The organism is Paludibacterium yongneupense DSM 18731, from assembly GCF_000422925.1.
Classification (GTDB): domain Bacteria; phylum Pseudomonadota; class Gammaproteobacteria; order Burkholderiales; family Chromobacteriaceae; genus Paludibacterium; species Paludibacterium yongneupense.
The window spans coordinates 1-114,300 of sequence record NZ_AUGZ01000010.1; the positions used below are offsets into that span (position 1 = coordinate 1).

Annotated in this window: 108 protein-coding genes (1 of these 108 only partly in view); 44 read left to right on the plus strand and 64 right to left on the minus strand. The window is 63.4% G+C overall.

Annotated features, from left to right (window positions below; genetic code table 11):
- The coding region (metK, locus tag G520_RS0106455; protein ID WP_028534939.1) for a methionine adenosyltransferase at positions 1-746 on the minus strand (746 nt) is incomplete at its 3' end.
- A gap of 50 nt (positions 747-796) precedes the next feature.
- Positions 797-1,636 carry a class I SAM-dependent methyltransferase gene (locus G520_RS0106460; protein WP_051229145.1) on the minus strand — a complete coding sequence of 280 codons (840 nt, stop codon included), beginning with the start codon at positions 1,634-1,636 and terminating at the stop codon, positions 797-799.
- A gap of 966 nt (positions 1,637-2,602) precedes the next feature.
- Here G520_RS0106460 and G520_RS0106465 point away from each other — a divergent pair.
- Positions 2,603-4,039 (plus strand): pyridoxal-phosphate dependent enzyme, encoded by a 1,437-nt coding sequence (locus G520_RS0106465; protein WP_211222776.1) that lies wholly within the window; start codon positions 2,603-2,605, stop codon positions 4,037-4,039.
- A 55-nt stretch (positions 4,040-4,094) separates the two neighbouring features.
- Entirely contained in the window at positions 4,095-5,252 is a 1,158-nt protein-coding gene (locus tag G520_RS0106470; protein WP_246542703.1) for a trans-sulfuration enzyme family protein, read from the plus strand.
- A gap of 383 nt (positions 5,253-5,635) precedes the next feature.
- Here G520_RS0106470 and G520_RS0106475 read toward each other — a convergent pair whose 3' ends face one another.
- Complete coding sequence (locus G520_RS0106475; RefSeq protein WP_084637502.1) at positions 5,636-6,466, minus strand: transporter substrate-binding domain-containing protein; 831 nt, start codon at positions 6,464-6,466, stop codon at positions 5,636-5,638.
- Positions 6,467-6,975: 509 nt separating this feature from the next.
- On the opposite strand from G520_RS0106475, the gene G520_RS0106480 reads away from it, so the two are divergent.
- The 3 genes from G520_RS0106480 to G520_RS0106490 are packed head-to-tail and all read left to right on the plus strand — an operon-like array spanning position 6,976 to position 9,856.
- Positions 6,976-7,383: a hypothetical protein gene (locus G520_RS0106480; RefSeq protein ID WP_028534944.1), complete on the plus strand. Its 408-nt coding sequence runs from the start codon at positions 6,976-6,978 to the stop codon at positions 7,381-7,383.
- A complete protein-coding gene (locus tag G520_RS0106485; RefSeq protein WP_028534945.1) occupies positions 7,380-8,582 on the plus strand; it encodes an MFS transporter in 1,203 nt (400 codons plus the stop codon). The genes G520_RS0106480 and G520_RS0106485 overlap by 4 nt, the downstream gene beginning before the upstream one ends.
- Before the next feature lie 29 nt (positions 8,583-8,611).
- On the plus strand, positions 8,612-9,856 hold the full coding sequence (locus G520_RS0106490; protein WP_036665579.1) for an ATP-grasp domain-containing protein: 1,245 nt from the start codon (positions 8,612-8,614) through the stop codon (positions 9,854-9,856).
- Positions 9,857-9,979: 123 nt separating this feature from the next.
- Here G520_RS0106490 and G520_RS0106495 read toward each other — a convergent pair whose 3' ends face one another.
- From G520_RS0106495 to G520_RS0106525, 8 genes are all read right to left on the minus strand, one after another.
- Positions 9,980-10,432: an Lrp/AsnC family transcriptional regulator gene (locus G520_RS0106495; protein ID WP_051229147.1), complete on the minus strand. Its 453-nt coding sequence runs from the start codon at positions 10,430-10,432 to the stop codon at positions 9,980-9,982.
- A 219-nt stretch (positions 10,433-10,651) separates the two neighbouring features.
- Positions 10,652-11,476 carry an energy-coupling factor ABC transporter ATP-binding protein gene (locus G520_RS0106500; protein WP_028534948.1) on the minus strand — a complete coding sequence of 275 codons (825 nt, stop codon included), beginning with the start codon at positions 11,474-11,476 and terminating at the stop codon, positions 10,652-10,654.
- A complete protein-coding gene (locus G520_RS0106505; protein WP_028534949.1) occupies positions 11,469-12,314 on the minus strand; it encodes an energy-coupling factor ABC transporter ATP-binding protein in 846 nt (281 codons plus the stop codon). The genes G520_RS0106500 and G520_RS0106505 overlap by 8 nt, the downstream gene beginning before the upstream one ends.
- Positions 12,311-13,078, minus strand: coding sequence for an energy-coupling factor transporter transmembrane component T family protein (locus G520_RS0106510; protein ID WP_028534950.1), 768 nt, complete (start codon positions 13,076-13,078; stop codon positions 12,311-12,313). Before G520_RS0106510 ends, G520_RS0106505 begins: the two co-directional genes overlap by 4 nt.
- Before the next feature lie 21 nt (positions 13,079-13,099).
- A complete protein-coding gene (locus G520_RS0106515; RefSeq protein WP_036665581.1) occupies positions 13,100-13,699 on the minus strand; it encodes a membrane protein in 600 nt (199 codons plus the stop codon).
- A 51-nt stretch (positions 13,700-13,750) separates the two neighbouring features.
- A complete protein-coding gene (locus tag G520_RS0106520) occupies positions 13,751-14,494 on the minus strand; it encodes a nucleoside phosphorylase (protein WP_028534952.1) in 744 nt (247 codons plus the stop codon).
- 36 nt (positions 14,495-14,530) lie between these two features.
- A complete protein-coding gene (locus tag G520_RS25670) occupies positions 14,531-14,659 on the minus strand; it encodes a hypothetical protein (protein ID WP_281424561.1) in 129 nt (42 codons plus the stop codon).
- A gap of 199 nt (positions 14,660-14,858) precedes the next feature.
- Positions 14,859-16,223 (minus strand): Fic family protein, encoded by a 1,365-nt coding sequence (locus G520_RS0106525; RefSeq protein ID WP_169449819.1) that lies wholly within the window; start codon positions 16,221-16,223, stop codon positions 14,859-14,861.
- A gap of 1,076 nt (positions 16,224-17,299) precedes the next feature.
- Here G520_RS0106525 and G520_RS0106530 point away from each other — a divergent pair.
- Positions 17,300-17,515, plus strand: coding sequence for a hypothetical protein (locus G520_RS0106530; protein WP_156876892.1), 216 nt, complete (start codon positions 17,300-17,302; stop codon positions 17,513-17,515).
- Positions 17,516-17,574: 59 nt separating this feature from the next.
- On the opposite strand, the gene G520_RS21830 is transcribed toward G520_RS0106530, so the two are convergent.
- Complete coding sequence (locus tag G520_RS21830; protein ID WP_051229149.1) at positions 17,575-18,363, minus strand: substrate-binding periplasmic protein; 789 nt, start codon at positions 18,361-18,363, stop codon at positions 17,575-17,577.
- A 191-nt stretch (positions 18,364-18,554) separates the two neighbouring features.
- On the opposite strand from G520_RS21830, the gene G520_RS0106540 reads away from it, so the two are divergent.
- A complete protein-coding gene (locus tag G520_RS0106540; protein WP_028534955.1) occupies positions 18,555-19,727 on the plus strand; it encodes a M20 aminoacylase family protein in 1,173 nt (390 codons plus the stop codon).
- A gap of 38 nt (positions 19,728-19,765) precedes the next feature.
- On the opposite strand, the gene G520_RS21835 is transcribed toward G520_RS0106540, so the two are convergent.
- Positions 19,766-21,241 (minus strand): alkaline phosphatase family protein, encoded by a 1,476-nt coding sequence (locus tag G520_RS21835; protein ID WP_051229151.1) that lies wholly within the window; start codon positions 21,239-21,241, stop codon positions 19,766-19,768.
- An 827-nt stretch (positions 21,242-22,068) separates the two neighbouring features.
- Here G520_RS21835 and G520_RS0106555 point away from each other — a divergent pair.
- Positions 22,069-23,193, plus strand: a complete 1,125-nt coding sequence (locus G520_RS0106555; protein WP_028534957.1) for a porin — start codon at positions 22,069-22,071, stop codon at positions 23,191-23,193.
- A gap of 47 nt (positions 23,194-23,240) precedes the next feature.
- Here G520_RS0106555 and G520_RS0106560 read toward each other — a convergent pair whose 3' ends face one another.
- Positions 23,241-25,106: a M3 family metallopeptidase gene (locus G520_RS0106560; RefSeq protein ID WP_028534958.1), complete on the minus strand. Its 1,866-nt coding sequence runs from the start codon at positions 25,104-25,106 to the stop codon at positions 23,241-23,243.
- A gap of 211 nt (positions 25,107-25,317) precedes the next feature.
- Here G520_RS0106560 and G520_RS24850 point away from each other — a divergent pair, with 211 nt between their 5' ends.
- The 3 genes from G520_RS24850 (at position 25,318) to G520_RS21840 (ending at position 28,449) form a co-directional block, all read left to right on the plus strand.
- Positions 25,318-25,491 carry a hypothetical protein gene (locus tag G520_RS24850; protein WP_156876894.1) on the plus strand — a complete coding sequence of 58 codons (174 nt, stop codon included), beginning with the start codon at positions 25,318-25,320 and terminating at the stop codon, positions 25,489-25,491.
- Positions 25,492-25,654: 163 nt separating this feature from the next.
- Complete coding sequence (locus G520_RS0106570; protein ID WP_246542704.1) at positions 25,655-26,701, plus strand: extracellular solute-binding protein; 1,047 nt, start codon at positions 25,655-25,657, stop codon at positions 26,699-26,701.
- A gap of 2 nt (positions 26,702-26,703) precedes the next feature.
- On the plus strand, positions 26,704-28,449 hold the full coding sequence (locus tag G520_RS21840) for a diguanylate cyclase domain-containing protein (protein WP_051229153.1): 1,746 nt from the start codon (positions 26,704-26,706) through the stop codon (positions 28,447-28,449).
- On the opposite strand, the gene G520_RS0106580 is transcribed toward G520_RS21840, so the two are convergent.
- The 6 genes from G520_RS0106580 to pdxR all read right to left on the minus strand — a co-directional run bounded on the left by G520_RS0106580 (position 28,446) and on the right by pdxR (position 33,810).
- On the minus strand, positions 28,446-29,447 hold the full coding sequence (locus G520_RS0106580; RefSeq protein WP_028534960.1) for an LLM class flavin-dependent oxidoreductase: 1,002 nt from the start codon (positions 29,445-29,447) through the stop codon (positions 28,446-28,448). The two genes, G520_RS21840 and G520_RS0106580, sit on opposite strands and share 4 nt — an antisense overlap.
- Before the next feature lie 91 nt (positions 29,448-29,538).
- Positions 29,539-30,525 carry a sensor domain-containing diguanylate cyclase gene (locus G520_RS0106585; protein WP_028534961.1) on the minus strand — a complete coding sequence of 329 codons (987 nt, stop codon included), beginning with the start codon at positions 30,523-30,525 and terminating at the stop codon, positions 29,539-29,541.
- A 59-nt stretch (positions 30,526-30,584) separates the two neighbouring features.
- Complete coding sequence (locus G520_RS0106590) at positions 30,585-31,208, minus strand: chemotaxis protein CheC (protein WP_028534962.1); 624 nt, start codon at positions 31,206-31,208, stop codon at positions 30,585-30,587.
- Positions 31,192-31,596: a response regulator transcription factor gene (locus G520_RS21845; RefSeq protein ID WP_051229155.1), complete on the minus strand. Its 405-nt coding sequence runs from the start codon at positions 31,594-31,596 to the stop codon at positions 31,192-31,194. Before G520_RS21845 ends, G520_RS0106590 begins: the two co-directional genes overlap by 17 nt.
- A gap of 208 nt (positions 31,597-31,804) precedes the next feature.
- Entirely contained in the window at positions 31,805-32,176 is a 372-nt protein-coding gene (locus G520_RS21850; RefSeq protein ID WP_036665583.1) for a hypothetical protein, read from the minus strand.
- Positions 32,177-32,295: 119 nt separating this feature from the next.
- Positions 32,296-33,810: a MocR-like pyridoxine biosynthesis transcription factor PdxR gene (gene pdxR / locus G520_RS25675; protein WP_084637507.1), complete on the minus strand. Its 1,515-nt coding sequence runs from the start codon at positions 33,808-33,810 to the stop codon at positions 32,296-32,298.
- Between the two features lie 105 nt (positions 33,811-33,915).
- Here pdxR and G520_RS24855 point away from each other — a divergent pair, with 105 nt between their 5' ends.
- Positions 33,916-34,056, plus strand: a complete 141-nt coding sequence (locus tag G520_RS24855) for a hypothetical protein (protein WP_156876896.1) — start codon at positions 33,916-33,918, stop codon at positions 34,054-34,056.
- A 67-nt stretch (positions 34,057-34,123) separates the two neighbouring features.
- Positions 34,124-34,552: a GNAT family N-acetyltransferase gene (locus G520_RS0106610; protein ID WP_028534963.1), complete on the plus strand. Its 429-nt coding sequence runs from the start codon at positions 34,124-34,126 to the stop codon at positions 34,550-34,552.
- A gap of 58 nt (positions 34,553-34,610) precedes the next feature.
- Here the strand turns inward: G520_RS0106610 and nfsB are convergent, their stop codons facing one another.
- Positions 34,611-35,255, minus strand: a complete 645-nt coding sequence (gene nfsB / locus G520_RS0106615) for an oxygen-insensitive NAD(P)H nitroreductase (protein ID WP_028534964.1) — start codon at positions 35,253-35,255, stop codon at positions 34,611-34,613.
- Between the two features lie 100 nt (positions 35,256-35,355).
- Between nfsB and G520_RS0106620 the strand changes: the two genes are divergently transcribed.
- Entirely contained in the window at positions 35,356-36,258 is a 903-nt protein-coding gene (locus G520_RS0106620; protein ID WP_028534965.1) for a LysR family transcriptional regulator, read from the plus strand.
- Positions 36,259-36,264: 6 nt separating this feature from the next.
- Here the strand turns inward: G520_RS0106620 and G520_RS0106625 are convergent, their stop codons facing one another.
- Genes G520_RS0106625 through G520_RS0106650 form a run of 6 tightly spaced genes read right to left on the minus strand, consistent with a single transcriptional unit; the run spans position 36,265 to position 41,438 of the window.
- Positions 36,265-36,918 carry an HAD family hydrolase gene (locus G520_RS0106625; protein WP_028534966.1) on the minus strand — a complete coding sequence of 218 codons (654 nt, stop codon included), beginning with the start codon at positions 36,916-36,918 and terminating at the stop codon, positions 36,265-36,267.
- Positions 36,918-37,922: an ABC transporter ATP-binding protein gene (locus G520_RS0106630; protein ID WP_028534967.1), complete on the minus strand. Its 1,005-nt coding sequence runs from the start codon at positions 37,920-37,922 to the stop codon at positions 36,918-36,920. The genes G520_RS0106625 and G520_RS0106630 overlap by 1 nt, the downstream gene beginning before the upstream one ends.
- On the minus strand, positions 37,919-38,704 hold the full coding sequence (locus G520_RS0106635; protein WP_036665586.1) for an ABC transporter permease: 786 nt from the start codon (positions 38,702-38,704) through the stop codon (positions 37,919-37,921). Before G520_RS0106635 ends, G520_RS0106630 begins: the two co-directional genes overlap by 4 nt.
- The gene (locus G520_RS0106640; RefSeq protein WP_028534969.1) at positions 38,694-39,575 is read right to left on the minus strand and encodes an ABC transporter permease; all 882 of its coding nucleotides are present in this window, start codon (positions 39,573-39,575) and stop codon (positions 38,694-38,696) included. The genes G520_RS0106635 and G520_RS0106640 overlap by 11 nt, the downstream gene beginning before the upstream one ends.
- Positions 39,569-40,381 carry an alkaline phosphatase family protein gene (locus tag G520_RS0106645; protein ID WP_211222777.1) on the minus strand — a complete coding sequence of 271 codons (813 nt, stop codon included), beginning with the start codon at positions 40,379-40,381 and terminating at the stop codon, positions 39,569-39,571. Before G520_RS0106645 ends, G520_RS0106640 begins: the two co-directional genes overlap by 7 nt.
- A 7-nt stretch (positions 40,382-40,388) precedes the next feature.
- A complete protein-coding gene (locus G520_RS0106650; protein ID WP_028534971.1) occupies positions 40,389-41,438 on the minus strand; it encodes an ABC transporter substrate-binding protein in 1,050 nt (349 codons plus the stop codon).
- Positions 41,439-41,655: 217 nt separating this feature from the next.
- Between G520_RS0106650 and G520_RS0106655 the strand changes: the two genes are divergently transcribed.
- Positions 41,656-42,372: a UTRA domain-containing protein gene (locus G520_RS0106655; RefSeq protein WP_051229158.1), complete on the plus strand. Its 717-nt coding sequence runs from the start codon at positions 41,656-41,658 to the stop codon at positions 42,370-42,372.
- A 27-nt stretch (positions 42,373-42,399) separates the two neighbouring features.
- Here the strand turns inward: G520_RS0106655 and G520_RS0106660 are convergent, their stop codons facing one another.
- Positions 42,400-42,777: an oxidoreductase gene (locus G520_RS0106660; RefSeq protein WP_028534973.1), complete on the minus strand. Its 378-nt coding sequence runs from the start codon at positions 42,775-42,777 to the stop codon at positions 42,400-42,402.
- Between the two features lie 307 nt (positions 42,778-43,084).
- Between G520_RS0106660 and nifJ the strand changes: the two genes are divergently transcribed.
- On the plus strand, positions 43,085-46,609 hold the full coding sequence (gene nifJ, locus G520_RS0106665; protein ID WP_028534974.1) for a pyruvate:ferredoxin (flavodoxin) oxidoreductase: 3,525 nt from the start codon (positions 43,085-43,087) through the stop codon (positions 46,607-46,609).
- An 88-nt stretch (positions 46,610-46,697) separates the two neighbouring features.
- Here nifJ and G520_RS21860 read toward each other — a convergent pair whose 3' ends face one another.
- The 16 genes from G520_RS21860 to nifA form a co-directional block, all read right to left on the minus strand.
- Positions 46,698-47,204, minus strand: coding sequence for a nitrogen fixation protein NifQ (locus tag G520_RS21860; protein ID WP_211222778.1), 507 nt, complete (start codon positions 47,202-47,204; stop codon positions 46,698-46,700).
- A 3-nt stretch (positions 47,205-47,207) separates the two neighbouring features.
- The gene (gene fdxB, locus G520_RS0106675; RefSeq protein ID WP_028534975.1) at positions 47,208-47,513 is read right to left on the minus strand and encodes a ferredoxin III, nif-specific; all 306 of its coding nucleotides are present in this window, start codon (positions 47,511-47,513) and stop codon (positions 47,208-47,210) included.
- Between the two features lie 14 nt (positions 47,514-47,527).
- On the minus strand, positions 47,528-47,995 hold the full coding sequence (locus tag G520_RS0106680; RefSeq protein ID WP_036665589.1) for a NifX-associated nitrogen fixation protein: 468 nt from the start codon (positions 47,993-47,995) through the stop codon (positions 47,528-47,530).
- On the minus strand, positions 47,985-48,398 hold the full coding sequence (gene nifX / locus G520_RS0106685) for a nitrogen fixation protein NifX (RefSeq protein ID WP_028534977.1): 414 nt from the start codon (positions 48,396-48,398) through the stop codon (positions 47,985-47,987). The genes G520_RS0106680 and nifX overlap by 11 nt, the downstream gene beginning before the upstream one ends.
- Positions 48,399-48,418: 20 nt before the next feature.
- Entirely contained in the window at positions 48,419-49,780 is a 1,362-nt protein-coding gene (gene nifN / locus G520_RS0106690) for a nitrogenase iron-molybdenum cofactor biosynthesis protein NifN (RefSeq protein WP_028534978.1), read from the minus strand.
- Positions 49,764-51,176, minus strand: coding sequence for a nitrogenase iron-molybdenum cofactor biosynthesis protein NifE (gene nifE / locus G520_RS21865; protein WP_036665591.1), 1,413 nt, complete (start codon positions 51,174-51,176; stop codon positions 49,764-49,766). The genes nifN and nifE overlap by 17 nt, the downstream gene beginning before the upstream one ends.
- Positions 51,177-51,218: 42 nt before the next feature.
- The gene (gene nifK, locus G520_RS0106700; protein ID WP_028534979.1) at positions 51,219-52,754 is read right to left on the minus strand and encodes a nitrogenase molybdenum-iron protein subunit beta; all 1,536 of its coding nucleotides are present in this window, start codon (positions 52,752-52,754) and stop codon (positions 51,219-51,221) included.
- 54 nt (positions 52,755-52,808) lie between these two features.
- Entirely contained in the window at positions 52,809-54,269 is a 1,461-nt protein-coding gene (gene nifD, locus G520_RS0106705; protein WP_028534980.1) for a nitrogenase molybdenum-iron protein alpha chain, read from the minus strand.
- A 64-nt stretch (positions 54,270-54,333) separates the two neighbouring features.
- Positions 54,334-55,227, minus strand: coding sequence for a nitrogenase iron protein (nifH, locus tag G520_RS0106710; protein WP_028534981.1), 894 nt, complete (start codon positions 55,225-55,227; stop codon positions 54,334-54,336).
- A 447-nt stretch (positions 55,228-55,674) separates the two neighbouring features.
- Positions 55,675-55,902 carry a hypothetical protein gene (locus tag G520_RS25340; RefSeq protein WP_156876897.1) on the minus strand — a complete coding sequence of 76 codons (228 nt, stop codon included), beginning with the start codon at positions 55,900-55,902 and terminating at the stop codon, positions 55,675-55,677.
- Positions 55,892-56,995, minus strand: coding sequence for a DegT/DnrJ/EryC1/StrS family aminotransferase (locus tag G520_RS21875; protein ID WP_051229161.1), 1,104 nt, complete (start codon positions 56,993-56,995; stop codon positions 55,892-55,894). Before G520_RS21875 ends, G520_RS25340 begins: the two co-directional genes overlap by 11 nt.
- A complete protein-coding gene (gene nifT, locus G520_RS0106720; protein ID WP_028534982.1) occupies positions 56,992-57,204 on the minus strand; it encodes a putative nitrogen fixation protein NifT in 213 nt (70 codons plus the stop codon). Before nifT ends, G520_RS21875 begins: the two co-directional genes overlap by 4 nt.
- 60 nt (positions 57,205-57,264) lie before the next feature.
- Positions 57,265-57,555, minus strand: coding sequence for a nitrogen fixation protein NifZ (locus tag G520_RS0106725; protein WP_028534983.1), 291 nt, complete (start codon positions 57,553-57,555; stop codon positions 57,265-57,267).
- 4 nt (positions 57,556-57,559) lie between these two features.
- Positions 57,560-57,757 (minus strand): 4Fe-4S dicluster domain-containing protein, encoded by a 198-nt coding sequence (locus tag G520_RS0106730; protein ID WP_028534984.1) that lies wholly within the window; start codon positions 57,755-57,757, stop codon positions 57,560-57,562.
- A gap of 29 nt (positions 57,758-57,786) precedes the next feature.
- Entirely contained in the window at positions 57,787-59,262 is a 1,476-nt protein-coding gene (nifB, locus tag G520_RS21880; protein WP_051229163.1) for a nitrogenase cofactor biosynthesis protein NifB, read from the minus strand.
- Positions 59,263-59,423: 161 nt separating this feature from the next.
- Positions 59,424-61,022, minus strand: a complete 1,599-nt coding sequence (nifA, locus tag G520_RS0106740) for a nif-specific transcriptional activator NifA (protein ID WP_028534985.1) — start codon at positions 61,020-61,022, stop codon at positions 59,424-59,426.
- A 394-nt stretch (positions 61,023-61,416) separates the two neighbouring features.
- On the opposite strand from nifA, the gene erpA reads away from it, so the two are divergent.
- From erpA to G520_RS0106780, 8 genes are all read left to right on the plus strand, one after another.
- Entirely contained in the window at positions 61,417-61,776 is a 360-nt protein-coding gene (gene erpA / locus G520_RS0106745) for an iron-sulfur cluster insertion protein ErpA (RefSeq protein WP_036665647.1), read from the plus strand.
- 4 nt (positions 61,777-61,780) lie between these two features.
- Positions 61,781-62,929, plus strand: a complete 1,149-nt coding sequence (nifV, locus tag G520_RS0106750; RefSeq protein WP_028534987.1) for a homocitrate synthase — start codon at positions 61,781-61,783, stop codon at positions 62,927-62,929.
- On the plus strand, positions 62,922-63,263 hold the full coding sequence (gene nifW, locus G520_RS0106755; RefSeq protein ID WP_028534988.1) for a nitrogenase-stabilizing/protective protein NifW: 342 nt from the start codon (positions 62,922-62,924) through the stop codon (positions 63,261-63,263). Before nifV ends, nifW begins: the two co-directional genes overlap by 8 nt.
- A gap of 68 nt (positions 63,264-63,331) precedes the next feature.
- Positions 63,332-63,799, plus strand: coding sequence for a DUF5680 domain-containing protein (locus G520_RS0106760; RefSeq protein WP_028534989.1), 468 nt, complete (start codon positions 63,332-63,334; stop codon positions 63,797-63,799).
- A gap of 73 nt (positions 63,800-63,872) precedes the next feature.
- Positions 63,873-64,799 carry a glycine betaine ABC transporter substrate-binding protein OsmF gene (osmF, locus tag G520_RS0106765; protein ID WP_028534990.1) on the plus strand — a complete coding sequence of 309 codons (927 nt, stop codon included), beginning with the start codon at positions 63,873-63,875 and terminating at the stop codon, positions 64,797-64,799.
- Positions 64,800-64,803: 4 nt separating this feature from the next.
- A complete protein-coding gene (locus G520_RS0106770; protein WP_028534991.1) occupies positions 64,804-65,967 on the plus strand; it encodes an ABC transporter permease in 1,164 nt (387 codons plus the stop codon).
- Entirely contained in the window at positions 65,964-66,905 is a 942-nt protein-coding gene (locus G520_RS0106775) for an ABC transporter ATP-binding protein (protein ID WP_028534992.1), read from the plus strand. Before G520_RS0106770 ends, G520_RS0106775 begins: the two co-directional genes overlap by 4 nt.
- A complete protein-coding gene (locus G520_RS0106780; RefSeq protein WP_028534993.1) occupies positions 66,892-67,650 on the plus strand; it encodes an ABC transporter permease in 759 nt (252 codons plus the stop codon). The genes G520_RS0106775 and G520_RS0106780 overlap by 14 nt, the downstream gene beginning before the upstream one ends.
- Here the strand turns inward: G520_RS0106780 and G520_RS0106785 are convergent.
- Positions 67,647-68,543 carry a DMT family transporter gene (locus tag G520_RS0106785; protein WP_028534994.1) on the minus strand — a complete coding sequence of 299 codons (897 nt, stop codon included), beginning with the start codon at positions 68,541-68,543 and terminating at the stop codon, positions 67,647-67,649. The genes G520_RS0106780 and G520_RS0106785 overlap by 4 nt on opposite strands.
- A gap of 54 nt (positions 68,544-68,597) precedes the next feature.
- On the opposite strand from G520_RS0106785, the gene G520_RS25205 reads away from it, so the two are divergent.
- The 3 genes from G520_RS25205 to G520_RS0106800 all read left to right on the plus strand — a co-directional run bounded on the left by G520_RS25205 (position 68,598) and on the right by G520_RS0106800 (position 71,448).
- A complete protein-coding gene (locus G520_RS25205; RefSeq protein ID WP_051229165.1) occupies positions 68,598-69,014 on the plus strand; it encodes an HAD domain-containing protein in 417 nt (138 codons plus the stop codon).
- Positions 69,015-69,086: 72 nt separating this feature from the next.
- Entirely contained in the window at positions 69,087-69,401 is a 315-nt protein-coding gene (locus G520_RS0106795) for an MGMT family protein (protein WP_028534995.1), read from the plus strand.
- A gap of 79 nt (positions 69,402-69,480) precedes the next feature.
- Positions 69,481-71,448: a peptidase U32 family protein gene (locus G520_RS0106800; RefSeq protein ID WP_028534996.1), complete on the plus strand. Its 1,968-nt coding sequence runs from the start codon at positions 69,481-69,483 to the stop codon at positions 71,446-71,448.
- Positions 71,449-71,472: 24 nt separating this feature from the next.
- On the opposite strand, the gene G520_RS0106805 is transcribed toward G520_RS0106800, so the two are convergent.
- Complete coding sequence (locus G520_RS0106805) at positions 71,473-72,114, minus strand: YitT family protein (RefSeq protein WP_051229167.1); 642 nt, start codon at positions 72,112-72,114, stop codon at positions 71,473-71,475.
- Positions 72,115-72,351: 237 nt separating this feature from the next.
- Positions 72,352-73,128, minus strand: coding sequence for an AraC family transcriptional regulator (locus tag G520_RS0106810; RefSeq protein ID WP_028534998.1), 777 nt, complete (start codon positions 73,126-73,128; stop codon positions 72,352-72,354).
- Positions 73,129-73,229: 101 nt separating this feature from the next.
- Here G520_RS0106810 and G520_RS0106815 point away from each other — a divergent pair, with 101 nt between their 5' ends.
- Complete coding sequence (locus G520_RS0106815) at positions 73,230-74,444, plus strand: MFS transporter (protein ID WP_051229169.1); 1,215 nt, start codon at positions 73,230-73,232, stop codon at positions 74,442-74,444.
- 10 nt (positions 74,445-74,454) lie between these two features.
- Here the strand turns inward: G520_RS0106815 and G520_RS0106820 are convergent, their stop codons facing one another.
- The 4 genes from G520_RS0106820 to G520_RS0106835 form a co-directional block, all read right to left on the minus strand.
- Complete coding sequence (locus G520_RS0106820; protein WP_028535000.1) at positions 74,455-75,468, minus strand: S1/P1 nuclease; 1,014 nt, start codon at positions 75,466-75,468, stop codon at positions 74,455-74,457.
- Between the two features lie 136 nt (positions 75,469-75,604).
- Positions 75,605-76,030, minus strand: a complete 426-nt coding sequence (locus G520_RS0106825; RefSeq protein ID WP_028535001.1) for a BLUF domain-containing protein — start codon at positions 76,028-76,030, stop codon at positions 75,605-75,607.
- Positions 76,031-76,032: 2 nt separating this feature from the next.
- On the minus strand, positions 76,033-76,746 hold the full coding sequence (gene folE / locus G520_RS0106830) for a GTP cyclohydrolase I (protein WP_028535002.1): 714 nt from the start codon (positions 76,744-76,746) through the stop codon (positions 76,033-76,035).
- A gap of 83 nt (positions 76,747-76,829) precedes the next feature.
- Positions 76,830-77,993, minus strand: a complete 1,164-nt coding sequence (locus tag G520_RS0106835; protein ID WP_028535003.1) for an iron-containing alcohol dehydrogenase — start codon at positions 77,991-77,993, stop codon at positions 76,830-76,832.
- A 158-nt stretch (positions 77,994-78,151) separates the two neighbouring features.
- On the opposite strand from G520_RS0106835, the gene G520_RS21890 reads away from it, so the two are divergent.
- Together G520_RS21890 and G520_RS0106845 are read left to right on the plus strand one after the other, a co-directional pair.
- Entirely contained in the window at positions 78,152-79,672 is a 1,521-nt protein-coding gene (locus G520_RS21890) for a CYTH and CHAD domain-containing protein (RefSeq protein ID WP_051229171.1), read from the plus strand.
- Positions 79,673-79,776: 104 nt separating this feature from the next.
- Positions 79,777-81,402 (plus strand): methyl-accepting chemotaxis protein, encoded by a 1,626-nt coding sequence (locus tag G520_RS0106845; RefSeq protein ID WP_028535004.1) that lies wholly within the window; start codon positions 79,777-79,779, stop codon positions 81,400-81,402.
- Positions 81,403-81,416: 14 nt separating this feature from the next.
- Here G520_RS0106845 and G520_RS0106850 read toward each other — a convergent pair whose 3' ends face one another.
- Positions 81,417-82,511, minus strand: coding sequence for an NADH:flavin oxidoreductase/NADH oxidase (locus tag G520_RS0106850; protein WP_028535005.1), 1,095 nt, complete (start codon positions 82,509-82,511; stop codon positions 81,417-81,419).
- Positions 82,512-82,621: 110 nt separating this feature from the next.
- Between G520_RS0106850 and G520_RS0106855 the strand changes: the two genes are divergently transcribed.
- Positions 82,622-82,960, plus strand: a complete 339-nt coding sequence (locus G520_RS0106855; RefSeq protein WP_028535006.1) for a translation initiation factor Sui1 — start codon at positions 82,622-82,624, stop codon at positions 82,958-82,960.
- Positions 82,961-82,997: 37 nt separating this feature from the next.
- On the opposite strand, the gene G520_RS0106860 is transcribed toward G520_RS0106855, so the two are convergent.
- A complete protein-coding gene (locus G520_RS0106860; protein WP_028535007.1) occupies positions 82,998-83,525 on the minus strand; it encodes a PEP-CTERM sorting domain-containing protein in 528 nt (175 codons plus the stop codon).
- Positions 83,526-83,562: 37 nt separating this feature from the next.
- Entirely contained in the window at positions 83,563-84,108 is a 546-nt protein-coding gene (locus tag G520_RS0106865) for a PEP-CTERM sorting domain-containing protein (protein WP_028535008.1), read from the minus strand.
- 313 nt (positions 84,109-84,421) lie between these two features.
- On the opposite strand from G520_RS0106865, the gene G520_RS0106875 reads away from it, so the two are divergent.
- Entirely contained in the window at positions 84,422-84,973 is a 552-nt protein-coding gene (locus G520_RS0106875) for an NUDIX hydrolase (protein WP_028535009.1), read from the plus strand.
- Positions 84,974-84,988: 15 nt separating this feature from the next.
- On the opposite strand, the gene G520_RS21895 is transcribed toward G520_RS0106875, so the two are convergent.
- Positions 84,989-86,173 (minus strand): multidrug effflux MFS transporter, encoded by a 1,185-nt coding sequence (locus G520_RS21895; RefSeq protein ID WP_036665597.1) that lies wholly within the window; start codon positions 86,171-86,173, stop codon positions 84,989-84,991.
- Positions 86,174-86,314: 141 nt separating this feature from the next.
- Here G520_RS21895 and acuR point away from each other — a divergent pair, with 141 nt between their 5' ends.
- A complete protein-coding gene (gene acuR, locus G520_RS21900) occupies positions 86,315-87,025 on the plus strand; it encodes an acrylate utilization transcriptional regulator AcuR (RefSeq protein ID WP_084637513.1) in 711 nt (236 codons plus the stop codon).
- Positions 87,003-87,986 (plus strand): acrylyl-CoA reductase (NADPH), encoded by a 984-nt coding sequence (gene acuI / locus G520_RS0106890; protein WP_028535010.1) that lies wholly within the window; start codon positions 87,003-87,005, stop codon positions 87,984-87,986. The genes acuR and acuI overlap by 23 nt, the downstream gene beginning before the upstream one ends.
- A gap of 10 nt (positions 87,987-87,996) precedes the next feature.
- Here the strand turns inward: acuI and G520_RS0106895 are convergent, their stop codons facing one another.
- Positions 87,997-88,608 (minus strand): hypothetical protein, encoded by a 612-nt coding sequence (locus tag G520_RS0106895; protein ID WP_028535011.1) that lies wholly within the window; start codon positions 88,606-88,608, stop codon positions 87,997-87,999.
- 159 nt (positions 88,609-88,767) lie between these two features.
- Between G520_RS0106895 and G520_RS0106900 the strand changes: the two genes are divergently transcribed.
- From G520_RS0106900 to cysS, 8 genes are all read left to right on the plus strand, one after another.
- Positions 88,768-89,376: a 3'-5' exonuclease gene (locus tag G520_RS0106900; RefSeq protein ID WP_028535012.1), complete on the plus strand. Its 609-nt coding sequence runs from the start codon at positions 88,768-88,770 to the stop codon at positions 89,374-89,376.
- Positions 89,377-89,416: 40 nt separating this feature from the next.
- Complete coding sequence (locus G520_RS0106905) at positions 89,417-90,604, plus strand: amino acid aminotransferase (RefSeq protein WP_028535013.1); 1,188 nt, start codon at positions 89,417-89,419, stop codon at positions 90,602-90,604.
- 64 nt (positions 90,605-90,668) lie between these two features.
- A complete protein-coding gene (gene arfB / locus G520_RS0106910) occupies positions 90,669-91,082 on the plus strand; it encodes an alternative ribosome rescue aminoacyl-tRNA hydrolase ArfB (protein ID WP_028535014.1) in 414 nt (137 codons plus the stop codon).
- Between the two features lie 171 nt (positions 91,083-91,253).
- On the plus strand, positions 91,254-93,638 hold the full coding sequence (locus tag G520_RS21905) for a hybrid sensor histidine kinase/response regulator (RefSeq protein WP_051229174.1): 2,385 nt from the start codon (positions 91,254-91,256) through the stop codon (positions 93,636-93,638).
- A gap of 13 nt (positions 93,639-93,651) precedes the next feature.
- Positions 93,652-95,769 carry a putative bifunctional diguanylate cyclase/phosphodiesterase gene (locus G520_RS0106920; protein WP_051229176.1) on the plus strand — a complete coding sequence of 706 codons (2,118 nt, stop codon included), beginning with the start codon at positions 93,652-93,654 and terminating at the stop codon, positions 95,767-95,769.
- 86 nt (positions 95,770-95,855) lie between these two features.
- Positions 95,856-96,281: a DUF2844 domain-containing protein gene (locus tag G520_RS0106925; protein ID WP_051229178.1), complete on the plus strand. Its 426-nt coding sequence runs from the start codon at positions 95,856-95,858 to the stop codon at positions 96,279-96,281.
- A gap of 20 nt (positions 96,282-96,301) precedes the next feature.
- Complete coding sequence (locus tag G520_RS21910; RefSeq protein WP_051229180.1) at positions 96,302-97,552, plus strand: DUF3443 family protein; 1,251 nt, start codon at positions 96,302-96,304, stop codon at positions 97,550-97,552.
- Between the two features lie 207 nt (positions 97,553-97,759).
- Positions 97,760-99,157, plus strand: coding sequence for a cysteine--tRNA ligase (gene cysS / locus G520_RS0106935; protein WP_028535017.1), 1,398 nt, complete (start codon positions 97,760-97,762; stop codon positions 99,155-99,157).
- Here the strand turns inward: cysS and G520_RS0106940 are convergent.
- The 7 genes from G520_RS0106940 to G520_RS21920 form a co-directional block, all read right to left on the minus strand.
- Positions 99,132-100,433: an ABC transporter ATP-binding protein gene (locus tag G520_RS0106940; protein WP_051229182.1), complete on the minus strand. Its 1,302-nt coding sequence runs from the start codon at positions 100,431-100,433 to the stop codon at positions 99,132-99,134. The two genes, cysS and G520_RS0106940, sit on opposite strands and share 26 nt — an antisense overlap.
- A gap of 19 nt (positions 100,434-100,452) precedes the next feature.
- Entirely contained in the window at positions 100,453-102,045 is a 1,593-nt protein-coding gene (locus tag G520_RS0106945) for an ABC transporter permease (protein ID WP_246542705.1), read from the minus strand.
- A gap of 370 nt (positions 102,046-102,415) precedes the next feature.
- Positions 102,416-103,867: an efflux transporter outer membrane subunit gene (locus tag G520_RS0106950; protein WP_028535020.1), complete on the minus strand. Its 1,452-nt coding sequence runs from the start codon at positions 103,865-103,867 to the stop codon at positions 102,416-102,418.
- Between the two features lie 6 nt (positions 103,868-103,873).
- A complete protein-coding gene (locus tag G520_RS0106955) occupies positions 103,874-106,978 on the minus strand; it encodes a multidrug efflux RND transporter permease subunit (protein WP_028535021.1) in 3,105 nt (1,034 codons plus the stop codon).
- Entirely contained in the window at positions 106,975-110,058 is a 3,084-nt protein-coding gene (locus tag G520_RS0106960) for an MdtB/MuxB family multidrug efflux RND transporter permease subunit (RefSeq protein ID WP_028535022.1), read from the minus strand. Before G520_RS0106960 ends, G520_RS0106955 begins: the two co-directional genes overlap by 4 nt.
- Positions 110,055-111,323, minus strand: coding sequence for an MdtA/MuxA family multidrug efflux RND transporter periplasmic adaptor subunit (locus G520_RS21915; protein ID WP_051229184.1), 1,269 nt, complete (start codon positions 111,321-111,323; stop codon positions 110,055-110,057). Before G520_RS21915 ends, G520_RS0106960 begins: the two co-directional genes overlap by 4 nt.
- Before the next feature lie 106 nt (positions 111,324-111,429).
- Complete coding sequence (locus G520_RS21920; RefSeq protein WP_051229186.1) at positions 111,430-112,587, minus strand: cation diffusion facilitator family transporter; 1,158 nt, start codon at positions 112,585-112,587, stop codon at positions 111,430-111,432.
- A 203-nt stretch (positions 112,588-112,790) separates the two neighbouring features.
- Between G520_RS21920 and G520_RS0106975 the strand changes: the two genes are divergently transcribed.
- Both G520_RS0106975 and G520_RS0106980 read left to right on the plus strand, forming a co-directional pair.
- Positions 112,791-113,618, plus strand: coding sequence for an undecaprenyl-diphosphate phosphatase (locus tag G520_RS0106975; protein WP_028535023.1), 828 nt, complete (start codon positions 112,791-112,793; stop codon positions 113,616-113,618).
- A gap of 19 nt (positions 113,619-113,637) precedes the next feature.
- The gene (locus tag G520_RS0106980; RefSeq protein WP_028535024.1) at positions 113,638-114,174 is read left to right on the plus strand and encodes a DUF4337 domain-containing protein; all 537 of its coding nucleotides are present in this window, start codon (positions 113,638-113,640) and stop codon (positions 114,172-114,174) included.
- 34 nt (positions 114,175-114,208) lie between these two features.
- Here the strand turns inward: G520_RS0106980 and G520_RS0106985 are convergent, their stop codons facing one another.
- Positions 114,209-114,300, minus strand: the final stretch of a protein-coding gene (locus G520_RS0106985) for a LysR substrate-binding domain-containing protein (RefSeq protein ID WP_036665604.1). The gene runs 793 nt beyond the window's last position; only the last 92 of its 885 coding nucleotides appear in the window; its start codon lies off the right edge, out of view — the gene reads right to left on this strand; the stop codon is at positions 114,209-114,211.

Genomic DNA, 114,300 nt, shown 5'->3' on the forward strand with positions numbered 1-114,300 from the left:
CGCCCGGTCAGACCGCAGTCGCCCATCGGGCCGCCGATGACGAAGCGCCCGGTCGGGTTGATCAGGAAGCGGGTCTCGGCCGTCAGCATATCCGGCGGCAGCACCGGCTTCACGATGTCCTCGATCACGGCCTCGGTCAGCGTCTTGTGATCGATGTCCGGGCTGTGCTGAGTCGAGAGCACCACGGTGTCGATACGCTTGGGCAGACCGGTGTTCGAATCGTAGACGCAGGTGATCTGGCTTTTCGCGTCCGGACGCAGCCACGACAGACGGCCATCCTTGCGCAATTCGGCCTGGCGCTGCATCAGCCGATGCGAGTAATAGATAGGGAACGGCATCAACGTCGGCGTTTCGTCGCAGGCGTAGCCGAACATCAGGCCCTGGTCGCCGGCTCCCTGGTCGAGATCCAGACCCTCGCCTTCGTTCACGCCCTGTGCGATATCGGGCGACTGCCGGTCGTAGCACATCATCACCGCGCAGCCGTGATAATCGAACCCCAGTTCCGAGTTGTCGTAGCCGATGCGCTTGATGGTGTCGCGAGCCACCTGGATATAATCGATATTCGCGCGCGTGGTGATTTCGCCAGCCAACACCACCAGCCCGGTGTTGACGAGCGTCTCGGCTGCAACGCGCGCGTGTCTGTCCTCGTGCAGGATCGCATCGAGGACGGCATCGGAGATTTGATCGGCGACTTTGTCCGGATGTCCTTCCGATACCGACTCAGACGTAAACAGGAATTCAGACATGGATGTTCTTCACTTTTCAAAGGGGTAGATTCAATGTAAGGGACACGGTGTCAAAGCGTGGCCGTAGCCTGAAAGAAGCAATAAAAGAAAACCAGTTCGGGGTCCTTGCTCAGTTTTTGCAGTTCCAGTTTCATGCCGGCGACCAGATCGGGCGTGACGCGCCGGGCTGCCAGCAATTGCTCTGTTGCAGACAAGAGCAGTTCCGACCAGTACTGCAATACTTCGTGCCGCAGGTGGGGATCGCGCCCATCCAGATGTAGCGTTTTGACTTCGGTCCGGACATTGCGGAAGCCTTGCCGCAGCAATATATGTCCGAGCTTTGCTCCGATGAAGGGGTCGCCGCCGAGCTCAAGCTGGTGCTCGTTGAAGGCGGCCCAATACTGCTGCAAGTGCGGCGAGTAGGGAGACAAGAAAAACGCGGCATTCATGACTTCGGTCGCGTACAGACGGCTGCCCGGCTTAAGCACCCGCCGCACTTCCGCCAGCACCTGCTCGGGATCGGGCACATGTTCGAGAATCCAGCACAGGAAGGCCGCATCGAAACTTGCCGGGGCAAAATCGAGATTGCCCGCATCCATCTGCTGCAGCGTCAGGCGCTTGAGCGCCAGAGGGTGATCCCGCAGGCGATCATGCGCTGCCGCGAGTTGTTTCTCGCTGAAGTCTATGCCGGCAATCCTGATATCGGGATAGCGGCGTAGCAGAATTTCTGTCTGGGCACCGACCCCGCAGCCAACCTCCAGCACCCTGTCGACATTGTTGAATTCGATACTCTGATAGACCTTGTGTTCAAGAAAACGCGCTTGCCGTGCGAGCCGCTCCTGCTCTACCGGCGAAAAACCATGAACATAGGGAAATTCGATGCTGCGTTGATGGCCTTGCAGATTTGGCATGAGATTATCCTTAGTACACACAATGTGGATGTTCCGGAACGACTGTGGACCATTGCTTTGATCTCGTGCCGGCATGGCAGGGGGCACAGCGTTAAAACGTCACGGTCGCTTGCTCGCGCATCAGGCTGGAATTTCCCGCGGCTTGGCCTGCCCGGGATTCGCCCTTCCCGCGCGGGGGCGCCCTCTGCCTGCAGGGCAGCCAGCCACCAGGAGCGGCTTCGCCCCTCTTCCGGCGAGTCAGGGAGTCGCCGCGCACCATCGCGCGCTTGCCGTTTTTTCTGTTCGTGAATGGCGCCGGTCGCCAGCCAGAAAAGCCGCTCTCCGGCCCCCCTTTCCGTGCGTGGCAAGGACGCGTCGCACCACCCGTCTTCGGAACGCGATTGCGAGCTGATACTATATTGCTGTACGATATATAGCAACACGACTATATTACATAGAGATCTATGCAAAGAGGCTGGCAATACCCTTGCAGCAGGATTCAGGCGATTTAATAGCCATTAAAAACAAAGGGATAATGGCTTCTATCGCGCTGTCGCTCTTTGGCAACAGCAAGCGCACCCGTCACTGTCAGGCTGCCTCCTTGCGGAACCGCCCGTTTTGCCGATCGGGGGGCTGGGAACTCCCGTCCGGGCAGGACCCCTCGACGTTGCGAGAGGGTCGGCTATACCATTCGTTATTCCATAAAATAATATAGTTACACTTTTTTATTGCTTATTCTTTTATCGAACCTTGACTAAACTGCGCCGACATTGCTGGTGATACTTTGGTTTTTCACCAGCCGCACCGCTGCGATAGCCAGGATGGGGGGACTGACTGTCCTTGCCGGAGGCATGCCTGGGTGGGGTATACAAGGTTTCAGCAATACCCCGATTTCTGAATCCATCTGCTTCAACTTTGCACGCCGGCGTCTCGGTGCGAGCAGCGGGCGCGGTAACGCAATCTCTGGAAGCAGACGAAGGAAAGACGATGACCGCGAGACAGATAAGTGAAGTTGAACCGCAGCCGTTTCCATCCGACCGCCATCCGGACAGGATAAGCAACTCGGTATTGGAGATGATAGGGAACACCCCGCTGCTTAGAGTCACGCATCTGGATACAGGCCCGTGCGAACTGTATCTGAAGCTGGAAAATCAGAACCCCGGGGGCTCCATCAAGGACAGAGTCGCATTATCGATGATTGAAGCTGCCGAGAAGGATGGCAGACTCAAGCCGGGGGGGACCATTATTGAGGCAACGGCCGGCAACACCGGTCTGGGGCTGGCACTGGTCGCCTCCCAGAAAGGCTACAAGCTGATTCTGGTTGTGCCGGACAAAATGAGCCGGGAGAAAATCCTGCATCTGCAAGCACTCGGTGCAGAGGTCGTACTCACGCGTTCCGATGTCGGCAAAGGCGACGTGGATTACTATCAGGACCGTGCGGCAAGGCTGGCAGCCAGGACACCCGGGGCCTTCTATATCGATCAATTCAGCAACGCGGCCAACCCGCAGGCCCACGAGCACAACACGGGGCCCGAGCTATGGGAACAGTTGCAGCACGAGGTGGACGCCATTGTCGTGGGTGTCGGCTCCAGCGGAACGCTCAGCGGTCTCTCGCGCTTCTTTGCAGAGGTCTCGCCGACGACCGAATTCGTACTGGCCGACCCTGCCGGCTCCATCCTGGCCGACCATGTCGAACATGGCCAGTTCGGCCAGGCAGGCAGTTGGCTGGTGGAAGGCATAGGCGAGGATTTCATTCCTCCGCTGGCCAACTTCGACCGGGTCAGGCACGCCTACCGTATCAGTGACAAGCAAAGCTTCGATGCTGCCCGCGAACTGCTGCGCCGCGAGGGCATCCTGGGTGGTTCCTCGACCGGGACCTTGCTGGCCGCTGCGCTTCAGTATTGTCAGAAACAGACAGCCCCCAAGCGGGTCGTGACCTTTGTCTGCGACAGCGGCAACAAGTATCTGTCAAAGATGTACAACGACTTCTGGCTGTTCGATCAGGGCCTGGACAAGCCGCCTCTGGTCGGCAATATCACTGACTTGATCGCCCGGCGGCACGATCGCGGACACAGTGTGTTTTGTCATCAGGAAGATCCGCTTACCTCGGTTTACCAGCGCATGCGGCTGCATGATATTTCACAGCTGCCGGTCATCGATGAAGGCAGGGTGATAGGCATCATTGATGAATGGGATTTGCTGATGTCGGTACATGGCGAACCGGAAAACTTCCACTTGCCCGTTTTTACCGCGATGAGCAGCAAGGTGGAAACCATATCGCCGCAGGCTTCGCTGGAAGACCTGCTCCTGCTCTTCAATAACGGCCATATCGCGGTCGTCATGGACAAACAGCACTACCTGGGCCTGATTACCCAGAGCGACCTGCTGACTTACTGGCGGCAGCGTGTTGGTTCGGCCGAGTAGCCGTCCCGGAAAACGGCGATACATTCGTGCAGCCCGATTTTAAAAGGAGTCCATCTTGAGTATTGATTTTCAAACCTTGTCGGTGACGGCCGGCCTCCATGAGGATCAATTTGGTGCGGTGATTCCTCCCATTTATGCGACCTCGACCTATCGCCAGCATGGACCGGGCGAGCATTCTGGCTACGAATATTCCCGCAGCCAGAATCCGACCCGCGAGGCACTTGAACGGGGGATCGCCGAGCTGGAAGGCGGCAGCCGCGGCTATGCCTTCGGCTCGGGCCTTGCCGCGATTGCCACCGTGCTGGACCTCCTGCCGGCAGGCAGCCACATTGTCGCGATCGATGATTTATACGGGGGTTCGGTCAGGCTGTTTGATCGGGTGCGCAGCCACTCTGCCAACCTTGCCATCACCTATGTTCCGTCTGATGACCCGGCCGCGCTGGAAGCAGCAATCGGTCCGGACACCCGGATGTTATGGGTGGAAACGCCATCCAACCCGCTGAACAAACTGGCGGATCTGGCATTGCTGGCGAAAATTTCCGCGCGCCACCAGTTGATTGCGGTTGCCGATAATACCTTTGCTTCTCCGGTCATTCAGCAACCTCTGAGCCATGGTTTCGACATCGTGGTGCACTCGGCCACCAAATACCTGAATGGGCATTCGGACGTCATTGCCGGTGTGGCCGTGGTGTCGAAACAGCGCCCAGACCTGGTCGAGAAACTGGCCTTCCTGCATAACGCTACCGGTGCCATTCTCGACCCCTTTTCCAGCTTCCTGGTATTGCGTGGGATACGCACGCTGGCCTTGCGGGTCGAACAGCACAGTCGCAATGCGCTGGAGATCGCCCGCTGGCTGGAACGGCACCCAAGGGTAAAAAGCGTGCGCTACCCCGGCCTTCCCAGCCATCCGCAGCATAGTCTGGCACAGCGCCAGATGAACGGGTTTGGCGGTATCGTATCCTTCTATCTGGATGGCGATGCGAGCCAGGTCAAGCAGGTGCTGTCACGTAGCCGCTTGTTCACCCTGGCGGAAAGTCTGGGCGGAGTGGAAAGTCTGGTATGCGTGCCGGAAGCGATGACCCATGCCTCGGTTCCGGCCGAGCGCCGGCAGGCATTGGGTATCAGCGATAACCTGATCCGCTTGTCGGTCGGCATCGAGTCCGCAGCGGCGCTCATTGCCGATCTCGACCATGCACTGGCGGCCGATCGCTAGCAGCGTTCGTTCGCTCGAGCGGATTTCGGGCCGATACCAACCGGCCTCGAAGCGCTGCATGCGGCAGCAGGGCAAGCATATGGAGCGCAGGCATGGCCGAGGGCCGCCGCTCCAGACCAAGTGCCGAGCGGGAAACGAACTCATCCAGACAAGGAGAGCAGTCCTGAAAAGCGACAACTATTGAGCATATGCCCCGGTCCAGCCCGACTTCGACATGGTTCGCGGGGCTCTGGGCGACCGTGTGGATGGGAAGTATTTTTTCGACTGCCCGGCTGACGGCACCCAGACCAGGCCGACCTGCCGCCCGGGTCGGGTTTTCGGTTTCATGCGGCAGGCAGAGTCGGGGCGCCCCGCGCCCGATCAAACGGCAGCGGGGCGGGATCTCAGTTGGTGATATCGGAACCAATCCACTTTTTGGAAATAGCGCTGAGGGTGCCGTCTTTTTTCAGCTCGCCGATCACTTGCTTGATCCGGGCATTCCACTTGGCATCCCCCTTGCCGACAGCGACCCAGTTGGGCTCCTGGTAGAGCGGCTGCCCCACGATGCGGAACTTGCCCCCTTTACTGATACGCTCATGGGCGGTTACCAGGTTCGAAATGACGGCATCGACGCGTTTGCCAGCCCCCAGGGCCAGATCCTGATAAGCCAGCTCCTCATTGCTGTAGGGCGCGATGATCAACTTGCCGAACGGGTAGGTGGGCTGGACGGCATTGGGAGCCTCCAGCACCAATTTTTTCTGTAGATAACTTTCGTAAGACGAACCTTGCTCGATACCGATCTTTTTCCCTTCCAGATCCTTCAGGCTGCCGACCTTCTTGTCGGAAGCGTTCACCACCAGCACGGCCGGCGAGTTGTAGTAGAAGACGGGAAAGTCCAGCACCGCGGCTCTTTCCTTGTTGGGGGTCATCGAGCAGATGCAAATATCCCAGCGGCTGCCCCATCGCCCTGCGGCAATAGCCTCCCAGGCCGGCGTCTCCAGCTTGAGTTTGACGCCCAGCTTCTTTGCCACCGCCTTGGCCACATCGACATCGAAGCCATCGAGCTGGTTCTTGCCATTGAGAAAGGAAAACGGCGGATAGCTTTCCAGCAACACGCCGCGCAGCACTCCGGTTTTTTGCACGTTATCCAGCGTTGCTCCGGCATGGCTCTGGCTCGCAGCCAGAAGCGCAATGGCGGTGAGGGCCTTGGCGATCATCGAGTGTCGTTTCAACATTTGTCTCTGTCTTCTTGTGGGTCAGGTAATGACTTATATATCAAACCATTATAAAAATTTCAAAATCAATTAAATATAAGAATATTGTTTTCCTTGATTTGAGCCGTGCGCAGCAAGCGGCTGTCATCGACACTCATGGACAAATCGAATGAGTCAAACCTTGACTCCCGGCGCTGGCTTGGGGTGCAGATTGAAACGCATCGCCCTTCTTGCCGGCCCGTCACAACATGTCGCACAGGCCCACGATGCATTTGTCGGCGCAAGAGCCCGGAGAATGACGACTGGCGGCGATGCCAGCGTGCCGTTCAAATAGAGGTGCGCGCGATTCGCCCGGCGCCAGGCGGGCAGGACACGCCCCTGCCCGAAGTCCAGCCGTTTCTTCCTTCACCCTTCGCCAGTAATTTTTACTAGTCGTTTGGTGAAACAGCCGGTCACATCAGACGCTTTGATCATTAATTTAACTGTTGCAACCATTTAGCATCGCTGCATGAGCTCGACAGGAGTGATTCATGCAGGCTAGCGCAGTCAACGTCAACGACACGATCCGCTCAGAACAAGAGCCGGCCATCTGGCATGGTGCCAGTGCGCCGTTGTTTGGCCGGCCCGAAGGCGGGTATTGCCGGCCACCCTATCCTCGCCCGGCGCGCGCCCGGGCAGTGACCCCGGGGCCGTTCGACAGCCGGTTGAACATGCCGCCGCGACACCAGCCCTCACATCGGCTTGCACAGCGGCGGCTGCAGAATGCCGACGAGCGGGGCTGGCCGTTCTATGCCGCCACGTCGATGGCGCTTACCCATTATTTTCGCGATATGCCGGCGAACCATCATCATTCTTTCCGCTGCCTGGCCGTCTCGTTCCACAGCAAAGAAGCCCTGACCATCGAAGAATGCAGGCCTTCGCAAGGAGAAGAGGGATGAATACGAAGCACATCATTTTCTACGCCGCCGTCGCGGCGCTCACCGCCATCGACATGGCGCTGATGATAGGGTTGTTCTGGTCCTCCCTGCAGATCACGGGTTCGCCATTGGCGCTGGGCTGCGTGCTGTGTCTGTCGGTTTTGCTGCCGTTTGGCTTGCAACGCCTGCTGCCGCCCCAGCGCAGGATGCTGCTCAGCGGGCTGCGCCGGACCTTGCTGCTGCGCATGGCAGGCTATGGTGCGCTGCTGGCCGTGATCGGCGCCGCCAGCCTGCACCATCTTTCCGGTTTTGTCGGCGTGTCGCTGGTCGTGGGCACGCTCGGATTTTTCTCCACCAGCGCACTCGAGTCGCTTAACACCCGCCTGAGCCAGGCGGGCGACCTGAGCAGCGAGCGCGCCGCACGCTGGATGCAAACGGCGATTCAGCTGGGCGCCTTCAGCGGTGCGGCCGCCGGCGGCTGGGCGCTGGAGCGGCTGGGCATCGAGCATCTGGCCCAGGTTCTTTTCATCGCCAACCTGCTGCTCAGCGCATTGCTACTGCTGCCCCGCCTTGATACTCGTCCGACCGCCCCCTCGACGCAGAGTGCGCGCACCGGCGCCGGCGGCGCATCCGAGCGCGTCGACCGCCGCATCCTGCTGTGGCTGTGCCTGGCATTGGGCATGATCGGCTTCCACATCGGCGCCTTCAATACGCTCACCCCGGTGATCTATCTGCAGCTGAACCACTGGACCTCGGCGCAATTCGGTCTGGCCAGCGCCGTCGCAGGCTGCGGGGCCTTTCTGGCCGCCGTATTGCCGCGACGGCGTGTCACGGGGGCGGCCGTGGCGGTCTGGATCATGCTGATGGATGCCGTGCTGGGCTTCAGTTCGCTCGCGCCCGTATCGATCGCGGCCGGTTTCGGCATCGGCTATGGCATCAACCTCCTGCGCATCGGATTGCGCAAGCAGTTGATCGACATCGCGCGCACACCGGCCGACGCCGATCATATCGGCTCGGTGAGCGCGTTCCACTACCTGCTGTTGCAAAGCGCCGCGCCCCTGCTGCTGTCGGTATTGAGCACCCGCCCGCTGCTCGGCCCAGCCGGCGCACCCTACCTGCTGCCCGCCGTACCGCTGGCGCTGCTGGCCTGCCTGCTGGCTTCATCCCGCTTGAGCGCTTCGGCCGCCGCCAAGATGGCCAAGGCCGGGGCAGTACGTTGACCGCCCCCCATGACCTGAAAGGAGACATCATGCATTCACAGACCACACCCTGGGTTATCATCGTCGACCCTTATTCCAGCGGAATCGTCTACGCGCCGGCTTTCGCGGCACGCGGTCTGCACTGCCTGGCCGTCCGCTCCTCGGCCAGCGTGCCGGAGCGCTTCCTCAAAGGCTTCCAGGCCGCAGATTTCGACGGCGGCATGCTGTACGATGCCGATGCCGCACTCAAGCACATCGGAGATGCGCCGGTCGCGGCCGTCGTGGCCGGCTGCGAAATCGGCGTGGCCGTTGCGGAAGATCTGGCGGCCAGGCTCGGCTTGCAAGGCAATTCCCCCTGCACCACCGAACGGCGCCGTCACAAGCACCAGATGCAGCAGGCGCTGGCGCTGGCCGGCTTGCGCCACATTCCGACGACACTGGTGCGCGCCCAAGGCGAAATCGAAGCGCTGCTGGGGCAACTGAATCAAGAAGACAATTATGTCGTCAAGCCGGTCAACTCGGCGGCCACGGACGGCGTGGTCTTTGCCAGGGGCCGCGATGGGGTGGCGCAAGCGCTCGGGCGCGCCGCCTGGGACCGGATCAACAACCTGGGCGAAGTCAATGTCGGCTTCGTCATCCAGCCTTTCATTCAGGGGCCGGAATACGTGGTGGACATGGTTGCCCATGCCGCCGGGTATACCGTGGCCTCGCTGTCCGTCTATCGCAAGATAGCCCGCAATGGCTCGGCCTTTGTCTATGCGGGACTGGAGGTTCTGGATGCGGAGCGCGCAGAGTATGCCGAGCTGATCGAATACGCGCGCCAAGCCGCCCATGCGCTAGGCATGCGGCAGGGGCCGGTGCACATGGAGCTGATCCTGAGCGCAAAGGGCCCGGTCATGATAGAAGCCGGCGCACGCTTGCATGGCGGTGTCGCTCCTTCTTTGTTCAAGGATTGCCATGCCCCCGATCTGGTCAGCCTGGCGATCGATGCCTATCTGGGCGTTCCCATTCAGACCCGTGTCTCCTGCCTCGCACAAGCCGGACACATCCTGTTTCTGATCAATGACCGCATGCAGATCTTTTCCGGCGAATCGCGCCGACTGACCGACGCACTGCACGCGCTGCCCAGCTATCGCGGCCACCGCTTGTTCGTCGCTCCCGGCGATACGCTGGCACCTACCGTCGATCTGGCAAGCTGCCCCGGCATTGTCTGGCTGGCCCACCCCTCGCAGGAAACCCTGCGGGACGATGTGCGCCGGTGCGAAACGTTGCAGCTGGTGGAAGAGTCGGAATGATAGGCGGCGGCCGGTGCCGGGCCCGCGATTGCGCCGCCGTCCGGTTCCCGGGTCGATCGTCGCGGCAATGCCAGCATCCTGCCGCGGTGCTCCCTGCGCCTGCGAGCGCCGCGGCAAGGGCTATCATGCGGGATGATCGGGCGGAAACCATGTCTTGAGGATGGGGCTGATCGACACCTCGACCACACGCGGGTTGTCGAGCAGCAAGGCCTTCAAGCTCATGAGTTCTTCGAACTGCTGGTAGCCCACCCGCACGATCACGTCCAGCGCACCGAACAGCGAATGGCACTCGAGCACCTCGCGCCGTCCGCGCAATTGTTGCCAGATGACCGAGCAGTCCGCGCCGCCGGCGTGGCGGATGATGACATAGGCCTGATTGGCCGGCAGCGGCAGGCTTTGCTCGTCAATTTCGGTCCGGTACCCCAGGATGACGCCATCCTCTTCCAGCCGGGCGATGCGGGCCTCGACTGCCGTGCGCGATTTATGGACTTGCCTGGCAATCTCGGCAAGACTCATTCTTGCATTCTGCCTGAGCAGCTCCAGGATTTTCCGGTCTACTTCATCGATTTTCTTCATCAGATCCTGGCACCGAGTTTGCCCCCGTATTGCGGCGGAGCACGAACGACCGTCGACCGCGTCGTGAATCTTATATCTGCATCGCGCAGAAAGGCCGGGGCACCTGGATCGGGCGATGATCGAGCCCGGCCCCCCGGGCGCTCTCCTCGCCGCCGGGGTCCTCGGCGAAGGCCACGGCCGACGGCGGCACGATGCGCGGGCGTTCCGCTCCCGCCGGCCTCACGCGCTGACGGGTGGCCGGCCGGTCCCGGCGCGTCTGGCCGCGATGAACTCCTCTACCGTCAGCACCGCGCCCTGGCATCCGATGCGATTGTACAACTGGGTGATGTGGGGCGGCTCCAGGTGCGACTGCTTGAGTATCCCAGGCAGGCCATAGACTTCACGCGTCGGCCCATCCAGCAAGACCTTGCCTTCGGCAAACACCAGCGTGCGTTCAAAGGTTTCGGCGACGAAGTCCATATCGTGGATGATGGTCAGTACCAGCTTCCCCTGCTTCGCCAACTCGCGGATGATTGCCTTGATGCGTTCCTTGCCGGCATGATCCTGCGCGATGGTCGGCTCGTCAAAGATGATGATGTCGGTATGCATCGCCACGATGGAGGCAATGCTGATCAATTTGCGTTCAGACAGGCTCAGATCATAGGGGTTCTCGGCCTGCTTGTCGGCCAGGCCCACCATCTGCAAGGCCGCCAGCGCGCTTGCCCGCGCTTCGTCCGGCGATTGGCCGATATTCGACGGGCCGAACATGACCTCGTCCAGCACCTTGTTCTTGAATATCTGATCGTTCGGATTCTGGAAAACGAGCCCCACATGACGGGCCAGCCCGGCCACTGTCATGTCGCGGGTGTTGATGCCATCGATCAGCACATCGCCCGACACCGGTTGCAGCAAACCCTTCAGCAATTTGACGAAAGTGGTTTTGCCGGCGCCGTTCTGCCCGATGATGGCGGTCGAGCGCGCATCGAAGTCCAGGGAAATATCGCTCAGGATTTCCTCGCCGGCGGAGTAATGAAAGCGCAGCTTGCGAATTTCGATCTTATTCATGCCAGTTCACCACTTGATCGCAGGCCTCGTCCAGGGTCATCGGATACAGGCCGGTGGCCGGATTGCGTATGCCCATGCCTTTGCATACCTGGGCGAACACCGGCGGCACCACGCCGTATCGTTCGAGATCGTCGCGCGAGAACACCTGTTGCGGGGTGTCGAAAGCGACCATTTCCCCCTGGTGCAGCAGCAGCACCCGGTCGGAATAACGGGCTATTTTTTCGATCTTGTGCTCCGCCATGATGACGGTCATGCCACGCCGGCTCAAAGCCTCGATCGCCTGGAAAACGTCTTCCGCCCCCTGCGGGTCCAACTGTGAGGTCGGCTCATCCAGCACGATGATCTCCGGCTCCATGGCTATCACGCTGGCAATGGCCATGCGCTGCATCTGTCCGCCGGACAAGTCGAAGGGGTTGCGGTCGCGGAAACGGCCGATGCCCAGCAGTTCCATGGCATGCTCGATCCGCGGCGCCATGTCTTCGCGCGCGACGCCGAGGTTTTCCAGGCCGAAGGCCAGTTCCTCGAAAACCGTCATTTTCGAGCCGCTGACCTGGGTGAACGGGTTCTGAAACACCAGCCCGACTTTCTGTGCGATCTCGTGGATCTCGGCTTTGCCGACCTCCAGCCCATCCACCCATACCGAACCGCCATAGCCCCCTTTGTAAAAGTGGGGGACCAGGCCCATCAGGGCCTGGCACAGCGTGGATTTTCCCGACAGGTTCTGGCCGATGATTCCGATGAACTCGCCCTTTTCGATCTCGAACGAGAGACCTTTGAGGGCCAGTTCTTCAGTCAGCGGATAGCGGTATTTAAGGCCGGAAACGGTGATTTTCTTCATTGCATCACCCTCCAGACTATCGCCGCGGCCATGGCCAGCAGCAAGACAAGCGGGATCACGGTATTGGCGGTGCCGCCCTGCGGCGGATTGAGGAAAGTCTTTTTCGAGCGCGCGCTGAAGGCCCGCACTTCGAGCGCCAGCGAACGCTCGCGCGTGCTCACCAGAGAGTTCATCACGACCGGTCCGATGAGCGGCAAAAACGCTTTCATGCGCACCAGCAGCGTGCCTTCGGTCTCCATGCCGCGCGAGCGCTGTGCGTCCGTAATGGTTTCCATCGTCGCCGTCATTTGCGGAATGATTTGCAGCACCGACGAGAGCACATAGCCCAGATGCGGCGACAGGCCGAGTCGCACCAACGATTCGATCAGATCCGACGGGCGCGTGGTCAGCACCAGGATGGACACCGCACACAGGATATTCATCACGCGCAAACAGATTCCCCCCGAAAACAGCAAGCCTTCGCGGTAGAAGCCGAATCGCCACAGGGAAAACAGCAGCTGCTTGTTTCCCGAATAGAACAGCCCCTGAATCAGCACGATGGAAGCCAGAATCAGCAGGCTGAAGCCGACCAGGGGCAGCACCTTTCCGAACACCTTCCCCGTCGCCAGGATCAAGATGCTCAGGGCCAGCATGGCGAGCCCCGGCATAAAGCCGGGCAATACGGCAGGGATCAGAATCGCGGACAGGATATAGAGTAGTTTCGAACGCGAATCGACCCGATGGACGACAGTCCCCCTATCCTGATAGAGGCTGAGTGCTTTCAAAATAGCGGCCCTCCAGCGGGCTTACAGTTGTTCGGTCACGCTGTCATGCCGGAACAGAATCGTCAGTTTCTGCGGCAGACCTTTATAGATCCCGTAAGCCACGATCACGGTTGCAATCTTGTCCGGCACATCCACGATGAACTCGTCGGTCAGGGAGGCGATCCACACCGGAAAGTGATGCGCGACCATGCCGGCATAGACCAGATCGCCCCAGACATTCCCGGTTTGCCCGCCCCAGAAACCGATATTGATCGGCGTCGAGATGAGGGTGGAAACGACAGCGGCAACCAGGCCGACCACGACGGCCCCCCCTATGCTATTGACGCGTCCCTTCTGCGCCAGCACCCCGACGGCCAGGCCGATGCCGATGCTGGTGAGCGCATAGATGAATGAGATCGGGTCCATCGTCAGGCCATAGATGATATTGTTGATCGCGCCGCAAATCGCCCCGACCACCGGGCCGGCCAGCATGGCCGACAGCACGGTGCCGATCGAGTCCAGCCATAGCGGAAGCTTCAGTAGTCCTGCAAACAGTTTGCCGATGTAGTTGATCCCGACCGCGGCCGGGATAAGAACCAGGGCGGAAGTAGAAAGCTTCAGATTCCACATGCTATTTTTCATGACCCTATCTCCTGTGTATGTGCGCTGTCTTGCCGGGATGGCGATCCCGTATCAGCACTGCTCGAGCCTGGCGATGGCTTCCAGTGCCGTGATGATTTCCTTGCGTTCTCCGATGGCGGTGCGGCTGTCGCCTTCCACATACTCGTTGATGCCGCTTTCCAGGTCTCCGCTGCGCTCGACGACGACATTGAGAATCGACGCGGTTTTCAAATGGCGCAGTCCCCCGATGACAAACAGGGCCGCACTTTCCATATCGGCGGCCAGTACGCCGTGTCGGCTCCAATACGCGCAGGACGCCTCTTCCTGGTCGGTATAAAAACTATCATGGCTATGAATGATGCCGCAGTGCAAAGGATATCCCTGCGCGCGCGCGCTGTGCACCAGCGCGGCCAGCACCTCGGGATCCGGCACCGCGGGATAACACTCGGCGACATAGGCCCGTGATGTGCCCTCATCCCGGACCGCCCCGCTGGCGATGACCAGGTCGCCAAGCTTGAGCGTGTCCTTCAGAGCGCCGCAGCTGCCGATGCGAATCAGGGTTTCCACACCGATTTTTTTCAGCTCTTCAACCGCAATGCCGGTGGACGGACCGCCGATGCCGGTGGAAATCACCATGACGCGGACGCCCTTATAGCTTCCGCTGCAGCTTTTATATTCCCGGTTGAAGGCGATATCGACGGGATTGTCGAGAAAGGCCTTCACACGCTCGACCCGCTCCGGGTCGCCGGGAAGAATCGCATACTTTGCCCCATCGGCACGGCCACACCGGATATGCGGCTGCATCGGCTCCGACATGGTGTCCTCACTTTCTGTCGTTGAAATCATGCGTCTTTAATTTCGGGTGCGTATTGCCGCGCATCCCGCCCGATCCGGGAACACGATGATGCCGCGCTCGGTCGCGGTCAGGCTCTCCTCGCGCAATCCGGCGATGATACGATTGACGCTATGTGATGACGTCATCAATGTTTCTGGTCATATACCGTCGCCAGTTATCCATTGCAATGATACAAGGTCCCGTTTTTACATAAAGGGCAACCGACTTGCGTCGCGCTCGTCTTGTCGCGTTCTGATCGCGGCCTGCGCGGATGCAGGCCGGGCTTTGGCGCCGCTCAGGCGCGAGCGTTCCCCCTGCTCCTGACGCGAGAACGCGCCATCGCTTTCACTCGAGCCCAGGACGGCCACTGCTGACCCAGTCCTCGGTTCTGGCGAACGATAGGCGGTAGCGCGAGCAGTTGTACACCTCCAGCCGGTTCAGTTCTCCGGCCAGCAGATTCCTGAAAATGCCAATCTCATCCGCGGCGAGGCCCAGTGTGGCCGCCGCCTGGAAAACCGTCAGCGCATTATTGACGACGAGGCGCACTCCGTCGCCGAGTTTCTGCCTGAACCGTCCCCGGGCCGGGCCGGCTGCGCGCACCGGTTCGGTTTCGGCGGTGTATTTGTCGATGGAAACGCGATAGGTCCATTCAAAGAGGTCCACAGCGAGAGAGACATCCTGGCGCTCGCAGACTGCCGTCAGCGCGAGAGCATAATCGGCGGCATCGACATCGCAAAACGAGAGCGGCGCGCAGTTCGATGCGAATAAAGGCAAATTGGCGCACAGTCGACTGGTCCGGTTATTGCCCTCTTCGAAAGCATACAGATAGGCGATGTTGATCCAGGCAAAAAAGGCGGCTTCCAGCGGGTTGCGGATACGGCGCAGCTTTTCGACGATCGCGTTGAGCATCGCTTCCAGCTGAGCCGCGCCCTGGACAGGTTGGTAGGCCGTCGCAGCGAGGGTCAGGCCTTGCCTGCGTATGGCCCCGACCGCTCCGGCATCCTTGAGCAGATTCTGCATCAGAATGCTCTGGATATTGCGGATGACCATCGTGTCGATGCCATATTCGGGCAGCGCTTCAAGGATGAATTCAAGCGCGTCCTTATGGTTGAACACCATGATCATGTCGGCATCGTCGTCCCCAGCACGGCCGCGCGCCAACAGTTCGTGTGCCTCGAGCAGGCTCTTGCGGTTACCGGCCAGACGCGAGGAATGCCAGCACAGATCGATCAGCCATGGCCCCAAAGCCCAGTTGCCGGCCGGCAGAGGCGTTTTTGCCTTCCCCGCAGCGTAAAGACGATCGGCCAGCGCGGCGGGTAACAAGGTCGAGGTATTGGGCTGATAGCGGTCGACGAAATCGCGCTGGTACGCAACGGGAGTTCTGCTCGCCACGGGCATACGCAATTCAGAGAGCCGGGCGAGGGCGCCGGCATCGAAGGCGAATCCTGTTCTTGTCGGCTCGGCCGCCGCTGGGGCGGAAGCGGAGGGGATGGGCATCACGGCGTCGGGCGTGCCATAGACTGTCGCCGGACCCCGCCCGCTTTTGATCAACTGACCCTCGGCGACCATCTTGGCCAGACGACGGTTCAGGGTCGGGCGGCTGACGCCTGTCGCATCGGCCAGCTCGCCGGCTGACATCCGTTGGCTAGCACCCCGGGATGGCTGCTTGTTCAATAGATCGATGATGTCTGCCGCGAGGTGTCGTTTCACGGGAATCCTGCCGGATTTTGAGTTGACCTGCTCTAATCTATCATAATCTTGTCGACGAGACCCCATGCCTTCGGAATAATCGTGAAACAGTTAACTATTTGAAGTAAAAAAACAAATTATTATTTGATAGAATTTTGATAGATATAAAATCCAGAACTGCCGGAAGCCAGCCGGCTTGAAAGAAGACAAGCCGGGCGTCGAAGGACGAGAGCGCGGCGGATGGGCAAGCATCGACGGACAGGCCAAAGCGGCATGCGCCCTCCTGCCGGGCACCGGGATTCGCGAGTGCTACGTCCGTGCTGTTGCATCGTGATCTGCCACGAGACTTCGGAGCGGGGAAAGGAGCGCAGTGTTCCGCCCGTTTGCAGGCATTGCCCCAGGTTGGACAAGCCGCAGAAGATTTTGTCGGTCCAATCCTGATTGTATGCGCGCCCAAGCTCGCACGCCTGGGGCAGGTGGCGGATTCTACACGCGCGACGCTCATCGACACCGTGTCGTCGGCATTGAAGGTTCAGAGCACAGGGAGCGCTGGCGGCCGGAAAACGGCGGTTGCCACGCGCAGCAAGTCATTGAATAACAATCGATATTTTTTATTTTGATATAGTTATGATAGCTTAGCGACCACCTCAGTGTAAGGCTCCCCCGTAGCTGAGCCTCAAAACCCGCCCCGCCTGCAATGCCCTTCCAGCCGGAGACGAGAAAGCGCTGCGCGCCCGGGCTGCACTCGAGCGGAGTGCCAGGAGACTCACAGCTTCGATGTCATCCACAGTGCGTGGACGATATGTCGCACGAAGCCGGTCCGACATTGAAGGTTCAGAAAACAGGGGCCGCTGCTCGCCCGGCAAGCGGCGGCTGCCACATACTGGCAAGCTGTTGAATAACAAGCAATAACGTATATTTTGATAGGTTTTCGATAAATTATTGACCCCCTCGGTGCCTGGCTCGACCGTCGCGGAGCTTCAAACCCCGCCCCGCCGGCACGGCCTTTCCTCCGGATACCTGAAACCGCCAGGCAAGCGCTCGAACCGAAGCCAAGAGGGCTCGTCAGCCACGATGTCATCCATCGCGCGGGGGCGATGAAATCGCCGGATCAGCGGCGGCGGATGGACACTCGTCGTCACCGCGACGCCGGCACAGGGAATGCCGAGTCAGCCCGGGCGACTGGATATCTCGACATCGACTTGTCCGGCGAGCGCATTGCAGCATTTATCATCAGAGTGAAACGCCGCTTCAAGCAGGCGGAGCAACCCATTGAAAAACAAGAAACAAGAAACAAGACAATATTTCAATAGGATTTTGATAGGTTAAAATCACCTTGCTACCCACCCCGGACCCGGCACCGACCCCGCCTTCAATGACCTTTCCCGCCGGGTTCCGCTAGCCTCTGCGCCGACTGGTAAACCGTCGACAAACGCTCCAGAGTCCCATCATGCTCCATGTCATCCAGCGCCTGATCGAAACGTCGCGCGAGCTGGGTGAAGTCCTTTTTGCGGGTGAAGGCCAGATAGCTGGAAGTGGTGTCGACCGTAGGGCCGCTTATATTCACCGCATCGGCGGCATTGAGGATTCTGAGGAAATAGAGTCCGACCAGGCGGCTGCAGATCACGGCATCGACCCGCCCGGCGAGCAGCTTGCGAAAGTTCATCTCATGGCTGACAGCGGTATCGAGCAGCCGGAAGCGCCCGGCCTTGACCGCGCTGTCGAAGCGTTCGCCATACGAGGTCTTGCCGACCACGCCAATGCGAGCAGCGGCGATCGAATCGAGATTGCCGTCAAAATGCCAGGACGAGTTCTTGCGCACGAAAAACACGAAATCCTGGCGGAACAGCGCTTCCTGCGGAAACAGCATGCCCTGTTCCCGCTCCGGTGTTTTCTTTATGCTGAAAAAACCATCGACATCGCCGCTCAGCACCAGGGACTGTCCGCGCGTGATCGGGTAGAACACGATCCGTACCGGCGTGCCGATACGGGTAAAAACGGCTTTGACGATGCTCACCGCCAGCCCCTGCGCGCCTTGTCCGGTATCGCTGATATAAGGTGGAAATTCCAGCGTGGCCAGCAGCAGCGGGGCGTCCGCCGCAAGGGCAGGAATACTCGCCAGGATCAGTGCGATGGCGGCAAGCCGGCCCGAAATTCTCATTGCACCCCTACTCCGATTTACTGTGATTTTTTTACATTATGATGCACGCTCTTTGCGATGGCACTAACTAATATCCGGCGACGGCCTGCCTCAGACCTGCCGCCGCGGCACTTGTGCGGCTTCGCCGGCGCAGGCTAGCATGGTTCGAATGACAACGGCGCCGCCGATTTACTCATGCAAGGAGTCCCAACGTGTCTGATCCGGTATTGCCAGCCATACGTGCCAGCGAGCAAGAGATGATCGCCCTGCGCCGGCACTTGCACGCGCATCCCGAACTGAGCTTCGAAGAGACCGCCACCAGCGACCTGGTCAGCGACCAATTGACGGCCCTCGGCTACCAGGTCCGCCGCGGCCTGGGCGGAACCGGAGTCGTCGGCACCCTGCGCCGCGGCAACGGCGGCAAATCCATCGGCCTGCGTGCCGATATGGATGCGCTGCCGATTCATGAGCGGACCGGCCTGCCTTATGCGAGCCGGCATGCCGGCAAGATGCATGCCTGCGGTCATGACGGCCATACCGCGATCCTGCTGGCCGCCGCCCGCTATCTGGCGCAGCACGCGAACTTCGACGGCACCTTGCATCTGATTTTTCAGCCGGCCGAAGAAGGCGGCGGCGGCGCAGAGCGCATGTTGCGCGAAGGCCTGCTGCGCGAGTTTCCGTGCGATGCGGTATTCGCCTTGCACAATATGCCGGGCTACCCGGCCGGCAAGTTCGGTTTTCTGGCGGGGCCGTGCATGGCATCTGCAGACGAGGTGCGCATTATCCTGACCGGCAAAGGCGGACACGGTGCGATGCCGCACAAGACGGCCGACCCTGTCGTCGCCAGCGCGGCGCTGGTGATGGCCTTGCAGACCATCGTATCGCGCAACGTCCATCCGTTCGAAACCGGAGTGGTGACCGTCGGCGCGTTGCTGGCCGGGGATGCCTCCAACGTCGTGCCGGACAGTGCCGAGCTGCGGCTGACCGTACGTGCGATGAAGCCCGACGTGCGTGCGCTGCTGTTGCAGCGGATCCGCGAGCTGACGCAGGGGCAGGCCGCCAGTTTTGGCGTGCGCGCCGAGGTCGAGGTGTTCGATTCGTATCCGCCCTTGATCAACCATGCCGAGCAGACCGCGTTTGCGCGCCAGGTGGCACTGGACTGGCTGGGCGAGGACGGGCTGATCGCCGGGCTGCAGCCACTGGCGGGCAGCGAAGACTTCGCCTACTTCCTCGAGCAATGCGCAGGCTGCTATTTACTGCTCGGCAATGGCGATGGCGAAGGGAACTGCATGGTGCATAACCCGGGCTACGATTTCAACGATGCCTGTCTGGCGCCGGGCGCCAGCTACTGGGTCAAACTGGTCGAAGCCTTCCTGCCCGCTTGAACCGCGCGCGGGGCGGCGCCGGACGTCGCCCCGCGCGCTCATTTCGAGTCCGCCGTGGTCGCCGGCGAGGCGGCCAGCGTCATGGACTGACGATGGCTACGGTGCTGTTTCCACGCTGCCGTACGCGCCTTGATGTACTCCGACACTTGCGCGCTGCTGTCGAACGGCGGCGGCTCATGATCGAACGTCCCCTGTTCGTTGCTGACCGGCAGGCGCGCCACGCGCCCGGCGTGAACGAGGTCCAGCGCAGACGGCTGCTGCAAATTGGGATGCGCGTCACCCGAGCGGGGGACCGCGATGCCCGCCAGCGGATCGTCCACGCGCGGTGTCGCCAGCGTCAGCACGTCCCCCAGGCCGGGAGCCGCCCTGTCCCTGGCGGTCAACGCTTCCAGTCCCCACCGCTGCTGCAGCGTTTTCAGCACCGAGGTATGGTCGATCTCGCCGCTTGGAGCGCGGTACACGGTGCCGGCCTCGATGCGCGGCGAAATCAGCAGGGCGGGGATGCGGACGCCGAAACGCCTGAAATCGAAGTTATCGAATTCTCCCGCCAGTTCGTCGGGCGGCGTCGCGCTTTGCGGCGGGACGACATGGTCGAAGTTGCCGCCGTGCTCGTCATAGGTGATCAGCAGCAAGGTGTCGTTCCAGCCGGGACCATTGCGCAGCGTGTAGTAGACATCGCGCAGCAGTTGCTCGCCCAGGGCCACGTCATAGTTGGGATGCTGGCTGTTGCCTGCGGCCGAAAAGGCAGGCTCGAGAAAGGTATACGCTGCCAGGGTACCGGCGGCGGCGCGGGCCTGAAAATCGCGAAAATGGCCGAAGTGGGATTCGTCCGCGTGCAGCGTATCGGGAAAATCGGAGCGCGTGAGCGGCTCGCGGTTGTAGCCGAAGATGGACCAATCCAGCCCTTTGCTTTCCAGGCGCCCAAAGATGCTCGGACAGGTGAAAACCTTGACATGGTTATCGAGGTGCCCCTGCGAAGTCCCGGCGCTGGCAAACGCGCGGTTGGGGATGGTCTGGGTCGGCACCGAGGCGAACCAGCGATCGCACACGGCATAGCCGCGCGCCAGCGCCGACATGACCGGCAACATCTGCGGCGTATACATGCCCATGATGTCGTCCGCGCGGGTACCGGGAATCGAATCCTTGTAACCCTTCGCTTGATCGTAGGCGATGGCGTTGCCGAAGTTGATTACAAAACCCTGATTGGTGGCCACGGCCCCGGGCGGGGGGTTTTCGCTCGAGAACAGCTGGATGTTGGTGTTGAGGAATCCCTCGCCCGGATCGGCGCCGGGCATGAAGTAGGCATGGGGGGTATCCGGCGTGATGGGGAAGACCTTGACCGGACGCCCGGCGTTGTCAGGATTGCTTTCGTTGCCGGTCAGTCCGTCGAAATCGTGCCCGCGAGGGGACAGGTTCTGACTGTCGGCATACAGAAAACCGAGCATCTGGTCGAAAGAGCGGTTCTCCAGCATCAGTTGAACAATGTGCTTGATCGATTGCAGCTGATTGGCCATCGTAACTCTCCTCGAAAGGAAGGGGGCTGCCCGGACGGGCAGCCGGTGCTTTAAGGACGAACTGCACGTTCTTACTACAGCACACGCTGGTGACAGATTGACGACGCCGCACCGGCGCACGCGGGCTGGACGATTACGGCCCGAAGCCATTGATTCGGACACGCGGGCGGGTGCAGGGTTCACACCCCGCGACCGACCCGGCGCGCGTCCCATCCGGCGGCCATGGCGCAGCACCTCTCGGCCAGCGCTGACGGGAAGCGCCAGTGGAACAGGGCTGCCGTCATGGCCGCCGACCGCCGCAAGGGGCTCGGCGCGGGTACGGCCCGGGCTTGTTTCTGCTGTCGCTGCGGGGGCGGCATCGCGCACTCCCCCCTTGGGATGCAGCTGCTGGCGCGGCATGCCATCGCACGGGGTAAGCGATCATCGCCCTCGCTCCCGCCGCCCTTGGCCGCGTCGGCTTCATCGCGCATGACGCGCCGGCTTTCCACTACCGGTCAGCGGCCCCCTTCCGCAGCCCCCCGCGCACTGGCAGGCGCGGTCTCGTGCGGCCACCCCGGCCCTGAGACAGGACTGAGCGACGGCATGCCGGCCGGCTCCGCTCGGGCCGTGTCGCCGGCGGCTGCCGCGACACGGCGGTCAAAAGCCCCCGCGCCCGGCAGGCTGCCGTTGACAGAATATCTTAATATTTTTTCAATATTTCACCGCTGTTGCACAACCCCGTATAGATAGGCAAGCGGTCGCCCGGTCAGAGCATGAGGCGACCGTCAGACAAGGATCGCCCTACGATCCGGAATGAGAACCCGCCCATTTTTGACACTGTGAAAACGATGAATAAAAAACTGATCTCGCTCGCGCTGGCATCCTTGCCGGCACTGGCCCTGGCCGATGACGGCGTCACGATTTACGGCAAAATCGCCGGCAACCTGTCCGCCGTCAGAAGCTATACGTCGACGACCGGCAGCGCCGCCCCGCAAAGCAACTGGCAGGTCAACGACAACACGTCCAATATCGGTTTCAAGGGAACGGAAACGCTAGGCAATGGCGTGAATGCGATCTGGCAGGTGGAAAGCCGCATCCATGTCGACGGCAGCGGCAGCGACACCTTCGCCAGCCGCGACAGCTTTGTCGGATTGCAAAGTGATTACGGCAAACTGCGGCTGGGCAAGCTGTCGGACTACGCCAACCTGGACATGGAATATATCGACCCGGCGTCCTACAGCCGCGTCGCCGGACAGATCTATTCGACCCGGCTGGATGGACGCATCAACAACGCCATCCGCTACGACAGCCCCAACTGGGGCGGCTTCAGCTTCACCACGGTCTGGGGCGCCGACGAAACCCGCGCCCTGGATAGCGCCGGACAACGCACCAATAACCAGACCGTGGATCTGGGGCTGAGCTACGCGCAGTCGGGCTTTTTCGGCAAGTTGAACTACGAAGCCAAGGGCGATGCCAGGCAGGTCAACAGTTCGGCCCAGAACGGCGCCGTCAAGAACTGGTGGCGGCTCGAGTCCGGCTATATCGTCAACCCGATCTATCTGGTGCTCGGCTGGCAGAGCGTAAGCGGTTACCTGGGCGTCAGCGGCGGCAGTTATGTCGACAGCCCGGGGGTGGCGTACAACATCAATGCGCTGAATGCCCGCATCAAAGCCAGCGGACAGACCTTGAGCAATGCCGACTCCACCCAGGAGGTCAAAGCGAAGGAAGCGGTGCTGACCTTCGGCTACAACATCGGCGCCTTTCTGCCGTATATCGAGTTGACCAAGGGCTATGATCTGAACATCGGCGGCTCGGACGTGGCCAAGACCGGTTACACCCAGTATGTGCTCGGCACGACCTATACCCTGTCCAGGCAAACCACGCTGTATGCGTCCTATGGCTTCGTGAACTGGGGCGGCAACGGCGTCGCCAACGAAACCACCTTCAGCATCGCACTCGCCAAGCGCTTCTGAGCGCACCGGTCGCACGCGGCCCCGCCGGCCGGCGGGGCCGCGTGCGCTTAGTCGATACTCTCGGGGTAACGCTGCGCAACCCAGCTTTCGAAACGGCGGCACATCGCCTCATCGCCGGCGCTATTGTCGGCGATCAGCTCATCGCCATGCACGAGCCGGATATGGGCGTTGAGGTCGGCGCGCGGCGCAGGCCGGTCGCCGCGCGCGGCGGCAGCGCGCATCCGCTCTTGCGCTGCCGCCCAGGCGTCCTCGACGCTGCGGTTGCACTCGTCGGCCAGATAGCGGGCATTGAACGGCTCTCCGGTCAGACTCAGCAACGTCGCGTTGTGGCTCGCGCCATTGCCCGGCCCCCAGTAATGGCGAGCGAGTTGCGGGCCGATGGAGGGGTTGTCGCATAGATAGCCGTCGTGGCGCATGAAATGGGCGCGGGTCTGATACACCGCCATATTGGCCAGCAAGTAGCCATGATAGGAGGCCGCCGATTCCTGATTCAGCAAATGCGGTATCGCCAGCAAGGGCCGCGGGCTGGCCACCCCCAACAGGCGAACTTCGGTCGCGCGCGCGAGCGCGAGCACGGTCTGCGGGGTCAAGTCGCCATCGTCCAGCCGGTAGAGCCCGGCCTCGAAATAACCGACGACCAGCAACATCCGCTCCATGAACGCGCGGAACGGTTGCTCGACCTCGATCTGCGCACGAATCAGGCTGTCCGGCACCGCTTCCCCGGCACGGTTGCGCGCATAACGCTTGAGCCAGTCGGCATCGCCGAGCAGGCTGTCGCAGAACATGGACTGGGTCTCGGCATACGCCATCGATGTCGGAGCGAATTCCTGCGAAAAGCACGGCGAATTCTGGGTGACATTGGCAAAGTGCGCGGCGTGGCCGCCTTCGTGAAACAGGGTGTTGATCGCACGGGCGCCGCTGCCGACCTGATCCGGTTTGGCACCCGAGGTGAAGTTGATCTGCGCCGCCACCCAGCGGCCGTCCGCATCGAAGAAACACGGCACCGGGCCGTGGCAGAACCCGTTCTGATATTTGCCCTTGCGTTCCAGCAGGTCCAGTTGCAGCACGGCTCCACGATATTCGATGCCGAGCCGGCGGAAGCTGTGCACCCAGCGTTCGACGGCTTGCGCGAACGGCAGATAGGGATCGAGTTGCCGGCTCACATCGCCGCTCATGTGAAAACGCAGATTATAGGGCAGCAGCGCATCCTCGCCCTTGCGTGCGGCCAGCGCCGCCAAGGCGTCGCGGTTGGCATCGCGGGTGCGTTGTTCGAAATCGTCCAGAATACGAAACAGGGCCTCCGGCGTCATGTGCTCGTTCTTCTGCACCTTGTAGTCGAAGTAGTCGCGGTAGCCCTGGGCGCGGGCGAAGGCATTGCGCTGGCGCACGATGTCGAGAAACCCGTTGTCCAGCACCCACTGCTCCTGTTCGAGAAACGCATCATAGGAGCTTTTGCGAGCCGCCGGATCGGTGCCGGTACTCAGATTGGTGGCCAGCATACCCAGGGTGGCGTCTTCCCAGACGCCCTTGTCGTTCAAATGGCGCAGCACATGCTGCCGGTTGCGCGAGAACAGTTCCGACTCCATGCCGATCAGCTTTTCCATCAGCCCGCGGGCGTCATCGTTGTCGATGATATTGCTCTCGAACAGCGCCAGCCAGCCGCGCAGGCCGTGTTCGAGAGCGCGGCGAGCCTCGTCGTCCGCTTCGCCGGCCAGGCGCGCGAGCGCATCGCGGGTGGCGTTGAGCCGTTGCGGACTCGAGATGAACGCCTTGTAGTCGGTTTCCGCCCGGCTGAAGCCGGCGTGATCGTCCGACGTCGCCATATAGGTGGTCCAGAACAGGTCTTCCTTGGTCTTGTGCACAAGCAGATAGTCGCGGTTCAGTTGCTCGAACAGCTCGCGTGGCGAAAGCATGGCGCACCTTTGCAAGGGATGAGAGAGAAGACGAGATGGTAAGGCCAGCCGCCGCGGTGCGCCAGTGCGCGGATAAGGGCGGACGGCAGGCAATGGCTTTCGCCAGCGCGGCAAGAACCCCGCAAGCCCGTGCGACGAAGCGACGGAAGGCCCCGATCGGTCTTCCCGGCCGGCTTCCCGGTCGCCCTCAATGCCATGCGGGAGATCCGCCGTGCAGACTTCGCGCCCCCTGATCCGCTCTGCCGCCGCCAGCCTGCTGGCCCTGGGTCTGCTTCGATTACGTTTACCGCGCGCCGCTATTGCCGCCCTCCTGCCACGGCCCGTGCGTCCTGTCGCGGGACGCCTGGCGGCCGCGCAGGCGGACACCGGACTGAAGCAATATTGACTACGATAAAAGTATTACTCTTGCACACAACGATTGTTCTGGCAGCCCAATCGGTTATTCTTGCACCTAGGAGAAATCTTGCTCTTATCGCTGACCACCAGCGCTGGCACTCAGACCAGAGCGATATCGAGCAATGGCAACACTATGTGGACCCGACAACGTCATGCGGCAAACAAAACGTAAGAACCTTCTGCGTTGCGGCTTGCTGGTCAGCTTCTTTTTCGCGATGCGGCCTGTGCTCGGTCTGGAAACCTTGCGGGTACTGGCGTGGCCGGGCTATGCCGACCCCGACGTGGTCGCAAGGTTTGAACAACGCTACCAAGCGAAGGTCGAAGTCACCTATGTCGACTCGGACGAGGTCCTGTGGAGCAGGCTCCACTCGCCGCAGGATCAGCGTTTCGATGTCGTTGCAGCCAATACCGTCGAAATCGCGCGCTACGTCGCGGCGGGTCTGCTGGCGCCTCTGGATCTGGCGGCGCTGCCCAATACCCGCAGGCAATCGCCGCGCTTTCAGGCACTGGCGACCATTCCGGGGCTCGTGCATGACGGCAGGATCTACGCGGTACCCTACACTTACTCGACGATGGGGCTGATCTACGACCGCAGGCAATTCCGTACGCCGCCGCAATCGATGAACGTGCTATGGAATCCGCGCTACCGGCACAAGGTGCTGGCATTCAACAGTGCCGCGCACAATTTTTCGTTCACCGCCCTCGGTCTCGGCATTGCGCACCCCTTTCGTCTCGACCGCGAGCAGATGAAACACGTCACCAGACGCCTGGTCGCACTGCGGCGCAATATTCTGACCTATTACACCTTGCCGGAAGAGGCGACCGAGCTTTTCATGGAACATAAGGTCGCCCTGCTATTCGCCAATTACGGCACGCAGCAACTGGCACAGTTGCGCCAGGCTGGCGCCGACGTCGGCTACGTGCTGCCGCGCGAAGGTGCGCTGGCCTGGCTCGATTGCTGGGCGATGACGCGCACGGCGCCCCGGCCCGCACTGGCGACCGCCTGGATCAACTATATGCTGGACCCCGGGGTCGGCGCGCTGCTGAGTCGGCGCCAGGGTCTGGCCAATACGCAAAGCCACCCCTCGGCCCAGGAAAGCTCGGCCACTATCGTCTGGCTGGCACCGGTCGAGGACATTGCGCAACGCGAATCGTTGTGGCGCCGCATCGTCTCTGGCGACCGGCCGGAAAGATTTTGAGCATGCGCCCCGGTCTCGCCGTCAAACTCGCGGTTCTGCTGGCCGCAATCGGCATCCTGGCCTCGGGCCTGACCGGCTTCTTCGCCTATACGGCCAATCGGTCCATGCTGGTCGAAGCGGCGCAACGCAATTTGCTGACATCGACACAGTTGCTGAACCGGCGCTTCGCCGCCGCTCTGACCGACATCGGCGACGACAGTCGCTTGCTGGCCTCGCTTCCGATCGCGCCACGCCTTGCCGCCGCAGGGAGCGGCAAGGAACGGCAGAGAGAGGAGAACATGCTCGCGCAAGCCTTTGCCGCCATGATGAAAATTCACCCCGCCTATCTGCAGATCCGGCTGATAGGCGCCGGCCAGAACGGCCTGGAACGGGTCCGGGTCGACAGCAGCGCTTCGCGCCCGATCCGGGTCGAGGGTGAACAGTTGCAGGAAAAGGGGCATTTCCCCTATGTATTCGAAACACTGCGCCTGGGTCCGGGGCGCACCTATCAGTCGCGGATCAGTATCAATCGCGAGAACGGCACCCACTCGGCGCAGGACAAGCCCATTTTGCGCGTCGCGACCCCCGTTTACGAGGCCCGCGGTCCGGCCCTCGGCGTCCTCGTCATCACCGTCGATCTGGCCAGTCTGCTCACAACGCTGAAAGCCGATCTACCCAAAAACTATGGACTCTATCTGGCCAATAAATGGGGCGACTTTCTGATCCACCCCAATCCGGCGCTGACATTCGGTTTCGACAAGGGCCGCCGCTTTTTCATGCAGGACAGTTTCCGCGCGACCCGCCCCTTATTCGATAAAGGCGCGCGCAGCACGGTGCTTAACGGTCTGGACGAGCCGCAGCAGGCGGCGGGGCTGGTGCTGGCGTTCGAACGCGAGCCCTTCAGCAGCTCCGATCCGCATCATTTTGTGGTGCTGGGTTTGTCGCAGCCGCTGACCGGGGTGCTGGACGGCGCCGAATCGCTGGGCAGAAGCATTGTGCGCATGGTGCTGGCTTTCAGCGCACTGGCTATCGTGCTGGCCGTCGTTTTCGCGCGTGCGATCACCCATCCGCTCAATATGCTGGCTCACGCGGCCACGCGCTTTTCCAGCGAGCGCGCAATGGAAGCGCTGCCCTTGAAACGCATGGACGAAATCGGCATTCTCGCGCGCTGTTTCGACCGGATGCGTAATCAGATCCAGTCGCATATGGCAGAACTACTCGAGCATCAGCAGGAAATGGCCTATCTCGCCCACCACGATCAGTTGAGCGGCCTGCCCAACCGCACGCTGTTTTTCCGGCAGTTGGAGGAGTCCCTCCACAGTGCGTCGCGTAGGCAAAGCCTGCTGGCCGTCCTGTTCGTCGATCTCGACTGCTTCAAGCAAGTCAACGACGAGTTCGGCCATGCGATGGGCGATCAGGTGCTGCATACCGTGGCGCGGCGTCTGCAGCACACGGTGCGGGCACAGGACCTGGTGGCCCGCCTTGGCGGCGACGAATTCATCATCCTGCTCGGCGACGTCAGCGACGACAAGGATCTGCCGGCGATCGCGAACAAGATTCTGGACAGCCTGCGCGAGCCGATGATGCTGGGCGGACGTTCGCTCTCCATAGGCGGCAGCATCGGCATCAGCGTGTTTCCGCGCGACGGCTGCACGGCGGAAGAATTGGTGCAACATGCCGACCAGGCCATGTACGAGGTCAAGACCAGCGGGCGCAACGCCACCCGTCTCTATTCCCCTCCCGAGCAGAGAACCGGCCTTCCGGGCTAGCCCTCGCGCATCGCGGCGGCCAGAATTTCGCACGAGCGCAGCCTGTCCTCGAACTCGAAGCAATCGCAGGTGATCATGATTTCGTCAGCCAGGGTGAAATCGAGCAAGCGCTGCAGGCCGGACCGGACTTCGGCCGGGCCGCCGACGACCGCGCAGGCCAGCATTGCCCGCACCGCGCTCTCTTCGTGCGGCAACCACGCGCCATCCATGCTCGCAAGCGGGGCGCACATGGGGCGCGGCCGACCGCGCACCAGGCCGAGGAATTTTTGATACATCGTCGTCGCCAGCATTCGGGCGCGCTCGTCGCTGTCGGCCGCGATGAAAGGGACGCCGACCATCGCGTACGGCGCGGCCAGGACGGCCGAAGGGCGGAAACCGCTGCGGTACACCGCCAGCGCATCGTGAAGTGCCGCCGGGGCAAAGTGGGCGGCAAAAGCATAGGGCAGGCCCAGCTCGGCAGCCAGATGGGCGCTGTACAGGCTGGAGCCCAGCAGCCACACCGGCACGCCGCTGCCGGTGCCGGGAATGGCCTGCACCTTGCGCCCGGGATCGGCCGGTGCCAGGTAAGCGCGCAATTCCGCCACCAGGTCGGGAAACGCGTCGCCGCCGAAGGCGTCGCGGCGCAGCGCGCGGGCGGTCTGGGGATCGGTGCCGGGGGCACGCCCCAGTCCGAGATCGATGCGGCCGGGAAACAGGGCTTCCAGCGTACCGAACTGCTCGGCGACCACTAACGGAGCATGGTTGGGCAGCATGATGCCGCCCGAGCCGACGCGGATGCTCGCCGTTTGCGCGGCGACCTGCCCGATCAGTACCGCCGTGGCCGCACTGGCGACGCCGGCGATATTGTGGTGCTCGGCCAGCCAGTAGCGGGTGAAGCCCAGGGCTTCGGCATGCTGCGCCAGGCGCGTGGTGTTGCGCAGCGCCTGCGCCACGGTGCCGCCCTCGACGATGGGCGCCAGGTCGAGCAAGGAGTAGGGAATGGCATTCAATCGGCTCATGCGCGCTCCGGATCGGTTTGCGGGGCGGAAAGCGCCCCTGGCAGCACCATCCTGCTCTCGCGCCTTCCTCCTGCGCAAGTCGATCGCGGCCTCAATCGGTTTCCGATGCCAGCAGCACGCTCGTGCGATTACGACCACCGCTCTTGGAGCGGTACAGCGCACGGTCGGCCAGCGCGAACAGCGTTGCCATCGGCTGTCCGCCATCAGGGTACCAGCAACTGACGCCGAGGCTGATGGTCACCTTGCGCGCCAGATGATCCCCGCCATAGGTGACGACCATGTCTTCCACACGCTTGCGTACCGCTTCTGCGACGACCAGGGCACCGTCATGCCCAGTCTCGGGCAGAATGATCGCGAACTCTTCGCCACCGTAGCGCGCGAGCAGGTCCGCCGGACGCTTGACCGCGCATTGCGCCGCCTCGGCCACCCGGATCAGGCAGCGGTCGCCTTCCTGGTGGCCATTGCTGTCGTTGAACTCCTTGAACTGGTCGATATCGAACAGAATCAGCGACAAGGGCTGACGCGAGCGCTTTGCGCGCTGCTGCTCCTGCGCCATGGCTTCGCCGAAACGGCGACGGTTGGCGATTCCGGTCAAGCCATCGAGATAGGCCAGCTGATGCAGTTGCCCCGCCTGGCGACGCAGCAAAGTCTCGCGCCGGACCGCTGCCGATACATCGTCGATCTGGATCACCACCAGCGTGGTGCCGTCGGCCGAGACCTTGGGGAGCACCTGGATGGCCTGCCGGATTCTCTCCCGCCCCTCGCCGGCATCGGACGCCGGCGGATACAAGGGGAATGGGGAGGGATTCAGCGCCTGCGACAACAGCGAGGCGCAGCGGGTCTTGACGGCGGCACCGATCGCCTGCTCCAGCCTGCCGCCGCGCAGTTCGGGAAAGACATCGGTCAGGAGCCGGTCGCAGGCCGCACCGACGTCGATGGCGACGCGTTGTCCAAACCATCGGTTCATCGCCAGCACGCGTCCTTCATCGTCGAGGATGATCAATCCCAGGTGCAGTACATCGAGAATCCAGCCGATGAAATCGGGTTGATTGAGCGGCAGCAGAGCCGAGCTTTTCATCGTGACCCGCCCTCCTCATCGCAACACACCATGAGTCCCGTGCATCCCGCCGCATTCGGCTAGGCCGAGCCGGGGACAAGGCGCGCGACGCTTTTCTTCAGGATGTCGAGCGCCGGCAGGTCGAGGATGAAAGCCAGGAAGCCGCGTACCTCCACCCGTTCGATGCCGAAAGAGATATGCAACATCAGCATGCATTGCCCGGCCCCATCCCCCCCCGTCCCGAAAATCGCGTCGCAGGATCCGATTTGCAATTCCGGCAGCGAGCCGAAGAAGGAGGCACCCAACATGTCGCAGAGAGTAGACATCACGGCGTTGAGCACGATATTGCCGATTTCGCTGACCGCTTCCTGTTCCATTTCGCCGAACGCCGACAGCGCAAGCCCATCGCCATCCATCTGGCGCACCATCGCGCGGACCAGCTCCAGACCGTTGCTTTCGGGAAAAATCAACAAGGCGTCGGCGGTGATCTCGCCGCTGAAGCGCTGTCGTACGGCACAGACGCGGGAACCGGCCATCGGCGCGAGCGCCGCCGAGGCGGCATGGCGCGCGATCAGCCGGACGGTCGGCACGGCGAGCTGGATGGGCTCGCCCAACATCAGACTCAGCGTCGCCGCCGCATGCCCGACCCCGATGTTGAACACTTCGCTCAGGGCATCGCGCTCGAAGTCATTGAACGCGATCATCGCTCCTCCCGGGGCCGGTGCAGAGCATACACTCATCCAGCATTGCCGCGACCGAGGCCTGAGTCACCGGCTTGGGCAAAAAGCGCGCTCCCATGTCCGCCGCACGCTGCCGGCTGCTTTCCTGAATATTGGCCGTGATCAGCACGACCCATATGTGCGGGTAGAGGCGGCGGATTTCCTCTGCGGCATCGAGTCCGGACATGCCCTTCATATTGATGTCCATCGCGACCACATCGGGTTCGACATCCTCCAGGTCGGCGATGGCCTGCTCGCCGCTCTCGGACTCGAACACCAGCCAATCCGGGCAACTGGCCTGGATATAATGGCGCAGCATCATTCTGGCCACGCGACTGTCGTCAACCACAAGCACGGTTTTTGGCGCCACCATCCCAGCCTCCACGCGACGGCATGAACGGAGCGGAACCCTGGCCGCACGGCCGGCGCGTCCCGCTACCGGATGCAGACAATATAGGCAATTGTGGCGCATTCACACAGCAGAGAACGCAAACCGGATGCAGCAAGGGGGAAAGGACGGGCGCGGCGCGGAAACAACAGCGCCGCCCGGATGGGGCGGCGCAGGAAATGCAGCGAACGACTCAGGCGACCATCGAAATGAGGGTCCCGACCGTAACGGCGGCGGCGAGCAGCCGGCCGGCGGTATAGTAGCTCTCGGTATGCTCATCGGCCGGAGGCTCGGCCTTGGCTTCGTCTTCCGATTTCGGCTGGCCCAGGCCGAGCGTACCGTAGGCGAAAGCCTTCACCCCCGACGGGCTTTTGTCGCCGTCGGTGCCGGTATCGGTCGAGTCTGCCTTGGCCGCCGCCTTGCCGGCATCGCTGAGCGACACGACAGAACTCGCGGCCGCTCCGGTTATCGGCGGGGCGGGTGGAACGGTTGCCGGGGTCGTGCGCGCCGCAGTGGCATTTTGCAGCGGGCTGCCCGCCGTAGGGCTTGTGCTGTTGATCTCCATTGCCGCCTCCTTCTCCTGTCCCAATCCATTCTGGGTCTCAATCAGTATATCGGCAAGAGGAGACAAGTCTTTAGCCTTTTTTCAACTTATTTGATTGAAAATGAGACGGTGATAACACTCTAAACGCATGGCAATCGTTGTGTCCGCGCGACGGCCGAACCCAGTCCGAGCCGGGTAGCCAGATAGTGTCCCAGACGCTCGGCCGCATCGCGCAAAACCTCGTCCGGCACCGAAGCATAGGCAATCACCAGGCCCGGGCCGACACCCTCCAGGCTAGCGTAGTCGGACAAGGGCGGTACCGCGATGCCCAGGCCCTCGAGTTCGCGCGATACGGCACGATCGTCCAGCCCAGGCGGCAACCACAGCAAAAAGCGGAATCCGCCGTGCTCGCCCGACAAGCGCGGCTTGTCCAGCCAGCGCGACAAGGCCGACAGCACGATGTTGCGCCGACGTTCGTAGACGCGCCGGCTCTGGCGGATATGACTGTAGATATCCCCACTCGCGATCATCGATGCCATCGCCTGCTGCTCGATCAGACCGGGTTCGGCGCCGGTCGCGTTCAGCTGGCGCACGATATCGTCGCGCCACGAGCGCGGCGGTATCATGAAGCCGATGCGCAAGGAGCTGTACAGCACCTTGTTGAAGCTGCCGCAGAACACGACCTGATCGTGGACATCGCTCGACTTGAGCGCCGGCGGCGGCGATTTCAGATAGCTGTAATCGCTATCGTAATCGTCCTCGACGATCAGGGCGCCGCAGGCCCGCGCCCACTCGAGTACGGCGGCGCGGCGCGCGGCGCTCATGGTCACCCCGGTCGGAGCCTGATGGGCGGGGGTCAGGTAGACGGCCGCCACGCCGCTGGGTGCCAGCAAGTCGACGCGCAGGCCCTCGCCATCCATCGGGGTGGGCCGCACATCGAGGTGGCGCGACTCGAACACGCGCCGGCCGAGCACATAGCTCGGATCTTCGACGTGAATCACGTTGGCCGGCGCACGCAGCATGGACGAAATGATGCTCAGCGACTGGCGGATGCCGGTCGTCACCACGATGTCCTCGGCCCGGCAGTCGATTCCGCGCATGCTCTTGACGTACGCGGCAATGGCCTCGCGCAGGGCCTCCAGCCCGCCGCCACTCATCTGGTGCATATCGCCGATGCGGATCGAGCGTGTCGCAGCGATCAGATGGCGTCGCCACACATCCCTGTCGAGCAGGGCCGGATCGGCCAGCGGCGAGGCAAAGGCCTGGCCCGCGCGCAGGGTGCTGCCGCAGTACGACTGTTCGGCCGGTTCGGGCAGCGGCTTGCCCGCGGGCAGCGCCGCCGTGCGCGGTATCCGGCACGGCGTGTCGGGCAGCAGAAAATGCTCGGGCAGGCTGACGGCGACGAAGGTTCCCGCCCCGCGCCTGCGCACCAGATACCCTTCGATCACCAAGCGCTCGTAGGCTTGCTCGACCGTTCCGCGCGACAAGCCCCAGCGCGCAGCCAGCTCCCGCGTCGACGGCACCTGCATGCCGCGCGCGAGCAAGCCCTGAGCCACCGCGTGGCGCAGGCTGCGGTAGACCTGATCCTGCCGCGTCAGAGGCGTCTGGCCGGGCGAGTCGAGCAAGGGGAAATCCGGTGTCTTCACTATCCGCATGGTTTAAGTGGTCCTATGAAAATCAACCATAGTGGAACTTCTCGCTGTACCACATCCAGCTTACGCTGAGGTCTCTATCCAGTCAAAACCCAGCGAGGAAGCCCCATGCAACGACTATCCCGTCTCCTGAGCCGACTCGCCGTCCGCCTGTCGCACGCCTGGTGGATGGGGATGACCCGCCACGCACGCGAGAGTCTGCGGGACGAAGTGGCGGCAATGGAAAGCTGGCGCGACCGGCGCCGCTGAGCCCTCACCGCCTTCATGACGAAGTGATACACTCGAAACGGGCAGACACCGGCCCGGGAGATGAAGCATGAACTACACGCTGAGCCTGACAGATGAGGCCGACGACGCGGTCCGCGAAGCCATTCTCTCCGCGCTGCGGTCATATAACGTCGCGCAAGCGGGAGCGAGCGCCCACCGTCCGCTCATCGTTGCACTCAAGGACGATACCGGCACCGTAACCGGCGGACTGTGGGGCGAAACCGGCTACGGCTGGCTATTCACGCGCCTGCTGGTGGTGCCGGAATCCCTGCGCGGCAGGGGCATAGGGACACGCTTGCTCGCGCAAGCGGAGGAAGAGGCCATTGCCCGCGGCTGTCGCGCCGCCTGGCTCGACACGTTCTCGTTCCAGGCGCGCGGGTTTTACGAGCGTCTGGGCTACTCCTGCTTTGCCGAGCTGGAAGATTATCCCCCCGGCTTCTCGCGACTGTTCCTGCAAAAACCCCTGCACGCCGGCTGATCCGGCCGCAATGAAAACAGCCCGCACGGGCGGGCTGTTCCGGCAGTGCGACGCAGGCTCAGATTTCGGTGAAAATCGCGTCCTGCGGCAGGCGCGACTTGGGCAGATGCTTGTTGAAATCGCTTTCGGCATGGTAGCCGAGGGCCACGATCACCGAGGCGGTATAGCCCTTTTCGCGCAGCCCGAGCACCTGATTGAGGATGGTCGGATCGAATCCTTCGATCGGGCAGGCGTCGATATTCAGCACGCTCGCCCCCAGCAGCAAGGTGCCCAGAGCCAGGTAGACCTGTTTTTCCATCCAGTGCTGCGCATCTTTCATTTCGAAGCGGTGCATATTGGCGTAGAAACTGCGGCCGGTATGCTGGCCCTGCTTGGCCTCGGCATTGGCAAAGCGTCCGTCGCGCTCTTCCTGGGCGAGCACCGCCTGCAGATGCGCCTCGTCCAACGTGGCGCGGGTGCACAGCACCACCACATGCGAAGCGTTGCGGATCTTGGCAGCGTTGTATTCCTGGGTCGACTGCGCGATCCGCGCGCGACCTTCTTCGCTGCCGGCGAGCACGAAATGCCACGGCTGCGAGTTGGTCGACGACGGGCTGAATTGCAGCAGGGTCTTCAGCTCGGAGACCTGTTCGGCGCTCAAGGTGCGATCGGGGTCGAAGGCCTTGGTGGTATAGCGTTGCTTGACCAGGCGGGACAATTCCATGACGGCATCTCCAGTAGATTTAGTGCCCTAGTGTAAGCCAGGCCGATAAGCATGATAAAGTCAAATAATCCGAACAGACTATCCGCCAGTGCAGACAATCATGAGCAAACTCGACGCCATGTCCATTTTCGCTGCCGTTGTCGACAACGGCAGCTTCACCGGCGCCGCACGTCAGCTCGGATTGCCGAAATCCACCGTCAGCCAGCGCGTGGCCGAGCTGGAACAGGGCTTGAAGCTGCGGCTGCTGCATCGCACCACCCGCAAGCTCAGCCTGACCGAGGCCGGGCAACTCTATCTGGGCTTCTGCCGCCGCATCGTCGAAACCGGGCAGGCCGCCGATGCCGCCTTGTCGAGACTGAGCGGCACGCCGGCCGGAAATTTGCGCCTGACGGCGCCTGAAGCGTCGGGACGGGTCCTGCTGCCGCAGCTGCTCGCGCAGTTTCGCCGACGCCACCCCCAGGTCACCGTGACGTGCATCCTGGCCGACGAGCAACTCGATCTGGTCGCCGAGCGCATCGACCTTGCGCTGCGCGCCGGCCGCATGGCCGATTCCAGCTTCGTTTCGCGCCGGCTCGGCCCCGTGCGCAGGCTTCTGGTCGCCGCCCCCGACTATCTGTCGCGCCAGGGCATGCCATCCACGCCGGAAGCGCTCGCGCAGCATGCGCTGCTGGTGCACGACGGCTCGCTGCAGTGGCCACTCAGGCACGACGGCGGCATCTACCCCCTCACCCCGGCGGCTCCCACGCATCTGGCCAACAATCTCGGCTACCTTCGCTCGCTGGCACTGGCCGGCGAGGGTATCGCCATGCTGCCCCTCTACTTGTGCCGCGACGACCTGATGACGGGCAGGCTGCACACCGTGCTCGAAAGCTGCCCGCCGCTCGACAATATCTACTATGCGATTTATCCCAGTCGCCGCCACCCGTCGGCGGCGCTGCTCGCACTGCTGGATTTTTTGGTCGAGTACCGTTTCGAGCGCTTGCTGACGGGGGTCGAGCCCTGAGCCGACTCAGCGTTGCCAATCCAGACGCGGCCAGCCCCGCTCGGCGGCGACGGCACTGAGCCGCGCATCCGGATTGACCACGAAACCGCTGGCGACGGCATCGAGCAGCGGAACATCGTTGACCGAATCGCTATACCCGTGGCTATCCTGCAAGCTCTCGCCGTTCTGCTCGAGCCAGGAGGCAAGGCGGATCGTCTTGCCATGCTGGTAGGTCAGCACGCCCACGGTCGTACCGTCGTAGCGGCCTGCGCTCTGTCCGAGTTCTATCGCCAGAAAGTCGGCGACGCCGAGGTGGCTGGCAATCGGGCCGACCAGGTGCTCGCCGGTGGCCGAAATCACCAGCCGGCGACGCCCCTGAACGCGATAGTCTTCCAGCGCCGCGCGCGCGGCGGGGAACACCAGCGGAGCGACCTCGCTGGCGACGTACTGCCGCACCCAGCCGGCGACCTCGTCGACAAGCCGTCCGCGCAAGGGATGGAGTGTGAAATCCATATAGGATTCCATGTCGAGCCGACCGGCGCGATAGGCATCCATCATCGCCGCTTCGCGCGGCAGCATGTCCGCCGGCGCATGCCCCTCGCGCACCAGAAAACGCAGCCACAAGCTCGCACTATCGCCATCGATCAGGGTATCGTCGAGATCGAAAATCGCCAGAGCCATCAGCCGACCTCCCGCATGTCTTCGCGCCGAATGCGCAGTCCGACCTCGCTCCCACGCGGCAGCAAGTCATCCCGCCCGCGATTCAGACGATCGACCAGCAAGACCGTGCCCCGGCTTTCCACCTGATAGCGGATGACATTGCCCAACAACTGATGCTGACGGATGGTCGCGGGCAGATCGTCGGCGCCGGCCTCGGCGGCGGCGAGCAACTCGATCGACTCCGGCCGGATCGCCAGATGGCCGTCTATGCCATGGCCGAACAGACGGGTGCAGGCCGCGGCGTCGAGCAGATTGCAGCTTCCCATGAAGCGGGCGACAAATTCGGTGGCCGGTTGGGTGTAGACCGTTTCCGCCGCATCGGCCTGCACGATCTTGCCCTTGTCCATCACGAAAATCCGATCCGACAGAATCATGGCTTCTTCCTGATCGTGGGTCACGAACAGGGTGGTCAGATCGAGCCTGCGTTGAATATCGCGGATCTGCTCGCGCAGGTTCGCGCGGATCCGCGCATCGAGCGCGGAGAGAGGCTCATCCAGAAGCAGGATGCGCGGCTCCACCACCAGCGCCCGCGCGAGTGCCACGCGCTGGCGCTGGCCGCCGGAGAGCTGATGCGGATAGTGCGACTCTTTGCCGCGCAATTCGACCAGATCGATGACCGTGGCCAGCTTGCGCTCGATGTCGTCGGCAGGCAGGCGCTGCATGCGCAGGCCGAAGCCGATGTTCGCCGCGACGGTCATTGTCGGAAACAGGGCATAGTTCTGGAAGACCATGCCGATGCCACGGCGCTGCGGCACGCTATCGGTAATGTCATCGCCGGCGACCACGATGCGCCCGGCATCGGGTCGGCTCAAGCCGGCAAGACAACGCAGCAGGGTCGATTTGCCGCAGCCGGAAGGCCCGAGCAGGGTGACGAATTCGCCCTTGTCCAAGGAAAATCCGACATTTTCGAAGACGGTGGTGCCGCCAAAACGTCTGGCCAGACCGGTCACATTGACATAACTCATGCTTGGGACTCCTGCTTGCCGAGACGGGTGGCAAACCATGTCAGGACAAGGGTGAAGACGAAGTAGCTCATGACGATGGCGCTGGTAAAATGGCCGCTGGTCATGCGCACGCTATACAGATAGACCTGCAGGGTTTCGTAGCGCGTACCGACCAGAATGTTGGCGAACACGAACTCGCCGAGCAAGAAGGAAAACGACAGGAATAAAGAGGCCATCAATCCGGTCCTCAGATTCGGCGCCACCACCAGCAAGAAGGCGCGCGGCGTGCTCGCGCCCAGCAGGTGGGCGGCATCCATCAGGTCGTGCAGATTCATGCCGCGCAAGCTGTCGGCCAGCGTGCGATACATGAAAGGCAGCGCAATGGTGAAATAGCAGCCGATCAGAATCCACGGCGTTCCGACCAAGGGCAGCGGGCCGTCCGCATACAGTTGCAGCAGGCCGACCGAGGATACGACCGGCGGCACGGCAAATGGCAGCAGAATCAGCAGATTCATCGTGCGATCGAGCGCGGGAAAACGATAGAACACGACAAAGACGGCCGGAACGATGACCAGCGTGCTCAGCAGCAGAGTCGCCACGCTGATGAGCAGCGAGTGGCCGAAAGCGCTCAGAAAGCGCGGATCGTGCCACAGCTGAAGATACCAGCGCACCGAGAAGCTATCGGGCAGAATCGTGGCGCCCCAGTTGCCGGCCAGCGAATAAGCCAGCGTAGCCAACACCGGCACCGCCAGCAAGGCGACCAGCGCGGCGACGACCAGCCGATGGTAAAGGTCAGCGCGCACGATAACTCCTTTTCAGCAGCATCTGATTGACCGTACACACCAGCACCAGCAGCAGCGTCAGCAGCACCGACAGCGCCGCTGCGAGATCGGGCTCGAGAAAGATGTCGCCCGATACCAGACTGGCGATGCGCACGGTGATCAGATTGAAGTTGCCTGTGGTCAACGCATAGGCACTCGCATAGGCGCCCATCGCATTGGCGAACAGCAGGATGAAAGTGCCGAATATCGCCGGCGCGATCACGGGCAAGGCCACATGCCACCAGTATTGCCACAGGCGCGCACCGAGCAGGGCCGAGGCTTGCTGCCAGTCGTCGTCGAGTGCGTCAAAAGCCGGATACAGCAGCAGCACGCCGAGCGGAATCTGAAAATAGGTATAGATCAGGCACAAACCGCCTTTGGAATAGAGATGGAAATCATCTATCCAGCCCCACTGCCGCAACAGCAAGGTCAGCGCGCCATTGGTTCCGATCACGATGACAAAGGCAAATGCCAGCGGGACGCCGGCCAGATTGCTGGTCATATTGGTAAAAGCGACCACGGCATTGCGCAGCCGCCCCGGCACCCGTCGCAGCGAAGCCGCGCCGATCAGCGCAATCAGCAGCCCGCAGCCGCTCGACCAGAGCGAGATATACAGGCTGTTGATAAAGGCGAGCCGATAGAAGGGCGAGGCCAGGATCTCGCGGAAGTGGCCGAAGCCAGGGCCGTCGTCGCCCTGCACGCTGTGCAGCACGACCCAGCCCAGCGGAGCCAGGCAGAACAAGGCGAGCAACACGCAGAATGGCACAAGCAGCAGCGCCGAGCGCCAGTGGCGAAAAGGGCGGCGCGGACGCCCGGCTGCCGCGGCAGCGGCCGGAGTCAGAGCATTCAGCATGCCAGTATCTCCCGATTATTGGCCTTTCCATGCCGCAGTCCCAGCAGATCGGCGACGATGCCGCAGATCTGTGTCTGCAAGGGCGCGGCGGCTCCGTCATGGCGGAAGCGGTCGCCTAGCGCGAACAAGGGCACCTGCCGCTCTTCCGGCAACACACCGCCATGAGTCTTATCGTTATTCATACCGTGGTCGCTGGTCACGATCACCTGATAGCCGAGTTCCATCCAGACATCCAGATACGTCGCCAACTGCGTATCGATGCGGCGCGCGGCATTGCGATACTGCGGGCTGTCGTAGCCGTGGCGGTGACCGGCGTCATCCACATTCATCGGATGGATGAACAGAAAATCCGGATCGTGGCGACGGCGCAGCATTTCCGCATCCAGCAACAGATGCTCGTCCGGATAGCTGTCGTCGTGATAGAAAACGCCGTGGCGGATCGGCAGGGATGCATCGTCGGTAAAACGGTCGCGGACGGCGAGATACGGAGTACGGTTGTAGAGTTCGCTGATCCAGTGATAAGCGGCGGCGGCGGTGACCAGGCCGGCATCGCGCGCGAGGTGGAACACGCTCTGCTGGGTGGACAGGCGTGCGACCCCGTTATTGACGATCCCGCTCTCGACCGGCGTCGCGCCGGTCAGGATGCATTCGTACAGTGGGCGCGACAAGGAAGGTAGCGCGCTGTCGAGACAGTGCAGGCTGGCCCGGCCAGCCTCGCACAGCCCCTGCAGGTAGCCCATGCCATCATGAGCCACCTGCCACGCCAGGCCATCGATCAAGACAAGAATGACCTTGCTGGGCATCATGGTTCCTTTACTGCACGTTGACCATGACCTGTTCCTGCCATGCACGCGGCAGTTGCTTGGTGCTGGCCTCCCAGGCGGCGAAGTCATGGATGGGCTTGGCCGATTTGTACTGTGCGAGCGGCAGCAGCTTGGCCTGAACGTCGGCCGGCAACTTGACGGCGGAGCGGATGGGACGGGCATAGCCGCGCGCCAGATTGATCTGGCCGGCATCGCTGAAAATATACTCGCGCGCCAGCTTGGCGGCATTCGGGTGCTTGGCGTATTTATTGATGACGGTGGAGTAGCCGGAGACGACGGTGCCATCGCTGGGGATCACGACCAGGAAGCGGCTGCGATCGATTTTGTCGCGATAGCTAAGCGCGTTGAAGTCCCACAACACGCCGACTTCGACTTCGCCTTTTTCCAGGTTGGCGATATTGGGATCGTTCAGCGACAGACGTTTCTGCTGTGCGAGCTTGGCGAAGAAATCGAGCGCCGGCTTCAGGTTTTTCTCGTTGCCGCCGAGGGCGAAGGCGGCTGCAAGTACGCCGCTATTGGCTTGCGAGGCCACGCCGACATCGCCGAGCGTCACCTTGTATTTGCCTTTGAGCAAGTCGGCCCACGAATGCGGTGCATTCTTGACCAGCTGCTTGTTGATGATGAAGGCGATGGTGCCGGTATAGGCCAGAGCCCAGTGACCGTCGCTATCCTTGGCCCAGGCCGGGATCTGGTTCCAGGTCGACGGCTTGTAGGCCTGGGTCACGCCTTTCTGAACGGCGATCGGGCCGAAGGCATGGCCGACATCGCCGATATCGGCGCTGGCATTGCTTTTTTCCGCGTCGAACTTGGCGATTTCCTGCGCCGAGCTCATATCGGTATCCTGGTGTTTTAGGCCGTATTTTTGCTGCAACTGCGCCCAGGTGTCTTTCCAGTCGGCCCAGTCGTCGGGCATGCCGACGCTATTGACCACGCCCTCGGCCCGGGCGGCCTGAATCAAGCTGTCTAGCGACTGCGCATGGCTCGGCACGGCGCACAGGAAAAGGGAGGCAGCCACGATCCGCGATATCAGTGTCTTCATACTCGTCATCCTCTGGACTAGGTCAGTTGTGATGCGCCGATCCTAGGGCTGCAAGATGACAATTACATGACAAACCGATGATATTTTGTTTATTTTCTGTCTGAAAGGCCAGGAGCACCCTATAATTTAGAATAAATGAATATTGTAGTAATCTCGTAATGAAATATTGGTATAAATTTCAACAACGATTCAATTTGGACTATTCCAAGTGAGCATAATGGAACGAACCACAACCCAGACGGCGCAGATCAGGCTCGCCCTGACGTCTCAGATCAATAGCGGTTTGCTGCAGTCCGGCATGAAGCTGCCATCGGAACGCGAATTGAGCGAGTTGTTCGGCACCACCCGCATCACAATCAAGGAAGCCTTGCAGTCGCTGGAGGCGGAAGGTCGCATCTATTGCGAAGACCGCCGCGGCTGGTTCGTCGCGCCGCCGCGGCTGGTATACAACCCGCTCTACCGTTCGCACTTTCATGAAATGGTCGAACGCCAGCAGCGGCAGGCAAGCACGCGCGTGCTGTCGGTGCGCAACATCGTCGCGGCACCGTCCCTGTGCCAGGAACTCGAGTTGCCTGCGCTGTCGCGTCTGTTCCAGATCCGCCGCGTGCGCAGCCTGGACGGGCGCGTGGTGATGTTCGTCGAACACCACCTCAAGCCCGAGCGCTTCCCCGGGATTCTCGAACTCGATCTCTCGCAGTCGCTGACCGGGATCTATCAGCAACACTACGACATCCACTACGGCCGCTCGCGCTTCGACATCGTATCCACCGCTGCCAGCGGCGAAGTCGCGCAAGCGCTCACACTGGGCGAGGGCAGCCCCATCCTGCTGGTTTCGCGTGTCAACTACGATCAGCACGGCGCCATCATCGATTCCGACCATGAATACTGGCGACACGACGCCGTGCGGATTTCGGTAGACAGCCGCCCCGGGTAAGCTTCCGGCGCGCCGCAGCGGCAGGGTTCAGTGGTAATCGCTCGATCCGTGCTTGCCGCTCACCAGCGTGCCGGCAGACAGCGACATCAGCAGCAGCGCGATGCACTCATGCATGATCAGCGTGTGCTCGTTCCCCGTTTCCACCATGTATTTGCGCAAGGCGTCCCGCACCTTGGGCGCGCCGGTGACATCGATGATCACATCCACCTCCCGGCCCATCCGCGCGATCTCCATGAAATCGTCGGTCACCTTGACGCCGTATTCGCGCGCGAGCGCGATGCCCGGCATGGCGAGATCGAGATCGGCAACGCCCAGCACGGTGACAAAATCGGCGGCCAGCAGTTGCTTCAGCAGCGGCGTACCGGTTTCGCCTGCCCCAATGACCGCAATGCGGAATCCATTCATGATCGTTATCCTTCCATAGTTTTATTTGTACGTCATAGCTTACAGAAATCATGCGGTCCGGTGTACTGCACACTCAAGCTCCGTTTGCGCCAGGACAAGACTCTGTCATATCTTCGACAAATCAGACAAATCCACGCCACAAAAATACCTTGCACCGCGATAAAGTATTGATTCATGTATGGTTTCAGGCTGGCACACGCCTTGCAAAGCAGGTAGCAAGTGGGTGGCGGATTCCACCCTTGCATAGGCTTTTCTTTGCGCCCAGGGGCCTGGGTGCGAGGGCAGCCCTCTACCGGGAGCAGCCACTGTGGCGAAACTGCAAAAAACCTTGGACGGCAACACCGCGGCCGCATACGCCGCGTACGCCTTCACCGAAATCGCGAGCATCTATCCGATAACACCCTCCTCGACCATGGCCGAAGTCACGGAAGAATGGGCGGCCCACGGCCAGAAAAACATGTTCGGGCACGCCGTGCGCGTCACCGAACTGCAATCGGAAGGCGGGGCCGCCGGCGCCATGCACGGCGTGCTCAGCGCCGGCACCCTGGCGACGACGTATACCGCGTCGCAAGGCTTGCTGCTGATGATCCCTTCGATGTACAAAATCGCAGGCGAAGCGCTGCCAGGCGTGTTCCACGTCTCGGCGCGCTCGCTGGCGACACATGCGCTGAACATCTTCGGCGATCACTCGGACGTGATGGCGGTAAGGCAAACGGGAGTCGCCATGCTGGCCACCGGCTCGGTGCAGGAAGTCGCCGACCTGGCCCCGGTCGCCCACCTCGCCGCGATCGCGGGCAGCCTGCCCTTCTGTCATTTCTTCGACGGTTTCCGCACCTCGCATGAAGTACAGAAAGTCGAACTGCTCGATTATCCGACCCTGGCCGGGCTGGTCGACCGCGATGCATTGCAGGCTTTCCGCGACCACGCACTCAACTCCGAACATCCGTATACCAAGGGCACGGCGCAGAACCCCGACGTCTTCTTTCAGGTGCGCGAAGCCGGCAATGGCCGCTATCAGCGCCTGCCGGCGATCGTGCAGGGCTATATGGACAGGCTGGCCGAACACACCGGCCGCTCCTACCACCTGTTCGATTATGACGGCTCCCCCGATGCCACCGATGTCGTCGTCGCCATGGGGTCGGTAACCGAGACGCTTTCCGAAGTGGTCGATTTCCTGCGCGCCGAGGGACGCAAGGTCGGCGTGCTCAAGGTTCGTCTGTTCCGTCCGTTCTCGACCGAGGCCTTCCTCTCCGCCTTTCCCGACACGGTCGAGCGCATCGCCGTTCTCGACCGCACCAAGGAGCCCGGCGCGCATGGCGAACCGCTCTACCTCGACGTGGTCGAGGCGTTCAGCCACGCCAGACGCCGGCCGCTTGTCATAGGCGGTCGTTACGGCCTCGGGTCCAAGGACACCACCCCCTCCCAGATCCTGGCGGTATTCGACAACCTGGCCGCCGCCGAGCCGCGCACGCCATTTACCCTCGGCATCAGCGACGATGTCACCGGTCTGTCGCTCACCCCCGCACGCACCATCGTCACCGAAAAAAGCGGAGCGACCCGCTGCAAGTTCTGGGGCCTCGGTTCGGATGGCACCGTCGGCGCCAACAAGAACGCGATCAAGATCATCGGCGATCACAGCGACCTGTTCGTACAGGCCTATTTCGCCTACGACTCGAAAAAATCGGGCGGCGTAACCGTGTCGCACCTGCGCTTCGGCAGCGAACCGATACGCTCGACCTATCTGATCAGCGAGGCCGACTTCATCGCCTGCCATAACCAGGCCTATGTGCAAAAGTACGACCTGCTCGCCGGGATCAAGCCCGGTGGCATCTTCCTGCTCAACTGCAACTGGGACGACGCCGCGCTCGAACGCGAGTTGCCGGCGGCGATGCGGCGCACGCTGGCCGAACGCGACATCCGCTTCTACACCATCGATGCCTCGGTCATCGCACGCGAGATCGGGCTTGCCGGCCGCATCAATATGGTGACGCAGGCCGCCTTCTTCCGGCTGGTCGAAATCCTGCCGCTGGAAAAGGTCATGGGCTATCTGGAAGAAGGCGTGCGCCGCAGCTACGGCAAGAAGGGCGAGCGCGTGGTGAAGATGAATATCGAGGCCGCGCATCGCGGCGTCGATGCCGTGCATCGCGTGCACGTGCCGCCGCACTGGGCCGATGCCCGCGACGACGCCCCCGCCAGCGTCGAGCTGCCTGACTTCGTGCGCACGATCATGCAGCCCATCAACCGCCTGGAAGGCGATGCGCTACCGGTCAGCGCCTTTCTCGCGCTCAGCGACGGCGTCCAGCCCGGCGGCAGCGCCGCCTACGAAAAACGCGGCATCGCGGCCGACGTGCCGGTATGGCTGGCCGACAACTGCACTCAGTGCAATGTCTGCTCCTTTGTCTGTCCGCACGCCGCAATCCGCCCCTTCCTGCTCGACGAGACCGAAATGGCGGGCAGCGACGGTTTCGACACGCTGAAGACCATAGGCCGGACGCTGCACGACTTCCGTTACCGTATCCAGGTATCGCCGCTCGATTGCACCGGATGCAACAACTGCGTCGACGCCTGCCCCGGCAAGCGCGGCGAGAGCGCGCTCGTCATGCGGCCGATCGCCGACAGCCTGCCGCTGGAAGCCGCACGCTGGGAATATGTCATGCACCAGGTCCGCGACAAGCCCCAGGCCTGCAATAACGACAGCGCCAAGGGCACCCAGTTCGCCCCGCCGCTGTTCGAGTTCTCCGGCGCGTGCGCCGGTTGCGGCGAGACGCCCATCGTACGCCAGATCACCCAGATGTTCGGTCCGCGCATGATCGTCGCCAACGCCACCGGCTGCTCGTCCATCTTCGGCGGTTCCTTCCCCTCCTCGCCCTATACCAGCAACCGCGACGGCCGCGGCCCGGCCTGGGCCAACTCGCTCTTCGAGGACAATGCGGAGTTCGGCTTCGGCATCGGCATGGCCTACCAGCAGGGCCGCAGCGAGTTGAAGGCCGCCGCCGCCGCCGCCCTGGACGGCGGCGTCGACGGCGCGTTGGGGCAGGCGCTGAAACAATGGCTGGAGCAGGCCGACGACGCCGAGGCTTCGCTTGCCTTGTCGCAGGAGATCAAGCGTCACCTGCCTGCCGTCAGCGACAACCCGTGGCTGGAACGGATCCATGCCAAGCGCGATTTTCTCGAAAAGAAATCGGTCTGGATGTTCGGCGGCGACGGCTGGGCCTACGACATCGGCTATGGCGGGCTCGACCATGTGCTGGCCAGCAACGAGGACGTGAATATTCTGGTGATGGATACCGAGATCTATTCCAACACCGGCGGCCAGGCCTCCAAGTCGACGCCGACGGCCGCCATCGCCAAATTCGCCAGCAGCGGCAAGCATGGCGGCAAGAAAAACCTGGGGCTGATCGCCATGACCTACGGCCATGTCTATGTCGCCCAGGTTGCCCTCGGCGACCGCAACCAGATGGTACAGGCGCTGCAGGAGGCGGAAAGCTACCCCGGTCCCTCGCTGGTCATCGCGTTCGCGCCCTGCATCTCGCACGGCATCCGCGGCGGCATGACGCGCTCGCCCAGCATCAGCGCCGACGCGATCAACTCGGGCTACTGGAATCTGTTCCGCTTTGACCCGCGCTTGCGCGAGCAGGGCCTGGCTCCGTTCCAGCTCGATTCCGAGGCTCCGAGCACAAGCTTCCGCAACTTCATCGAGAACCAGGTCCGCTTCAGCGCGCTGCGCCAGGTCGACGGCGAGCACGCCGATGCGCTCTTCGATCAGTTGGAGAAGCAGTCCCGGGATCGCTTCCAGCTGTATCAGAAACTGGCGGAAACGCAGCCGTTCTGAACAAACGGCCGCAACAATGCCGCCCGCTCGCAAGAGTGGGCGGCATTGCGTGTGGCGCCCCGCGGCGCCGGAAGGGGGAGGAGAAAGCTCAGAGGGGGGGCGGCGCCTCGAAGCAGACGCGGTATTCGCTGCAATCGGCACAGCTGGGAGAGCGGCACAGGGACAAGCCGGCGCGAGCGCACAGCTGTTTATAGAAAAAACGCTTCCAGCGCATATTGCCGACATTCAGCGCATGCAGCGCGGGAAAGCAGTCGGCGATCAGCGCGCCGAGCGCCGGGCGCTCGGGCAGGCCGAGGTCTTCCCACAGGTGATCCTCGCCCATGCAACTGAAGGCGATCCAGCGCGCGACGGCAGCGCTGCCCTCGACGCGGGCGTCGGCGTGATCCAGCAAGAGTTGCAGTACGTCCTGATACTCCTCGTGCCGCTCCGGGACCGACCAGCCGTCGGGCCCGATATGCATCGCAAAGCGCAATCGCCAGCGCGCCTCGATGGCGATGGCGCCGCGACCGAAGCGCTGCCGCAACACCCGGCTCAGGACCGGTGGAAAAATCGCGGATTCAGCGCCAGCCCGCGTGCGCGCCAAGGCGGCCGGCACCGCTCACACCTCCGCCGCAGACAGGCTGTAGCACTTCTTGGGACAGATCATGGCGCAGGCCTGACAGCCGCTGCAACGTTCGGCATGGCCGACCGTCATCACCTTCTTTTCATATTCGTCATCGTCGTCATCGTCGTCGTCGAGTTCGACCGTTTCGCCATCCTCGTCGATGCCGATCAGGCGCAGCACCGCTTGCGCACAGACCTTGAAGCAGCGGCCGCATGCGATGCATTTGTCGGCGTCTATCGAGTTGACGAACTGCGGCGTCCAGATCTCGCCGCCGGGCAGGGTTACGGTAAACAGTGCCATATTTTCGGTCCTGATCAGAGTTCGGCTACGAGCGGAAAGCGTTCTATCATCTGAATCGCTTCCGCGATGATTTTTTCACCGGCTTCGTCCAGCGCGTGGAGCGAGGAGAAACCGAAACGATGCACTTCGCGCAGCGTCTTGCTGACGGCAGCCAGACGGCCGGCGAGCAACACCAGGCGACCGAAGCCTTCGGCATGCAGTTTGACGACGGGTGTCACCATGATGCCGGTAGCGCTCTCTATGCACAGGCTGACCGCGTTGTAGAACATTTCCAGCCGCCATACGGTGAGCACATCCGGGTCGGCCATCAGCGGCAGCTCGCGCCGTCGCTCGACGCTCAGGACATAAGGCGCGAGCAGCTCTTCGTCGTTTTTCCCGCTCCAGCGGCCGAAGGTATCCTGCGCGCGCAGTTGTTTGATCAATTCGCGGCGAAAGACGCCGCTGGCCGGCACGCAGACCGGACCGGGCTGTTCAGTGGCCATGTTCATCCTCCGATTCGAAGTCGAAATCGCTGTCCACCCTGTCCTTGAGCAAAGCCTTGCGCAACCACGGCGGCGGCGTGCCACGCAGCACATTCTGCAGGGCGTCGAGCAGATCGAGGATGGGTTCGGGTTGCCGGACCTTGATCGGATGGACCTTGCGCGCCACCACGCGCGCCGCAGCCGAACCGCCGATGGCGGCGACGTAGACGATCGCGACATCGCGCAAGGCCTCGAGCCGGGGCAGCAACTTGTCCTCGTTACCGTCTTCGGACGCCTCGGGAAACTCGATCGTCTCCAGATAGCGGTAGCCGAGCGCGTCGATATCGTAGAGGGCGATATAGCGCCCCCAGCCGAAATGGGCATCGACGCATTGCTTGTCGGTGGTCAGAAATGCAATTTTCATTGGCAGTGGATCCCTTCCTCTCAGGCGGCGCAGTCGGCCGCTGCCGCGCGGCGCGAAGCCTCCGGCAACGGCCAGCTGTCCGGCCCGGGATGCGGCAGGTGGTCGATCAGCATATTGCCGATGTCGAAAATCAACGCGCGCGTGCCGGCATAACCGACCGACAAGCGGTGCGCGTTTCCCAAACGATCGAATTGCGGAAATCCGATACGGTACAAAGGTTTGCCCAAGCGTTGCGCGGCCTGGCGGCCATGCGACGGCGCAAGCAGCAGATCGCAATCGGCCGCCGCCAGCTCCAGGTCTTCGAGGTCGCCGATCAATACCGTCTCGAGCGGCAGCTGCTCGAGCTGGACGCTGCGCGTGGTGGTAATGCAGGCGCCGAGTTCGGCCCCCATTTCCACCATCAGCATGGCGATGGCCCACAGCAGATCGGGTTCGGCGGCGATGGCCATGCGTTTCTGGCCGAAAAAGAAATGGCCGTCGAGCATGGCGTCGAGCAACTGGCTGCGCTGGCGGCGGTAGCGCGCCGGCACCGGTCGTCCGGACAGCTGCGACAGCCGCTGCAGAAAGTGGTCGCAGGCGGCGAGCCCGGTCAGGCGGTCGAACAATTCATAGGGCACGCCGCTGGCCATTTCCAGCTCGATGGCCGGCGCGCGCATGTGCTCGCCGAGCGCCAATGTGCAGCAGGCGGCGCCCATCGATCGAACCTGATCCACGCGCGTTCCGCCCAGCGTCGTCGCCTGCCAGTCGTCAGGCATATGGCCATCGAGCGACGCCGAAACGTCGGGCAGAAAAACCGGCACCAGGCCGAAGGCTTCTATCATGTCGCGGACTTCGTCGATGTCGGCCGCCGTCAGATGGCTGCCGGCCAGCACATTGACCCGCGCCGGATCGCGTATGGCGGCCGGCACGGCCAACGCGCGCACCAGCGCGGTCACCGCACTGGCGAAGCCGTCCTGAAACGCGCCGCGGTAGTCCGGCGTCGACACATGGACCAGTTCGACCCCGGCCAGCTCGGCATGGCGTTGCCGCACCTGCTTGAGCACGGCGTCGATGTCGTCGCCCTTGGCCTCGGTCAACCCGGTCGAACAGACTCCGATCAGCGCCGGCGCCGCCCGCTTGGCGATATTGAGCAGCGCCTGCTCCAGATTGTCGTCGCCGCCGAGAATGGTCGTCACCTCGTTCATTGCCGTGGTCTGCAGCGGAATGGCTTCGCGAAAATGGCGCACCAGCAATACCAGCCCGAACGAGGTGCATCCCTGCGATCCATGCATCAGCGGCATGCAGCGGTCCATGCCGAGAAAGGCATAGCTCGCGCCGAGCGGCGAGCTGGTACGCAGGGGATTGACGGTGCACGCCTTGCGCGATTCAACGAGATTGGCCATCGCCGTCCTCCCGGCTGTCCCACGGCGCGGGGGCGCGTACCGCCGCCCATACCGGGTTGGACAAGGCTTTATCGATTTCGGCGACCAGCGCCACCATGCCCTCGTAGCCGGCATAGGCGTAGTGCCGTTCCTGATTGATGTCCAGCCAGGGCATGCGCGCCTTGAGCGCGACAAACTGGGTGCGCCCGCCCGACAGCATGATGTCGGCGCGCGACTCGCTGAGCATGGCGTACATCTGGCGCGGCGTGATGCTGTCTATCATGTGCGCGTCGCCGCCCATCAATTCGCGGATGCGCTGCTTGTCGCCGGCCGTGGATTTCTTGACGCTGGTGCCGACCACTTCCATTCCCGCCTCTTGCAAGGCGGAGACCACCGACCACGACTTGACCCCGCCGGTGATCAGCAATACGCGCTTGCCGGCCAGACGCGTGCGGTAGGCGGCGATACGGCGCCAGGCGCGTTCCTCTTCGACCCGGATCAGTCGCTCGGTGCGCAACAGCAGATCGCTGGGCGCTCCGCGCTGCACCAGCAGGCGTACCAACTTGCGCAAGGTCTCGCTCATGTCGGCGATGCCATAGAACGATCCTTCCAGATAGGGAATGCCGTAGCGGTCTTCCATCTTGCGCGCCAGGTTGATCATGGCGTTGGAACACAGCATCAGCATCACGCGCGCGCGGTGACTCTGCGCTATCTCGTGGTAGCGGCCGTCGCCGGCGATGCAGCTGACGATACGGATACCGAGCGCATCGAACAGGGGCTTGATCTGCCACAGCTCGCCGACCAGGTTGTATTCGCCGCACAGGGCGATATCGTAGGGGGTGGTGTAAGCGGGTTCCTCGGTGCCGATCACGTGGTCGAGCAGCGCCTCGGCGCCAAGCTTGTTGCCCAGCGTCTTCGGCCCGGCGAAACCCGGACTGTTGACCGGGATCACCGGCTTGCCGAAGCGTTCCGCCGCGTGACGGCACACCGCCTCGATGTCATCGCCTATCATCGCGGTCAGACAGGTCTGGTAGACGAAGACGGCGGGCGGATCGTACTTCTCGATGATCTCGCGGATCGCGCGATACAACCGTTTCTCGCCGCCGTAGACCACGTCGAGTTCGTTGATATCGCTGGTGAAGCCATAGCGATAGAGCTGCGCAGACGACGAGGCGCTGTGACGGTTGTCCCAGGAATTGCCCTCGCACGCGATCGGACCGTGCACCAGATGCGCCACGTCCGCAATCGGCTGCAACGCGATCTTGGCGCCATCGAAGGCGCAACCGCCGGCGGCGGCGCCCGGCGTCAACGGCTTGAGACAGCCTTTCTTGCGCTCGGCCGGCGGCTTCTGCCGGTTGTGATCACAGGCGGGTTCGTTGAACACGTCCTGGATGCGGGCCGCTATGCGGGTATCCATGAGGAGCTCCCTCGGCTGCGGCGGCTCGCCGCCGCAGCCGCATCAACGGATGATGTCCAGACCGTAGTCGCTGACGCCGATGTCGCTGGTATTCAGGTCCAGTTTCTCGAAGTATTCGTCGAGGATGGCGACCAGCACCCGCAATGCGCCTTCATAGCCCCAGATCGGGAAACGATGATGGTGGTGGCGATCGAATATCGGGAAAGCGAGACGGATCAGCGGCACGTTGCAATCGCGCTCGAGATACTTGCCGTGCGAGTTGCCGATCAGGAAATCGACCGGTTCGGTATGCAGCAGCGAGCGCATATGCCACAGGTCGCGTTTGGGATAGACGTGGCAGTCGCGTCCGAAGGGGCTGGCGTCGAGCACGGCCTGCACCTTGGCCGCCCAGCCTGCATCGCCGTTGCTCGACAGGATATGCGTCGGTTCGGCCCCCAGTTCGAGCAGGAAGGCGGTCAGACCCAGCATCAGATCCGGGTCGCCGTACAGCGCGAATTTCTTGCCATGCAGGTGGGCCTGGCTATCGGCGATGGCATCGACCAGGCGGCCGCGCTCGCGCTCGAGCGATTCCGGAACAGGCTTGCCGGTCAGCTCGGCGATCTTCATCAGGAAAGCGTCGGTGCCGGCGACCCCCATCGGGTGATTGAAGCTGACGACGTCCTGTCCCTGTTCCGCGATGTACTTCAGCGTCTTCTCGGTGCAGAACTCCTGGAACGATACCGTAGCACGGGCGTTGAGCGCACGCTTGACCTCGTCCTTGCTGGTCCCGCCGTCGTACATGCGGAACTCGCCGTCGCCAGGGGTGTTCCAGGCGTCGGAAGGATCGCACAACACGGTATAGTCGGCGCCGAAGGCGTCGAAGATGCGCCGGATGACGGGCATATTGCCGACGACGAAGCCGTCGAAGCCGCCGATGAAGTTGATCGACGCGTCGGGCACGCGCGTTTGCCCCTTCCAGAAATGCTGGAGTACGCCCCTGAGCGCGCTGTCGTAGCCGGTGACATGACTGCCGACGAAGGCCGGGGTATGCGCGAACGGGACATCGAAGTCCATCGGTATCGAGCCCTTCTCCTTCGCATTGCGGATAAAGGCGTCCAGATCGTCGCCAATGACCTCGGCCATGCAGCTGGTCGAGACGCCGATCATGTCGGGGTGGTACAAGGTATGCGCATTGGATAGCGCATCGATCATATTATTCATGCCGCCGAACACGGCAGCGTCTTCGGTCATCGACGACGAAACGCAGGAGGTCGGTTCCTTGAAGTGACGCGAGAAGTGCGAGCGGTAGTAGGCGACACAGCCTTGCGAGCCATGCACCATGGGCAAGGTGCCCTTGAAGCCGACATGGGCGTAGACGGCACCGAGCGGCTGGCAGGCGCGCGCCGGGTTGATGGTCAGTGCTTCGCGGGCGAAGTTCTTTTCGCGGTATTCCCAGCTCTTGGACCATTCCAGCGTTTCCGCCACCACGGTATCGGGATGGCGGTTTTCGAACTGGCGCTTGTCGGCCAGCATGTCGCGGTATTCCGGCTCGCGGAACAGGGTTTCAAAGTCGAGGACTTGATCTGCGCATTGAGGCATGGTGAGGCTCCTTGGCCGGCGGATGCACCGCCGGCGCGGTAGTCGAAGGCGGCGTCAGGCCGCGGTTTTCCAAGGCGCGCGAGTCAGCGTCCAGGCCGGCGCATTGATCGCCATATCCATATCGCGCGCGAAAATGGCGAAGCCGTCGAAGCCGTGATACGGGCCGGAATAATCCCAGCTGTGCATCTGGCGGAACGGGATGCCCATCTTCTGGAAGATGTATTTTTCCTTGATTCCGGAGCCGACCAGGTCGGGCTGTATCCTGGCGACGAATTTTTCGAACTCGAAGGCCGACACATCGTCATACAGCAGGGTGCCGTCCTTCAGATGTTCGAGCGTGCGCTGGTAGTCGTCGCTGTGCCCGAACTCATAGCCGGTGCCGATCACTTCCATGCCGAGGTCTTCGTAGGCGCCGATCACATGGCGCGGGCGCAGGCCGCCGATGAACAGCATCACCTTCTTGCCACCCAGGCGCGGCTTGTACTTGTCGATCACGGCCTGCGACAGGGCCTTGTACTTGGCGATCACGCGCTCGGCATTCTCCTTGATCGTGTCGTCGAAGTGGGAGGCGATCTCGCGCAGCGAGCGCTCGATCATGGTCGGGCCGAAGAAGTTGTACTCGACCCAGGGCACGCCCGATTTTTCTTCCATATGCCGCGCGATGTAGTTCATCGAACGGTAGCAATGCAGCAGGTTGAGCTTGGCGTGCGGGGTGTTCTCCATCTCGGCCAGGGTGCCGTCGCCAGACCATTGCGCAATGACGCGCAGCCCCATTTCCTCGAGCAGAATGCGCGAAGACCAGGCGTCGCCGCCGATGTTGTAGTCGCCGAGGATGGCGACATCGTAGGGGGTGGACGCGAAGGGCTTGGCTTCCCGGGTCGCCGGATCGATGACCCAGTCGCGCACCGCATCGTTGGCGATATGGTGGCCCAGCGATTGCGACACGCCGCGAAAGCCTTCGCAACGCACCGGCACGATCTTGTGCCCTTCGTATTGCTTGGACTTGCGCTTGGACACGGCTTCGATATCGTCGCCGATCAGGCCGATCGGGCACTCGGACTGGATGGAAATCGCGCGGTTGAGCGGGAACAGGGTCTGGATTTCATCGATCACCTGTTCCAGCTTTTTGTCGCCGCCGAACACGATGTCTTTTTCCTGAAAATCCGAGGTGAACTGCATGGTGACGAAGCTATCGACGCCGGTGGTCCCGGTGTAGTAGTTGCGGCGCGAACCCCAGGAATACTGGCCGCAACCGACCGGACCGTGCGAGATATGCACCATGTCCTTGATCGGCCCCCATACCACGCCCTTGGAGCCGGCGTAGGCACAGCCGCGTATGGTCATCACGCCCGGAAGCGATTTGATATTGGATTTGACGGAACAATCGGGTTTTTCCGAATCGAATGTCGCCAGGTGCTTGGCGCGTTTTTTCGCGGATTTCTCCGGGAAGGCCTCGAGAACCTCGGCGATCAAAGCCGCGTTGGCCAGCTTTTGCTCTTCGACGGACGTGCTCATAGTAAAACTCCACTCAATGTTGTGGCGCCGGGTGCACCCGGGCCGGGCCGGGTGCACTCCGGGCTCAGACCGTCGCGTCGGCCGCGACTTCGGCGGCGGTTTTGCCGACCAGCGATTCGTCGATGTTCTGCATGATGCCGTGCTCCATCAGCAGCTCTTCGAGCTCTTCCATCGTGATCGGAGTCGGAATCACCCCCTTGCCGGCGTTGGCGTGGATTTTTTCGGCCAGCGAGCGGTATTCCTGGGCCTGCTTGGAGTCGGGCGCGTATTCGAGCACCGTCATGCGACGCAGTTCGGCGTGCTGGACGATGTTGTCGCGCGGCACGAAGTGGATCAGGGTGGTGCCGAGCTTGTGCGCGAGGGACTGCGCGAGTTCGAGCTCTTTGTCGGTCTGGCGCTCGTTGCAGATCAAACCGCCGAGTCGAACGCCGCCGGAGCTTGCGTACTTCAGAATGCCGCGTGCGATATTGTTGGCGGCGTACATCGCCATCATTTCGCCCGACATGACGATGTAGATTTCCTGCGCCTTGTTTTCTCGAATCGGCATGGCGAAACCGCCGCATACCACGTCGCCCAGCACGTCGTAGGAGACATAGTCGACGCCTTCGTAGGCACCGTTCTCTTCGAGGAAATTGATCGAGGTGATCACACCGCGGCCGGCACACCCGACGCCCGGCTCCGGACCGCCGGATTCGACGCAGCGGATATCGCGATAGCCGAGCTTCATGACGTCTTCGAGTTCGAGGTCCTCGACCGAGCCCGCTTCGGCCGCCAGCGACAGAATGGTGTTCTGCGCCTTGGCATGCAGGATGAGACGGGTCGAGTCGGCTTTCGGGTCGCACCCGACGATCAGTATTTTCTGCCCCATTTCCGCCAGTGCGGCCAGGGTGTTCTGCGAAGTGGTGGACTTGCCGATACCGCCTTTGCCGTAGAAGGCAATTTGCCTGAGTTTGGCCATGTTCAATTCTCCAGATGGCTGATGCGTTGATGTCGTAAGTCTCGGGTCTGCTGCTATCGCGTCATGCCGCCAGGGCTTGTTCTTCGTATCGGGCAAGGCATCCGCACACCGCTGCAAGACCTGTTCAGCAACTGTCGTGCCAGCGCTAAAAAAATACACAAACCATTGAATATATTGATATTTCATGGAAAACCATGCCGTGTCGCATCCCGGCGCAATTTGTTGCAAAGCCGACAATGACAGTGGGAATCGAGACACAGACGGGGGAAGGGTGCGTTGGCGGTCGAGGGTTGGCGCAGATGTTCGCGCCGGCGTGACGAGGGTCGCCGCGGTCAGGAAGTCGGGTGGAAGGTTTCATAGCAGATGGGCGCTCCATGCGCACGCCGGGCATGCGCCGCGTCCCCCATGGCCATCGCCGTTTTTCAGGGCATCGACATCGTTTCGCATTCAACGGCGCGGATATCGGACGGGCGCAAGGGAGGGAGGGACGGTGATGGGGAAGACATTCGGGATGAACGGCCCGTTGGCGCCCGGGCTGTCGTAGTCGACGGCGTGGGCGGCCTGCTCCTTGCCGATGCCGCTTGCTCCCGGCATCGGCACGCTCGTCCGGGCGGCAGCCACAACGGTGGCGATGCCCCCGCGACTTGCCAGTACCGGAGCGGCTCTAGCGGGCAAGCCCGACCGCACCCGAGGGACAGGGCGTCATTGCCAGGGTTCGCTCCAGGACCCGTGCCACGCGCTCGACTTGCTGCGCATTCATACGGCTGTGAAAAGGCAGGGCCAGTTCGCTGGCGGCCGCCTGCCGGCAGCGAGGCGGCTGCGCGCGTCCTCCCCAGGCGGGCGCCGTCGCGCACTCGATGGCCTCGTTCCCGAACGCCCGCACGACGGCAGGCCGCACGGCGGGCGGGACGTCGACGACGTATCGGGTCCAGTGCACTTCGTCCACGTCCATGCCGAGCCGGGGCAGGCGCAGGTTGGGAATGCCCTGCAGGCGACGGCAGTAATCGCTTTCCACCCGTTTGCGTTCGGCCAGCATTTCGAACAGGCGTTCCAGTTGCGCCAGGCCGAGCGCGGCGCCCGGCTCCGGCAAGCGCAGACGCTCCGGCGCACGCAACATCGGACAGGATGCACGCAGCACGCCATCGGCGCGCAAGCGGAACAGGGCGCTGGCCAGTTCGGGGTCGTCGGTCACCACCATGCCCCCCTGGCCGCAGCACAAGGCGCCGGGAACGGAAAAATCGAAGACGGCGATATCGCCGAAGGTGCCGACATCGCGTCCGAGATAGCGCGAGGCGATGGCCTCGCTCGAATCTTCCAGCAACACCAGATCGTGCCGCCGGGCAAGGCGGCCGAGCGCCCCCCAGTCGGCGGGATGGCCATTGCTGTTGCACGCCAGAATCGCACGCGTGCGCGGTCCGATCAGCGCTTCGATCCGTTCCGGGTCCAGGCAACCGCTCTCGGGGTCGATATCGGCGAATAGCGGGCGCAATTCCGCCCGCAGCAGACCGCGCCCGAAACCGAGCCACGAGCGCGGCGAGAGGATGACTTCATCATGCCTCCCCAGCGCGCACGCGCGCAGCGCCAGCCACATGCCGACGCGCCCGCTGCATACCGCCAGCGCGTAGACGCGGCCGACGGCCGCGGCGAACTCGTTCTCGAACGCCTCCAGACAGTCGCTTGCGGCGGCGTTATCGCGTGCGCAACGCAGCATGCGCGCTTCCAGCTCTCCGTAATCCGGCCGGCTCAGGGCAATGGCGTGTGCGCTCATGACTCGGGCACCTTGCGCGCCTCGACCGTGATCGGCAGGCGGGTATCGGCAGGCAGCGGAGGCAATTCCAGCACCCAGCCGTTGCCGAGGGTGATATAGCCTCCCCACAAGGTGTCGATCGTGGCGCCGACGACCGGCTGTTCCAGATCCTTTTTCGCCACATAAGCCGACAGTGTGCCGTTTGCGCTACGTCGTAACGAGACTTTCATGGGATGTCCTTCTCGGCCCGGGCAGGCAGGAGTGGCCTCCGCCGCGGCGGAGGCCGGGGTTCATTCGGACGGCATGGCCGGAGCCGAGGGCAGCAACTCGCGGCGCTTCATGCCGACCCGGTGGCCGGTGGCGATGAAATCCACGCCATAGATGTAGAATTGCTGCAGATAAGTACCGATCGACACCACATAGCCGACTTCACCCTTCTCGACCAGCAGCTCCCCGATAGCCTTGCCGGGATAGGTGCCGTCGTTGCGGATGCAATAGCGGCTCACGACGCGATCGCCATATTGGTAGCAGGGCGGCGCGTCGAGCTCGATGCTGTCGCTATCGCGTGCGATATCGCCCATCGCCTTATCCCGCCTTGCTGATGCAGCCGGTCATCGGACAGACCGCCTGGCATTGCGGCTGATCGAACTTGCCGCTGCATTCCGTGCATTTGTCCGGATCGATCAGATACATGCCGCGCTTCATATGCACGGCGGAGTTCGGGCATTCGTCTTCGCAGGCTGCGCAGCCGGTGCAAAGGTCGGATGAAATAGTCAGGGCCATGATGGATTCTCCAAGAGTTGGGACGGGGTTCAAACCGCGACAAATGCGCCCTGCCGCAGCAGGGCGTCGCCACGCGCGGCATGATGCAGCTGGCCGGCGGCGAGGCGGCCGAGATAGTCGAAGTGGTAGTCGCGCAGTGAAGGATCGATCGCTTGCTGCGCATAGCGATCGACGGTTTCGATGCCGGCCGCGCGCAGGGCTTCGCGAGGACAGTTACCGATCTTCGCCACGAACACGGCATGGCAGTCGTTGAGTGCGGCGAGTACCGTCGCCATCGCATCATCCTCGCCGTAGCCCCCCTGGCAGTAGTGGTCGACGCGGCGATGTCCGATGAAGCGCGCGCCGGCGCCATCGACTTCGAATATCTGGAATTCGCTGGCATGTCCGAAGTGCTGGTTGATGCGATCGTCGCCGCGGGTGGCCACTGCCACCGTCAGACAGACCGACTCCGACAGCGCGACCGGCGGTGCGGATGGCTGGGCGGCAGGCGCAGCGGCCTTCAGGCCGGCCCGGTAGGCGCGGCGCGCCTCGCGCGGGTACGGCGGATCGATCTCGCCCAGCGCCGCAAGCGCAAACTCGGCGGCGCGGTCCTCGCCCAGCAGGCCGACAGCGTCTGCTCGGCACTGCCGACAGTGCCGCATGACCTGCATCGCGCCATCGCCGCACTGGTCTTGCAAGGCTTTCAGCTCGCCGGCGGTCGGTGCGCGCCGACCGTCGAGTCCGAAACGCGTGCCGTGCTCGGGCGCCGAGATCAGCGGCATGATGTTATGCAGGAAAGCCCCGCGCTCGCGCACCGCACGGTTCACGTCGAGCAGATGCGTGTCGTTGATTCCGGGAATCATCACCGAATTCACTTTGACCAGAACCCCGCGCTCGGCCAGCATTTCCAGCCCCTGCATCTGCCGCTGGTGCAGGATAGCCGCGGCGGCGACGCCATGGTGACGGCGATGATCGTAGAATATCCACGGATAGATCTGTGCCCCGACCTCGGCGTCTATCATATTGATGGTGATCGTCACGTGGTCGATGCCGTGACGCACGATATCGTCGATATGGTCGGGTAGCGCCAGCCCGTTGGTCGACAGGCACAGCTTGAGATCCGGGGCCTGCCGCCGCACCAGCTCGCAGGTGCGAAAGGTCTTCTCCGCATTTGCCAGCGCATCGCCGGGGCCGGCAATGCCGAGCACGCTCAACTGCGGTATCGCACTGGCGACCGCCAGCATCTTGCGCACGGCCTGCTCCGGAGTCAGACGCTCGGAGACCACGCCGGGCCGCGATTCGTTGGAGCAGTCGAATTTACGGTTGCAGTAGTTGCACTGGATATTGCAGGCGGGCGCAACGGCAACATGCATGCGGGCAAAGTGGCGATGCGCGGATTCGGAATAGCAGGGGTGGTCGCTCACCCTGGCGTCGAGGTCCGGAGCCGCCTGCGGCGAGGCATCGGACAAAACCGGGCGACCGGGGCCGAACGAGTCGAGCGGAATGTAGGCGGTGGCCGCTGGCATGGAGGCACTCCTTGTCGTGACGGTTGGTCGGTGGATACCCAACCCATCAGCGAGTTTCGTGCCAGCAAGCAACCCATTGATTTATATGAATATCGGCATGTCGCGGCACACGGCACGTTTGTCGGATGCCTGACAAATCCGACACTCGCCGTACGCTGCGCTCAGAACTTCCTGACCTCGATGCCGTGTTTTTGCAAGGCGTACCCCATCTGCCGCGGCGTGATGTTCAGCAAGCGCGCCGCCTTGGCCTGCACCCAGCCGCTGCGTTCCATCGCCCACAGCAACCGTTCGCGCTCGCCCTGCGGCCGCGGGCTGGCGGCATCGGGGGCCGCGGCGGCGACAGGCTGCGCCTCGCTCGCCGCCGGCTCCTGCGCGCGGGCCGGTGCCACCGCATCGTCCTTTTCGCGGTAATGCAGCAATTGGGTCAGACAGCGGTCTTTATGACAGGGGAAGGCGAGAGCCTGGATCGCATCGCCGGTCGCCATGGTGGCCGTGCGCTCGATGCAGTTCTCCAGCTCGCGCACATTGCCCGGCCAATAACAGTTCATCAGCAGCCGCAGGGCATCGGGCTGCAGACGCAGGCTGCGCCCGTTTTCGCGGTTATAGCGATCGAGGAAATGGGAAACCAGCGGCGGGATGTCCTCGCGCCGCTCGCGCAAGGGCGGCAGAAATACGCTGACCACATTGATGCGATAGTAGAGATCGGCACGAAAGGTCCCGGCGACAACCATCTTTTCCAGATTGCGGTTGGTCGCGCAAATCAGGCGCACGTCGACCTTGACCGAGCGATTGCCGCCGACGCGTTCGAACTCCCTCTCCTGTAGTACACGCAGCATCTTGGCCTGGAATGCCGGCGAGATATCGCCTATTTCGTCGAGAAACAGCGTGCCGCCATTCGCTTGTTCAAAGCGCCCCTTGCGTTCGGCCACCGCGCCGGTGAAAGCGCCTTTTTCATGCCCGAACAGCTCGGACTCGAGCAGCGTCTCGCTCAACGCCGCACAGTTCACCTTGATGAACGGACTCTTGCTGCGCGGCGACAGATCGTGGATCGCGCGTGCGATGACTTCCTTGCCGCTGCCGCTTTCACCGCGCAACAGGACGGTGCTGCGCGAGGGACCGACCTTGTGCACCTGCTGGAAAACATCCTGCATCGCCTGCGAGACGCCGACGACCTTGTTGATATGCAGTGTCTTGTTATGCGGACGCCGCGTCGCCATCAGCATTTCCTGCTGTGCGGCGCTGACATTCTGCCGCAGACGCAGCGTCTGGCCGAGCAGTGTACTGATCATGGACAGCACGCGCAGCGTGTCGCGGAAAGCACTGCCCTCCTCGCGCCAGCGATCGATCGCGAGCACGCCCTGGCTCTCGTTGCCGATCTTGATCGGAACCGCCACAAACGCGACCGCCGGATCAGGCGCCTGCGAAGAGTAGGTCCGGTTGAGGAAGAGCGGCTCGGCGGAGATATCGGGCACCACCGCCGGCATGCCGGAGGCGTAGACGCGTCCTATCACCCCTTCGCCGCTCTGAAAGTGGCCGCGGGCCGCCTCTTCCTGCGTCAGCCCGACCGCCGCGAATACCGACAATTCCTGCTCGGACTCTTTCAGAACGATCATTCCGCGCCGGAAGTCCAGCTGCATGACCAGGACGTTCAAGCTCTCGCGGAATGTTTTATTGATATCGAGCGACGAATTGAGGATCTTGCCGATCTCGTAAACGGTGATCAGCTCCTCTTCGGCGTGTGAACGCGCGATATAGTCCATGCAAACCTCCTGCAGCCAACGTCGCGCAAGCGCGCGGACGCCGACAGTGAAACTGAGTTCCCCCGCGGGGGTCGGTACATTCCTCCCTCTGGCCTGCGGCACGCTCGTTGTTCTTCATATGGGGGGATAGCGAGCAAAAAGCGCGCCATCGGCAGCGACGGCCGGCAACGAAAAATGATGACGCGCAATCAGCCACTTAGCGCCATGCGGGACAAACCCGCCATCCGGTGCTGTCGCATCTGCGACAAATGCGACATCGATAAGGGGGCACTATGCACCAAAATATTGCAACACCTTGATTTTCATGCCCTTTGATGGTTGGTACGGCTTTTGCAGCTAGGGGAAGGCGGGCAGGGCGCCCGTTAACCAGGAGAGTGCGATGAGTTCCCTTGCCATGACCGCGGAATCCCCGCTTGCCGGCGCCGAACAGGCGCTGAACCTGACCCGTTCCGCCTGCGGCAAAGTCGCGGAGATGGTCGCCGCCGCCGGCAACCCCGCCTTGAAATTGCGCATCTACATCAGTGGCGGCGGTTGCGCCGGGTTCCAGTACGGCTTCGCCTTCGACGAAAACTGCGCCGACGACGATCTGCGCTTCGATACGGATGGCGTCACGGTGCTGGTGGACGGAACGAGCCTGCAATACTTGCGTGGCGCCAGCGTGGATTACGAAGAAGGGCTGCAAGGCTCGCGCTTCGTCATCAACAACCCCAATGCCGCGTCCAGCTGTGGCTGCGGCAACAGCTTCTCGGTGTAGCCCCATGGCCAACCTGCCCACTTGCATCGTCATCAACGACACCACCTTGCGCGACGGCGAGCAGACTGCCGGCGTCGCGTTCACGGTGGGGGAAAAGTGCGACATCGCCCTGGCGCTCGACCAGGCCGGCGTTCCCGAACTCGAAATCGGCATTCCGGCCATGGGCGAGGCCGAGATCGAGTCCATCCGCGCCGTAGCGGCATTGCCGCTGCGGGCCGCGCTGATGGTCTGGGCGCGCATGTGCGCGAGCGACATCGCCGCCGCGCAACAGTGCCCGGTCGACCTCATCCACGTTTCGATCCCGGTCTCCGACATCCAGATTCACAACAAACTCAAGCGTGATCGCGACTGGGTGCTGCAGCAGATCGAGCGGTATGTCCGGCAGCTGGCCGACGCAGGCCATCGCGTCAGCGTCGGAATGGAAGACGCATCGCGCGCCGACCCGGACTTCCTGCGCCGGGTGGCTCAAGCCGCAGAACGCGCCGGCGCCGAGCGCGTACGCTTCGCCGACACCCTCGGCCTGCTCGATCCCTTCGCCACTTTCGAGCATATCGCGCGGCTGCGCGCCGCGATCGGCATCGACATCGAGATGCACGCCCACAACGATCTGGGACTGGCGACGGCCAACACGCTGGCGGCCGTCCGCGCCGGCGCCGGCCACGTCAATACCACGGTCAACGGCCTTGGCGAGCGCGCGGGCAACGCGGCGCTGGAAGAAGTGGTCATGGCCTTGCGCCACGTCCATGCGCGCGAGACCGGGGTGCACACGCCGGCCCTGCCGGGACTGTCGGAGCGGGTCGCCCGCGCATCGGGCCGGGCGATCGCCGTCGACAAAAGCATCGTCGGCGCCGCGGTGTTCACCCACGAGGCCGGCATCCACGTCGATGGCCTGCTCAAGAATCCGGCCAACTACCAGGGCTTCGACCCGGCCGAGCTGGGGCGCCGCCATACGACGGTCCTCGGCAAACATTCCGGGACCCATGCCGTCGCAGGGGCTTACGCGGCGCTCGGTCATCCGGTCTCCCTCGCACTGGCGCAACAACTGCTGCCGCGCATCCGCGCGCACGTCGACCGCCTGAAACGCCCCCCCAACCCCGGCGAGCTGTGCAGTCTGCTCGACGGCGAAGAAACGGAGCCCGGCTTCCATGGATAAATTGATGCAACGCATGGCACGCCTGTCGTCGATAGAAGACTTTCTCGGCTTCTTCGACCTGCCTTACGATATGGCCGTGGTCAATGTCAGCCGCCTGCACATACTCAAGCGTTTCTATCTCTATCTGCGCGCAGAAGACACAGCCCGACAAAGCGAAGAAGAAGGCTATCAGTGCTGCCGCCGCCTGCTGGCGCGGGCCTACGACGATTTCTTGCACACCACGCCGGCCGAAGCGAGGCTGTTCAAAGTCTTCCACGGCGGTGCCGTGCAGCAGATTCCACTGGAACGGGTGCGCGCAAGCTTGCCGCAACGCAACAACGGAGCGCACGAATAAGCGACAAGGACTCCCGCAATCGCGCCAGTTCGCTTAGCATGGGAGATTGACCTCAACCAACGCTACCCATGAACGCCCCGCACGATCTACCCGCTTTCCTGCGTCGCGCAAAGCAAGCCAGCTACGCGGCCGGCGGCGACGCCGCCACGCCGGCGCCACTCCCCGATATGCAGCAACTGGAATTCCGCGACGGCGACTTCAGCTATCGCGATGTTTTCGCTGGTTCGACCCATTTCGCCGGCCAGGAAATCGTCTACCAGTCAGAACGCGCGGCCTGGGCCATGAGTTACTCCGGTGGCCTCGCACACGATGTCGACGCGGCGCTCGCGCTCGAGGTCTACGCCTTTCTGCGCGAAGCCCTGCGCCGCCAGCCGCTGGACATGCCCTTGCGCGGTCCCGCCCTGTTCGGGCAGGACGGCTTGCGCTACGATTGCCGCACGACCGGCACTCTGGAATGCTTCCACGGCACCGAAACCATCCGCCAGGGCATGCAGACGCTCTATACCCTGCACTTCAGCGGGGGGTGTCTTGCCTGAAGGCCGGGCCGGCCGTATGAAAGCCCCCGGTTTTCTTCTATAACGGACTGTTGCGCCCTGCAGAGGTAACACCATGGTTTCATCCCGTCTCGCCCGCCATGCGCTGGCATGGCTGCTCTCCGTCGCCCTGTTTGCCGCGCCGGCCTTCGCGCAGGAAGCCGTGCGCGTTTCATCCAAAATCGATACCGAGGGCTCGCTGCTCGGCAACATCATCGTGCAGGTGCTCGAGGCCAACGGCATCAAGACCCGCAACCAGTTGCAACTGGGCAACACCAAGGTGCTGCGCGCCGCCATCGTCGCCGGCACCATCGACATCTATCCCGAATACACCGGCAATGGCGCGTTCTTCTTCATGGACGAGAAGAATCCGGTCTGGAAGAATCCGGCCTCCGCCTACGCCCGGGTCAAGTCCCTCGACCTGAAAACCAATCGCATCGTCTGGCTCGACCCGGCGCCGGCAAATAACACCTGGGCCATCGCCGTGCGTCGCGACCTGGCCGCGGCCCACCATCTGAAGACCATGAGCGATCTCGGTCGCTGGATCGCCGCCGGCGGGCGCTTCAAGCTGGCCGCTTCGGCCGAGTTCATCGAACGGCCCGATGCCCTGCCTGCCTTCGAAACCGTCTATGGCTTCAAGCTGAAACAGGACCAGTTGCTGACCCTGGCCGGTGGCGACACGGCCGTCACGATCAAGACCGCGGCGGAGCAGACTTCGGGGGTCAACGCCGCCATGGCCTACGGCACCGATGGTCCACTGGCCGCGCTCGGGCTGGTGACGCTGGCCGACGATAAAAACGTTCAGCCCATCTACGCGCCGGCCCCGATTGTCCGCGCCGAGGTCCTGGCCCGCCTGCCCGGCATCCGTCGCGCCCTGCGCCCGGTGTTCGCCGCGCTCGACGGCCCGACGCTGCAGACGCTCAACGCCCACATCGCCATCGAAGGCCGCGACGCGAAGCAGGTGGCGGCTGACTGGCTCAAGAGCAAGGGCTTCGTGAAATAAACCGGTGCCTCCCTTTTCGCAACGCAAGCATGACCGGGTGCTACTGGCGCTGACGCTGCTGATGCTCGCCAGCCTCTACGCCTGGCCGCTGCTGACCTGGGCGCCCAACCGCCTGCTGACCGGGCACGCCCTGCCTTGGAGCCGGCTCGCGAACGGCTGGCACCCGTTGTTGTGGCTGCCGGGAATGCTCTTGTTGCCCGCCTGGGCGTTGCGGCCTCGCCGCCTCGTGTGGCTGGCGACGGCACTGGCCGCCGCCGCCCTGCTCGCCGGTCTGTGCGGGCTGGCGGGTGCGGTAGCGGCTGAAGAGGCCGCTCGCACCCCATTCGGCCGGACATCCTTCGGCGCGGCGTTCTGGAGCATGGCGCTATTGTGCTGGCTCACGGCCGCGCATTGCCTGACGCGGCTTTTTCCGCGCCACAGCTCGCGCAGCATCGCCCACCTGCTATTGTGGGCCCCGCTGGGACTGTTGCTGGCAAGCGGCCGGATGGACGAATTGTCAGTGCTGAAGGAATACGCGAACCGGCAGGATGTGTTCGACGATGCCTTGTGGCGGCATGTGCAGATCCTGCTCGCCACCCTGCTGCCCGCCATTGCGACAGGCTGGCCTCTCGGCTTGCTCGCCTTCCGTCGCCCCGCCTTGCGCCAGGCCCTGTTCGCGGTTCTCAACATCATTCAGACCATCCCGTCGATCGCCCTGTTCGGCCTGCTGATCGCACCGCTGGCCTGGCTCGCGCAGACCAGCCCCTGGCTGGCCCGCGCCGGCGTCGGCGGCATCGGCATGGCGCCGGCCGTGATCGCACTGGCATTGTATGCGCTGCTGCCCATCGTCCGCAGCATGGTCGCCGGACTGGAGCAGGTGCCTGCGGCCGTGGTCGAGGCCGCGGCCGGGATGGGGCTGTCACAGCGCCAGATCCTGTTGCGGGTCGAGCTTCCGCTCGCGCTGCCGGTCGTTCTGGCCGGAATCAGGATCACCGCCGTCCAGACCGTCGGCATGGCCTCGGTCGCCGCGCTGATCGGCGCCGGCGGATTCGGCGCCATCATGTTCCAGGGGCTGGCCGGCAGCGCGCTCGACCTGGTGCTGCTCGGTGTGATCCCCGTCGTCGCGCTCGCCGTCGTGCTGGATGCCCTGTTCTCCTTTTTCGAATCCTTGCTGGAAATCCGCCCATGATCGAATTCAGCCGCGTCAGCAAACGCTATCACGGCAGCCTTGCCGTCGACGCGCTCGATCTCGTCGTCGGAGAAGGGCAGTTCACCGTACTGCTGGGCACCTCGGGTTCGGGCAAATCGACCACACTCAAAATGATCAATCGCCTGGTCGAGCGCGACGAAGGCGAAATCCGCTTCGCAGGCAGGGACGTTCGCCACTTCGAACCGCAGGATCTGCGGCGGCGCATGGGCTATGCCATCCAGTCCGTCGGCCTGTTCCCGCACTGGACGGTCGAGAAGAACATCGCCACCGTCCCGCAGTTGCTCGGCTGGTCGTACGCCCGCACTGCCGCACGCGTGCACGAATTGATGACGATGCTGCAGTTGGACCCGGGGCGCTTCGCGCGCCGCTATCCGCACCAGTTGTCGGGCGGGCAACAGCAGCGGGTAGGCGTGGCGCGCGCGCTCGCCGCCGATCCCGAAATCCTGTTGATGGACGAACCTTTCGGCGCGCTCGATCCCGTCACGCGCGCCGCGCTGCAAACCGAGATCGGACGCATTCATCGCCAGACCGGCCGCACCGTAGTCATGGTCACGCACGATCTGGACGAGGCGCTCGGACTGGCTACGCACATCGTATTGATGAACCAGGGAAGAATTGAGCAGCAGGGAACGCCGCTGGAGATACTATCCGGCCCCGCCAGCGATTTCGTGCGCGACTTTGTCGGCCGCAGCGATATCGGCATCCGGCTGCTGGCGCTGGAGCGGGTGGCACAGCACACCCGGACTGGCGAGATCCTCCCCGGCGAACCGCTGCTCTCGCACAACACCTTGCGCGAAGCGTTGTCGGCCTTTGTCGCACGCCGGGTCGACCGCCTGCCGGTGGTCGACGAACAGGGATGCCCGGCCGGCACGCTGCATTTCTCCGATCTGATCGATGCCCGTCATGATGCGCGCTGAGCCCTGGTGGCGCGACCGACTGCTGTGGAGCGCGATGGCGCTGCTCGCGCTGGCACTTGGCATGCCGCGGCTGGGGCCCCTGTTTTCGGCGCTCTATCCGGAGCTGGACCGCCCGATCTATCAACAGGACAGTTTCGTCGACCTGCTGCTCGCCCATATCGCCATGGTTCTCGGCTCGAGCGTGCCGGCGGTGGCACTGGGCGTCGGCGCCGGCATCGCGCTGACCCGGCCGTGGGGACGCGAATTCCGGCCACTGGTGGAAACCGCGGTCGCGATCGGCCAGACCTTTCCTCCTGTCGCCGTGCTCGCAGTCGCCGCGCCGCTGATCGGTTTCGGTGTCCGTCCGGCCCTGATCGCACTGCTGCTGTACGGTCTGCTGCCGATACTGCAAGGCACGCTTGCCGGACTGGCGACCGTTCCTGCAGCCAGCCGCGAAGCGGCGCAAGGACTCGGCATGAGTACACGCGGCATACTGTGGCGGATAGAACTGCCACTGGCGGCGCCGGTCATTCTCGCCGGCATCCGTACATCGGTGATCATCAATATCGGCACGGCCGCAATCGCCTCGACCGTCGGTGCCAAGACGCTCGGCTCGCCCATCATCGTCGGGCTGAGCGGTTTCAACAGCGCCTATGTGATTCAGGGCGCACTGCTGGTAGGACTGCTGGCCATCGTGGCGGACCAGGCGTTCGAACGGGCGGCGCGGCGGCTCGGACACTGGCGTGGGGCGGGCACGGCCGTCTAGGAAGCGGGGCGCGCGAGACGGGCCGGTTCGAACATGACAAGCAGTATGCCCAGCATCAGCGCCAGCGCCCCGCTCCAGAAATACACCGGCGGGCTTTCTCCGAACAGCAGATAACCGAGCAGGGGCGAGAACAGCAGCAGGCTGAAGCTGCCGCTCTCCACCGCACTGGCGTCGCCGATGGCATAGGCGCGGATATAGCAGAAATAGACGCCGAGCGAGGAGGCGGCGGCCACCGCCAGCACCGGCCACTGCGCAAGCACGGCCAGCCACTGTGCAGCCGGCAGGCGAAAACCGCAGGCCGCGCCGAACACCAGAAAATTGGCTACGTAGCTCCAGAAAATGATCGCGCTGGTCGACTCCTTGCCACTGGCCTTTTTCAGCACCACGCCCAGCATGGCCTCGGACACGGCAGCGCACAGCACGACCCATACCGCCGGGTCCGGACCGCCGACCGATGGGCGCACGATCAGCAAGACACCGCCAAAGCCCAGCAGCACGCCCAGCCAGCGCAGCCAGTGCGCGCGCTCGCGCAGGAACAGCGCCCCCAGCGGCAGCATGAACAGTGCCGCGCTCATCAGGCAGGCGTTGGTCACGGCCAGGCTCAAGCGGCTGATCGCGTAGGCCGCGCACCATGCCGAAATGGCGGTAAACACGCCGCGGATCAAATGCAGCTGCGGCCGGCGGGTGGCGATCGGCCGGCCTCGCCGGACCACGGCAAACAGCAGTAACGCGCCAACGACCAGGCTGGCGCGCGAAAAGACGATCTGGGCGGCGGACAGTCCGGCCATGGCGAACACCCGGTTGCAGGCCCCCTGAACCGACCATGCCATCATCGCGCATACCACCCACACGATGCCGCGGGTATTATTGTTAGTGATGAACGTCGCTTGCATACGTTTTCCCGGCGCCATGGCGCTCACCCTTTCAGGCAGCGGCAAAGGAGCCCCATGATTCTGTTTCTGGATTTCGATGGCGTATTGCATGGCTGGAGCCAGCCCGCCTTTCAACAGGTTCCGCGCATCGACGCGCTCCTGCGCGATCACCCCGACCTCGAGGTGGTCGTCACCAGCTCCTGGCGGCACAGCGAAACCCTGGAGCAACTGGCCGCCCATTTCGCCCCTGAGCTCAGACCGCGCTTCGTCGGGGTGACGCCGAACAGCCGCGGCGCCCAATCGTACACCCGCTACCACGAAATCCTCGACTATCTGGAGGCGAACGGGCAGGACGAGTGGTACGCGCTGGACGACTGTGCGGCCTTCTTTCCGCCCGGTTGCCCGCGCCTGCTGCTGTGCGATGCCGCCCGCGGCTACGATGCGGCCACCGACAAGGTGCTGCGCCGCTGGCTCAAGCGTGCCGGCGTCTGATCCGCCACGATCCCTGCGGGCAGGCGAAACGCTTGCCCTGACCTCGACCACCTACTATAGCGGAACCCCGGTATGGCCACCACAAACCCCATGCATGCCGCCATCTGCCGCATCGTCGCCGCCATCCCCGACGGTCGGGTGATGAGCTATGGCGCCGTCGCGCGCGCCGCCGGTTTTCCGCGCCATGCACGGCATGTGGCACACGCGCTGCGTCTGTGCCCGGACCCGCTGCCGTGGTTCCGCGTGGTCAATCATCGCGGCGGCATCGCCGCGCGCGGGCTGAACGGCGAAGACGATCTGCAGCGCGCGCTGCTCGAGGCGGAGGGCGTGGTTTTCGATGCCTCCGGGCATATCGATCTTGCCCGCTATGGCTGGCCCGGCCTCTGAACCCGGGCGGGACCCTATCGCTAAACCGCTGATTCCTTTATAATTCCGACCCTTTCATCGCGCGCCGCCCGAGGAATGTATGAGCCTGTTGCCGCACCAGCTGGAACTGCTGTCCCCTGCCAAAACCGCCGAAATCGGGCGCGAGGCCATTTTGCACGGGGCCGATGCGGTCTATATCGGCGGTCCGAGTTTCGGCGCGCGCCATAATGCAGGCAACTCCACGGCCGATATCGCCGCGCTGGCCGAATTCGCGCATCGCTACCATGCCCGCCTTTTCGTCACGCTCAATACGATTCTGCACGAGGCCGAGCTCGAACCGGCCCGGATTCTGATCCATCAACTCTACGATGCCGGCGTCGATGCGCTGATCGTGCAGGACATGGGGATCACCCTGCTCGACCTGCCGCCTATCGCCCTGCATGCGTCGACACAATGCGACATCCGCGACGCGGAGCGTGCACGCTTTCTCGCCGACTGCGGGTTTTCGCAGCTGGTTCTGGCGCGCGAACTCGACCTCGGCCAGATCCGCCAGATCGCGGCCCGCGTCGCCGCCGACACCACACTCGAATACTTCGTCCACGGCGCGCTATGCGTGGCCTTCTCGGGACAGTGTTATATCAGTCACGCCGAAACCGGACGCAGCGCCAATCGCGGCGACTGCTCGCAAGCCTGCCGCCTGCCGTATACGCTGACCGACGGCAACGGCGGCGTGGTGGCTTTCGACAAACACCTGTTGTCGATGAAGGACAATAACCAGGGGGCCAACCTCGAGGCGCTCATCGACGCCGGCGTGCGCTCGTTCAAGATAGAAGGCCGTTACAAGGACGTCGCCTACGTCAAGAATATCACCGCCCACTATCGCCGCCTGCTCGACGAGGCGATCGAGCGCCACCCGGGCCTCGCGCGCGCCTCGAGCGGCACGAGCGAAATCCTGTTCACGCCCGATCCCGACAAAACGTTCCACCGCGGCAGCACCGACTACTTTACCCACGGTCGCCAGGACGATATCGGCGCCTTCGATTCGCCTAAATTCGTCGGCCTGCCGCTCGGACGCGCGCGCGCGGTGGCGCAGGACAGTTTCGACATGGTCGCCACTTCGCCGCTGGCCAATGGCGACGGCCTCAACTTCATGCACAAGCGGGAAGTGATCGGCATACAGGTCAATACGGCACAGAAAATCGGCGACGATACCGGCGGCGGTCTATGGCGTATCCAGCCTAACGAGACCGCGGCGCTTGCGCTGCTCAAGCCGGACATGGAGATCATGCGCAACCGCGACCATGTGTGGGAGCAGGCCTTGCAGAAAGCCTCCGCGCAGCGCCGTATCGGCCTGTGGGCATGCTTGCGCGATCACGCCGGCGGCTTGACGCTGGTTCTGACCGACGAGGACGGCGTCAGCGTCGAAGTCGATGCCGGGATGGCGCTCGAACCGGCGCGCGATGCCGAACGCGCGCGTTCGGCGCTGCACGACAGCCTGTCCCGCTTCGGCAACACCGCCTTTGTCGCGCACGAGGTGCGGCTGGAGCTGCGGCAGCCGTGGTTTGTCGCCGCCTCCGCCATCAATGCCTTGCGCCGTCGTGCGATAGAGCAACTCGAAGCCGCACGCCTCGCCGCGCACCCGCGCCCAACCCGCAAGCCGGCGGTCGAGCCGCCGGTTCCCTTCGGCGAGCGCACTCTCAGCTACCTCGGCAACGTCTACAACAGCCGCGCCTGGGACTTCTACCGCCTGCATGGCGTGGAAGTCATCGCTGCCGCCTACGAGGCCCATCAGGAAGCGGGCGAGGTCAGTCTGATGATCACCAAGCATTGCCTGCGCTTCGCCTTCAACCTGTGTCCGAAACAGGCCAAGGGCGTAACCGGCGTCATGGGGCAGGTGCGGGCCGATCCCATGACGCTCAAGAACGGCAACGAAAGCTATACCCTGCGCTTCGAATGCCGTCCCTGCGAAATGCATGTGATGGGCAGCATGAAAAAATCGATACGCCAATCGCCGCCCCCGTCGGAGGTGCCTGCGCAGCCCATGACCTTCTTCGCGCGGCGCAGCTAGGCCTCCATCCGGCGCGGCCGCCGCCTACGACATGCCCTGGTAGCGTCCGGGGCGGTGATTGACCGCCAGTACGAGATTAAGCGCCACCGCACCGGCCACCGAGCAGGCGATAAGCCGTGGTTCGACGACAAACAACGATGCCAGCACGATGGCCACATCGACGGCCATCTGCAGCTTGCCCGCGCGGATGCCATGTTTGTCTTGCAGATAGAGAGCGACGATGTTCACACCGCCCAGGCTGGCCTGGTGCCGGAACAGCATCAGAAAACCGGCCCCCATCAGCAGCCCGCCGAGCACGCTGGCATAGAGCGGTGCCAGCGTATCGATGCGGATGAAGTGCGGGTGCAACTCGGTGAATAGAGAAACCAGGGCGATGGCGATGAAGGTCTTGATCGTGAAGCGCCATCCCATCCGCTTGATCGACAGATAGTAGAAGGGCAGATTGATCACAAAAAACACGATGCCAAAACGCAGCGACGTGATGTAGTGCAACAGGAAGGCGAGCCCGGCGGTTCCGCCGGTCAGCAGACCCGCTCGCCCGTAGAGAGCGGCACCGAAGGAAACGAACAAGGTGCCGATGACGATGGCCTGTACGTCCTCAAGCAGTGTGTGCCGCGAAATGGCGTTCGACTCGGCTGCGGAGTCGGGACTGGGGGTGTCGGTCATGGTTGGCTCGATCAGTGAACGGTGGAGTCAATAGCGGGATCACGCTCCCGCGCTTATCCCGGGCTATTAGCAATAACCATTCCACCGCCAACGATAATGCCCTGATTTACCCCCGAAACAGGGGCGAAACGCTCCGGCCACACCCAGAATTTTGAAACTTATTGTCTTTAATCGGCATTTCAAAGCACGATCATGCCCCCGACATCGACCCAAGGCCGAGGGTGCCGCCATCGTCGCTCAAACAGCCTCGCCAGGGGCAAAAAACAGGCTGGGCGGCACGCCCAGTTCGCGCTTGAACATGGTGGCGAAGGCGTTGGGGCTGGCATAGCCGAGATCGAGCGCGACATCGAGAACGCGCTCGCCACCGGCCAGGCGCTCCAGCGCCACGAGCAGGCGCGCCTGGCGCCGCCACTGGCCAAAGGTCAGACCGGTTTCGCGCAGAAAGCGGCGTTGCAAGGTGCGCGGATCGATGGCTATCGACGCCGCCCACGCCTGCACCGATCGTCCGTCGTCCGGTTGCGCCAGCAGATCGTCGCACACGCGGCACAAGGGTGGCGTGGACGGCCGCGGCAAGGATAGCGCAAGCGCCGGCAGGGTACGGATCTCGGCCAGCAGCAAACGCATCAGCAAATCGTCGCGCGAAGCGACGGCGTAGTGCAGCGGGACATGCATGGCGGCGAGCATCAATTCGCGCAGCAGCGGCGGAATGCCGACCACGCGGCACTCGTCGGGCAAGCCTTCCAGCGCGTCCTCGCGCACATAGATGGTACGCATGCGCACGCGGCCGACCATCCGCACCCGATGCCAGGTTCCGATGGGCAACCACAGTCCGCGCGTTGGCGGCACGATCCAGCGCCCCTGCTCGGTGGTCACCACCATGACCCCGGAGACGGCATACAGCAGCTGTGCCGTCGGGTGCCGATGCCGTTCCGCTTCGCCCGGCAGATGATCGTATGAGCGGGCGACCACCGGCGCTTCGCCGCGGTCCTGTTCATGCCGGCTGGGAATCGTCATGCACCGCCTCTTTTGATGAGATTATCGCCCTGTTTTCGCAGGACTGGCATTTATGTCATTGCTACTATAAGCCATCCGCAACTGGAATACGTCTCAACACCATGAACACGACGACTACGACGCTGACTCGGAATCCTCCCGGCAAGACCTGCTTCGATGTGCTCGGCGGCATCAGTCTCGCGCACTTTCTCAACGATATGCTGCAATCGCTGATCGTGGCGCTCTACCCCTTGCTCAAAGGCAACTACCACCTGAGCTTCGCCCAGATCGGCCTGATGACGCTGACCTACCAGTGCACCGCCTCGCTGCTGCAGCCTCTGGTCGGCATCTACACCGACAAGCGGCCACTGCCGTACTCGCTGGTCTATGGCATGGGGGTGACCCTGTGCGGCCTGCTGCTGCTATCCTCGGCGCACAGCTTCGGCTTGCTGCTCGCGGCCGCCGCCCTGGTCGGAACCGGCTCGTCCATCTTCCACCCCGAATCCTCGCGCGTGGCGCGGATGGCATCGGGCGGGCGTTTCGGGCTCGCGCAGTCCCTGTTCCAGGTCGGCGGCAATGCCGGCACCGCCACCGGTCCGCTGCTGGCAGCGCTGATCGTGCTGCCGCTCGGCCAGCCGGGCCTGGTCTGGTTCGCCCCGGTCGCGCTGCTGGCCATGCTCGTACTGTGGCGTATAGGCGGCTGGGCGCGACTGCAACATCGCAACGGCGCCAAACGCGCAGCCGGCCCCAGCCATTCGCTATCGCCGCGGCGCGTGCTGTTCTCGCTCGGCGTACTGGTGATGCTGCTGGTTTCCAAATATTTCTATCTGGCCAGCCTGACCAGCTACTACACCTTCTATCTGATGCAACGCTTCGGACTCGGCATGCGCTCGGCGCAACTGCATCTGTTCGTCTTTCTGTTCGCCGTGGCGGCCGGAACCGTGCTCGGCGGCCCGATCGGCGACGCTGTCGGCCGCAAGCGCGTGATCTGGTTCTCCATCCTCGGCGTCGCGCCATTCACGATGCTGCTGCCTTACGCCAACCTGGAATGGACCGGCGTCCTCAGCGTCATCATCGGCTTCGTGCTGGCATCGGCATTCTCGGCGATTCTCGTTTTTGCCCAGGAACTGGTGCCAGGCAAGGTCGGCATGATTTCAGGGCTGTTCTTCGGACTCGCCTTCGGCCTGGGCGGACTCGGGGCCGCGCTGCTGGGCGTGACCGCCGACAGCCACGGCATCGTCTTCGTCTACCGGCTTTGCGCCTGGCTGCCGCTGATCGGCATCGTCACCGCGCTGCTGCCCGATCTGCACCGGCGTGCCTCGGCCGCGGCCGCCTGAGTCTTCCCGGCTAAGGCCAGATCGTCTGCAGCAACTGCGCCAGCCGGGCGCCTGCGCGGGCCAGTTGCCGACGATCGATGTCTTCGCGCATCCGCTCGTAGCCGTCGGGCAGTCGTGCCGACCAGGCCGCGTCGCCACCCCGCCCCTCCCGCACGCCAAAAGCGATGCCGGCAAAGGCTTGTGCCGATAGCGCCACCGTCTCGTCGGCCCAGACCCGCGGCCAGGCAGTGTTGTCGCCGGGCGTCGGCGCCACTCGGCGTGCCAGCGGCAACAGCGTGTCTAGGGCCCGCTCGGGACCGAAACGGCGCGGGACGCTGTCCCACAGCGCATGCAGCGAGCCGTGTCCAAGCCGGATGGCGTTGCCGCCCCGGGTGTGCGTGGCCGGATCGTCGCCATCGCGGTCGGGGTCGACCATGGCGCCGTCTGCATCCAGATAGACGGCGCCGACATGCAGGGGCTGGTGCATGTCGCCGACCAGATGCGCGAGCAGCAGCAGCGCCTCGCGCGGCCCGGCGATGGAAAACGGCGCCGGTGCGCTGCCCCCGCGCAGGACGAGGACGGCGGCCGATACCGCAGCGACCACATCATGGTCGCTGCTGCCGGCCGCTCCCGGCAGGTAAGCGCCGCGCTGCCAGGCGATATCGCTGTAGTGGTATTGCCGATGGCACGCTTCTTCGCCCGCTCCCGGCCGGCATTGGCTATCGTTGCGCCGCACGAAATCCACCATCTCGGCTTCGTATTGCGGCGTCTCGAACACGGCGCACTCCGGATAATGGCGCGCCGGCGCGTAAGCATAGCCATCGGCGGCGCGCACCACGCCTTTAGCGCAGTCGGCCCACAGCGCCGCCGTGCGCAAGGACCATGGCCCGAGCAGGCTGCGGGTCTGGCCGGCTGCGTGGCTCCCGGCGATCAGGACGTCGGCGATGGCGCCTGCACTCTGATGCCCTGCGGCTCCCCAGCCCAGCGCAGAAGCGGACACGACACTCGACAGGGCAAGACCGGCAACGCGACACAGAATAGACATGCTGTTTCCTCTGGATAGCGGCAAGCGCCGCGCGATCAGCGTAAGCAAACGCAAGCGCAGGCGCTGCTGTCCGAAGGACCAGAGGGAAAGGCGAGAATGGCGGGGCAGGCATCCGCACCGCACGCGGACGGTTTGCTCAGCCGCGCACGGTGATGGCGCCGGCAGCGGCCAACTCGTCCAGCAACGCCGCAGTGGCGCGGCCGGTGGCACAGAAAGGGTCGAAACTCGCCTTGTCCGAATACTTCAGCAGCAGGGAGAGGTTGATCTTGTCGAGCCGGACCCGGCCCATCGTCCAATCCGAAAACCGGCGGGCGCCGATTTCGGCATAATCCAGCAGCGTCAGCTCCTTGTGCCGGGGGTCGCTCTGGATTCTCGCGTACAGGCGATTGACCTCTTCGCGCCCACCTTCCAGTGCCTGCACGAAGATGGCGTCGCTGTAGCACAGCACGCCCGTGATGCCGTGGGCCGGGTTATAGCTGCGCGCGGCAGCCAGAACCTTTTCCGTCAAATCGTTGTCGATCGGCGCCAGCGATCGGCTCGCATAGATCAATCGCACCAGCATGCTTACTCCCGTCGTGAGATCAGCGCGAGAAATTCGCGCCGCAGATCGGCGTCGCGAAGGAAGGATCCGCGCATGACGCTATTGATCATCTTGGAATCCACATCCTTCACGCCGCGCCAATGCATGCAGAAATGGTCGGCTTCCATCACGATGGCAAGACCGTCCGGCTGCAATTTGTCCATCAGCAGACTCGCCACTTGCGAAACCGCCTCTTCCTGAATCTGCGGCCGGCTCATAATCCAGTCGATCAGGCGCACGAACTTGGACAGCCCGATCAAATTGGAGTGTTCGTTCGGCATGACGCCGACCCACACTTTGCCGACGATAGGGCACAGGTGATGCGAGCACGCGCTGCGCACCTGGATAGGCCCGATGATCATCAACTCGTTGAGACGTTCGACATTGGGAAACTCGGTCACCGCCGGCATGGGGTGATAGCGGCCGCGGAACACTTCCTGCACGAACATCTTGGCCACGCGCCGCGCCGTGTCCCGCGTGTTGTGGTCGTTCTCGGTATCGATGACCAGGCTTTCCAGCACGGACATCAGACCGGCCTGGACCTCGCCTTGCAAGGCGGCAAGTTCGCCCTCCTCGATGTAGTCGGCAATATTGTCGTTGGCATGAAAACGCGCACCAGCCGCTTGCAGCCGTTCGCGAATGCGTGCAGCGACCGGAGCGATGGCGGGGGAGTCAGATCGAAGTGATTTGTTAGACATATAGATCGAGAAAATCGATATCCGGTTTCATGTGGATAATCCAATTAATTTACTACATGGTAGATAAATTTACCAATTCACACTCAAGCGGCGCCGCGCACAATCGCGGCACAATCGGCAGGGGTCAAATTCTGCCGCTCGCCCAAGGCGAGGCGGCCATGGCGCTGCAATTGCGCCTGCACCGCCCGCGCAGCCGCGTCCGCATCGTCGACACCGTAATCCGCGAGCCGGGTCGCCACGCCGCAGGCCTCGAAAAAATCGCGGGTGCGGTTTATCGCCGCCCGGGCGACGGCTTCGTCCTCCCCGCTCAAGCCCCATACCCGGCGCCCGTACTGGGCGAGTCGCTCGCGCTTGGCCGCCAAGCCATACTCGAGCAGACTGGGCAAGATCAGCGCCAGAGTCTGCCCGTGGTCGATACCGAACAGCGCCGTCAACTCATGGCTGATCGCATGGGCGGTCCAGTCCTGCGGCCTCCCGGCCCCGACCAGGCCGAACATCGCCTGATTGGCGGCCCACATGAAGTTGGCCGCCGCAGCCATATCGCCTGGGTCGGCCAGCAAGGGCGGCGCGACTTCGATCAGGGTCTGGAGAATGCCTTCCGCCAGCCGGTCCTGCAAGCGCGAGTCATTCGCATAGGTCAGATATTGTTCGGTGGTATGCACAAAGGCGTCGACCAGGCCATTGCCCAACTGCCGTGGCGGCAGGCTGCGACAGACGGCGGGGTCCATCACGCAACAGCGCGGAAAAACCAGCGGGTTCTTGAACGAAATCTTGTCCTTCGTCCCGCGCCGGGTGATCACCGAGGTGAAATTACTCTCCGAGCCGGTCGCGGGAAGCGTCAGCACGCATGCGATAGGCAAGGCGGCAGCCAGCGAAGTGCGGTTGCCCACGATCAGCCAGGGATCGATATCGGTCGGCAGTAAAATAGCGGCGGCAATGAATTTGGCTGCGTCCAGAACCGAGCCGCCACCGACGCCGAGTATCCAGTCCACGCCGTTGCACCGCCCCTCGGCCACCGCCACCAGCAGGGTTTCGTACTCCGGGTTGGCTTCGACGCCGGCAAACTCGATCACCTCGCGCCCTGCCAGCGCCGCCATGACCTCGGCGTGAACGCCATTGCGCCGGATGCTGCCGCCACCGGACACCAGCATCACGCGTGCCCCGGCCGGAATTTCATCGGCGAGACGAGCGATCTGCCCATGGCCGAAATGGATACGGGTCGGGTTATATACGCTGAAATTATTCATTTTGAGTTGCCCTTGCAACAGAAGCGCCCGCCGCCGGCTTTGCGCTGCCTTGGGCTGGCTGCTGCAGTTTACACCCGCCGCCGCAGACGGTGCCGGGCTTTATTCATATGCCATTAAGGGCTAGAGTGGTTACACCTTTTCCCCCACGCTGTGAGCTCATGGAAACAGAACTCAAACTCAGCCTCGGCAAGAGACATAATGCGGCATTCATACGCGGCATGGAGACGCTGGCAGCGGTGATGGAAGGCCCCGCCGACTCGCGCTTGCGAGACGTCTATTTCGACACCCCCGACCGGGATCTGGCCCGGCGCGACTGCGGCCTGCGCATACGCCGCCGGGACGGTTGCTACTGGCAGACACTGAAGCTCGCGCAATGCGCGGGTGGCGGCCTGCATGCGCGCGAGGAATTCGAGGCGGAAATCGCCGGCCCGCGGCTTGATCCCGAACGGATCGAGCATGCGCCGACGCGCGACTGGGCACTGATGCAGGGAGCGGCGCTGGACGCGGTTTTCGAAGTCCGCCTTCGCCGCCGGCGCTGGCTGCTCGACTACGCATCGGCCCGCATCGAGGTGGCTCTGGATACAGGCAGCATACACGCGGGAGAGCGGCGCGCCGAAATCAACGAGATCGAGCTCGAGTTGCAGGCAGGCCCCGTGGATGCTCTGTTTGCCCTGGCGATCGAGCTTGCGCAGTCCTTGCCGCTGATACCCGAAACCGGCAACAAGGCCGCACTTGGCTACGCCTTGTTGCGTGGCGCCGGCACCCCCTCTCCGAGCGCTGCGCAGATTCCCCCGCTGTCCCCGCACATAAGCCCGTCCGAAGCCATCGCCGCGATGGTGCGCGAAGCCATGCGCCATCTTTTGGACAACCGGCGCGCCCTGGAACACGGGGCCGACCCGGTCGAGTGCGTGCATCAGGCCCGAATCGCACTGCGGCGCCTGCGCCTGGCCGTCGCAGAACTCAACCGCATCGCCCCGGCGGAGGATCAGGCCGAACACGCCCAGGCGCTGGCGGACTGTTCGCTCAAACTCGGTGCCGTTCGCGACCTCGACGTCTGCATGCATGAGACGTTGCCCTCGCTCAACGGGGTCGATCTCTGCGCGCTGCACCCGGAACTGGAACGCCAGCGCGTGCTGGCGATGCGGCAGGCGCGCGCCGCGCTGGCAACCCCCGCATTTGCCCGCCTCTTGCTCGTCTTGCTCAGGCAGTTGCACCGGGCCGCGCTTGAAGCCGCCGACCGCCGCCTGCCGCTTCGCGATTTCGTGCCACGCCTGCTCGAGCGCCATGACCGACGCGTACGGCGGCTCGCATGCGACTGGAAACAGCTCTCCGGGCAGAGACGGCACGAATTGCGCAAGCGGGTCAAAAAGCTGCGTTACTTGAGCGAATTTTTCAGCGGGCTGTACCGCGCGCGCGCGGTACAGCGTTACCTGCCCCTCTTGCAAAGGCTGCAGCAAGAATTGGGGGCAGACAACGACGCCATCATCGCGGGTAAACTGCTGACCAGCCTGGGGCGGCGGCGACCGGCGCTGGCCGCCGCGGTCGAGACGACCTTGCGCGCGCTACGGGAACGCGAAGCGGACACCCGCAGGCCCGGGCAAGATAAAAACGTACGCCTGCTCGCGCGCCGCGACGGTTTCTGGAAAATCCGCAGCGCACGGGGGCACGGAAAAAGGTAGCCCCCTGTTCTATAACGATTAGCAAAACGCGTCGACAAGGACGCGGGGTTTAATAACAAAAAACACACGAGGAGGACAGTCGCGTCTGGCGGCTGCTTGGGTATATGCGCAAATTTTCCGATTGGCCGATTTGGTTGCGCCTGGTGGTGGCGATCTGGCTGTGCCTGATGCTGGCTTGGGGGACGATGATCGCCTGGGAAACCCGGGTCAATCGCGATATCGCGGTCGATCAAGCGCACGACATGGCCAGGAGCATCAACGAGATGACGCTGGCCGGCCTCACCGGCATGATGATTACCGGCACCGTTGGCCAGCGTAACGTCTTCCTCGATCAGATACGCGAGCTCGAAGCCGTTCGCGATTTGCGCGTCGTCCGCGGCGAGGCCGTCGTCAAGCAATTCGGCCCCGGCCAGGGAGGCGAAGCCCAGCCCCGGGACGAAATGGAACGCGCCGCACTCGCCGACGGCCAGCCGCATATGGCAATCGAATCGTCCCCCCCCATCGGAGAGAATCTGCACGTCGTTTTTCCTGCCATCGCTTCGTCGCGCTATCTCGGCAAGAACTGCCTGGCCTGCCATCTGGTCTCTGACAAAACACCGCTAGGGGTGGTCAGCATGCGTATCTCGCTGGCCAAGACCAACGCTTCGGTTCAGCGCTTCCGCGACCAGAGCGTGCTGTTCGCCCTGCTGATTTCGCTGCCCTTGATGGCCGTGGTCTACCTCTTCATCCGCCGCTTCGTCACCCGCCCGCTGCACGCGATGGAGCGCGGGCTGGCCGACATCGCCAAGGGGGAGGGCGATTTATCGCGCCGGCTGGACGCGAGCAACCAAGATGAAATCGGCCTGGCGGCACAGCGTTTCAACCAGATGTTGTCGACCATCGCCGACCTGGTACGGCAGGTCGGCGCCTCGGCCACCGCCGTCTCGGCGGCCGCGCACGCGCTCACCGAGGGCTCGGGCCGGCTGGAAGCCGGTTCCAACCAGCAGACCGCGCAATCGCAAGCCGCTTCGGAGGCCGTCGACGAACTGGCCGGGCATATCAGCGAGATCGCGGGCAATAGCGGGCAGGTGCGCCACCACGCCGATGAAAGCCTCGCACGCTCGGCCGAAGGTCGGCGCAGTTTGACCTTGTTGCGTACCGATATCGCGCAGGTCGAAGAAGCGATGCGGCGCATGGCGCAGGCAGAAAACGACCTGATGGCCTCGACCAACGAAATCACCGCCATGACGCGTCAGGTGCGCGAAATCGCGGACCAGACCAATATGCTCGCACTCAATGCCTCCATCGAGGCCGCGCGCGCGGGCGAACAGGGCCGAGGCTTCGCCGTCGTCGCCGACGAGGTGCGCAAGCTGGCCGAAAGATCGGCCTCGTCGGCCAGCGAAATAGACCGCGTCACCCAGTCGCTGAATCAAAAGTCGGAAGCGGTCAGGCTGACCGTGGTCGCCAGCCTCGAGCAACTGACCTCCAGCCATGTTTCGGCCGAACGCGTGGCCGGCGTTCTCGACTCGGCACAGGAATCGGTGGGCGGAGTACGCGACGAACTGGAACAAATCGTCACCGTCACCACCCAGCAACGCCAAGTCAGCGAGTCGGTGGCCCTGAATATAGAGGCCATCGCCGAGCGCGCACGCGACAACGATCTGGCCATCCGCCAAACCGTTTCCGCCGCACTGGAGCTGGAGCAACTGGCCGAATCCCTGCGCGAGTCGGTATCGCGCTTCAGGATCTGAGGCCGGGCGGCGTCTCAGGCCTTGAACAAATCCTTCAGTCCGCGCGGCTGGCAACGCCAGTACTGCGGCGGGGCCTCCACGCTCGCCCCCAGGCGCGCGGCGGCATGCCACGGCCAGCGCGGGTCATACAGCATCGCGCGTCCGAGCGCCACCAGATCGGCGCGTCCTTGCGCGACGGCGGCCTCGGCCTCTTCGGGTTCGGTAATCAGGCCGACGCCTATCGTCGTCATGCCGGTTTCGCGCCGGATGCGCTCGGCGAAAGGCAGTTGATAGCCGCTCCCGAGCACGATCTGCTGCTCGGGCGAGAGCCCCCCGCTCGAGACATGGATGAAATCGCAGCCCAGCGTACGCAGGCGGCGCGCAAACTCCAGGCTTTGCTCGAGATCCCAGCCACCGGCGACCCAGTCGGTGGCCGAGATCCGGATCCCGACCGGGCGCTCGGCCGGAAACGCCGCACGCACCTCGGCCATGACTTCGAGCGGAAAGCGCATGCGATTTTCCAGCGAACCTCCGTAGGCGTCCTCGCGGTGGTTGGAAAGCGGCGACAGGAACTGGTGCAGCAGATAACCGTGTGCGCCATGCAATTCGACGGCGGCAAAACCGAGCCGCGCGGCGCGGCGCGCGGCAGCGGCGAAGTCGGCACGGATCTGCTCCAGTCCTGCCGCATCCAGCGCCAGCGGGGCGTCCTCGTCCGGCCCGTAGGCCACGGCCGAGGGCGCGAGCACCTGCCAGCCCCCCTCGCTGACCGGCAGGCGACGGCCGCCTTCCCACGGAAGCTGCGCCGACGCCTTGCGCCCGGCATGCCCGAGCTGGATCGCGAGCGGGATATCGGAGAATGTGCGCACGCTCGTCACCACCTGGCGCAATGCGTGTTCTGTCTCGTCGGACCACAACCCCAGATCGCGATTCGAAATCCGGCCCTCGGGCGCCACCGCCGTGGCCTCCAGAATCAGAAGCCCGGCCCCCGACACGGCCAGATGGCCGAGGTGCATGCGATGCCAGTCTCCGGCGGCCCCGTCGACAGCCGAGTACTGGCACATCGGGGCGATGACGATCCGGTTTTTCAGGGCCAGTCGGCCGATCCGGTACTGGGAAAACAGTTGGCTCATGGTCGCTCCTGCGTTGATTCGTTTGAATTCGGCCAGCACAGCATCGAACTGGACGGCCGCAGCGTCAAGCCTTGAGCTACACTGGCGAAAAATTCTGAAGGAACCTTCCCATGTCGTCCCGACTTGTCTATTCGACCGAAACGGGTCGCATCTGCCCCGATTGCAGCTACCCGGTCGCCGACTGCCATTGCAAGCAGGAGACCGTGCCAGCACCGGGTTCGACGGTCACCGTGCGCCGCGAGACCGGCGGCCGCAAGGGGCGCGAAGTCACCACCGTCCGCGGCACGCCGCTGGCCAGGGTCGAGCTGGCGGTACTGGCGCGCGAACTGCGACGCTTGTGCGGCTCGGGCGGCACAGTCGCCGACGGCGTGATCGAGATCCAGGGCAACCATGTGGACGGGGTGGCGGCGGAACTGGAAAAACGCGGCTTCAAGGTCAAGCGCGGCTGAAGGCGCGGCGGCGGAAAACCGCCGCGCCGGGCCGGAATCAGGCGGGAACGGTCGCGCGGCGGACACCGCGACGGCGCATGATCAGGGCAGTCAGACCGAGACCGAGCAGCGCATAGCTTTCCGGCTCCGGCACCGCCGGCGTCAGCGACGTCGTCAGCGTTCCCTCCAGGTTCGGGTCGGAGGTCTGTCCGTAGAGCAGCAATTGATAGCTGCCGCCGCCGAGCAGCGTCTGACTGCTGCCCGCAGGCACGACATAGGTCTGCTTGCCGTACACATAGCCGCCGCTTGTGGCAAATGCGCCCATATCATAGGCCGTCTCACCATCCAGCGAGGTGATGGAGAAGGACAGCGAAGTCAGCCCCGGGCTCTCGTGGGCGGCCTGGAATACGACGCTTAACGCGTCGGGGTTCCACATGCTGCGCGAAGGCAGGTCGATCGTGATCGCCGGTGCCGTGACAAAGTTGAACCCGCCGAAGGTGATGACCGGGTTCAAGGTGATGACATCGGCTCGCGCCTGCAAGCTCATCGCCAGTAGCATGCCGAGAATGCTCGAAATAAGTTTCATGGTAGTCTTTCTCCGTCGTACTGAAGCGAACAGGCGTTCAAACCGGCAGGGGCGTTTTGCGACGGCGCGCCAGCAGCATCCCGACCAGCCCCATTCCGATAAGGGAATAGGTTTCCGGTTCCGGCACCGGCGCAATGCTCGACGTCACGGTGCCGGCCACGTTACGGCCACCCGTCCCGTAAAAGGACAAGGTATACGTGCCTGGGCCGAGTACGTTCGCGGGCGTCACCTTGAACAGGCTGTCGTAGACGACCCCGCTGACCGTTCCGGTCCAGGGGATGGCCGGCGTAGTCGTACCGGGGCTGCCCGTCCACAGCACGCTCCCGCTCGCCGTCGAACCGGAGTACAACACGGCGGTCAACCCGAACAGCGGCTGGCTCGTCGTCTGCAACACGGTTTCGAGGTTGAACGCCTGCAGCGACTCACCGGCGGCGAGCGTAAAATGTTCGGTGGCGGTCTCGAGATACAAATTACCGCCAAGAGGGATGACCATCGCCAGCGTTCCTGGCGTTACCGCAATCCGGGCCTGCGCAAAAGCGCTGAGCCCGAGCATGATGGCGGCCAGAGCGAATCGGGGTTGCATCTTTGCGATACTCCTAAAAAACGGGCGGGACGATGACCGCGCCGGGAACGGACCGTCGAAGCCGGGCAGCTCCTGCCGCCGCGTCCACGCGATCCGTCCCGGCGCCGTTGCCGACAGCCCAGGCAGAATGCGCATCGGCCGCGACGTCATGCATGTGGCCGGTGTTTACACTTCAGTGTTTTATCCGCTGGAAACCGGCCATTCAATCATTTTTGTTTAAACAGTATTAAATTAATGATTTTGTATTGCGAAACAACGACCATCCCTACATTCCGCCACCGATCGACCCTCGTTCAACCCACAGGAGAACCTCATGTCGCAGCCCGAAATCGAAACCCTCTCCAGCCGCATCGTTTACGAGAACCGCTGGATGAAGGTGCGCGAAGACCGCATACGGCGTCGCAGCGGTGCGATCGGTCTCTATGGAGTGGTAGAAAAACCCGACTTCGTCGCCATCGCCGCCCTGCATGAAGGCGGACTGATGATGGTCGAGCAATATCGCTACCCGGTCGGCGCTCGCAGCCTGGAGCTGCCGCAGGGTTCATGGGAAGACCAGGCCGACGTCGATCACGCGGTGCTGGCCGCGGCAGAGCTGCGGGAAGAAACCGGCTTCGCCGCCGCCTCGCTCGTGTACGCGGGACATCTGCATCTGGGGTGCGCTTTTTCGAACCAGCGCTATCACATCTATCTGGCCAGCGGGTTGACTCACGTCGGCAGCGATCCCGACCCGGAAGAGGAAGGGCTGGAAGCGAAATGCATCGGCCTCGACCAGGTCGAGGCGATGATAACGGCAGGCGAGATCACGGATGCCACCACCGTCGCCGTGCTCGGCCTGTTGCGCCTGAAGGGGCTGCTGCCGCGCTGAACGACGCCCCGGCGCTCAATGGCCGCACGCGACCCGGCGACAGCCGCGGCGCCACAGGACGAGGCTGAGCGCCAGCCCGGCCAGATGGCAGTACGCCAGTTTTGCCGCACTGTCGAACACCAGTGGCGCGACGAAGCCGGACACCAGCGCAAAAATCATCATCTGCAGAAAACCCTGCAGCGATGCCGCCAGGCCGCGCATCTCAGGGAACAGCGACAGGGCCATCACCGTCATGCTGGGCCCGGCCAGCGCGAGGCCGAAGCCATAGCCGAACAGCGGCAGGACGGCCCACGGCACCCGTACCGGCAAGGCCGAGGCATAGACGGCGTTGAGCGCGACCGAAACAAACATGATCAGATAGCCGAGGCGGATCATCTGCCGCGCGCCGCTCGTGCCCGCCCGCCGGGCGGCGAGCATGGCGCCCAGCATCAAGCCGCCGACCAGCGGCACGAACATCCAGGCGAATGCGGTTTCCGGCAGATGCAGAATCGTCATCACAAAGCTGGCGGCCGAACCGATGTAAAGCGGGATGCCGCAGTACACAAAACCCAGTCCCAAGGACATGGTCATGAAGGACGGATCGAGCCCGACCTGGAGATAGCGCCGCACGATGGTCAGCAAGTGAAAGGGATGCCGCCGCTCGGGCGGCAGACTTTCCGGCAATCCGCGCCAGCACGCGAGCCACATGCCGGCGCCGAACACGGCCAGAAACACGAACACGGAACGCCAGCCCAGGGTCGCCTGCAGCCAGCCCCCGAGCACCGGAGCGATCGCCGGCGCCAGACCAAACACCATTGTGATGTGAGACATCACGCGCCGTGCCGCCGCGCCCTCGAACCGGTCCTGCACCACCGCGCGTCCGATGACCACGCCGGCCCCGGCCGACATGCCCTGCAACGCGCGCAGAAAAATCAGCCAACCGATGCTAGGAGCCGCCGCAGCGCCGACCGCCGCGACGGCATAGCACAGCAGGGATACCAGCAGGACCGGGCGGCGGCCGAAGGAGTCGGACACGGTGCCGGAAAACAGCATCATGGCGGCGAAGGCGCTCACATACGCAGTCAGCGTCTGTTGCACGACCAGCGGGTCGACAGCGAACTCGCGCGCAAGCGACGGGAACGACGGCAGGTAGGTGTCGATCCCGAGCGGGCCGATCATGGAGAGTCCGGACAGAATCAGGGTCAAAGCGAGTGTCGGCATGCGCTCATTTCGGCGAGATATTTTATAGAGTCCGTATAGTATAGGATCGCCGCACAGCTTGCTGCGCCTCTGCTTGCGAGGGTCGCCCTCCGGACTCCCCGCACGGATTGATTTTCTAGACGATCGGTTTATTATTGGTGCATGACAGCATCGACTTCCGCCCCGCGCCAGCGGGGTCGTCCTCCGCGAATCGCGCCCTCGCGTCAGGAAACGCGGGAGGCACTGATCCGCTGCGGCACCGAATTATTGACAGAAAAGGCCTTCCTCAGCACCGGACTCGACGAGATGCTCAAGCGCGCCGGTGTCGCCAAAGGCTCCTTCTATCATTATTTCGCCAGCAAGGACACGTTCGGTCTGCTGGTGGTCGACAATTACGATGCCTGTTTCTGCCGCAAACTCGACCGCCTGTTGCTCGCCCCCGGGACTCCGCCGCTGACCCGGCTGGCCGCCTTCATGCAGGAGGGCATGGACGGCATGCGCCGCCATGATTTCCGCCGTGGCTGCCTGATCGGCAACCTGGCACAGGAACTCGCCTCCTTGCACGAAGGCTTCCGCCTGCGCCTGCAGCAGGCGTTCGCCGGCTGGCGGCAACGTGTCTGCACCTGTCTCGAGGCCGCGCGCGCGGACGGCGAGATCGCGGCCGAAACCGATTGCCTGGCGCTGGCCGGCTTTTTCTGGATGGGCTGGGAAGGCGCGGTGTTGCAGGCAAAACTGGTGCAGGACGCCGAGCCGCTGACCGTGTTCGCCGCCCAGTTTTTTTCATTGCTTGGCCGCCCGGATCGTGCACCGGCCGCGACCGCAGATTCTGTTCCTACCGTTGAGGACCCTCATGTTCAAAGCCATCCTGATTGAAAAAGACGACGCCGGCTATCGCAGTCATCTGACCGAACTGGACGAAGCGCAGTTGCCGGAAGGCGATGTCACCGTCAAAGTCGAGTATTCCACGCTCAACTATAAAGACGGTCTCGCCATCACCGGCAAGGGACCGGTGGTGCGCCGCTTTCCGATGGTGCCGGGCGTCGACCTCGCGGGGGTGGTCGAAGACAGCAGCCATCCCGACTTCCGGATCGGCGAGCGCGTCGTACTGAATGGCTGGGGCGTGGGCGAAGTGCATTGGGGCGGGCTGGCCGAGCGCGCGCGGCTCAAGGGCGAGTGGCTGATCAAGCCGCCGGCCGCGTTCAGCGCGCGGCAGACGATGGAAATAGGCACCGCCGGCTATACCGCGATGCTCTGCGTGATGGCACTCGAAAAACACGGCGTGCGCCCCGAACACGGCGAGATCCTGGTCACCGGCGCAGCCGGGGGCGTCGGCAGCGTCGCCGTCGCCTTGCTGGCCCGGCTCGGCTACACCGTGGTCGCTGCCAGCGGGCGTCCCGCCAGCGCCGGCTATCTCAAAACGCTGGGCGCGAGCACGGTGATCGACCGCACCGAATTCAACGCCCCGGGCAAGCCCCTCGCTCGCGAGCGTTGGGCGGGGGCGGTCGACACCGTCGGCAGCCATACCCTGGCCAATGTCTGCGCGAGCACGCGCTACCGCGGCGTCGTCGCCGCCTGCGGTCTGGCCCAGGGCATGGACCTCCCGGCCACCGTCGCCCCCTTCATCCTGCGCGGCGTCACGCTGGCCGGCATCGATAGCGTGTTCTGCCCGCTGGCGGAGCGCGAACTGGCCTGGCAAAGGCTGGCGCGCGATCTCGATCCCGCGCTGCTGGCCGGCATCACGCGCGAAATCGGCCTGAGCGAGGCCATCGCCGTCGCAGGCGAACTGCTGGCGGGGACGATTCAGGGGCGGGTGGTCGTGGACGTGTCGCGCTAGACGGGCCGGTTCAGCCCGGCAGTTGCAAATGCCCGCCCTTGACCGGCACTCGTGCCGACGAAGGGCGGGTTTTGCTGCGTATCGTATGCTCGACGCCGTCGAGGCTGTATCTGATGTCGTAGCCGACAATGCGGCTGGAAGCCAGCAGCACCGAATCGCACCCTTTGCCGGCGGCGGCCTGGCGCTGCGGCAGGGTGCTGCCCGCGCGCGCGGGCCTGGCCTCGTCGGGCGGCTGGATCAGCGCCGCGGCATCGGTGCCATCGTCGGTTGTCGTCCCCAGCACCGCATCCAGCACACTGCCGGTCAGACTGTCAGCCAGGCTGGACGCCATGCTGTCGTCTTCGGCCGGCATGGCCGATGGCCGCAGGCAGGGAGCACGGGCGGTTGACGTGATGCGGCGGATCGGGACCACTTTCACTATTCTGGCGTACTCAGGAGCAGACGCCTCCGCGCGCGGCGCCGAGGCAGGAGCAGGGCCGGCGAGTGGCGCCCCTCTCGCCGGCTTCGGGTCGGCGGCCAGGACGTGCTGAGCCGTGCCCGCCGCGCCGCGCCCGATCATGGCGGCCGCGCCGATGGCGAGACCGCCACCCAGCAGGGCGGCGAACAGGTACGTTTTTTTCATCACAGCGATCCTCGACGGGCCGGTCTCTTAAAAATAGACCCGCCGGGCCGGATTAAGTTTGTGGCAAATGGTAACGCTCTGTAACCGGGAGTACGGCATGCATCGCGATGGCGACGCCTATGCGACAATAGCGCTCCCGTCACCGCCATGGAGCCCCGCTTGGAACGCCTTGCCGTCATCGACTTCGAAACCAGCGGTCTCTCGCCCGCCAGCGGCTGCCGCGCCACCGAAATCGCTATCGTGTTACTCGAGGACGGCGCCATCGTCGACCGCTATCAGAGCCTGATGAACGCGGGCGTCGTCGTACCGCCGTTTATCGAGCAGCTCACCGGCATCAGCAATGCGATGTTGCGCGCCGCCCCGCCCGCCCGGCACGTCATGGCCGAAGCGGCCGCTTTCGTCGGAGCAACGCCTCTGGTCGCCCATAACGCTTCGTTCGACCAGAAGTTCTGGGACGCGGAGCTCGCCCGCCTCGGCCTCGCGCGGCGGCAGGAATTTGCCTGCTCGATGCGCCTCGCGCGCCGCCTGCTGCCGGACGTCCCCAACCACAAGCTGGGCACGCTGGCCAGGCAACTCGCCCTGCCCGCCACCGGCCGCGCGCACCGGGCGCTGGCCGACGCCGAAATGGCGGCCTGGCTCGTCGCCCACCTGGAACGCATGCTGCGCGAACGCCACGGCATCGCCCGCGTCGACCATGCGTTGCTATGCCGACTTGGAAATGTGGCCAAAGCGCGTATGCCAGACTTCCTGAACCGGCTTGCCACATGATACCGTGTACGATCCCCCTATCAAGTTTGGAGTAACGCACGTGTTCGAACATGTCGAAGCTTATGCCGGCGACCCCATCCTATCGCTGATGGAGTCGTACCAGCAGGACCCGCGCCAGGAGAAGGTCAATCTCGGCATCGGACTGTACTACGATGAAGAAGGCCGACTGCCGCGTCTTCAAGCCATCGCCGAAGCCGAACGGCGTCTGGCTGCCGCGCCCTCCCCCTGCGGCTACCTGCCGATGGAAGGCCTCGCCGACTACCGTCGCGCAACCCAGGCCTTCGTGTTCGGCGCCGGGCACCCCGCCGTCCTCGACGGTCGCATCGCCACGATTCAGACGCTCGGCGGCTCCGGCGCGCTCAAGGTCGGCGCCGACCTGCTGAAACGCTATTTCCCGGACTCCGGGGTCTGGGTCAGCGATCCGACCTGGGACAACCATGTGTCGATCTTCGAAGGCTCCGGCCTCACCGTCAAGCGCTACCCCTACTTCGATGCCGCCACGCGCAAGGTCAACTTCGAGGCCATGCTCGACTGTATCGGTGGCCTGCCGGCGCGTTCCATCGTGCTGTTGCACCCGTGCTGCCATAATCCGACCGGTTCCGACCTGACGACGGAGCAATGGGACCGCCTGATCGCCGTGGCGGTGAAGCGCGAGCTGATACCGTTCATGGACATCGCCTACCAGGGCTTCGGCGCCGGCATCGAGCAGGACGCCTACGCCATCCGCGCGATGGCCGCGGCCGGGGTATCGTTTCTGGTTTCCAACTCCTTCTCCAAGATCTTCTCGCTGTACGGCGAACGCTGCGGCGGCTTGAGCATCGTGTGCGCGGATGCTGCCGAAGCCACCCGCGTTCTGGGCCAGCTCAAGTTCACCGTGCGCCGCAATTACTCGAGCCCCCCGCGGCACGGCGCTCATCTGGTCGCCACCGTCCTGCTGGACGACGCTCTGCGCTCGCAGTGGGAAGCCGAAGTCGACCAGATGCGCACCCGCATTCAGGCCATGCGCCGCACCTTGTTCGACGTTCTCAAGAACGCGTTGCCGCACGCCGACTTCAGCCATCTGCTGACCCAGCGCGGCATGTTCAGCTACACCGGTTTTTCACCTGAACAGGTGGACCGGCTGCGCCACGAACACGCCGTTTATCTGGTCGGAACCGGGCGCATGTGCCTGGCCGGGCTCAATACCAAAAACGCCATTCGCGTGGCCGAGGCCTTCTCCAAGGTCTGACCCGCGAAGCCGACGCCTCCCGTCCGCCCGATTGCGCGCGGCCGGGAGGCGGGGATGAATCAGCATGCACCTCATACGCGAACGACTCTGGCTGGATGAACGCGACGTCAGCTTCAGCATGATCCGTGCCCAGGGCGCGGGCGGGCAGAATGTCAATAAAGTCTCGTGCGCGATCCACCTGCGTTTCGACGTCCTGGCCTCCTCGCTACCCCCGGAAGCCAAGGCGATGGTGCTGCACCACGACGACCAGCGCATCAGCAAGGATGGCGTAATCGTGATCAAGGCGCAGCGCTTCCGCAGCCTTGAGCTCAATCGCGCCGACGCGCTTGAACGGCTGATCGCTTTGATCCGCGACGCGACGCAGCAGGAGGCGCCGCGCAAGGCGACGCGCCCGAGCCGGCGAGCGCGCCAGCAGCGGATGGCCGACAAAACCCGCCGCAGCCAGATCAAGCTCGGACGCGGCAAGAATTTCGAGTAAGCGCATTCGCGTTTTTCATCCTAGAATCAAACCACCATTGACATAAGTCAATTCACCTCGCGTTAGGCTGCACCGGATAGTGGCACCCCGTGCTGTCGGAGCCAGCCCGTCCTGCTGCTCCGCCTAGACAAGGGCAGGCTAGCGCTCGTCACGACAATCCAGGAGAGTGAGATGGGCTTCGCTGGTTTTTTCCGCCGGCTTGTCGGCGTCTTCGGCCTACACACCCGGTACGCGATGCGTGACGCGGCGCTGCTGGACCGGATCATCGAAGCCGTCTCGAACGCGGTCGTGCTCGTTCGCTCCAACGGCACGATCGCCTATACCAATTCACACTGCGAAGAATGGTTCGCCTACCCGCGCGACGAACTGATCGGACGGCCGATCGAAATGCTGGTTCCCGAACGCTACCGCACGCAGCACTTGTCCGATCGTACCGCCTTCCTGCACGCCGCCAGCCACCGGGCGATGGGAACAGGACGCGAGCTGTTCGCCCGACGCAAGGATGGAAGCGAATTTCCGGTGGAAATCGGGCTCAGTCCGCTCACGGTCTCCGGCGAGACGCTGGTGCTGGCCTCCATCGTCGATCTCTCCGAGCGCCGCAAGAGCGAGGAGCGCTTCCGGCTGATGGTCGAGGCGGCGCCCAATGCCATGGTCATGGTCGATGCCAGCGGTCGCATCGTCCTGGTCAACTCACAGGCCGAGACCTGCTTCGGCTATTCGCGGCAGGAGCTGCTGGGGATGAATGTCGACATGCTGCTGCCGCAGCGTTACCGCGAAAGGCACGGCTCCTACCGCGAAACCTTCATGCACGACGCCAGTACCCGCGCAATGGGCGCCGGTCGCGACCTGTACGGTCGGCGCAAGGACGGCTCCGAGTTTCCGATCGAGATCGGCCTCAACCCCTTGCAGACCGCCGAAGGCACGATGGTACTCAGCGCGATCATCGACATTTCCGAGCGCAAGGCGGTGGAGCAGCGTTTTCGCGAACACGCCGAGCAAGTCTCGCTGGCCAGCCGCTACAAATCCGAATTCATGGCCAATATGTCGCATGAACTGCGCACCCCGCTCAACAGCATCCTGCTGCTGAGCGAACAGCTGCGCGACGGACAGAAAGAGCGGCTGACGCCGCGACAGAGCGAGTTTGCCGACATCATCCACAAATCGGGCGAGGATCTGCTCGCGCTGATCAACGATATTCTCGATCTGTCGCGCATCGAAGCCGGCCGGATGCCCGTGCATCCGGAAAAAGTCATTCTGGCCGATTTCATCGCCCACCTTCGCGAAGTCTTGCGGCCGATGGCGGACAGTCGCCAGATACGACTGAGCTTCGAAATGGAGCCGGATACGCCGGCCGTCGTCGTCATCGATTTTCAGCGCGTCTATCAGATCGTCAAGAACCTGTTTTCCAACGCGGTCAAGTTCAGCGACAGCGGCGGCCAGGTCCATCTGCGCATGCTGCACGGCCCGGGCCACGGACAGTTCTCGATCGCGGTCACCGACACCGGCCCCGGCATCCCGGCCGACAAGCATGAAATGATCTTCCAGGCCTTCCAGCAACTGGATGGCTCGGTCAGCCGCAAGGTCGGCGGCAGTGGTCTCGGGCTGGCCATCTCGCGCCAGCTGGCGACCCTGCTCGGCGGCGAATTGACGCTGGATAGCCAGCCCGGCCTGGGCAGCACCTTCACCTTGAGCCTGCCGCTGAGCTCGGACATCGAAGCCCCCCCGCCGGCGATCTCCCCGCCGGCCCTCCCGGCCCTGCCCGAGGACGGAGAGACGCGCACGTTCAAGATCCTGATCGTCGAAGACGATACCAACTTTGCCGAAGTGATGGCGGAATCGGCACGGGAGCACGACTTCGATCCGCATGTCCGGCATACCGGCCGCGACTGCCAGGACGCCTTGGCGCAACTGCAGCCCGACGCCATGATCGTCGACATCCTGCTGCCCGATATGAGCGGCTGGAAACTGATCGAGGGCGTACGTCACGACCCGCAGCTCGGCGGCATGCCAATCCAGATCATCACCTGCCTGGACCGGCCGTCAACAGTGACGGAAGCCGCCGGCTACCTGGTCAAGCCGGTCGATACGCTACAGCTGGCACGCGTATTCAGCAATCTGCGGCGCCAGCTGCTGCAGGCCGCCCCGCCGCCGCCGCCCCTGCCGCAGCCGGACTCCGACACGACAGAACGGCCCGAGCGGACCATCCTGCTGGTGGACGACGACATCCGCAATGTCTACGCGATGAGCAGCCTGCTCGAAGATGCGGGCATGGCGGTTCACATTGCACGCAACGGCGAGGAAGCCCTGCGCGCCGTCGCCGAGCATACCGAAATCGACCTGGTGTTGATGGATATGATGATGCCGGTGCTGGATGGCTATCAGGCAACCGCCTTCCTGCGGCGCGACCTCAAGTTCGACAAGCCCATCCTCGCCGTCACCGCTTCGGCGATGAAGGGCGACCGCGAAAAATGCCTGGAGGCCGGCGCCAACGACTACCTGGCCAAGCCGGTTTCCAGCAGCGTGTTGCTCGAACGCATCAAGCAGCTATTGTGCTAGGCGGTAATAAAGCATGCCCATTGCCGCCTTGCCGCCTGCGGTCCGCCCGGGCCCCATTGTTCTGCTGGTCGACGACCGGGTGGAAAACCTGACGTCCATGTGCGCCATACTTGAAGACTGCGGCGCCGACCTGCACACCGCAGGCTCGGGCCAGGACGCGCTGGAACTGATGCTCAATCACGACATCGCGCTGGTGCTGCTCGATGTGCAGATGCCGGAGATGGATGGCTACGAGGTGTTGCAGCTGATGCGCAGCAACCGGCGCACGCGGCATATCCCGACCCTGTTCGTTACCGCCCATGCCCGCGACGAAGTCGCCCAGCTAAACGGCTATCAGTCGGGCGCCATCGACTACATCCTGAAGCCGATCCAAGCGCCGGTGTTGCGCAGCAAGGTGCGGCAATTCCTCGAACTCGATGGTTACAAGCGGCGTCTGCAAGAGGTGTGCAGCGAACTGGACCTGCAAAAGGCCTTCTATGCGGCGATGCTCAACGCTGCCGGAGAAGGCGTGCTCGGCATCGACGCCGCCGGCACGGTCAACTTCGCCAATCCGATGGCGATGCGCCTGCTCAGTGCAGGAGATGACAGCCTGATCGGCAGCAACTTCGCCGAACTGTGCCGCGATAATGACGATACCCCGTGGCAACAGACGATGTTCTATCGCTTCTGGACGGAAATGTGCGAATTCCGGCTCGACGACGCGCGGCTCTACCGGCACAACGGCGAATGGCTGCCGGTCACCCTCAGTTGCTCGCCGCTGACAGGGCGGCAGCGCGGATCGGTCGTTGTGTTTCAGGACATCAGCGTACGCAAGGCCCTGGAAGAACAACTGCGCCTGCAAGCGATCACCGACCACCTGACAGGGTTGGCCAACCGCAACGGCTTCAAGCAGGCGCTGTCGCGCTGCCTGCAGCGCGCGCAGCGCAACAACCGGCATGTGGCGCTGATCTACATCGATCTCGATCACTTCAAGACGATCAATGATACGCTGGGGCACGATTGCGGCGACAAGATCCTGATCGAGGTGGCACAACGGCTGCGGCACGTGGTCAGATCCAAGGATGTCGTGGCGCGCCTGGGCGGCGACGAATTTACGGTCGTCATCGATGATCTGGACGAAATCGAAAATTGCGGCCTGATCGCGGGCAAGATGCTGGAACAGCTCAAGCAGCCCTATCTGGCGCAAGGACGCGAGCTCATGCTCAGTGCGAGCATAGGCATCGCCTTATACCCCGATAATTGCCAGGACTCCGATCAACTGATGCTGGCAGCCGATCTGGCGATGTACCGCGCCAAGAACGGCGGTCGCAACGCCTACCAGTTTTTCACATCGGACATGACGATCAGGGCGCGTGCCAGGGTCATGCTGGAGCAGGGACTGCAGCGGGCTCTGGACAATCACGAATTTGGCCTGCACTACCAACCGCAGTTCAGCATCGACGGCATGCGCGTGCGCGGTATCGAGACGCTGATACGCTGGGACAATAATCTGATAACCGGCACCGTCTCGCCGAGACTGTTCGTTCCTCTGCTCGAGCAGACCGGACTGATTGGCGCTGTCGGCGACTGGATCATCTCCGGTGCCGCCCGCCAGCGCAGGCTCTGGCGCGAAGCGGGCCTTATGCCGGATGACTGCCCGCTTGCGATCAATCTGTCGCCACGCCAGTTCGACAACGGCGACTTGGTGGCCACACTCGCCCGCGCGCTGGGCGACAACGCGCTCGAACCCGGCATGCTCGAGGTGGAAGTTATCGAAAGCATCCTGATGAAAAACAGCGCCAGTCTGGCCGAGATCAAACGTCTCGGCATACGACTGGCCATAGACGAATTCGGCAGCGGCGACTCCTCGCCCGCTCGTCTGCTGGAGTCCGGCGTCGATACCGTCAAAATCGACATATCCTTCATCTCCAGGATCGTCGACGGAGGCAAGGATGCAGCCATCGCTGCGGCCATCATCTCGCTTGCGCATCATCTCGGCCTGTCCGTCATCGCCGAAGGCGTCGAAACCGACGCCCAACTCGCTATCCTGCGCACTCTGTCCTGCGACGCGGTACAGGGCTTTCTACTATCCCAGCCTATCCCCTCCGAGTCGGTCCCCGCCCTCTTCGAACGCTTTAACCACGCCAACTGAACACCCTTGTACGATATTGATCTCATATTTACCAATGATTGATTGTTTTTACATATAATATTCAGGTGATTAACATGGGATCCGTGATGAAAACCCTCCTTTTCCTCGCCAGCCTGACGTTGACGACGCCCGCGCTCGCGGCGCTGGGCGACCAATTGGCCACCCCCGCCAGCGGTCAGCGCGTGCTCAGCGCGGTGACGTCCGGCAACTATACCCAGCGCGAGACCGTGGATGGCACCGGCTTGCACCTGCGCGAGTACGTCACCAGCGCGGGTATCGTGTTTGCCGTCGCCTGGAACGGACCCGCCATGCCCAACCTGCAACAGATTTTCGGCTCGAGCTATTCCAGCTTCCAGAGCGCGGCCCAGGCCCGCAGCAGCTTGAACGCGCTCGGCCATCGCGCGAGCGGCGACCTCGAAGTGGAAACCGGCGGCCATATGGGCGCTTATGTCGGCCGCGCCTGGCTCAAATCCCGGCTTCCCGACGGCTTCGACACGACGTCGATCCAGTAACGATTACAAGGTAAAGAGCGATGATACGTTGGGGATGGCTGATCCTGGTTCTGTTTATCACGGCCTGTGGCGGTGGCGGCGGCGGCGGAGACAGTTCGAGCAGCGGCAGCTCGGGCAGTTCCAGCTCGTCGTCCACGACGAGCAGCAACGTCGCGTTGAGCACGACCTGCACCAGCACGGCAGCGTCGTCGGGCAACTCGATCCCGGTCAGCGTCTGCGGTGCGACCGGCGGCACCTCCACTTTCCTCAATATCCCCTATGTTTCGGTGAAGGTGTGCGCAAGCAGCGATACCAGCCAGTGTACGACCGTCAACAACGTACTGCTCGATACCGGCTCGACCGGACTGCGCTTGTTTGCGTCCACGCTCGGCGCAATCAGTCTCAGCGCGCAGACCAGCGGCGGCAACCCGGTCGGCGAGTGCGCGGCCTTCGGCTCGGGCGTCACCTGGGGTGCGGTCAAGACCGCCTATGTGAGGCTCGCCGGCGAAGTCACCTCCACCGCGATTCCGATTCAGGTCATCAACGACAATTCCAGCTTCGCGACCATCGGTTCGTCCTGCACCGCTTATGGCAGCAATATGGGCAGCCCGGGACTGCTCGGCGCGAACGGCATTCTCGGCATCAACAACCTGCCTATCGACCAGCAGCATTATTTCAGTTGCACCTCGAGCAGCAGCTCCGCAACCTGCACCGCGATCACGCAAGCGACCGGTTCGCAGATCCCCAACCCTATCGCCTGGTTCAGCAGCACCAACACCAACGGCAGCGTGCTGACCTTGCCCACGATCAGCGGCACCGGCGCCACCTCGGCCAGCGGCACGCTGTATTTCGGCATCGATACCCAGTCCAATAATTCATCGAGCGGTGCCAGCAGCCATGCTACCGACCAGTACGGCGACATGTCGGCGACGACGACCATCAGCTCGGGCGGCAGCACGATCAGTTCGTCCTCGACCAGCTTTATCGATAGCGGCTCGAACGGCGCCTTCTTCCCCTCCTCCCTGACCCGCTGCAGCAGCTCGTCATGGTACTGCCCCTCCGGCTCGCAGGCCCTGACCATCGCCGTCGGCGGCGGCACGGGGGTCAGCTTCACCGTAGCCAATGCCAGTACCCTGTTCGCCAGCAACAGCGGCAACAACACCGCGTTCGACGATCTGGCCGCCTACACCAGCTCGCAGATAGACCTCGGACTGCCTTTCTTTTTCGGGCGCAGCATATTCGTTTATATCGCCAGCATCGGCGCTACCAGCAGTACGGTCAAAGTGCTGTGACCGCCGCCGTCCGGCCCCGCGCGGGCCGGACGGCGGGCTTGACCCGACGGCGGCACCGCCGTTACCATAGATTCATGCTTTCCTGCACCGCATTCTCCCTCCGCCTTGCCTGCTGTTGTCCGCGCTGACAACTGACGTCGTCCTTTTCGCTCCCGTTTTCGCCAAGCGCGGCCTCCGCCGCCGGCTACGCCCTCAGGATTCAAGACTATGGCCCTCGTACTGTACGATACCTGGCAACGCGCGCTCGTCCCTTTCACGCCCTCGTCCCGGACGGCGGTCGGCCTCTACTGCTGTGGACCGACGGTGTACGACTATGCGCATATCGGCAATCTGCGCACCTATCTGTTCGAAGACTGGCTGCGCCGGGCACTGGAGTTCAACGGCCACGCCGTGCGCCATGTCATCAATGTCACCGACGTCGGCCATCTCACCAGCGATGCCGACAGCGGCGAAGACAAGATGGAGAAAGGCAGCCGCCGCCACGGACGCCCGGCACTGGAGATCGCCGACTATTTCCTCGCCGCGTTTCGTCGCGACTGGGAACGGCTCAACCTGCTCCCCCCCGCGGTCTGGTGCCGCGCGAGCGAGCACATCGCAGAACAAATCGCCTTCATCGGCGACCTAGCTGCACGCGGCTATACCTACCGCACCGATGACGGCATCTATTTCGACAGCAGCCGCATCGCCGACTACGGCTTTCTCGCCAGGCTGGACCGCGACGGGCTGGCGGCCGGCATCCGGGTCGACAGCGGCCAGAAACGCACGGCCACCGATTTCGCCTTGTGGAAATTCAGTCCGGTCGGCGTACGGCGGCAGATGGAATGGGATAGCCCGTGGGGCCGCGGCTTTCCTGGCTGGCATATCGAGTGCTCGGCCATGGCGCGTCGCTATCTCGGCGACGACTTCGACATTCATTGCGGCGGCGAAGACCACATCCCCGTGCACCACAGCAACGAGATCGCACAGAATCAGGCCTGTCACGGAGGCCGCGGCGCACGGCGGTGGATGCACGGCTATTTTCTGAAAGTCCGCCCCGAACAGGGCGGAGAGGCCGGCAAGATGTCAAAGTCGAGCGGCGACTTTCTGCGCCTGGACAGCCTGCTCGCGCGCGGCTTCGATGCGCTTGCCTACCGCTATCTCTGTCTGACCGCGCACTACCGCCATCAACTCGAGTTCAGCTGGGAAGGGTTGGCCGCCGCGCAGACCGCGCTCGACCGCCTGCGCGAGGCGGCAGCCGACGCGCCGGACGGCGGCCAGCCCGACGCCGCCCTCATGGCCCGGTTCGCGCTCGAGATCGATAACGACCTCAACCTGCCGCGAGCACTGGCGCTGGCCTGGGAAGTCGCGCGCGGCCCCCTGCCGCCGGCCGAGCGGCGGGCGACGCTGCTGGCTCTGGATGCGGTGCTGGGACTCGGACTCGAACACTGGCGCCGCGAAGACGCGCCCGCGCGGGCACGGGAACTCGCGCAGTCAAGGGAAGCGGCGCGCGGGGCGCGCCAGTGGCAGGAGGCGGATCGCTTGCGCGCAGCCATCGAGGAAATGGGCTGGCGCGTCGACGACACGCCAGCCGGGCCCAGGCTTATGCCTCGACGTCTTCCAGGCTGAACATTTCGGACTGGTCGTTATAGGAGAAGATCTCGGCGTAGCGGCCCCAGTCGATCACGGCGGACAGCGTTTCTTCGGCGGCCTGGTCGCTGAGGAAGTCTTCGAGCTCCTGCTTGAAGCGGTCTAGCGGCGCCCGCTGCCCCGGCCGCTCGTTGAGAACGGTGCGGATATGGTTGGCGAGCGGAATCGCACGCAGCAACATCTCGGCGAATCTCAGCTTGCGCGCCTGGGTGCCCTCTTCGGCGAACAGGCGTCCAGGCATGGTCAGGGCGATATCGCCTTCCGACACCTCGGCAAAACCGAGGTGTTGCAGGAACTCGGCCACCGGGAACAGATCGTCCACTTCCAGCCGCAGGCTGCTTGCGAGTTCCGGCAAGTCGGCGCGTCCGTGATAGGGGGCCACCGCCAGGGTCTCGATCAGACCGGCCAGCAAGTTGGTCGATACGGCCGGCATCCAGCTGCCGATATGCAGTTCGCTGCGCGGCGCGCCGGCCGTCTGCTTGCGCGCGGTCATCTTGGCGTAGATATCATCCACCAGTTGGCGGAAGGCCGGCGCCAGCCGGTTGCGCGGGTGCGGGAAAGGGACGACGATTTCGGCGCCGACACGGCCCGGATTGGACGACAGCAGCAGGATGCGGTCGCACATGAATACCGCTTCCTCGATGTTATGGGTCACGATCAGCACCGACTTGATCGGCATGCTGCCGGCGTTCCACAAATCGAGCATATCGGTACGCAAGGTCTCCGCCGTCAGAACGTCGAGCGCGGAGAACGGTTCGTCCATCAGCAACAGGGTCGGATTGACCACCAGCGCCCGCGCAAAACCGACGCGCTGGCGCATGCCGCCCGACAACTCGCGCGGATAGGCGTTTTCGAAACCGTCCAGACCGATCAGGTCGATGGCCGACAACGCGCGTTCGCGTCTCTCCTTCGCCGCGACTCCCAGCGCCTCCAGCCCCGCCTCGACGTTCTCGAGCACCGTCAGCCACGGGAATAGCGCAAACGTCTGGAACACCATGGCCACGCCTTCGGCCGGGCCCGACAGCGGCTTGCCGCAATACTCGACATGCCCCTCGGTCGGTTTGATCAGACCGGCGATGATACGCAGCAGGGTCGATTTCCCGGAGCCGGAGCGCCCGAGCAGCCCGACAATCTCGCCCTCTTTCAGCGTCAGATTGACACCGTCGAGAACCTTGAGCTCTCCTTGTTGCGCCTTGTCGAAACCGCAGCCGACATCGTTGACGGCCAGAATCTGTTGTTGCGAGGTGCTTTGCATGACTGGAATTCTTTCCTGATTAGTTCAGCTTGCTTTCGGCGTAGGCGTACATCGGGCGCCACAACAGGCGGTTGAACAGCACCACGAACAAGGACATCACCGCAATGCCGAGAATGATCTTGGGAAAATCGCCGGCGGCGGTGGTGCGGGCGATGTAGGCACCGAGCCCGTACGCTTCGATTCGGGTATTCCCCCAGGATACGAGCTCAGACACGATGCTTGCGTTCCATGCTCCGCCCGAAGCGGTGATCGCACCCGTAATATAGTAGGGCATGATCCCCGGCAGAATGACCTTGCGCCACCATTGCCAGCCGCGGATGCGGAAATTGGTCGCCGCCTCGCGGAAGTCATTGGGGAAGGCCGAGGCCCCGGCGATCACATTGAACAGGATGTACCACTGGGTACCCAGCACGATCAACGGACTCAGCCAGATATCGGGATTCGCGTGAAAGTACACGATGCCGACGACGAAAATCGGGAACAGCAGATTGGTCGGAAAGGCCGCCAAAAACTGGGCCAAGGGCTGAATTCGCTGCGCCAGGTGCGGGCGCAAGCCGATCATGACCCCCAGCGGCACCCATACAAGCGAGGCGAGCGCGATGAGCACGAGCACGCGCACCAGGGTGGCCAGCCCCATCCCGAAGACATGCATGACCTCGCTCAGGCCGACTTCCTGGCCGACGAAGGACACGACCCGCCACAGAAAAAACACGGTCGCCAGCAGCACCAGCACGTTCCACAGCAGATCGCCGCCGCGGGACGGCTTGCGCACCGATCCCGCCGCCGCATGCCCAAATGGCAGCCGCAGCGGAAGCTTGGCCAGCCACAGCACCAGCTGCCCCGGCGGCCGCAGCAGCCACTGGATCAGGCGCGCGCGCCGGATCAAGTCGAGCAGCCAGGACTGCGGCGCCGCTTGCGATGCGGTGTCCTCCATGCGGAATTTGTCGGCCCAGGCGACCAGAGGCCGGAACAGGAACTGGTCGTACAGCAGGATCACCAGCGTCATGGTCAGGATCACCCAGCCGACCGCCCCCAGATCGCGGGCGGCAATGGCCTGCGCCAGATAGCCGCCGATGCCCGGCAGGACGATATTCTTGTTGCCGACCGTGATCGCTTCGGATGCCACGACGAAAAACCAGCCGCCGGACATGCTCATCATCATGTTCCAGATCAGTCCGGGCAGAGAGAAGGGCACTTCCAGCTTCCAGAAGCGCTGCCAGGCGCTGAGATGGAAACTGCTCGACACTTCGTTCAGATCGCGCGGAATCGTCCGCATCGACTGGTAGAAGCTGAACGTCATATTCCATGCTTGACTGGTGAAAATGGCAAAAATAGCCGCGCATTCGGCGCCGAGCACACGCCCGGGGAACAGGGCGATGAAAAAGGTCACCGTGAACGAGATATAGCCGAGCACCGGCACCGACTGCAAAATATCCAGAATCGGCACCAGGACTTTTTCGGCACGCCGGCTCTTGGCCGCCAGCGTACCGTAGGCAAGGCTGAACACCAGCGAGGCAAGCATCGCGGCGAGCATGCGCAAGGTCGTGCGCAGCGCATAGCCGGGGAGCGCGGCCGGATCAAGCGAAATCGTTTGCGTCTGCAAGGTCGTCAAGGGCGCCAGAGTCTCGCGGAACCCGGTGCTGCCTAAAACAATAATGCATAAAATCAATGGAAACGCGACAAAATCCCACCTGTTAGGCATCAAACGACGCGCGGAACCGTGTATCACCGGTATCATCATCCGCATGACAATTCCCCGTTTAGTTTCATATTAACTTCCCCGTCATCGTCGCAGGTTTTTTAATGTTGATGGCATTTCTGCACGCCGCAGGGTTGGCTGTGCGTGCGTTATTGTAGCCGCACAATATTAAGTTTTGGCGTAAACCCGCCGCGAATTGCATTTTACGATGCAAAAACCCGTCGGCGCCCGGCCGACGGGTTTTTTTCGGAATGCACAGTCAATCGCAAGCGACGGAGCGCCGTCAGCCGCGCGGCTCCGACTGCGCGGCTGACGGGACGGGGTGGACGGGGTCTCCGGCTTGCCAGCCGCCGCCCAGGGCCTTGATCAGGCCGACGCTGGCGGCCAGACGATTGTTGACGATGGAATACAACGAGCGCTCCGCGCTCTGGCGGGTGGCTTGCACCGTCACCACGCTCAGATAGCTGACCGTTCCGGCGCGGTACTGGTTCAGGGTGATGGTTTCCGACTCGCGTGCCGCATCGAGTGCGCCCTGCGCCAGAATCTGCTCCTGCTCCAGTTGCCTGAGCCCGGCCAGATTGTCTTCAACGTCCTGGAACCCGGCGAGCACCGTTGCGCGATAATTGGCAACGCTTGCATCGTAGCTGGCTACCGCCGCCGCATCCTCTGCGCTGCGCAAGCCGCCGTCAAACAGCGTTGCCGCCAACTGCGGGCCGATGGACCACACGCGATAGGGCAAGGTCAGCCAGTTGGCGTAGGACGGACTCTTGTAGCCGCCGCTGCCGGTCAGGGTCAGGGAGGGAAACCAGGCGGAACGCGCCACACCGATCTTGGCATTGGCCTGGGCCACGTCGCGCTCGGCGACGGCGATGTCGGGGCGGCGCTGCAGCAGCTCGGAGGGCACGCCGGTCGGAGTGGCGGGCACGCGCGGAGCCTGCTTCAACTCGGACAAGTCGAACGACGACGGGTTTTCGCCCAGCAGTACGGCGATGGCATGGACAAGCTTGGCGCGCGTCAACGCCTCGTCTACGGCGCTGACCTGCATGCTCTTGAGCTGACTCTGCGCCTGCACCACCGCCGCGCGCGAAGCGACGCCGGAGTCGAACTGGTGCTGGGTCAGATCGAGTTGCTGCTGGTACGCCGCGACGCTGTCGTCGAAGGAACGTTTCTGGCTATCGGCGATATAAAGCTGGAAATAGCTGAGCGCCAGTTGCGCTTGCTGCGCTAGCCGCGTCGATTCGAGCGTGGCGGCGCTGGCCTCCTGGCTCGCGCGGCCGGCCTCGACCGAGCGGCGCACCCCTCCCCACAGATCCGGCTCCCAGCTGGCGGTCAGCGCCGTGCTATAGCTGGTGCTGAGCGCGGACGAGGATGTTCCCTGATTGCCGCTGCCGACCGAGGAGCGGGTCGCTGCGGCGCTCGCGCTCACGGTCGGGCTATAACTGGCCCGCGCTTCCTCCAGCAATGCCGTCGCCTGCCGGTAGTTGGCCTCGGCCTGCGCGATGGTCTGATTCGACGCGGCCAGGCGCGCTTCCAGCGCATTGAGTCCGGCATCGCCATAGGCCTCCCACCACTGTCCGCGTGCGATGGCATCGGCCGGCGCGGCCGGTTTCCAGCCCGCACTTTCCTTGAAGCGGGCCGGTACGTCGATCGTCGGCCGGACATAGTCGGGACCGACCGCGCATCCGGCCAGGCTTGCGGCTACCAGTGGCAACCAGAATCGGGTTCTCGTCAACATCGTCTTTCAGTCCTCGACATGCCCGGAGGCCTCGGCGGCATCCATCGGCGTAGCCCGGCGCAGGCGCTCGCACCATAGCCGGAAACGATCAAGATAAAGATAAACCACCGGAGTGGTATACAGGGTTAGCAACTGGCTCACGATCAGGCCGCCGACGATCGAGATGCCAAGCGGCTGCCGCAGCTCGGCGCCATCGCCGTGCCCCAGGGCCAGCGGGATGGCGCCGAACAGGGCGGCCAGCGTCGTCATCATGATCGGACGAAAACGCAGCAGACAAGCCTGGTAAATGGCTTCGCGCGGCTCCAGTCCCCGCGAGCGGGTCGCCTCCAGCGCAAAGTCGACCATCATGATCGCGTTTTTCTTGACGATCCCGATCAGCAGCAGCACCCCGATCAGCGCAATGATGCTGAACTCGGTCCGGCAGATCAACAAGGCCAGCAGGGCGCCGACACCGGCGGACGGCAGGGTGGACAGGATGGTCAGGGGATGGATCGCGCTTTCGTACAACATCCCGAGCACGATATACACGGCCAGCAGCGCCGTCATGATGAGTATCGGCTGCGTCGCCAGCGAATCCTGGAAAGTCTTGGCCGCGCCCTGGAAACTGGCGCGCACGGTGCCCGGCAGGCCCATCCCGGCCAGCGTGCGGTCGATCGCGGCGGTCGCATCCGACAAGGAGGCGCCGGGGCGCAGATTGAACGAAATCGTCATCGCCGCGAACTGCCCCTGATGGTTGACCACCAGCGCGGTGTTGCCGCGCTGGTAGCTGGCAATGGCAGCCAGCGGCACTGGCTGCGCGCCCGGGCTCATCATATAGATATCCTGCAGGGACTCGGGACTCTGCCAGTATTCGGGCGCCAGCTCCATCACCACATGATACTGGTTGAGCGGCTGATAGATCGTCGACACCTGGCGTTGGCCGAAGGCATCGTACAAGGTGGCATCGACTTGCGACTGAGTGAGGCCGAGACGGCGCATGGCATCGCGATTGAAGACCAGCGTCGATTGCTGTCCATTGTCCTGCTGGTCGGTGTTGACATCGGCCAGCATCGGCAATTGACGCAAGGCCGCCTCGACCCGCGGCGCCCACTGCCGCAGGGTGGTCAGATCCTCGCCTTGCAGGGTGTACTGATACTGCGCATTACTCGAGCGCCCGCCGATACGGATATCCTGCACCGACTGCAGGAACAACTTGGCCCCCGGCTCCCGGGCGAGTTTCTTGCGCAGGCGATCGATCACCTGATCAGCGCTTTCATGACGCTCGGACAAGGGCTTGAGGCTGATATACATCGAACCGGTATTGCGCTGGGAACCGCCGGTAAACGCCACCACTCCGTCCACCGCCTTGTCGCGTTTGACGGCATTCAGGAAGAAACTCATCTTGTCGCGCATGGCCTGAAACGAGATCGACTGGTCGGCGCGGACCACACCGGTCAGGCGCCCGGTGTCCTGCTGCGGAAAAAATCCCTTGGGCACGACCGTGTACAGATAGACATTGAGCGAGACCGTCGCCAGCAACAGACACAGCATCAGACGGCGGTGGTCCAGCGCCCAGCCCAAGCTGCGGCGGTAGCCCTCGTGCAAGGACTCGAACACCCGCTCGCTCGCGCGAAAACGGCGTCCGTGCTCCGCGGCGACAGGCCGCAACCAGCGTGAGCACAGCATCGGCGTCGCCGTGAGCGAGACGACCAACGACAGCATGATCGCCGCGGACAGGCTGACCGCGAACTCGCGGAACAAGCGGCCGACGATGCCGCCCATCATCAGGATGGGGATGAAAACCGCGACCAGCGAGATGCTCATCGACAGCACGGTGAAGCCCACTTCGCGCGCGCCCTTGAGCGCCGCCTGATAGGGCGTCATCCCGGCTTCGATATGCCGCGAGATGTTCTCCAGCACCACGATGGTATCGTCGACGACGAAGCCGGTCGCTATCGTCAGCGCCATCAGCGACAGATTGTTCAGACTGAAGCCGCACAGATACATGATGCCGAAGGTGCCGAGCAGGGACACCGGCACCGAAATCGCAGGAATCAGCGTGGCCCGCCCGTTGCGCAGGAACAGGAACACGACCAGGACCACCAGCGCCACCGAGATCAGCAGCGTTCTTTCGACGTCGAACAACGAGGCGCGAATGGTCGGCGAGCGGTCGATCGCGACATTCATCTTGATCGCACGCGGAATGGACGCCTGCAGAACCGGCAGTTCGGCGCGGATGCGATCGACTGTGGCGATGATATTGGCGCCCGGCTCGCGGGTAATGACAAGCAGCACGGACGGCTGGCCGTTGAACGAGCCGGCATTGCGCAGATCCTGCACCGAGTCCTCGACCCTGGCCACATCCGCCAGCCGCACTGCAGCATTATTGGTATAGGCCACGATCAGCGGCAGATACTCGCGCGCGGTTTTTGCCTGGTCGTTGGCATAGATCTGCCACTGCCGCTCTCCCGCCTCCACCGTCCCCTTGGGCCGGTTGGCATTGGCTCCCGCCAGTGCGCTGCGCACGGTTTCCAGCGCCACGCCGTAGCGGCTGAGCGCGCCCGGCTGCAGCTCCACCCGCACTGCCGGCAAGGAGCTGCCGCCAACGTTGACGTCGCCGACGCCGGGCAATTGCAGCAATTTTTGCGCAAGCACCGTCGAGGCGTAATCATACATCTGCCCTTGGGTATACGCGGACGAGGTCAGCGCCAGGATCATGATCGGCGCATCGGCCGGATTCACCTTGCGATAGGTCGGATTGCTCGGCATGCCGGTCGGCAACAAGGCCCGCGCGGCGTTGATCGCCGCTTGCACATCGCGTGCGGCTCCATTGATGTCGCGATTGAGATCGAACTGCAAGGTGATGCGCGAACTGCCAAGCGCGCTGGTCGACGTCAGTTCACTGACCCCTGCGATGCGTCCCAGCGAACGCTCCAGCGGCGTCGCGACGGTGGCGGCCATGGTTTCCGGGCTGGCGCCCGGCAGGCTGGCCGAAACCGAGATGGTCGGAAAATCGACCTGCGGCAAAGGCGAAACCGGCAGCAGCTGGAACGAGAGCGCGCCGACCAGAGCGATCGCCAGGGTGAGCAGAATGGTAGCGACGGGGCGCCGGACGAAAAGGGCAGACATCATGCCGCCGCGCCTCGGCTCTTCAAGCCCAGCCGACGGCCCAGCCTGTCGAAAGCCAGGTAGATGACAGGCGTAGTGAACAGGGTCAGCACCTGGCTGACCATCAGCCCGCCGACCATGGTCACCCCGAGCGGCTGACGCAGCTCGGCGCCCATCCCTTGTCCGAGCATCAGCGGCAGGGCGCCGAGCAGGGCAGACAGCGTGGTCATCAGAATGGGCCTGAAGCGCAGCAGGCAGGCCTGGTAGATCGCATCGCGCGGGCTCATTCCATGTTCGCGTTCGGCTTCGAGCGCGAAGTCGATCATCATGATGGCGTTTTTCTTGACGATCCCGATCAGCAGGATGATGCCGATGATCGCGATGACGCCGAGATCGCTGCGCGACAACAGCAGAGCCAGCAAGGCGCCTATCCCTGCCGACGGCAGAGTCGACAGGATGGTGACCGGGTGGATAAAGCTTTCATACAGCACGCCGAGCACGATATACATCGTCACGATGGCAGCCAGAATCAGCCACAGCGTGTTGCCGAGCGAGGAGCGGAAAGCCTGTGCCGCCCCCTGGAAATGCGTCTGCAGGCTGGCCGGCATGCCGATGTCGGCTTCTGCGCGCGTAACGGCCTCGACCGCGTCGCCCAGAGAGGCGCCGCGGGCGAGATTGAATGAAATCGTGGCGGTGGGGAACTGGCTGAGGTGGTTGACCACCAGCGGCGAAGCCCGGTCCTCGACCCTGGCCACGGTGGACAGCGGAACCAGAGTGCCGCTCGAGGTCGGAACATAGATCTGCCCGATGGAAGTCGGTCCGGTCTGGTCCGGCTTTTCTTCCAGGACCACCCGGTACTGATTGGTCTGGGTGAAAATGGTCGAGACCAGACGCTGGCCGAACGCGTTGTACAGCGCATTATCTATCGTCGCCACCGTTATGCCGAGCCGGCCTGCGGTATCGCGATCGATATCGACATAGGCTTGCCGGCCATCGTTCTGCAAGTCGCTGCTCACTTCCGACAGCCCTTTTTCCTCGCGCAGGCGCGCGAGCAGGGGCGGCAGCCAGGTTCCGAGCTCTTCCTGCCGGGTCGCCTGCAGCGCGAACTGATACTGGCCGCGACTGACCCGGGTCTCTATCGTCAGATCCTGCACCGGCTGCAACCAGGCGGTGATGCCGACGCTCTGCCCGGCCACGGCCTGCAGGCGCGCGAGCACGGCCGGCATCGCATCGCGCTCGGACAGCGGCTTCAGATTGATCAGCATGCGGCCGCTGTTGAGCGTGCTATTCACGCCGTCCACGCCGATGAAGGAGGACAGCGTGTCCACTGCCGGGTCCTTGAGCAACGCCGCCGCCAGCTCCTGTTGCCGCACGGCCATCGCGCCGAAGGAGATCGACTGCGGCGCTTCGGTCGTCACCTGCACCGCACCGGTATCCTGCTGCGGGAAGAACCCCTTGGGCACCACGACATACAGCAGGGCAGTCAGCACCAGGGTCGCGCCGGCGACGGCAAGCGTAAGGCGCTTGTGGTCCAGCACCCAGGTCAACATGCGGCCATAGCCGGCGATCACACGGTCGAAGAAGGCGCCGCTGGCATGGTAGAAACGCCCCTGTTTCTCTTCGGGCACATGCTTGAGCAGGCGCGCACACATCATGGGCGTCAGGGTCAGCGATACCACGGCCGAGATCAGGATGGACACCGCCAGGGTGATGGCGAACTCGCGGAACAGGCGCCCGACGACATCGCCCATGAATAGCAGGGGAATCAGCACCGCGATCAGCGAGAAGGTCAGCGAGATGATGGTAAAACCGATCTGCTGCGACCCTTTGAGGGCGGCGGCGAACGGCGCCTCGCCCTCTTCGATGTAGCGCGAGATGTTTTCTATCATCACGATGGCGTCGTCGACCACGAAGCCGGTTGCGATCGTGAGCGCCATCAGCGTCAGATTGTTGATGCTGAAGCCGCACAGATACATGACGCCAAAAGTGCCGACCAGCGACAACGGCACCGCGACGCCGGGAATGAGGGTGGCCGGCACATTGCGCAGAAAGACGAAAATCACCATGACGACCAGCGCAATCGACAGCAGCAGCTCGAATTGCACATCGGAGACCGAAGCGCGAATGGTCGTGGTGCGGTCGGTCAGCAGTTGCACGTCAAGATTGCCGGGCAGCCCGGCCTTGAGCTGGGGCAGCTGCGCCTTGATGCGGTCGACGACTTCGATCACGTTGGCGCCAGGCTGACGCTGGATATTCAGCAGGATAGCCGGCGTCCGGTTGGCCCAGGCGGCCAGCCGGCTGTTTTCCGCCGACTCGATGACATCGGCGACATCGGCCAGCCGCACCGGAGCGCCGTTCTTGTAAGCGACGACCAGATTGCGGTACTCATCGGCCGACTTGAGCTGATCGTTGCCATCGATGGTCGAGGCCACGCGCGGTCCGTCGAAGCTGCCCTTGGCCTGGTTGACATTGGCGTTGCCGATGGCGGTGCGGACATCGTCCAGCGCCAGGCCGCGTGCGGCCAGCGCCCGCGAATTCGCCTGCACGCGCACCGCCGGCCGCTGGCCGCCGCTGATGCTGACCAGGCCGACGCCCGGCAGCTGCGAAATTTTCTGCGCCAGGCGGGTATCGACCAGATCTTCCAGCCTGGGCAGGGGCAGCGTGCGCGAGGTGATCGCCAGCGTCACCACCGGGGTATCGGCCGGGTTGACCTTGTTATAGATAGGCGGCGCCGGCAAATCGCTCGGCAACAGGTTGGAGGCCGCATTGATCGCCGCCTGCACTTCCTGCTCGGCGACGTCCAGGCCCAATTCGAGCCCGAACTGCAAGGTCACCACCGAGGCTCCTCCGGAACTGGCGGAGGTCATCTGCTGCAAACCCGGCATCTGGCCGAACTGCCGTTCGAGCGGGGCTGTCACCGACGACGTCATGACGTCCGGGCTCGCTCCCGGATACAGCGTCACCACCTGAATGGTCGGATAATCGACCTCGGGCAGGGCGGACACCGGCAAAAAACGGTAGGAAACCAGCCCGACCAGCAAGATGGCGAGCATCAGCAAGGTCGTTGCAACCGGCCGCAAGATGAACTGGCGGGAAGGGTTCATGCCTGCCCCTTGGCTCCGGATGCCTCGCGGTGGCGGCCCGGGCCGCCCTTGCCGTGGCCCTTGCCGCCATCGTGTGCCGCGGCGGGGCCACCGCTGGCCTCGCCTTCGCGCTGACGATCGACCACACGTACCCGGGCGCCGTCCTTCAATTGGTCGATGCCGTCGAGCACCACGCGCTCGCCCGCCGCCAACCCGGATTCGACCACCACTTTATCACCGCTGGCCGCGCCCAGTTTCAGCACGCGCAGGGACACGGTCTGGTCGGCGCCGACCACGTAGACATAATTGCCGGGCCGCCCGTGCTGCACGGCAACTTGCGGAATCAACGTGACGCCGTGCAGCACATCCAGCCGCAGGCGGGCATTGACGAATTGATTGGGGAACAAGGCATTATCGCTGTTGGCGAAACGCGCCTTGAGATTGACCGTGCCGGTGCTGCTGCTGACCTGATTGTCGAGCGTCGACAGCGTGCCGCTGGCGACGATGCGGCTATTGTCGCGATCCCAGGCCTCGACCGACAAGGGCTTGCCGCCGTGCATCGCCTTGAGTACGGCATCGATTTGATTTTCCGGGAGCGCAAACACGACATTGGACGGCTGCACCTGTGTAATCACCACGATGCCGCTGGTATCGGAAGCATGCACGATGTTGCCGAGGTCGACCTGCTTGAGACCGACCCGCCCTCCGACCGGCGCGACGATGCGGGTGTAATCCAGTTGCACGCGCGCATTGGCGACCACACCTTGATCGTATTTGACCGTACCCTCATCCTGCCGCACCTGGGCGAGCTGGGTATCGTACTGCTGGCGCGACCCCGAATTCTGATCCAGCAGGGTCTTGTAACGTACGAGGTCGGTGCGGGCATTCTCCAGCGCAGCCTGATCGCGGGCCAGTTGACCTTGCGCCTGCGTCAGCTGGGCCTGGTAGGCGCGACCGTCGAGCTGCGCCAACAACTGGCCCGCACGCACCATCTGGCCTTCGCTGAAATTGAGTCGCTGCAATTCGCCATCGACCCGGCTATGTACGGTGACCGTGTTTTCCGGCACCACGCTGCCCAGCGCAGTCAAATACACCGCCATGTCGCCGCGTTCGGCTTGCGCCGCCGAGACGACGACAATGCCGCCTCCCCGTTTCCCGTGCGCGGCACCCGATGAAGCGCCCGCCCCCTGCCAGTTATGCCAGCCCAGCCAGGCCACGGCCAGCAGTGCGGCGCCAAGGCCTATCTTGAAGACAGATCGTTTCGGTTTTTCGGTGGCGGTTTTCATCGTTCTCGATTTGTCGAAGCCGCCCGCTGCAACACAACGGGCGTCGATTGATAACAGGAACCGGCTCAGACTAACAAGCCGGTTTTTCGCAAAGTCCCTGTCATTGTTAAGAAACGTTGCCACCGGCAGATGAGGGCGGCAATTCGACGAACAGGCGCAAGGCGCTCACAGGCAGGGGCTGCCGGCGGATGACGGCGGCCAGATCGGCCTCGTTCGGGGACAGGAAAATGTCGAGTTCCACTTCGCCCTCGAGATAATGTGCGCGCAGCTGCGACAACTGCAGCCGACGCTCCCCCAGGGCGGCGTTGGTCAGAGCCAGCAGATTTTCGCGCGACGGCAGCCCCAGATTGGCCGGTCCGTCGGCATGGTCGGCGTCGATATGGATGGTGACATCGGCGACGGGGAACCGGGCAAGCACGTTCTGCCGCGCTTGCAGCGCCACCTGATGGCCTTCGGAAACGCTGATATGGCTGTCGACCAGCAAATGCGCTTCGACCAGAGCCAGGTCGCCGGTCTTGCGTGTCCGCATGTCGTGGGCGTTGACCACACCCTCGGTCGCCGACAGCACGGCGCGCATGGCCGCGACTTCCGCTTCTTCCAGGCCGCGGTCCATCAGATCCTGCAGCGCCTCGTAGCCGAATTCCCAACCCATTTTGAGCACCATGAAACCGACCAGTGCGGCGGCCAGCGGATCGAGCAGGGGCAGGCCGGACACGTTGCCGACAATACCGAGAGCGACCACCAGCGACGAAGCCGCATCCGAACGCGCGTGCCAGGCATTGGCCACCAGCATGCTCGACTTCACTCGCCGCGCGATCCTCAACATGTAGCGAAACAGGCATTCTTTGGCGACCAGCGCGATCAGCGCCACCCACAGGGCCACCAGATGCACGCGTGGAATCAGGGTCGGGTCGCGAAATTTCAGTGCCGAACTCCACAACATGCCAATGCCCACCGCCAGCAACAACACGCCGAGCACCAGCGACGCCGCCGTCTCGAAGCGGAAGTGGCCATAGGGATGGTCCTCGTCCGCCTCCTTGTGACTGTAGCGGTTGGCCAGCAGCACGACGAAGTCGGCGACGAGATCGGACAGCGAATGCACGCCATCGGCCACCAGTGCGCTGGAGCGGGCGAAGAGGCCGACGCCTATCTGTATCGTGGACAGCAAGACGTTGACCGCAACACTGACCAGCGTACTGACTCTCGCGGCTGCCTGCCTGCCACCGCCCGTTTCTCGCGACAACTGCGCAAGATCGTTTTCCATAATGACGACTCCTCAAGCCCACCTTTTAGATTACGCGCGCAAGCTTACCTTAAAGTTAAGTTCGCCCGCACCGCATAGAGACAAGCCTTATGCAGTCTTTTGCCATATAATTCGCCGATTATCCGCTAGAAACCGCCCACTCCGTCGTCGCCGGCTCCCGCGTCCGGCGCGAGGCGGCCGGCACTCTTATCCACAGGAGCACCATGTCGACATTGCAAGCCGTTCTTTTCGCCATCATGCAGGGTATCACCGAGCTGTTCCCGATCAGCAGTCTCGGCCACGGTGTCGTTCTTCCCGACCTGCTGCACTGGACCTTCGACCGCCAGAGCCCGACCTTTCTGCCTTTCATGGTCGTGCTGCACCTGGGTACCGCCGCCGCGCTGCTCCTGTACTTCCGCAAGGACTGGATCGAACTGATCGGCGGATTCCTGCGCGCCGGCGGCCGTCCGAGCAACGAGCATTCGCGCCTGGTATGGCGGCTGGTGGTCGGCACCGTTCCGGCCGGCCTGCTCGGGCTGTTGCTGGAGAAAAAACTGCGCCTGCTGTTCGGCAACACCACCATCGTCCTGGCCGTGCTCATCGTCAACGGCATCATCCTGATCGCCGGCGATCATCTGCGGCACCGCGGACGCGGGCGCGATCTGGACACGCTCAGCTACGGCGATGCCTTCCGCATCGGCATCGCCCAGGCGCTGGCGCTGATTCCCGGCGTATCCCGTTCCGGCGTGACCCTGATCGCAGGCCTGAACACCGGCCTCGACTACGCGTCCGCCGCGCGCTACTCCTTCTTGCTCGCCACCCCGATCATCGGCGCCGCCGGCCTGCTCGAAGTTCCGAAGCTGTTGCATCTCGGAGACCAGATTCACCTGGGCATGGTCGCAGCCTGCGGCGTTGTCGCCGGTATTTTCGCCTATCTGAGCACCTGGATTCTGATGCGTTACTTCAACAAGCATGAAATCTCGGCACTGCGCCCCTTCGGCTGGTACTGCATCGCGCTGGGCGCATTCGGCCTGGCGATGAAATTCATTTGATCCCGACCCGGAGACCTTTATGGCAGAAGAGAAGAAAGAACCCTGGCTCAGTTATCTGGCACTGACCACCGTCATTCTTGCTGTGTGCGCCACCCTGTCGACATTCAAGGGCGGCGGCTATTCGACCAAAAGCGTGATCAGCCAGGCGCAGGCATCCGATCAGTGGGCCTTTTATCAGGCCAAGGCGATCAAGGGCTATTTGTATCAGGTGCAACGCGACCAGATGCAGGTCGAACTCGACGGCATGCCCCCCGATGCGACGGCGGCCCGCCGCGATGCGCTTCTCGCGCGGATTGCCGACTACGACAAGAAGATCAAGAAATACGAGCAGGAAAAAACCGTGATCCAGCAGGATGCACGCAAGCTGGAGTCGACCCGCGACGAGGCGTCGCGGCATGGCCAGCCTTTTGGCGTGGCGGTGATCTTCCTGCAAGTCGCGATTCTGATCAGTTCCATCGCCGGCCTGTTCAAGCGCAAGGGCCTGTGGCTGCTGGCGCTGCCGGTCGGCGTCGCCGGGCTGATCTACTTCGCAGACGGTTTCTTTCTGTTCTTCTGACTCCTGACCGCGGGCGGGCGCCCGCCCGCGGTCTTCACGTCGCCAGCACGTCGAACAACCAGCTGCGGAATGCCTGGATCTTGGGCAGAGCCGCACTCTCTTCGGCGTAGACCAAGTAATAGGCCC

Coding starts and splice junctions, on each gene's coding strand:
- G520_RS0106460 (WP_051229145.1), bottom strand. CDS start 1,636: ATGCCAAATCTGCAAGGCCATCAACGCAGCATCGAATTTCCCTATGTT.
- G520_RS0106465 (WP_211222776.1), top strand. CDS start 2,603: ATGACCGCGAGACAGATAAGTGAAGTTGAACCGCAGCCGTTTCCATCC.
- G520_RS0106475 (WP_084637502.1), bottom strand. CDS start 6,466: ATGTTGAAACGACACTCGATGATCGCCAAGGCCCTCACCGCCATTGCG.
- G520_RS0106480 (WP_028534944.1), top strand. CDS start 6,976: ATGCAGGCTAGCGCAGTCAACGTCAACGACACGATCCGCTCAGAACAA.
- G520_RS0106485 (WP_028534945.1), top strand. CDS start 7,380: ATGAATACGAAGCACATCATTTTCTACGCCGCCGTCGCGGCGCTCACC.
- G520_RS0106490 (WP_036665579.1), top strand. CDS start 8,612: ATGCATTCACAGACCACACCCTGGGTTATCATCGTCGACCCTTATTCC.
- G520_RS0106495 (WP_051229147.1), bottom strand. CDS start 10,432: ATGAAGAAAATCGATGAAGTAGACCGGAAAATCCTGGAGCTGCTCAGG.
- G520_RS0106500 (WP_028534948.1), bottom strand. CDS start 11,476: ATGAATAAGATCGAAATTCGCAAGCTGCGCTTTCATTACTCCGCCGGC.
- G520_RS0106505 (WP_028534949.1), bottom strand. CDS start 12,314: ATGAAGAAAATCACCGTTTCCGGCCTTAAATACCGCTATCCGCTGACT.
- G520_RS0106515 (WP_036665581.1), bottom strand. CDS start 13,699: ATGAAAAATAGCATGTGGAATCTGAAGCTTTCTACTTCCGCCCTGGTT.
- G520_RS0106520 (WP_028534952.1), bottom strand. CDS start 14,494: ATGTCGGAGCCGATGCAGCCGCATATCCGGTGTGGCCGTGCCGATGGG.
- G520_RS25670 (WP_281424561.1), bottom strand. CDS start 14,659: ATGACGTCATCACATAGCGTCAATCGTATCATCGCCGGATTGCGCGAG.
- G520_RS0106530 (WP_156876892.1), top strand. CDS start 17,300: ATGAAATCGCCGGATCAGCGGCGGCGGATGGACACTCGTCGTCACCGC.
- G520_RS21830 (WP_051229149.1), bottom strand. CDS start 18,363: ATGAGAATTTCGGGCCGGCTTGCCGCCATCGCACTGATCCTGGCGAGT.
- G520_RS21835 (WP_051229151.1), bottom strand. CDS start 21,241: ATGGCCAATCAGCTGCAATCGATCAAGCACATTGTTCAACTGATGCTG.
- G520_RS0106555 (WP_028534957.1), top strand. CDS start 22,069: ATGAATAAAAAACTGATCTCGCTCGCGCTGGCATCCTTGCCGGCACTG.
- G520_RS0106560 (WP_028534958.1), bottom strand. CDS start 25,106: ATGCTTTCGCCACGCGAGCTGTTCGAGCAACTGAACCGCGACTATCTG.
- G520_RS0106570 (WP_246542704.1), top strand. CDS start 25,655: ATGCGGCAAACAAAACGTAAGAACCTTCTGCGTTGCGGCTTGCTGGTC.
- G520_RS21840 (WP_051229153.1), top strand. CDS start 26,704: ATGCGCCCCGGTCTCGCCGTCAAACTCGCGGTTCTGCTGGCCGCAATC.
- G520_RS0106580 (WP_028534960.1), bottom strand. CDS start 29,447: ATGAGCCGATTGAATGCCATTCCCTACTCCTTGCTCGACCTGGCGCCC.
- G520_RS0106585 (WP_028534961.1), bottom strand. CDS start 30,525: ATGAAAAGCTCGGCTCTGCTGCCGCTCAATCAACCCGATTTCATCGGC.
- G520_RS0106590 (WP_028534962.1), bottom strand. CDS start 31,208: ATGATCGCGTTCAATGACTTCGAGCGCGATGCCCTGAGCGAAGTGTTC.
- G520_RS21845 (WP_051229155.1), bottom strand. CDS start 31,596: ATGGTGGCGCCAAAAACCGTGCTTGTGGTTGACGACAGTCGCGTGGCC.
- G520_RS21850 (WP_036665583.1), bottom strand. CDS start 32,176: ATGGAGATCAACAGCACAAGCCCTACGGCGGGCAGCCCGCTGCAAAAT.
- pdxR (WP_084637507.1), bottom strand. CDS start 33,810: ATGCGGATAGTGAAGACACCGGATTTCCCCTTGCTCGACTCGCCCGGC.
- G520_RS24855 (WP_156876896.1), top strand. CDS start 33,916: ATGCAACGACTATCCCGTCTCCTGAGCCGACTCGCCGTCCGCCTGTCG.
- G520_RS0106610 (WP_028534963.1), top strand. CDS start 34,124: ATGAACTACACGCTGAGCCTGACAGATGAGGCCGACGACGCGGTCCGC.
- nfsB (WP_028534964.1), bottom strand. CDS start 35,255: ATGGAATTGTCCCGCCTGGTCAAGCAACGCTATACCACCAAGGCCTTC.
- G520_RS0106620 (WP_028534965.1), top strand. CDS start 35,356: ATGAGCAAACTCGACGCCATGTCCATTTTCGCTGCCGTTGTCGACAAC.
- G520_RS0106625 (WP_028534966.1), bottom strand. CDS start 36,918: ATGGCTCTGGCGATTTTCGATCTCGACGATACCCTGATCGATGGCGAT.
- G520_RS0106630 (WP_028534967.1), bottom strand. CDS start 37,922: ATGAGTTATGTCAATGTGACCGGTCTGGCCAGACGTTTTGGCGGCACC.
- G520_RS0106640 (WP_028534969.1), bottom strand. CDS start 39,575: ATGCTGAATGCTCTGACTCCGGCCGCTGCCGCGGCAGCCGGGCGTCCG.
- G520_RS0106645 (WP_211222777.1), bottom strand. CDS start 40,381: ATGATGCCCAGCAAGGTCATTCTTGTCTTGATCGATGGCCTGGCGTGG.
- G520_RS0106650 (WP_028534971.1), bottom strand. CDS start 41,438: ATGAAGACACTGATATCGCGGATCGTGGCTGCCTCCCTTTTCCTGTGC.
- G520_RS0106655 (WP_051229158.1), top strand. CDS start 41,656: ATGGAACGAACCACAACCCAGACGGCGCAGATCAGGCTCGCCCTGACG.
- G520_RS0106660 (WP_028534973.1), bottom strand. CDS start 42,777: ATGAATGGATTCCGCATTGCGGTCATTGGGGCAGGCGAAACCGGTACG.
- fdxB (WP_028534975.1), bottom strand. CDS start 47,513: ATGGCACTGTTTACCGTAACCCTGCCCGGCGGCGAGATCTGGACGCCG.
- G520_RS0106680 (WP_036665589.1), bottom strand. CDS start 47,995: ATGGCCACTGAACAGCCCGGTCCGGTCTGCGTGCCGGCCAGCGGCGTC.
- nifX (WP_028534977.1), bottom strand. CDS start 48,398: ATGAAAATTGCATTTCTGACCACCGACAAGCAATGCGTCGATGCCCAT.
- nifN (WP_028534978.1), bottom strand. CDS start 49,780: ATGGCCAATCTCGTTGAATCGCGCAAGGCGTGCACCGTCAATCCCCTG.
- nifE (WP_036665591.1), bottom strand. CDS start 51,176: ATGGATACCCGCATAGCGGCCCGCATCCAGGACGTGTTCAACGAACCC.
- nifK (WP_028534979.1), bottom strand. CDS start 52,754: ATGCCTCAATGCGCAGATCAAGTCCTCGACTTTGAAACCCTGTTCCGC.
- nifD (WP_028534980.1), bottom strand. CDS start 54,269: ATGAGCACGTCCGTCGAAGAGCAAAAGCTGGCCAACGCGGCTTTGATC.
- nifH (WP_028534981.1), bottom strand. CDS start 55,227: ATGGCCAAACTCAGGCAAATTGCCTTCTACGGCAAAGGCGGTATCGGC.
- G520_RS21875 (WP_051229161.1), bottom strand. CDS start 56,995: ATGAGCGCACACGCCATTGCCCTGAGCCGGCCGGATTACGGAGAGCTG.
- nifT (WP_028534982.1), bottom strand. CDS start 57,204: ATGAAAGTCTCGTTACGACGTAGCGCAAACGGCACACTGTCGGCTTAT.
- G520_RS0106725 (WP_028534983.1), bottom strand. CDS start 57,555: ATGGGCGATATCGCACGCGATAGCGACAGCATCGAGCTCGACGCGCCG.
- G520_RS0106730 (WP_028534984.1), bottom strand. CDS start 57,757: ATGGCCCTGACTATTTCATCCGACCTTTGCACCGGCTGCGCAGCCTGC.
- nifB (WP_051229163.1), bottom strand. CDS start 59,262: ATGCCAGCGGCCACCGCCTACATTCCGCTCGACTCGTTCGGCCCCGGT.
- nifA (WP_028534985.1), bottom strand. CDS start 61,022: ATGGACTATATCGCGCGTTCACACGCCGAAGAGGAGCTGATCACCGTT.
- erpA (WP_036665647.1), top strand. CDS start 61,417: ATGACCGCGGAATCCCCGCTTGCCGGCGCCGAACAGGCGCTGAACCTG.
- nifV (WP_028534987.1), top strand. CDS start 61,781: ATGGCCAACCTGCCCACTTGCATCGTCATCAACGACACCACCTTGCGC.
- nifW (WP_028534988.1), top strand. CDS start 62,922: ATGGATAAATTGATGCAACGCATGGCACGCCTGTCGTCGATAGAAGAC.
- G520_RS0106760 (WP_028534989.1), top strand. CDS start 63,332: ATGAACGCCCCGCACGATCTACCCGCTTTCCTGCGTCGCGCAAAGCAA.
- osmF (WP_028534990.1), top strand. CDS start 63,873: ATGGTTTCATCCCGTCTCGCCCGCCATGCGCTGGCATGGCTGCTCTCC.
- G520_RS0106775 (WP_028534992.1), top strand. CDS start 65,964: ATGATCGAATTCAGCCGCGTCAGCAAACGCTATCACGGCAGCCTTGCC.
- G520_RS0106780 (WP_028534993.1), top strand. CDS start 66,892: ATGATGCGCGCTGAGCCCTGGTGGCGCGACCGACTGCTGTGGAGCGCG.
- G520_RS0106785 (WP_028534994.1), bottom strand. CDS start 68,543: ATGCAAGCGACGTTCATCACTAACAATAATACCCGCGGCATCGTGTGG.
- G520_RS25205 (WP_051229165.1), top strand. CDS start 68,598: ATGATTCTGTTTCTGGATTTCGATGGCGTATTGCATGGCTGGAGCCAG.
- G520_RS0106795 (WP_028534995.1), top strand. CDS start 69,087: ATGGCCACCACAAACCCCATGCATGCCGCCATCTGCCGCATCGTCGCC.
- G520_RS0106800 (WP_028534996.1), top strand. CDS start 69,481: ATGAGCCTGTTGCCGCACCAGCTGGAACTGCTGTCCCCTGCCAAAACC.
- G520_RS0106805 (WP_051229167.1), bottom strand. CDS start 72,114: ATGACCGACACCCCCAGTCCCGACTCCGCAGCCGAGTCGAACGCCATT.
- G520_RS0106810 (WP_028534998.1), bottom strand. CDS start 73,128: ATGACGATTCCCAGCCGGCATGAACAGGACCGCGGCGAAGCGCCGGTG.
- G520_RS0106815 (WP_051229169.1), top strand. CDS start 73,230: ATGAACACGACGACTACGACGCTGACTCGGAATCCTCCCGGCAAGACC.
- G520_RS0106820 (WP_028535000.1), bottom strand. CDS start 75,468: ATGTCTATTCTGTGTCGCGTTGCCGGTCTTGCCCTGTCGAGTGTCGTG.
- G520_RS0106825 (WP_028535001.1), bottom strand. CDS start 76,030: ATGCTGGTGCGATTGATCTATGCGAGCCGATCGCTGGCGCCGATCGAC.
- folE (WP_028535002.1), bottom strand. CDS start 76,746: ATGTCTAACAAATCACTTCGATCTGACTCCCCCGCCATCGCTCCGGTC.
- G520_RS0106835 (WP_028535003.1), bottom strand. CDS start 77,993: ATGAATAATTTCAGCGTATATAACCCGACCCGTATCCATTTCGGCCAT.
- G520_RS21890 (WP_051229171.1), top strand. CDS start 78,152: ATGGAAACAGAACTCAAACTCAGCCTCGGCAAGAGACATAATGCGGCA.
- G520_RS0106845 (WP_028535004.1), top strand. CDS start 79,777: ATGCGCAAATTTTCCGATTGGCCGATTTGGTTGCGCCTGGTGGTGGCG.
- G520_RS0106850 (WP_028535005.1), bottom strand. CDS start 82,511: ATGAGCCAACTGTTTTCCCAGTACCGGATCGGCCGACTGGCCCTGAAA.
- G520_RS0106855 (WP_028535006.1), top strand. CDS start 82,622: ATGTCGTCCCGACTTGTCTATTCGACCGAAACGGGTCGCATCTGCCCC.
- G520_RS0106860 (WP_028535007.1), bottom strand. CDS start 83,525: ATGAAACTTATTTCGAGCATTCTCGGCATGCTACTGGCGATGAGCTTG.
- G520_RS0106865 (WP_028535008.1), bottom strand. CDS start 84,108: ATGCAACCCCGATTCGCTCTGGCCGCCATCATGCTCGGGCTCAGCGCT.
- G520_RS0106875 (WP_028535009.1), top strand. CDS start 84,422: ATGTCGCAGCCCGAAATCGAAACCCTCTCCAGCCGCATCGTTTACGAG.
- G520_RS21895 (WP_036665597.1), bottom strand. CDS start 86,173: ATGCCGACACTCGCTTTGACCCTGATTCTGTCCGGACTCTCCATGATC.
- acuR (WP_084637513.1), top strand. CDS start 86,315: ATGACAGCATCGACTTCCGCCCCGCGCCAGCGGGGTCGTCCTCCGCGA.
- acuI (WP_028535010.1), top strand. CDS start 87,003: ATGTTCAAAGCCATCCTGATTGAAAAAGACGACGCCGGCTATCGCAGT.
- G520_RS0106895 (WP_028535011.1), bottom strand. CDS start 88,608: ATGAAAAAAACGTACCTGTTCGCCGCCCTGCTGGGTGGCGGTCTCGCC.
- arfB (WP_028535014.1), top strand. CDS start 90,669: ATGCACCTCATACGCGAACGACTCTGGCTGGATGAACGCGACGTCAGC.
- G520_RS21905 (WP_051229174.1), top strand. CDS start 91,254: ATGGGCTTCGCTGGTTTTTTCCGCCGGCTTGTCGGCGTCTTCGGCCTA.
- G520_RS0106920 (WP_051229176.1), top strand. CDS start 93,652: ATGCCCATTGCCGCCTTGCCGCCTGCGGTCCGCCCGGGCCCCATTGTT.
- G520_RS0106925 (WP_051229178.1), top strand. CDS start 95,856: ATGAAAACCCTCCTTTTCCTCGCCAGCCTGACGTTGACGACGCCCGCG.
- G520_RS21910 (WP_051229180.1), top strand. CDS start 96,302: ATGATACGTTGGGGATGGCTGATCCTGGTTCTGTTTATCACGGCCTGT.
- cysS (WP_028535017.1), top strand. CDS start 97,760: ATGGCCCTCGTACTGTACGATACCTGGCAACGCGCGCTCGTCCCTTTC.
- G520_RS0106940 (WP_051229182.1), bottom strand. CDS start 100,433: ATGCAAAGCACCTCGCAACAACAGATTCTGGCCGTCAACGATGTCGGC.
- G520_RS0106950 (WP_028535020.1), bottom strand. CDS start 103,867: ATGTTGACGAGAACCCGATTCTGGTTGCCACTGGTAGCCGCAAGCCTG.
- G520_RS0106955 (WP_028535021.1), bottom strand. CDS start 106,978: ATGATGTCTGCCCTTTTCGTCCGGCGCCCCGTCGCTACCATTCTGCTC.
- G520_RS0106960 (WP_028535022.1), bottom strand. CDS start 110,058: ATGAACCCTTCCCGCCAGTTCATCTTGCGGCCGGTTGCAACGACCTTG.
- G520_RS21915 (WP_051229184.1), bottom strand. CDS start 111,323: ATGAAAACCGCCACCGAAAAACCGAAACGATCTGTCTTCAAGATAGGC.
- G520_RS21920 (WP_051229186.1), bottom strand. CDS start 112,587: ATGGAAAACGATCTTGCGCAGTTGTCGCGAGAAACGGGCGGTGGCAGG.
- G520_RS0106975 (WP_028535023.1), top strand. CDS start 112,791: ATGTCGACATTGCAAGCCGTTCTTTTCGCCATCATGCAGGGTATCACC.
- G520_RS0106980 (WP_028535024.1), top strand. CDS start 113,638: ATGGCAGAAGAGAAGAAAGAACCCTGGCTCAGTTATCTGGCACTGACC.